Raw genomic sequence first — 114,681 nt, 5'->3', positions numbered from 1 at the left:
GAGTTGATACTCGACCGGTACGTCGTCATCGTAAAAGAACGGGGTGAGCGACTCGCCCCTGAAATGGCCGTGTACCATGTACCCTTCCACTTGAAACGTGGCCGCCCCGAAGATCGGTTCATATGTCACTTCGACTTCATTTGGATTCATCATCACATCCACTGCGTCCAATTGGATCACCTCATCCTCATTTTTGAAACAAGAAAACGAGCCGGTTTCAGCTCGCTCGTGTATGCACATACATATAGGCACCGAAACAAGCAATAAAATACACGATACTCATCACACCGTATCCGATTCCCATCTTCCCGCCGACGCCGATGGCCATGACTAACCAAATCATCGCGCCAAACAAAAGTGTGGCGACCGGAATATATCGGAAATTCGGACGTGCTGTCCGCATAACAATCGGCTTCAATGCTAGGACGCACGCCAATAATATGACGAGACCTAAACCTAGTTCTACCATCCGTTGACACCTCATCCTTCAATCTCTACTCGTTCAGTGTAGCATGAGACAAATAAAAAAACCGCAAATCCACTTAAGGAAATGCGGTTTTCGTTTTATCGATTAGTCACGCGGACGACGTGGGCCACGGTCTTCTGATGAGCGACGACGATCGTCGGTCCCACCAGTGCGTTTTCCACGGTATCCACCGCCACCGCTACGTTCGCCTGAGCGTCCGCCACGGTCTCCGCCGCCAGTGCGACGGTCTCCGCCACCACTGCGTGCGCCACCACGGTATCCACCGCGGTCGTTGCGTCCACCTTGACGTTTCACACGAACTGGTTCTGCGTAAGAGATTTCAACAGGTGTTGAATCTGGCTCTTTCGTCAAACCACGAAGTGCTGCTGCGAGAAGCTCGACTGCTTCGTACTCTTCAAGGAGCTCAGTCGCAAGTTGCGTGTAAGCTTTGAAATCGCCCGCTTGAACGCGTTCGATCAAATCTTCAGCTGATTGCTTTTGGTTTCCTTCGAGTACTTCTGCGATCGTCGGTACGTGACGACGGTTCATTTTCTTGTTCGTCACACGCTCGATTGACTTCACTTGACCGAATTCACGTGGCGTGATGAACGTAAGGGCAGTACCTGTTTTACCAGCACGGCCTGTACGTCCGATACGGTGCACGTAGCTTTCCGGATCTTGTGGGACGTCAAAGTTGTAAACGTGTGTGACACCTGTGATATCAAGTCCACGCGCCGCTACATCTGTTGCGACCAAGATGTCGATCGTGCCGTTTTTGAAACGACGGATGACTTGGTCACGTTTTGATTGCGTCAAGTCACCGTGAAGGCCATCAGCCGTGTAACCACGTTTGATGAGTGCTTCTGTAACTTCGTCAACACGTTTCTTCGTACGAGCGAAGATGATGCTGAGTTCTGGTGAGTCGATGTCGATCAAACGGCAAAGCGTATCGAATTTTTGGTTTTCACGCAATTCGAGGAACTGTTGGTTGATGTTTTCAACTGTCATTTCCTTCGCTTTTACTTTGATGATCGTTGGCGACTTCATGAAGCGCTCAGCAATCTTCTTGATTTGTGGTGGCATTGTCGCTGAGAAGAGAAGCGTTTGACGTTCAGCCGGAAGGCCTTTCAAAATCATCTCGATATCTTCAACGAAGCCCATGTTGAGCATTTCATCCGCCTCATCCAAGATCACTGTTTGGATCTCATCGAGTTTGATCGTCTTACGTTTCATGTGGTCCATGAGACGTCCAGGTGTCGCAACGACGATTTGCGGGTTCTTTTTCAAGCCGCGGATTTGACGGTCGATTTGTTGACCACCATATACAGGAAGTGCGTATACACGCTTCGCTTCCCCGATTTTGTTCAATTCTTCTGCAACTTGAATCGCAAGTTCACGTGTCGGTGCAAGAACAAGTGCTTGGACTTGACGCGCCTTTGTGTCGATTCGCTCAATTGTCGGAATACCGAAAGCTGCTGTTTTCCCTGTACCTGTTTGTGCTTGACCTAATACGTCCACTCCTGTGAGTGCGATTGGAATTGTTTCAGCTTGGATCGGTGTCGCTTCCTCGAAGCCCATTTTGAGTACACCTTTTACTAATGCATCACTTAACTGTAAATCTTGAAATTTTGTCAAATTATATTCTCCTTTGTTCATGCAAAAAACGTCTGAGGTTGGTTCTGCAGACGTTCTTTAAATGTTTCCTCGTAGTCAACTCTTATTACTATACCGCATTTGTTTCTAAAATGAAAGAAATACATTCTAAAACTTTTTTCGGCCACCTGTACATGAGTAATCTTATTTCAATTTATACCCGTTGTCGAGTTTTTCAACTTGCTTTTCTTTCAAGAGCTTCCCGAGCGCCCGTTTGAAGGCCGCCTTGCTCATGCCAAACTCACGGTCGATCACGTCCGGGGCTGTCTTGTCGCCGTAAGGCATTTCACCGCCGCGTTCTTCGATGTAAGAACGAATGCTTTCTGCATCCGGGTCGATTGCTTCGTACGCCCGTGGTTTCATCGACACAAGAACGGTGCCGTCTTGTTTCACTTGCGTCACACGTACTGCTAACTGTTCGCCGAGACGCGGCCATCGCGTCATCTCTGCTTCATGTAAGAAACCGAGTGATTCGTTCTCGACCCAGACGTTGACACCGACATCGCGTTTATTGACGACGATCGCTTGAACGTCTTGATTGCCCCACTCTTCTTTGGCGGGACGGGCGAGCAAGTTCAAATACGCATAATGAGCCGGTTCTCCGAGCAGACGGCCTTTTTGATCGTACTTGAGACGGACGCATAGCTTATCGCCTTCTTTTGGCCAATATGTCCGGTTTTCAGGAAGGTCGTCGAGCGAGACGAGCACGTCCTTTTGAATGCCGATGTTGACGAAGACGCCCGTATTGTAGCGAACGCCTGTCACCTCGAACCATTCATATTCATCAAACGATACGTTCGGAATCGTCATCGTCGAAGCGAGACGGCCTTCCGAGTCATGATATAGGAAGACACGCACCGTTTGACCGACTGTGACTTCTTCTGTTTGTTCTTTCCGATGAAGTAATACCTCTTCACGGCCGTTCCCAATAAATACGCCAAAATCGGCTGAACGTTCCGCAACTAGATCGACTACATCTCCTGCACGTAATACCATTCTATACACATCCTTTTTCATCTTATTACTGTCAGTATACCTACCTACACACGTTCTTAATCATATCACGTTCCTTTTCCTGCTTCAGGTCAATTGTGTCCAATTTGTGAACAGGACAATGAACCACCCAACCGTCAAGCTTCTAAATCGACCGAGTATCAGACGGAATTTTGTGACAATTTTGTGAACAATGTTTTTCCATCTAGTATCCACTTTTTGAAAACGTTATTATTAAAGGAGTGTTGTTTATAAATCAGGTTTCAGCAATGTCCGAACGGGGGAAATAAAATGTTTGATGTTCAATCTCGCTCATTTGCGAAACGCTTCATGAAGGGCCTTTTGATTGCATTCTTCGCTCTTCTAGCTTCGCTGAGTTTCATATTCTCAAACGGTGTCGATACGAACGTGTCGTCTTCCGTCACGATGGTTCAAGAGTAAGCGCCCTCTCGCTCGTCAGAAGGCGTTTTTTTGTTTTGTTCGACAAAAAAAGGAATTTTTTGCTCACTTGTCGAACGAGAAATACGTTCGGTTTTTTCAATTGAATCATCTGGGAAGGGAGAGTCACTCATGCTATTTTATTTTCTCACCACGATTCTTTCAGTCGTCGGTTTGTCCGTCTCGCTCCAAACCGGTTTTTTCAAAGATCCGATCGGCACATTCTTGTTCGCGGCACTGCTCGCCATGGGTCTATCTTCATTTAAACAGCTTATCGCACAAATGAACGTGCTCCTGAAAGAAAGGCGCAATCAAAAGCGCATCGATCGCATCGTCGCTCGCATGCACTCCAGTTCACGCAAACGCTCTACATAACGCTCGTGTTCCCACTCCACTTTTGGTATTCTATTCTAGATAGAAGAGCACAACGGACTTGGACCGTAGGAGGCACAAACACGAATGAATGAAATCCCTTTATCGAACGAATGGCTGTTACGCTATTCACCCGTCATGGAGCTGTGGCTGAAAGAAGACGGCATTTTGCTCGTCGATGACGACAATCGAATCCGCCTCACCTTAGAAATTGGCAGTGATCACGTGATGCAGTTTAAGAGCATCGAGCAAGACGGTGCCTACTTTGTCGTTGACCCGGTGAATAAACGAATTACGTTCGAACTCGAGGAAGAAGAAGAGGAAACCGATTCTCGCTTCTGGGAATAAAGATTCATGTCTAAGAGTCAGATTCTCTGTGTGAGAAGAAGACTCTTTCTTGCTGTTTGGCTCTATTTTGAAAAGGAGATTGATACTATGTTACGCACCGCCATTTGGTTTTTCTCGTTCTTCGCCGTCTTGCCCGTCTTGCTTCCGTTTTATCCGAAAGCAAAACGACTCGACGTACCGGCACGATACGATTACGTTCAAAAAATCGCCTACAACTGGGCCGGCTTCTTATTGAAAGTGGCCGGAGCCCGAGTCCGTGTGCACGGACAAGAACATATTCCGAACGAACCGGTCGTCTACGTCGCCAACCACCAAGGAAACTTCGACATCCCGATCATGATCACGGCGACAAAGCACCCGAAAGCGTTCATCTCAAAAATCGAAGTCAAAAAAATTCCGATGATCGCGGGTTGGATGGAATTGATGGGTTGCATCTTTATCGATCGCAGTGACCGCCGCCAATCCGTCAAAGCGATCCGTGCCGGTGTCGAGACGATCCAATCCGGACAGTCCATCATCATCTTCCCGGAAGGCACTCGTTCAAAAGGTGGGCCGATGAAAGAGTTTAAAGCCGGCAGCCTGACGCTCGCTACGTCGAGCGGAGCAAAAATCGTTCCGGTGGCGATCAACGGCAGCCATCACCTGCTCGAAATGAAAAATCGGATTAGACCGGGTATCGTCGATGTGACGTTTTTACCGGCCATCGACCCGGCCGACGTCTCGAATAAAGAATTGACAGCGAAAGTAGAAGCGATGATTCGCCAAGTCGTTGAAGGAGGTTCCAAATGAGTTTATTAACAATCGAAGGCATCCGTAAAGAGTTCGCCGACAAAGTCTTGTTTGACGACGTCACGATGACGATTCATCCCGGTAACCGGATTGGCGTCATCGGCGTCAACGGTTCTGGGAAATCGACGTTCTTAAAAATCATTGCCGGCGTCGAAACAGCCGACAAAGGCACGATGCAACATCCGAACGACTATCGGATTCGTTATTTGACGCAAACCGTTGATTTCGCTCCCGGTCAGACAATTTTAGACGCCTTGTTCACAAGCAACACCCCATCCGTCATGGCGTTAAAACAATACGAGCTCGCTCGCCAAGCACTCGAGGCGAACCCATCGAGCGAGCAATGGCTCGAACGTTTCATGAAAGCACAGCAAGCGGTCGATGCCGCTGACGCTTGGGAAACGGAAGCGAAGCTGAAGTCGATCTTGAATCGGCTTGGGTTACCTGACGTGTCGGCCGAGATCAGTTCCCTCTCCGGGGGCCAACAAAAACGGGTCGCGCTCGCTGCGGCCTTGCTCGACGAAGCCGACTTGCTCTTACTCGACGAGCCGACGAACGAACTCGACGCCGATACGATCGCTTGGCTCGAGACGGTTCTCGCGGACTACCGAGGCGCGATCTTGCTCATCACCCACGACCGTTATTTCTTGAACCGGGTGACGAACCATATTCTCGAGATTGCCGACGGCACGTCTTACTTTTATGACGGGAACTATGAACTGTTCCTCGAGAAACGGGCCGAACGCAAAGCCCGCTCTCAGTCGATGGAACAAAAGCGGCAAAACATCTTGCGACGCGAGCTCGCTTGGCTACGCCGCGGTGCCAAAGCTCGGACGACGAAACAGAGAGCCCGGATTCAACGTGTCGAGGGCTTAAAGCAGCAAGAGGCACTCGCCGAAGACGATGCGCTCGACGTATCGGTCGGTTCACGCCGGCTCGGAAAAAAAGTCATCGAAGTCGAACAGTTATCGTTCCAGTATGCGGACACGCCGCTCATTCACGATTTCAGCTGGCTGTTCGGACGCCGAGAACGATACGGCATCGTTGGACCGAACGGGAGCGGCAAGACGACGCTCATGAACTTGCTCGCCGGTCGCATCGAACCGACGTCAGGCACGGTCGTCCACGGTGAGACGGTTCACATCGGTTACTACGGTCAACAAGTCGAATTTGACGATACGACGCGACGGGTCATCAACGAGATCGAACGGATCGCCCAAGTCATCTACACACCGGACGGCGAGACGATCACCGCCGGTCAAATGCTCGAGCGTTTCTTGTTCACACCGGACGCCCAATATAAACCGATCAGTAAACTGTCCGGTGGCGAGAAGCGTCGTCTTGTGTTGCTGCGGATTTTGATGGATGAGCCGAATGTCTTGTTCTTAGATGAGCCGACGAACGATCTCGATACGGAAACGTTGTCGGTTTTAGAGGACTACTTAGAGTCGTTCCCAGGAACCGTCATCGCCGTCAGTCACGACCGTTACTTCCTTGACCGTATCGCCGAGCAACTGATCGCCTTCGAAGAGGGGACGATCAACGTCTACCACGCCGAATATAGCGACTATCTGGCCGAGCTTCAAGACGAGGCACGGCAGCTTAAAAAAGAACCGAAAGACAAGAAAGAACGCGCCAAAGCCGACGTCGTCAAGTTCACTTTTAAAGAACAAAAAGAGTGGGAGACGATCGAGGAAGAGATCGCTACAACCGAACAGAAAATCGAAGCCGCAGAAGCGCGACTCGCCGATGCCGGTAGCGATCTCGGGAAAGTGAACGATCTTTACGATGAAATCAGTACCCTCAAGCAAACACTCGAAGAAAAAATGGAGCGCTGGGAGTACTTGTCTGAAATCGATGAACAAATTCAGGCTCAGAAAAAATAAAAAAAAGACGGATCACAATTTAACATTGTGGTCCGTCTTTTTTCGCTATGTAGCCGTATACGTACACGTCGTATGTTTGATTGCCTTGGCGCATATAGTGGCGCAGCGTTCCTTCACGAATGAAACCGTTGCGTTCTAACAGTTGCTGCGAAGGGATATTTTCAGGATAGACGATAGCCCCGACTCGCTCGATATCTGCGGAACACGCAGCAAACGTCAATGCCGCCTGCAATGCCTCTGTCGCGTAGCCGTTCCGCCAATAACGCGGATGGATCTCATAACCGATTTCGGCACGTCGATGGCGCGGGGCGCGATTGTGGAATCCGATCGTCCCCATCAACTCGGGGTGACCTTTCCTCATAATGCCCCAGCGCATGATCGATCCGTCGGCAATCCCTTCTAGCATCCCGAATAGCATTTGTTCCGTCTGCTCAAGCGATTGATGCGGCTCCATCCCATAATGGCGCAACACGTCGACGTTTGAAAAAATCGTGTGTAACTGCTCCGCATCGGTCGATTGTAACTGCCGTAACTGCAGTCGTTCCGTTTCAATCGTTGGAATCATCCCGTTCCCCCCCGTCCGAGTGATTATTTGTCCACTAAATTATGTTGAAACGCATAGACGACCGCTTGCGTCCGGTCATAGACGTCAAGCTTCGTCAAAATGTTCGAGACGTGCGTCTTCACCGTCTTCAACGAAATGTATAATTCATCGGCGATGACTTGGTTCGCCTTGCCTTCGGCCATCAGTTGCAAAATCTCGCGTTCCCGTGCCGTCAAACTTTCATGAAGGGTCGTCTCCGGGTGCCGCAGACGTTCGAGCATCTTGCCGGTCACTTGTGCGGCCATGACCGGATTACCGGCTGCCGTCTGACGGATCGCGTCGGCGATTTCATTCGCGTTCGCCGTCTTCAAGACATAACTCATCGCACCGGCCTCGATGACCGGATACACTTTTTCATCGTCCAAAAAGCTCGTCACGACTAAGATTTTCGCATCTTTCCAGCTCGCTTTAATACGCTTCGTCGACTCGACTCCGTCCACAGGTTCCATCACGAGGTCCATCAAGACGACGTCCGGTTTTTCAGCGATGGCGAGCTCCGCTCCGGTCGCCCCGTCCGACGCTTCCCCGACTACTTCAATGTCCGGCTGTGTCGACAGAAATGCCGAGACACCGGCCCGGACCATTTCATGATCATCAATCAATACGACTCGAATCATTCTAACCCCTCCACTTGTTGTTTCACACGCACTTCGATTTGTGTACCGACTCCAGGCACGCTGACGAGACGTAACGTCCCGCCGACTTCGGCCGTTCTCTCTCTTATCGATTGTAAGCCATATGAGGCGACTTGTGTATCCTCGACGTTAAAACCGATCCCGTCGTCATTTATTTTCAAGATGACCGTCTGTTGGACGGTCCGCATTTCGATTTCGAGCCGCTTCGCCTTGGCATGCCTGAGCGTATTGCTGATCGCTTCTTGAACGATACGGAACAACTCATTTTCCGTATGGCGTGACAATTTCACTTCCTCGAGACGCCAGACGAGCTCGGTCGATTGCTTGCGGGACAGTTCTTCTAACAGACGTTCAATCCCCGTCTTCAAGGTCATCCCTTCTAACTCGACGGGACGAAGCTGCAACAAGAGCGAACGCATCTCGGCCTGGGCGGTCTGTGCCATGACTTCGACTTGACCGATCTGTTTAGCGGCGAGTTCCGGTTTCGATTCGATCGTCTGCTTGACCGCTGTCGTCATCATCGAGATCGCATAGAGCTGTTGACTGACCGAGTCGTGCAGCTCACGGGCGACACGACGACGTTCTTCGACGACCGCCTCGCTACGTGCCTCTTCGACACTGACCGGCCGATCGCCGACCCGTTTGGCGACCTCGATCATCTCCGTACGTTGTTTGCTGATGCGGACAATCCGTTCAAGCGTATCGCGGTACGGCGATAACGGCCGGAACGTGATCTCTTTTTGATTCTCGAGCTTCCATAGGGCAATCGCCACTTCACGGAAATCCCGGCGCAAGTAAAAGTAAGACCCAACTCCGAATATGCTGCCGATCAAGACGGCGATGACAACGATAGACACACCGAAAGGCAACCCTTCTTCACGTGTAAATAAATCTCGGAGTGAAGTCGAGTCACCTATTAGAAATGCAATCGTCACGAATAACGCTGTCAGTAGGCTGCTGAATAACTGGTGCCAGACGACCGTCCTTGGGTAAGAATCCTTCTTCATACGGTCATCACCTCGACGCTTCCGCTCATGAGCACGATATGAATCCGGACTTTTCGCGTCGCCGCTTGGTACTCATCAGACGCCGTATAAAAACGGCGGTTGAACACCGGTGAATAGTTCGATTCATCGACTTGGATCTTGCCAAAACCGATTGAGGCATCGATCGAGTAATCGTAACCGGCTGGGATGAGGATACGGATATCCCCGGCGAGTCCGTTCAAGAGCAAGAACGTCTCCCCTTCTGGAATGATGGCGCGCGATAAATCCATCTCGACGTCGCGCAGCAAAAAGAATTCATTCGTGTCTTGCAAGACGTAATGACCCGACTCTTTCGTCCCGAACGAAAACGCCTGTTCTTGACGAATATGCGACCGGAACCGACTCGACTCAAGCGGTCGATTTTTATACAAACGGTACCCGAACATGAGTAACAATCCTGACAAGACGAACCCGAACGCGGCCGAAGAAAAGATGAGTCCGACGAGCATCACGCCGCCAATTCCATAAAAGATATAACTGATCGGCTGATTTCCTTTCCGGCTGAAGCGACGCCCGATATAAAGCAACAAGAGCGGCACAATCATGCTGAAGAGGACGCTGTTCCCACCCGTCACGATGTCGATAAATAGTCCGATGGCAAATAAAATAATCATGAAGCCGATAATTTGGCGTGTGTTCCAACGTTCCACTCTGCTTCCCCCTCCCTAACGATATGTACAATGAAGCAAAGAAGCGATGGCCCGAAAATACTCTGGACCATCGCTGAACTGTTACGTCAGTCTTGTTTAAAGCGACGCTCAAGTTCTTTTAGTTTTGCTTCGAAATCATCTTCGTCCGCCGCGTCGGTTTTTTCTTCGGCCGCAGGTTCTTCCTTCGTTGCGTCTTTCTTCTCTTCTTCTGTGAACGGATGCGACTTCGATGTGTCCGCTCCGAAGATTTGATCGAGCGCACCTTTCAACAAATCAAGGTTCTCACGCATCGCGAACTCGTAACGTTTGTTTTGCATCTCGTCGAGTTTTAGGCGCATCTCGAGGGCACGGCGCTCAAGAGCGTCAAGTTCACGACCGCCTTCGTCGAGCAAGCCTTCGAAGTAGCGATACTGTTCACCGTAATGTTTTGACTCGAGAGCGGCGCGTTCAGCCAGTTTCTCTTCGCCGGCTTGTTTCGCGAGCTCTGTCTGTTCGTAGCGCTTGTCAGCCATCAATTTGGCATCGTCACGCTTCGTCGCGAGTTCGCCGAGCAACGCCTTCTGACGCTCGACGAGACGTTCGACCGACAACGCTTCTTTTTCAGCACCGCGGATATGGCGGTTCAATTCGGCTTCCCCACTCGAGCGTGGCGCCTCTTTTTCTTGATACTTTTTCATTTCTTTTGAAAATTCTTTCGTCAACTCGTTAGCTAAATCACGAAACTGATCAAATGGTGTCTTCATCATAAAATCCTCCTTCTAAAAACTTAGCGACGGTTTACAAACTTTTGCCAGACTTGATCGAACGATTGGAAGCTGCTACGACTAGCACGCGACCCGTCCGCATTTAAAATCTCAACGTCCCGCTTTTGGTTGGCATACATCATATACCCTTTAAACAACATCCATGCCACCACAATTCCGATTAACGCCCAAATATTCGACAAAATCGTGATGATCCCGATCACGGCGAGCAAGCCGTAACCGATTTTTGCGCCGACATGTGTCACGGCCATGAATCTGACTCCAGCCCAAAGTGCTAAGAGCGCCCCCAAACCAAACATGATCATATTTGGTAAAAAGCCGATTAGGACGAGAACTAGAGAGATTGCCGCCACGATGAACAACACTTGCTTCACTTGGCGATTCATCTGTCATCCCTCCTCATTAAGTACACTCTTATCATAATACGCCATTTAAAAGATGGCGACGAGCGGAAGGCTTGTTTTCCCTCGGTCTGTAGACTGAGATGATAGCGTTATCAGAAAATGTGGTACAGTGAATGTATCGAACAATGAAAGGATGATGTTTTATGAGCACCTTACAAACAGCCGTATACACCTTGTCAGCCAACAGGAGGGCAGTTGTCCTCCACAATTAAAAGGAGGATTCGATTTGGATCACACAACAACGGGGCGTGTCACGGCACAGTTCCAACATATGTACACCGTAACGACAGCGGACGCTGCTTTCACATGCGGGATATCGGGCAAATTTCGCCACGAGGCGATGAGCGAGCGCGACTATCCGGTCATCGGCGACTTCGTCGAGTTCACGGTTCGCGAGCACGGTCAAGGTACGGTTCGACGTCTCCTTGAACGACGGACTGTTCTTTCACGGACAGCCGCCGGCAACGAGACGCGCGAACAACTGATCTGCGCGAACGTCGACTATATTTTAATCACGATGGCGGTCGGTCACGACTTCAACCTGCGCCGGCTCGAGCGTTACTCGCTCGCCGCCTGGGAGACGGGGGCGACACCGCTTATCGTCTTAACGAAGGCTGATCAAGTACCTGATGTGGCCCCACTCGTTCAAGACATCCAACTGACGACGCCAGGAATTGACGTCTTCCCGGTCAGCTCGATCACCGGCGACGGGGTCGAGGCATTGCGAACTGCGCTGCCGAGCGGGAGCACGCTCGTCCTCGTCGGTTCGTCCGGTGTCGGGAAGTCGACGCTGACAAACGCGCTTGCCGGGAAAACACTCGCCGAGACGCAAGCCGTCCGCGAAAGCGACGAGCGCGGCAAGCATACGACGACGCACCGCGAACTATTCCGCGTCGACGACTTCTTCATCATCGACACGCCCGGCATGCGTGAGTTCGGTCTTTGGGACGGCGCCGATCATCTCGACGACACGTTCAGCGATATCGAGGAGTTGTCAGAACGATGCCGGTTCCGTGACTGCTCGCATCAAGCCGAACCCGGTTGTGCCGTTCGCGACGCGATTGCGACCGGTGCGCTCGATAAAAAACGGTATGCGAGTTACGTCAAACTCGAACGCGAGCTGCGTTACGCTGAAAAACGCCAAGCCGAAGCGGCACGACTAGCAGAAAAGAAACAGCGCAAAACAAAAGCATGAAATCAAAGGAGTTGCGGAATATCCGCGACTCTTTTTGTTTTCGTTTATGATTAGTACCAAATGTTAAGACCAATTCTACATATATGAACAATCGTTCAGAAATAATTGCGTCCATAGCAGGTAAAACGCTCGAAAGTAAGCGGTTTCTTCGATACAATGTAGTCGATTGTGACAGACAAAAAATCGTACGCACACAGGGAGAGAGTTATGAAAACATTGAACGAACGCGCACTCGAGATGCATGCTTTGCACCACGGTAAATTGGAAACGACACCAAAAGTCGACGTCGACACGACAGAAGCGCTCAGCCTCGCCTACTCACCGGGCGTCGCCGAACCGTGCCGCCGAATCGCCGACAATAAAGAGCTGTCCTATGAATATACGTTGCGCGCCAACACTGTCGCCGTCGTCTCGGACGGAAGCGCCGTACTCGGTCTCGGCAACATCGGTCCGGAAGCAGCGTTGCCGGTCATGGAAGGCAAGGCCGTCCTGTTCAAAAGTTTCGCCGGGGTCGATGCGTTCCCGATTTGTTTAGACACACACAACGTCGATGAGATCGTGCGGACGGTCGAACTGCTCGCCCCGACGTTCGGCGCCGTCAACTTAGAAGACATCAAGGCACCCGAATGTTTTGAGATCGAGGCCCGGTTGAAGCAGACGCTCCCGATCCCGGTCTTCCACGACGATCAACACGGGACGGCCATCGTCGTCTTGGCCGGCCTCGTCAACGCACTCCGTTTAGTCGACAAAGCGATGCCTGAACTGCGTGTCGTCATGAACGGAGCCGGGGCCGCCGGAATCGCCATCGCCAAGCTGCTCAAGCGCTTCGGCGTAAAGGACCTCGTCATCTGTGATACGAAAGGTGCGATCTATGAAGGACGCGCCGACGGCATGAACCCGTTCAAAGACCAGATCGCCAAGGCGACGAACCGGAAGCTCCACGTCGGCACGCTCTCAGACGTGCTCGAGGGGGCCGACGTCTTCATCGGTGTCTCGGCCGCAGGTGCCGTCACCGAGGACATGGTCCGCTCGATGGCCACAGATTCGATCATCTTCGCCCTCGCGAACCCGGTGCCGGAGATTATGCCGGACCGCGCGACTTCCGCAGGGGCCCGCATCGTCGCGACCGGTCGCTCGGACTTCGCCAACCAAGTGAACAACGTCCTCGCCTTCCCCGGTATTTTCCGTGGGGCGCTCGACGTCCGGGCGTCAGAGATCAACGAAGAGATGAAAGAAGCGGCCGTCCATGCGATTGCCGACTTGTTGACAGAGGACGATCTCGCGAACGGCATCGTCATCCCGAGCCCGTTCGACGAGCGGGTCGCACCGGCCGTCGCAATCGCCGTCGCGAAGACTGCTGTCGAGACAGGTGTCGCCAACCGTCCGCTCGACGAGGACGCCATTCGCCGCCACGTACGTGATAAGCGGCTATAACACGAAAAACTGCGCAGACCATAACGGTCTGCGCAGTTTTTTAGACTGTACCTTGTAAGATTCCTTCCGCCCACTCGACTTCTTCCGTCGTCGGTGGTTTGATGCCTTTTAACGGATAGTCGAGGCCGAGCGCCTCCCATTTATAGACGCCCATCTCATGATACGGCAAGATTTCGACTTTCTCGACGTGGTCGAGTTTTTGAATGAACGCCGCCGTGCGCCGGAGCGACCCTTCGTCAAGCGTCCATTCCGGGACAAGGACGTGGCGAATCCACATTTTCGTTCCGCGCTCGGATAAGTGTTCAGCAAGCGCGAGCGTGTTGGCGTTGCTCCGTCCTGTCAGTTTCTTGCACATGTCGTCATCGATGTGTTTAATATCGAGCAAGACGAGGTCGGTATGGTCTAAGATGGCGTCAAGGTTAGGGGGACGGAGTGCACCCGACGTATCGAGCGTCGTGTGGAGCCCATGTTTTTTCGCTTCACGCAACAGCGCTTCTAAAAACTCTGGCTGCGCGAGCGGATCGCCCCCTGAAATTGTAATGCCGCCTTTTGATGCTTCCATGAACGGACGATAGCTGAGCGCTTCTTGAATGACGTCCTCGGCCGAACGATGGTTATTCTTTTTAAAATCCCACGTATCAGCGTTGTGGCAATACAAGCAGCGAAGCGCACAACCTTGCAAAAAGACGATAAAACGAATTCCCGGGCCGTCAACGGTTCCAAACGATTCGACCGAGTGTACATATCCCATTGTCATCGAGATGACCTCCTAACGAATGAGCGGCCTTCAAGCGAAGGCCGCCAAGCCTTTACTTATAATGAACCGTGGAACGTCCGGTTGATGACGTCGATCTGTTGCTCGCGTGTCAACTTGATGAAGTTGACGGCGTAACCTGATACGCGGATCGTGAGCTGCGGATACTCTTCTGGATGTTCCATGGCGTCGAGCAACGTCTCACGGTTGAAGACGTTGACGTTCAAGTGGTGACCTTTGTGCTCGCCACCCATATAGCCGTCAAGAAGTGCCGCCAAGTTAAGTTCACGTGCGACGTCTTCTTTACCGAGTGCTTTCGGTACGATCGAGAACGTGTATGAGATACCGTCTTGCGCATGTTCGAACGGAAGTTTAGCGACTGACGAGAGCGACGCTGCCGCTCCTTTCGTATCGCGTCCGTGCATCGGGTTCGCACCCGGTGCGAACGGCTCACCAGCACGACGGCCGTCCGGTGTATTTCCTGTTTTCTTGCCGTAGACGACGTTCGACGTGATCGTCAAGACCGATTGCGTATGAAGCGCGTCGCGGTACGTTTTGTGTTTTCGGACTTTTTCCATGAACGATTTCGTAAGTTCGACAGCGATCGCGTCGACACGGTCATCGTTGTTCCCGAATTTCGGGAAGTCGCCTTCTGTTTCAAAGTCGACGGCGATGCCGAATTCATTTCGGACCGGTTTGACCGTCGCATATTTGATTGCTGACAAGCTGTCCGCCGTCACCGAAAGGCCAGCGATACCACAAGCCATCGTCCGTAAGATTTCAGGGTCGTGGAGCGCCATTTCAATCCGTTCGTATGCATATTTATCATGCATGAAGTGAATGACGTTGAGTGTGTTGACGTAAAGCTCTGCGAGCCAGTCGAGCGTCCGGTCGAAGTCAGCGTACACTTTGTCGTACGTGAGGACGTCTTCTGTGTTCATGTCCCAAGCCGGAGCGATTTGATCGCCGCTCTTCTCATCGCGTCCACCGTTCATGCTGTAGAGGAGTGCTTTCGCCATATTGGCACGGGCCCCGAAGAACTGCATCTGTTTGCCGATCTTCATCGGTGACACACAGCAGGCGATGCCGTAATCGTCACCAAACTCTGGAAGCATGAGGTCGTCGTTCTCGTATTGGATCGCCGACGTCTCAATTGACATCTTCGCGCAATATTGTTTGAATCCTTCCGGTAATTTCGTCGACCAAAGTACCGTCAAGTTCGGTTCTGGTGCCGGGCCGAGGTTTGTGAGCGAGTGAAGGAAACGGAACGAGCTCTTCGTGACGTTCGAACGGCCATCCTCACTCATCCCACCGATTGATTCCGTGACCCACGTTGGATCTCCAGAGAACAATTCGTTATAGTCAGGCGTCCGCAAGAATTTGACGATGCGGAGTTTCATGATGAAGTGATCGACGATTTCTTGGACGTCTGACTCTGTCAAACGGCCCGCCGCCATGTCACGCTCAGCGTACACGTCAAGGAATGTCGATACGCGTCCGAGAGACATCGCCGCACCGTTTTGTTCTTTGACAGCTGCAAGGTAAGCGAGATATACCCATTGATAGGCTTCTTGCGTCGTTTCAGCCGGGCGACCGAGGTCGAATCCGTAAGCAGCGCCGAGTTGTTTCAATTCTTGAAGGGCACGAAGCTGTTCAGACATCTCTTCCCGCGTCCGAATGTCTGCTTCCGAGAGGAAACCGCCATTGTTCGCCAAATCTTTTTTACGCTCGGCAATCAAGAAGTCTAAACCGTACAAGGCAACGCGACGGTAGTCACCGATGATCCGACCACGTCCGTATGCGTCTGGGAGACCTGTGATGATCCCTGACTTACGTGCTGCCCGCATCTCTGGTGTGTAGGCATCGAAAACACCTTGGTTGTGTGTTTTACGAATGTCTGAATAGATTTTTGTGATTTCAGGATTTGGTTCGAAGCCGTATGACTCGAGCGCGGCGTCGACCATGCGAATGCCGCCGTTCGGATGAATCGAGCGTTTGAACGGTTCGTCCGTTTGGACACCGACGACTTTTTCAAGGTCTTTATTTAAGTACCCAGGTCCGTGTGAGATGATTGTCGACGGCGTGTTTTGATCGACATCCCAAACGCCCCCGCGTTCCCGTTCTTCTTTCGTCAATTCCATCACTTGTCCCCAAAGACGATTCGTCGCCTCTGTCGGTCCGACTAAGAAACGGTCATCCCCTGTATACTCGTGGCGGTTCAAGCGGATAAATTCACCGACATTCACTTCGTTCGTCCACTGTCCAGGAACAAATCCTGACCAGGCTGATTTAATTTCAGTTGCCATTATGGTCACTCCTCATAGTTGAGATAACTGCCTGATTCCTTATAATATGAGTGTACGTGAAAACGTGAACAATATGTTTTACATTCTTGTGAAAGTTGTAACAATCTCATGAACATTGGTGTTATGCCGTTTTTGTAAGCGCTATTTTATCTGTTATAGTCATTTTTTAACTTACATAGAAACAGACGAATCCCTGTCCGTTCACGTTCTTGTTAATCCTGTATTATCTTTAAAGAGTTGTGAAAAATCATACAGTTTTTGTAGTGACTTAACTCACAGGTTCGGGATAGAACTTGAATTTTTGCCTTATATCGAGCACAATGGAAGCAGAACATTGTAGAAGAGGAAGGGGTTCTTCCCATGACGTATGAACCATTAACAGCCGAGCATAACTTAAAAGCCGGTGACCGCATCTCCCTTAAAGTCGAAGAGGCTGGAGACAAGCGCGACGGATTTATCACAGAATTTGAAGAAAAAGGCTTTTGGATTCGCTTTGATGACGATATCGAGAATGAAGATTTCATTGATTTCCGTGACCATTTAATCGTCGCACTCGTGTCGCGTCCAATCGACGTCGCGACGACGTATCCAGAACTAAACGCCTATTCAAAATTGCTTAAAGAATTGGAATACCGCGTGTATCAAGGCTTCACGGTCGAAGGTGTCGAAGCCTCGCCTGAGCACATCGACGTGCACATCAAACTCGTCGAGGACGGACAAGTGTACACACAGACGCTCCGTTCATCAATTGACCAAGACACTGAACATGTTCGCTATATTTGAACCAGGGAGCGCTTATGCTTCCTTTGTTTTTGCCCAACGATAAGGAGAACTGATATGAACTTTACAAAACCATTCATTAACGAAGCCTGGGAACGCCTTGGCTTTAACGAACCGATGCCGGTCCAAGCGGAAGCGTTCCCGCCCCTTTTAGAAGGAAAAGACGTCACGATTGAAGCGCCGACAGGAACAGGTAAGACACTCGCTTATCTTTTACCCGCTATTGAAAAAATCGATGCCTCGAACGACCGGATCCAAGTCGTCATCGTCGCACCGACGCGCGAACTCGTCATGCAGATCCAAACGGTGGCGCAACGTTTCACCGAAAAAGGTGACGTCCGGATCGCCTCGTTCATCGGCGGCGTCGAACTGAAGCGCCAAATCGATCGCTTGAAGAAAAAACCGCATTTGATCGTCGGGACACCAGGACGTCTCGTTGAATTGATCGAGAAGAAAAAACTCAAACTGCACGAAACGCATACGATCGTGCTCGATGAAGCCGATCAAATCATCGACAGCGGATTGACGGAAGCGGCCGAGCGCATCATCAACCATACGGCGCACGAGCATCAAATCTCACTCGTCTCGGCGACATTGACGGACACGCTTCAAGCATGGGCTGCCCCGTTCTTGAAAGAACCGATTCACGTGAAGGTCGAACGGACTGTCAGTGCTCAAGTGACGTACGGCTATATGTTGACGACACGTCGCTATAAGCCAGAACTGCTTCGTCGCCTGTCACACGTCGATGGCGTCAAAGTGCTCGCCTTTATTAACAACCGCTCGTTCTTACCGCCGCTCAAAGGTGAGCTCGATAAGATGAAAGTGAACTATCGCATGCTCGATAGCTTGAAAGGGAAACGTGCCCGCGTCGAGACGCTCCGCGAATTCCGTAAAGGCGAATATCCGCTCCTCATCACGACGGGTCTCGCAGCGCGCGGACTCGACATCGATGAAGTGACGCACGTCGTTCATTTCGATTTACCTGAATCGACCGATGACTTCATCCACCGCTCTGGACGGACCGCTCGCGGTAACGCGGCCGGGACGGTCCTCTCGATCGTGACTCCGGAAGATTTGACGCACTTGAAATCGTTCGCCCGCCAGCTCGGTGTCGAATTGAAAGAGCTTGAGATTTACCGTGGCGAAGTCATCGAGAAACGGATCGAAGACAAACCGCCGGTCGTCAAACGTCCTGCAGACAAGCGAGGACCACGGCGATGAAAAAAGACCGGAAAGTAATTCCCTTCCCTTTGCTCGTCGAAGAGTCCGAATTGCTGGCCGAACTGAAAAAGTTATACGAGCAAGCGGCACTCGCACGCAGCACGCAGTGGACGAACTATATCCAAGAGATCGCTTCGGAAGGCACGTGGCACTTGAAAGACGCCGAACTGTTCCGCGATTTGTTCATCGATTGGGGCGTCTTCTTTGAGACGGATGAGGATGGGATGACACCGCATGGCCGCTATTTGGCGGACCACAAAGCTGACATGTCACCTGCTCTCTATCATGCCTTGCGCGGTCTCGCCGTCCCCCGGTGCTCTGTGTTTGAAGTGACCGAAGACGGCTTACGTGATTGGGAGACGAAAGAGACGTACAAGGTAATGCTACCGGAAGTACGCGAACCAGGCGACGTCATGCTCGGCAAGCTGCTCGACATCCGTGGCAGCTGGCGCTTCGGGTCGGCCTTCCTCGCACTTCCAGCGAAGATGGCTGGCAACGTAGCAGATCTGTACATCGACTTCATGGATGAGGTCGGTCCAGGTGCGTTCCTCGATCAATTCCCTGAGTTTTGCGCGGAACTGATCGATATGTTGCTTGATTTAGAAGAAGGGGTCATCATTCCAAAACCTTCCAAGTAAAAAAGAGGCAGCTCTCGCGCTGCCTCTTTTTTAATAGACATAATATTGGAATGAGTCGGGATTGACCTCTTTCCCTGTCACGGTCGCCTCTGAGACGAGGTCGGCTTCGTCATAGACATCGACTTCTGCCCCGTCTTTTGTCGGACTCACATGGTAAAGCAATCCATCGTAATAACTTGCTGTCCCGACTTCGCCTTGAATGATTGTCCGTGACGTTTCGGTTAACGTTTTTAAGTCGATACTCGTCTCCGTCCCATCGGCGAGAAGGGCCTGATACGTATCCCCGAATACGCTAGTTGCAATCGCTTCTTGCTCAACATCTAATGAAACGACCCGATTTTCTTCGACGTCGTAGACGTATAAGCCAGATAAAGACATATGTTCTGAATACGCTTCACCATCTTCTGCCTCGACCGTCTCTAAGCGTGTCGCTTGAATCGGGATGTAGCGATTGTCTTTCCCGATTGTCGTTCGCTGACCATCACCTAACGCGAATCCCCACGTTTCACCCATCACGTATTCAATGAGCACACCATCACGTGCGATTTTTTTCGTGTCAATCGTTGTTGTCGCTACGTCGAGCACTGCTACATGCTGATTCGTCAGTTCATAGTTTTCGTTATACACGATATGAACAGTACCGTCATAAACAAACATTCCGCCCCATCCACTGTCGACAATCGACTGTACGTTAGGAAACTCTGTCCGTTCGACCATATTCCCGTCTTTCGATTGCAATAATACGAGCGTGTCTTGGCCTTTTTGTCCGATAGCCACATAGCCGTCTTCCGTTTTAATTTGTTGCGCATAATTAAGTTGCTTTAAAGCACGAGCGAACGAGCGGTCTTGTCCCCCGATATCGCTTCGATATTGCATGACTTCGTCAATATAACTTCCATTGACAAATCGACTCCCATCAATAGACACCTCTACATCTTGACCCGATCGATCCATATCAGTAGCCGAGAGGCGTACCGCGCGATTTTTCCATACGGCCTCGTTCGAATCGACGTGTAACATCCAGTCGTCCTGGTTTTGTTCCCCACTGACGGCATATGTACCGATTCCCGCTACGATGATTGCGCCTAAAGCTACGATATTCAGTATACGTCTCATATCACTTCACCTCACACACTTATTTTTTTTTGTAAGTACTGTCGCGCAATTATCGTCAATGTCGCAACGCTGAAGAGAAACCCTATAACGAGGATGAGTGCGAGCTCATCCATAAACAAATATTGTTCAATGACATAAAAGATGGTTGACGGAATCGCGAGGACGCCTCCGATGAGCGCGATGGACACGAGCGGAGAAAAGATTGTTCGTTGCCATAAGCTCCGTTCCACCAATACGAACGTGAAGACTGTTAAGACGACGAAAGCGATAAGCATCACATGGATGATAAAATTGACGAATGATGTCGGATATAAAAGGGAGAACACATCTAATTGTCGAATGTCTGCGAACGTATCTTGTTGTCGTATCCCCTGTCCGTCCAACCATGTCGTGAAAATCTGATATTCGATAACGAGCGCGAACCATTGCACGGCAATCAGCCCTAAAATCATCATCATGACCGTGATGAATTTCGAGATGAACAGTTGAATCCGTTTCGTGGGTAACGTCAGTAAGCGCATCATGAACGTGCCACGGCCCCAAAATTCTCGATACCAAATCCAGCCACTGAAGACGAGCATCACGATGAGTCCAATCCCAATCGATAAAATGTAAGGAGTGCTCATGAGATAGGAATGAAACACTACCAACAAGCTTTGACCTTCACGTCTGTATTCTTCATTCAGTACTGTATTCCGCCATATAAACACGGCCAACCAACCGAATTGAATCGTCATCAATACCCCTAGCAACAACCCGTACATCTTTTTGACGCGATCGAGTTCCCAGCCAATCAATTTCAATAGATTCATGCCCCGTACTCCTCTCTCATGACATCGACGATCGATTTCCCGTGGATGAAGCGGACGTCCTCGACGTCGAATTCACGGACGATCCGTCCCCGGTTCAACATGACAGCTTTGTCGACCAAATACTCGATGTCGTCAATCTCGTGCGTCGTGATCAAGACACCGCGGTCTTCCATGATGTCACTCGAAAACAGCTCGACGATTTGCTCTTTTGAAAACACATCGATACCTGAGAACGGTTCGTCGAGTAGCAAGTAGTCCGGGTCTTGGGCGATGCCGAGCGCCAAATTGACCTTGGCGAGCGTCCCTTTCGACAGTTCACTCAACTTGTCTTCTGGAAACAGTTTGAACTCGTCGACGAGTCTAGCGAACAACTTCGTGTCGAACTTCGGATAAAAATCGCGCATGAACGCTTCGCACTGCTCGATCGAAAAGTGGATCGGAAACGTCGAATGGTCCGGTACGAACGCGACGTTGTTCAAATCGATCGGCTTGCCGTCAATCAAAACGTTGCCTTGGTCAAACGGGGTCAGCCCCATGATGCCTTTTAAAATCGTCGACTTGCCGGTCCCGTTCAGACCGATGAGGCATGTGATCTCGCCTTTATTAGCCGTGAACGACACATCTTCGATGACTTGTTTTTTGCGGTAACGCTTCTTAACTCCCAGTACCTCGATCATCGAGATTCCCCTCCCCGTATTGCCGTTTGATTTTGCTGACGAGCTCGTCCATCGTGACGTCGAGCTCTTGAATCGATTCGACGAAGACAGCGACCGCCTCATCGACGAGTTCGGTCCGAATTCGTTTCAATACGTGGTCGTCCGTCGTCACCCGACTTGGACGATTGCGTTCGGTCGTGATCAATTGCTGTTCCTCCATTTCCTTGAACGCCTTTTGGACGGTGTTCGGATTGATTTTCAGTTCGGTCGCGAGCTCTCGCCGCGACGGCATTTCTTCGCCCGCCTTCAACTCGCCTAGCGCCATCTTCTTTTTGAAGTAGTCGACGACTTGGATGTAGACGGGGGATCTCGTGTTAAATTGAATGATCATGTTGTCACCTCTCTAAGTGTATGATGCGACTAATACACTATCTGACTGTATTATTACCGTAATACACTTGACTGTCAATAATAATTTCCCAAAACAATCCAAAACAAAAGACGCATCCTCATTGATTAGGATACGTCAGTTTGATGAGCGGACGATATAGTCGGCTCGTATCACTGGATTGACCGTCTTGATGTAGTGCGCTTCACCCGGCCAGTAGCGGCGCTCATATTTGGCGAGCCGTGCCGCTAAATCGCCGATATACGTATCGCGATTTAGCACACGCTCGTAACGCGTCTCGCGTGGACAGTCAAGATAAACGATGTAGTCGAAATACGACCGCCACTCGTCCCGCAATAAGAAGATGCCTTCAATCAACACGAGCGCATTCGGAGCCACATCGATCGTCCGCATGACAATCGCGTCCTCGTCTCGCTCGTAGTATGGCAACGTCAGACGCGTCTCACCTCGGGACAACGGCTCGAACAACATCTTCACGAGCAGATCGACGTCCCATTGGAGCGCATAGTATTCCACCGCCTCAGGCTGCCCCGTCTCATAGCGCCGATGCCGTTCGACGATGAAGTCATCAATATGTAGAAGCAGTTCGTTCGGCGCGATACCACTCAATTGTTCGACGAGCGTCGTCTTCCCGGCCCCGCTCAAGCCGTCGATCGCGACGATGAACGGTCGGTCGTGGACACGGTTAGCGTATGCTTCACGAATCACTTCCTGTAACGTCTCCATACGTTCTCCCCCAAATCAAAAAAGTCAGCCCTAGAGGCTGACTTCAGTTTACCAGAGCACCCAACCTTTCGCTCCCGGAGGCGCGCTTTCAATCAAGTGCCAAATCGGAACCGTGTAGGCGAATGCGATCAAGACGAACGTGACCGTGATCCAGAGCTTCCAGTTCTCAAAGAACCGTGGCGTCTCCATTGCCGCCTCTTCCGTTTCTGCGAGTGGGAACTCTTCCTCACCTTTTGGTGCGAGGAATGACAAGTTGAACATCGAATATACGAAGATGAGCACCGAGACGAGAAGGATCGTCCCGCCGATTGCCATCGCCATATGGTACGGGATCCATTCACGCGTCAACGCGTCTGAGAAATACGTCGCCGGACCGGTCCGACGCGGGTTACCTTGAAGGCCTGAGATGTGCATCGCATACGACATGATCGACATCCCGAACGCCCACGTCCCCGTCTGAATCAAACCGAGACGGTTCATTGATTTCGTGAGTGTACGTCCGCGTAGTACCGGTACGAGCCAATAGGCAGTTCCAAAGAACGTCAAGGCGACGGCCGTTCCGACCGTGATATGGAAGTGACCGGTGACCCAAAGCGTGTTGTGGACCATCGCGTTCAATTGGTGCGACGCGTTGATGATACCGCCGGCACCAGCCGGAATGAAGAACAACATCCCGACGAACGGGGCGAGGAAACGCACATCGCCGTACGGCATCTTTTTGACCCAACCGAACAGACCGCGTGCTCCGAGAGCGCGTCCCCGCAGCTCGAACGTCGCGAACAGCGAGAACGCCGTCATGAACGACGGAATGACGACGAGGAACGTCAAGATGACTTGGACGAACTTCCAAAACGGATCAATCCCCGGCTCTGTCAACTGGTGGTGGAAACCGACCGGGAACGAGAACAAGAGGAACAACAAGAACGCCATCCGCGCGAGCGCGTCCGAGAAGATCTTCCCACCGATGACTTTCGGCACGACCGTATACCAGACGATATAGGCCGGCATGAGCCAGAAGTAAACGAGCGGGTGACCGAAGTACCAGAACAACGTCCGGCTCAATTCAATCCCGACCGTGTCTTTCCATCCGAGCGAGAGCGGGAGCAGTTGGAACAAAATCGTCCCGGCAACACCGAGTGTCGCGATGACCCAGAGCAACATCGTCATGATACTCATGTACGCTGGGAGTGGCGGATGGACGCCAGGGTGTTCCCGTTTATAGTCCGCATACATGCGGAACATCGCGAACGCCGAGAACCATGTACCGACGACGAAGAGAACGAGACCGACATAGAAGATCGGGTCGGCCATGAGCGGAGCGTAGAACGTGTAAAGTACAGTCGCTTTATTGGCGAGCACCATGATCGTCACGAGTACCGCCCCGGCGATGATCATCCAAAAACCGAGCCAAGCGACACGTGTCGGGAACGATTCAAACCGTCCGAACGACTTGGCGAGCAGCGCGTAAAGTAAGCCGATGATAAACATCGTCGTAAAGACGAGACCGAGCATGATACCGTGGGCCGTCAACAATTGATAGTAACCGAATACTTCCGGAATGATTCCTGTACGAATGAGCGTCTGCATGAGTCCCGCGATCGCTCCAATCAAGACGGCGAGTACCGAGACGACAACGTGGGCATAGGCGAGGCGCGCTTCTTTCACACCGATGCTCGGCACCGGCACGCCGCGCTCCATTTCCCACTGTTTCAGTTTTGAGGCTACGTCGTTCATTTAGTCCACCACCTTAATTTTTGTCGACATCATGTGATGTCCCGTACCGCAATATTCGTTACAGAGGATTAAAAATTCGCCCGCTTCTTCAAACGTATACGTGAGCGAGTTGATATGTCCCGGTACGACCATCATGTTGACCGGTGTCCCCGTCAACTGGAAACCGTGGACGACGTCCGGTGACGTGACGAGAAACGTCACTTTCGCACCTTTCGGGATTTCAACGTTACCCGGTGTGAACGTGAACGCCTGCGCGACCATGACGAGTTCGTATTCGTTATCACCAATTTTATTAAGTCCAGGTTTATCGAACGGCGCCGTCTGATGCACTTTCGCCGGGTCGATCAAATCGGCGTCCGATGCGGGCTGGTTGCCGGCCGCAAACGCCGAAATGCCGAGCACTGTCAAAAACACGCCTAATAGAACGATGCCAAAGATCAACCAATATTTTTCAAGCTTATGAATATGCATGTTTGTTTTCTCCTTTTGACGTTATCGTGTAACAAATAAATAAAAGACCGACGACCACATGGCGATGATGACACCCGCGACGATCATGACCGATGTAAACGTGCCTTTCAGATTCGGTTCTTGTCCACCGTTCTTATCCACGTGAAGGACCCCTTTCGCTATAATTTCCTCTTTCATTGTATGAAATTAACCCCGACTTAATATGTGACTTTTATCACTCCAAAAGTGACAATCACATCAATTTTGCGTAGTTTCCACACATAAAATTCACAATTGACCAAATCAAGACGACAAAAAAACCGCCTCACTAAGAGACGGTTCCTCATTATAATCGGCAAATCCCGGCCGGACAGCCTTCACAGTGGCACAGCTCTTTTAAGAAATCGATATCATGCAAGACGATCGAGTTTCCCGTCGTTGTCAGGACGCCTTCTTTTCGCCACTGGTTCATCATCCGGTTGACGGTCTCACGCGGTGCCCCGATCAGTTGACCGAGCTCCCCATCGGAAGGATGTCGTGAGATGACGACCGCGTCATCTTCCTCCACGCCGTGCATGGCCGCCATCCGAAGCAACGTCGAAGCGAGCGCTCCCGGCTTTCCGTACAATAGCAAATCACGCAGTTTCATCTCTGAATGCTTACGCATCATCGACGTCCAGCGCAGCACGTCACCGGCAAATTTGGCGTCGTGCTGCATGATGGTCTCGATGTCTTTCTTTGAAATAACGCCAATGACACTTTCTTCCGTCGTCTCGATGCTGTAAGAACTCGGGAACGTGTCGACGATATCAAACTCACCAAAAAAATCGTCGGCGCCATATAAGAACATGACGATTGGATTCCCTTTTTTCGTGATCTTCGTGAATTTGACAGATCCGCTCTTCAAATAAAAGAATTTATCACACTTCTCACCTTCCCAACAGACGATGCTAGCCTTCGGGTAGTCTTGAGGTGTCATCATTTCGAGCAATAACTGTTTCGTCTCCGCTGAAAAGATAAAGCTGTTCGGTTCGGTCGTCCCACATTTCGTAGACATGTTCGTCTGCTCCCTCCACAATTCATTCGTGCCTGGAATGTCTCGTACGTTTCATTTATGGCTTTATTATACAGTAGCGTGAGCACCCTGATCACAAAAGTATGTGACATTTCAAACAATCTTCTATTTTTCAATTCGTTCTCATAAAAAAAAGACTGTAGAAAGTCTACAGTCTCAGATCAGTCTCAGCGATAGACGAGACGGATCAGCTTCTCCGCACCTTTAAAGTTTGGATAACGAATCGGCACATCAAATTTTGTCGTGTTGCGTAATATTGATTTGGCATGGCTGAACGCCTCAAAGCTATAGCGTCCGTGATAAGCCCCCATCCCACTCTCCCCGACACCGCCAAATGGCAAGTTCGGGTTCGTCAAATGCATGAGGACATCGTTGACACAACCGCCGCCGAATGTCAGATGCTTGAGCACCGTCTGTTCGACAGCTTTCGTTTCCGTGAACAAATAGAGCGCGAGCGGATGCGGACGGTCGGACACAAACTCGATCGCCTCATCGAGTTGACGATACGTCAGCACCGGCAAAATCGGTCCGAAAATCTCGTCTTTCATGACAGCAGCCCCATCATGAATATCCGTCATGACGGTCGGGGCGATTTTCAAACTTTCCCGCTCCGTCGCTCCCCCGAAGAAGACGTCCCCTTGACTCAAATAACTCGTCAACCGATCAAAATGAGACTCGCTGACGATCCGGGTGAACCGTTCTGTCCCGATTCCGTTCCCAAACATCAGGAACGCTTCCCGCTTGATTGCTTCAAGAAACGCATCACGTTTCGACTCGTGGACGAGCACGTAGTCCGGGGCGACACATGTCTGACCGGCGTTCATCCATTTCCCCCACGCAATCCGTTTCGCCGCAATGTTAATATTGGCATCTTCATGGACGATGGCCGGTGACTTCCCACCTAGTTCGAGCGTGACCGGCGTCAATTGCTTGGCCGCAGCCTCCATGACGATTTTTCCGACTTGGGTCGAACCGGTAAAGAAGATATGATCCCATTTTTGCGCGAGCAAAGCTTGAGCGACGTCTTTATCCCCTTCGATACTGACGACGTAACGATCGGTGAACGCCCGTTCGAGCACTTTCGTCATTACTTGGGCCACGTTCGGCGTCAATTCCGACGGTTTCACGACAGCCGTGTTCCCGGCCGCGATTGCTCCGATGAGCGGTGCGATCGCCAATTGGAACGGATAATTCCAAGGCGCGATAATGAGAACGGTGCCGTACGGTTCATACATGACTTCACTTTTTGTCCCGAGGTGGATCGCTGCACCGCGGACACGTTTCGGGCGCATCCAACGCTTCAACTCTCGATTCGTCCGACTGATCTCGTCGTAAATAAAGCCGATCTCCGTCGTGAACGCATCGAGCTCTGATTTATTTAAATCTGTTTTTAACGCTTCAATAATTTCCGTTTCATGATGTTTGATCGATTCTTTCAAAAACGTCAACATACTGAGACGGAATGCGAGCGATTTGGTCGCTTGCGTCTTAAAGAAACGACGTTGCTTACTGATGAGCTCTTCGATCGTCAACTGTTCGATTGGTGCGAGCATAAATCTGCCTCCCTTTGAGTGATAACGCTGTCTTTATCTTATCACTATCCAATCAGACCCGACCATTTTGAACGTTCAGCCGTTGCTGCTTGATACGTGCCCATCTCACTCGGTCTTGTTTGAAACGACACGTTTCCTTGTCTGCTCGATCACAATCAAAAGCAGGCCCGCTAGCAGCAAAACAATCCCGGTCAGCGTGAATTTCTGCGTTAACGAGACGGACAGCCACCCTAAGAGAGCCGAACCCACGACCGTACCGAGCGAGAAGAACGCATAGAAGTAGCCGTATGATTTGCCGCGATTGGCACTGTTCGTCGCTTTGATCAACATCGTGTTGATGGCCGGGAACAAAATAGCGAAGCCGACGCCATAACAGCCGAGCACGAGATAGAGCAGATTTGCGCTACCCGACAAACCGATCAGAATTTGACTAATCCCAAGGATGCCGATCCCGAGCGCAGCCAAGCGCGCCGGTTCGAACCGGTCGAAGATACGGTTCGTCGGCAAGACGAACACGAGGACGGCAGCAACGCCAAACGTGCTGAGCAACGTCCCGCTGAGCCGTGAGTCGTAACCGAGCGCTTGCACGTAAAGCGGTAATAAATAAGCGAGCGCTCCTTGCGAGAACATTAATAAAAACGCCCCGACATACGCTTTGACGACGTCACGCTCTAGCGTTTTCGAGCCAACCACTTCGCGCCGGTCCTCATGTTTAACAGCGAATCGCAACCGCTTTAACACGACGAGGGCAAGCAAAGCCACAAGCACGCCATACGCCGCCACGTACGTAAATACGACCGGGACCGATGTGCGGCTGGCCATGATGCCGCTGAACGCTGGTCCTAGAATCGCTGCCAACCCGACGAAGCTCCCGGTGAGCGCCACTTTTTTCCCTTGTCGATTGGCCGCGGTCAAGTTCGCGGATAGCGTAAACGCAGCCGGTACAATCAAGCCGGCCACGAATCCGTGAACGACACGCACCACCAATAACATCGAAGCATCATCGACAAGGCGATACATGAGCAGACTCGCACTCGATAACACTAAACCGACGAGTAAGATTCGGAACGGACCGAACTTGTCCGTCCAAACGCCAGACAAAATGTTTCCGAACGTGTTCGACAATGAATAGATGGCAATGACGACACCGGCGATGAACGGCGTCGCACCGACTGAGGTCGCGAACGTGCTCATGACGGGAAGTTGGGCAAACAGATCAAAAAACGCAAAAAAGACGATACTATAAATCACAAAAGCGGATGGTTTATTCACGGAATTCTCTCCTTAGCTCAGCACCTCCACGGACACTGAGTTTTCAGCTTCAGTCTAGCTTGCCGGTTCCGCTTTGTATAGACACGTTGGCACACTGACACAAAAAGTCCCTACAAACGTTGCGTCTGTAGGGACTTATGATTTAGTTCGTCACTTCGACTGCTGTGTCGAGGGCGACACGAATCATCTCGTCGAACGTCGATTGACGCTCTTCTGATGTCGTCTCTTCACCCGTCAACAAGTGGTCAGAGATCGTGAGGATCGTCAAGGCGTTGACTTTATGTTTCGCCGCGAGCGTGTAAAGGCCGGCTGCTTCCATCTCGATTGCGAGGCAACCGAAGTCCGCCCACTTTTTGAAGTGGTGGAAGTCATCTTGGTAGAACTGGTCGGCCGTGAAGATTTGACCGACTTTGACCGGGATGCCCGCTTTCTCCGCGTTCATATACGCACGATGTAGGAGGTCGAACGTCGCTGTCGGTGCGTAGTCCATGCCATCGAACCGGACACGGTTTTGTCCCATCTCACTCGATGCGCTCATCGCGATGACAACGTCACGCACTTTGACGTCTTCTTGAATCCCGCCGGCTGTACCGACACGAATCAAGTTTTTAGCACCGTACGACATGATCAATTCGTTGACGTAAATCGACATCGACGGCACACCCATACCTGTCCCTTGAACAGAGATGCGTTTGCCTTTATACGTACCTGTGAAACCGTACATGCCACGCACTTCGTTATACAGTTCGACATCCTCTAAGAACGTCTCAGCGATGTATTTCGCGCGCAACGGATCTCCTGGAAGTAATACCGTTTCTGCGATTTGTCCTTCTTTTGCCCCAATGTGTACACTCATGATAAAATTCCTCCTTTAAAGTTGTCGTTGGTAGTCTTCCCGATATTCGTTCGGGGTAACACCAACTTGTTTTTTAAAGACTTTTCGGAAGTATTTGTCGTCCGAAAAACCAACCGCTTGGGCGACTTCATAAATACGTTGTCTACTTGTTTCAAGGAGACGCTTGGCTTCGAGCATGCGGATCGACAGCAAGTACTCGGATAAGTTGACGCCATACTGCTGCTTAAAACGACGCGATATGTATTCGCGGCTCAAGTAAAAGCGCTCGCTCATCCCTTGCAAGCTGAGCTCTTCCGCATAATGACGCTCGATAAACGCACCGATTTGGAAGATTGGGTCTTCCTCGGCTGGACAGACGTCCGCGAGGGCACGTTCGAGCGTATCGTTCAACACGTCCGGATCAATCGGTTTCAGTAAGTAATCGAAGCTGCCGAGCTGAATCGCGCGCCGCATATACGAATACTCATCGTACCCGGTCAACACGATCAGCTTTACCGACTCCACCTCTTGATGCACCCATTCCATCAACTCAATCCCGTTGCAGCGCGGCATTTGAATATCCGATAAAACCAAGGCCGGGCGCTCTTTCGTGATAATCCGTTTCGCTTCTTCGCCGTCGCTCGCTTCGAACACTTTCGTGACGCCGAGACGTTCCCACTCCCCAAGCAATTTGACCGCTTCCCGTACCGGCGACTCATCGTCGACGATCAATACTTTCGTCATGACGCACCCGCCTCCTTCACGGCCGGGAAACGCATGACGATGCGGAATCCGCCGGTCTCTGGTGTAGCCAACATAAACTCAGCCTCCCGATTATAGTTTAACATGAGTCGATCGCGAATGTTCTTTAAACCGGTGCCTTCCGCACCATGAATCGGTCCTGTCGACCGTTCGATCCGTTGTTGCAGGGCGTTCAGCTCAAAGTCCGAGATCGCTCGCCCGCTGTTCTCACAACGGATGATGAGGTCGGCTCCCGTTTGACGGATGTTTAAGCAGAATCGATTGGCCGCCGTCGCCCCGTCCCGCTCAAACCCATGTTTGAAAAAGTTCTCCGCGAGCGGTTGGAGGATCATCTTCGGAACGATCAAGTCGAGCAACGCGTCCGGGACGTCGACCTCGACGTCGAACTGATCGGGGAAGCGGACCTGTTGGAGCCGAACGTACGAATTGAGATGCTCGACTTCGCGCTTGAGCGTCACCATCGACTCGTCCGGGTGCATCGTGTACCGCATCATCGAGGATAACTGTGTGATTAAGCGATAAACCGTTTTACCGTCCCCTTTTAGGGCGAGCGTCCCGATCGACTGCAGCGCATTGAATAAAAAATGCGGGTTCGTTTGTGCCTGCAGGGCGCGCAGTTCGTTCGTCCGATTTTCGAGTGCCAACCGATATTCGCGCTGAATCAAGTCATCGATCCGTTCGATCATCCGTTTGAACTGCCGACCAAGGACGCCGAACTCATCATTTCCCAGGGAATCGAACGAAACGGTCATGTCCCCTTGCTCGATTCGCCAAATGTTCGACGTGAGCGTTTTAATCGGCGTCGTCAAACGCATCGATGCGTATGTCGCCCCGATCAACGCTAAAACGAGCGAAACCATCCCGACGACGAAGATGATGAATGACGTCCGGGATGCCGGTTCAATCAACAACCGATCCGGAATCGATTTCCCGACATAAAACGTTTGATTTTCAAACTCGAACGATTTAATGATCCGATGATGTTTCCCGTCGACCGACATCGACTTCGCCGCCACAGTGTCCGGGATGTCCTCGTCCCCGAGCTTGGCAAACACTTGATTGTTCCCGCCGATGAACCAAAGGCTTTCCTCCGGATTGTTTTGCAACGACGCGAGTTGTCCGACAAACACGTCTTCCGGTATATCGATCGAGAGAATCGCGAGCGGTTTATCCGTCTCGATCTTGTCGAGCCGGAAATGAAGCGTCACGACCTCTTCTGCCGAGACGATCGGTCCAAAGTCATGGTACGGGACGAGCGGATGCGACGCCTCGAGCAAGACACGGCTCTCTTCATACTTCAGCAATTGTTGTTGAATCGCACTCGGTTGTTTTTTCGAACGTGGTGACACTTTCATTTTATAGGCGGCGAACGAGTCCATGTCTTCAAGCATGAGCAATTGAATCTGTGCGACATCCTCCCGTGATAAGTACATACCAAGGAGTGCCCGCCGAACTTCAAGCTCCGTCTGCTCGAGTGACAGCCCGGGACCGTATTCAAGAATGTCGAGGACGTCCCGATTGGCGTATAGGCTCGTCGGCAGGCGGCTCAAGTCAGAGATGTAGCGTTCGATCTGCAACGTCCCGCGCTCGAGCGACCAGTCCGTGAGCTCGAGACCGCGCTCTCGTTCCCGGTCTTTGACGTACCAAAATGATATGACGGTCGCTAAAATAACCGGAACGATGATCGTCAATGCGATCATCCCGGTCAATTTCGTACGGATGCTCCTCACCGACACCCCTCCTCTTGAAGATTATATCACGGGTCATGCAAGCGTTTGCAATCATGTCGTAAAAAAAGACTTGAGCCCCAAAAAGGATGCCTCAAGTCTTTCTTGTCACTCGTATGAATTGATCAATTGAATCACTTCGTCGGAATGGTCCATATTTGCTGCTAATTCACCCGGCGTCATTCCGTCTTCGTTTTCAAGCGATACGTCTGCCCCGCTATCAAGTAATAACGTGATTGTTTCTACATCGACGTTCTCACTATAAAGGAAATTATGGAGCGGCGTGTCCCCGTAATCATCTTGCATGTTCACATCCGCTCCGTTCATCACCTCTTCTTCCACCGCATCATAACTGGCATTGTCGTACGCCAATTCTTGGAGCGGCTCCACAGCCATCTCATCGGCGAATCCTTCGCCGAACGGTGAAGCGGCAAGGCCCGTGAACCCGTCACTCATGACGAGCCACGCGATGATGGCCCCGTTGACGAGCACGGTGACGACAATCGTTCCGATGATTGAGGCTTTGACATAACCAGCCGTCTTGAACATCGGCACGTTCGCCTCACCGGCATGCGTGGCAATAGCGGCGATCCGTTTCGGCAATGTCGGATGCGTCGAAATCAGTTCGCTATATTTGGCGATGAACCCGTTCTCACGGCTTGCTTCATATAAATAGTCGAACTCGTTCACTTCTTTGGCGAGCTTTCCGCCGACGGCGAGGATGGTGAGCGCTCGTTTTGAAGCCGCTTCGTCTTGAATATAATGCGCGGCCATCCGGTCGCACGTATATTCGCAAGCGCGTGAATACGCTGTCCCTAAAAATGGAACGATATTCCCGAGCAAGACGAGCCACTGTTTTTGGACGTGATTGCGGCGGATGTGCGCGAGTTCATGCGCGATGACGAACTCGACTTCTTTCGTCTGACCGTTCCGCGACAGTTCCACGACGTCCGAATACAAGATGATCATATTCTTTTGGAAGAATCGGGTCGCGAACGCGTTCAAGACCCCGCCCGCCTGTAAAATATAGACGTCTGGCAACAAACGGATACCCATCCCTTGTCCGACGCGCTGATACATCTCATGCAGGTCGGCGAATTGTAGCTCCGTCACTTTGACCCCGTTCGTCCGAATATAGCCGATTTGAATCCAGTGTGCGAACATCGACAGCGAGACGATTAGCCCGATGATCCACAGGAAGATACCGAGTGAGGCAATCGTCAAGACGATTCCGACAATAATTGTCAGGATGCTCATCGCGACAAGCAGTCCGAAATACAATTGTTCGTGCTTATGTACCAATTTTGAATGATTCATGTCATTAACTCCTTCATTTTCCAATTACCGTCTTTATTATACGGAATCTCACACGTAAAACAACAAAAAAATAGAAACTGACGAAATGTCAGCTTCTAACGTAATTCGAGAACGAACAGTTGATCGTCTTCCGCTCCTGGATTTCCACGGCCGTCCGTATTGTTCGTGATGTAATACAGGCGATCATCTTCTAACCAGACGTCACGGATGCGACCTTGATCCTCGACGAGCGGAATGACTTCGCGCGTCTCACGGTCGATCGCGACCAAACGATTCCCACGCAACGTCGCCATATAGACGTACTGATTGTCGGCAACGACGCCAGATGGCGCCCATGACGTTCCTCCGACCTCAAACCAAGGCGTCTCGAGACCGTCTTCCGTCTCATCGGCCTCGATGATCGGCCACCCGTAATTGTTTCCTGGCTCGATGATGTTCACTTCGTCATGACCGGATGCCCCATGTTCGCTCGCATAGAGCACGTCTTCGATGACGGTCAACCCTTGCGGATTCCGATGGCCGGACGAATAAATCCAATCGACCGGGTCCCCTTCGCCGGACAACGGCACGCGCAGGATTTTCCCGGCAATCGATGTCTCATCTTGAGCGAGGTCTGGGACGAGTGCGTCTCCGGTCGTGACCCAAATCACGTCACCGTCGAGTAATAAGCGTCCGCCGTTATGAAACTGCGCTCCAGGAATGTCTTCCAAGACGATGTCCGTCTCTTCAAATCGTTCTCCGTCCCACGTCAATTCGACGACCCGGTTCCGCACATCCCCAGGTATCCCGTACGTATGATAGGCGTACAGCTGTCGCGACGTCGCAAAGTCATCCGCGAGAGCAAGACCAAGTAGTCCGCCTTCCCCGATTTCAAGCACATCTTCAGTCAGTTCGACCGGTTGACGCGAGACGTTACCGTCAGCATCAATGACAGCAATCGTTCCCCCGCGCTCTGAAACGAGCCAACCGTCCTCGGTTCGTGTAATCGACCATGGGACGTCGAGCTGTCGCGCAATCGATTCGTTCGCCCCAACCGATAACGCGTCATCTTCGTTCGGCGCAACTTCCGTCGATTCAGCCGGTTGTTCGATCGGGGTTTCCTCTTCTTGGACCGCATCGTCCGCCGGATCAGACGCACAACCGGCAACAAAGACGAGTGACAACATGAGTAACCATCGTTTCAACGTGACCGCCTCCTTTCCCCCATCATACCGCGCTTTTAGGCGTCGCGTGAAGGTTCGGGTGGGCGGGCCGGTAACCGAAGCGCGATGAGCAAGGCGATGAACGCCGCGAGCGCCGCTCCGACGAAGACACTGTTCAGTCCCGAGGCGATCAACTGCTCACCTTGCAGGCGAACACCCTCGTCAAGCGTGGCACTCGCCGCCTGGTTGAAGAACGATTCGAGCGAGGCACTGCTCAACGTTTCGTCGTTCCGGAATCCGCTCAAGACGATAAAGTTGAACATCGCCCCGAACACCGCGACTCCGAGCGTCTGTCCGACCGTACTTAAAAACGAGTTCGCCGCTGTCGCTGTCCCGCGCTGACGGTATGACACGACCGTCTGCAACACGACGATGAACATCGGTTGTGACAAACCGAATCCGACGCCGATGATGGCGACGGCGAGGTACACCCAGACGTCCGAACTCGATGGAGTCATCAGCGTCAAGATGACCGTCCCAATCAAGAGCAGGCCCATCCCGAAGACAGCTCGTCGTCGCGGTGATGCCGCTCCGAGCGTCCGTCCGCCGATAATCGACGTGAACGTCCATGCGACCGAGAGCGGCATGAGCATAAAGCCCGCCTCCGTCGCCGATTTACCAAGTACAGCCTGCGCCCAAATCGGGATGTAGGCTGACATCGAGACGAGCACCCAAGCAGCAAAGAAGACGGCCCCGTTGATGGACGCGATAATCGGCTGCTTCAACAGCTCGAGCGGCAGGAGTGGTGTCTTGGCCCGGCGCTCCGACATGAAGAAGCTGACGAGCAAGATAAGACTGAGCACAGCGCTGACGACGACCGGTAACGTCAAGATGTTCGTTTCACTGAACGTGATCAAGGCGTACAAGAATGCGGTCGTCCCCCCGGCGAACAGGAGTGCCCCTTTTATATCGATCCGTTCGGTCGTCTCGGCGACCGTCTCTTTATAAAATGTGACGATCATGATGAACGATAAGAGCGCAAACGGAACGTTCAACAAGAACACGTAGCGCCAAGACAACGTCTCGACCAAAAATCCTCCAATGACCGGTCCGAGTACACCGGACACGCCCCACACCGCGCTTAAAATCCCTTGGATCTTGCCGCGCTCTTCATACTTATACAAGTCCCCGATAATCGTCATCGAGATCGGCAGGACCGCACCGGCACCAAGACCTTGTAGCGCCCGAAACACGATCAACTGCTCCATCGATGTCGCTAGACCGCACAAGAGCGAGGCGAGTGTGAACAGCCCGATCCCAAACAAGAGGACACGCTTTCGACCGAACAAGTCGGCGACTTTCCCGTAAATCGGTGTCGACACCGCGGTAAATAGTAAGAAGGCGGCAAATACCCAACTAACGAGCGCCGCGCCATTCAACTCGCTCGCAATGACCGGCGTCGCGACCGAGACGACCGTCCCTTCAATCGCTGCCAAAAAAGTCGCAAGCAGTAGTGCGACCGTAACATTCTTTCTCATCTGTTCCATCTCCCCACAAAAATAGTGGCGCCGGAAGGCTCCGACCACCACTTCAACTGTCTATTATTTTGTGCGAGCGGCGTCTGTTTGACAAGCCTCAACTTCCGGTTCGAAAAAGAAGTTTTTAATTTCGGCGTAAGCGGCCTGTTCATCTTGAACGAGGACACGTCCTTCCAGCCGGCCGGCATCAAGCATCCAGACTTCGTCAGCAAGCCTCGCCGCCACATCGAGCTGGTGTGTCGAGAACACGATTGTCGTCCCGCGGTCGGCCTCTTCCCGCAACAGTCGGCCCAATACATGCATCCACGTCGGGTCGAGACCGTTCGTCGGCTCGTCTAGCAGTAAAATGTCAGGTTTCGTGACCAACGCTTGAGCGAGCAGGAGACGTTGCCGCATCCCTTTCGACAACATCCCGACCTGTTGCCGGGTCTTGGCGTCAAGCCCGACACGGTTCAATAGAGACGCATCCGGTTTGACTCCTTGAAGCAACGCGTAATACGCAAACGTCTCACCGACGGTCCACGACGGATCGAATGCGAAATCATCAGGCATATAACCAAACGATTGATTATACGATTTTCGACGGTCACGCGTCTCCCCGTTCAACGAGACATGACCGACACTCGGTGCGAGCGTACCGTTCAACATGTTCAGTAGCGTCGATTTCCCAGCCCCGTTGCTTCCGCATAAGGCGACGACCCGACCGTCGGCAATCGCTCCGTCAAGCGGATGGAGCGACCATACATCGCCATAACATTTACCGACCTGTTCAAGCTGAATCATGTCGTCCCTCCTGTCGAAGTAACCAAGCTGTCCCGAACCACAACACAAACACGACACTCAAGATTGCGATGCCGACGGTCAAACTACCGAGTGGGTCGCCGAGCCAGCCGATAAACGTTTCATAGACGGCCCCAAACAGGTCAGGTGCCGACAAGACCGAGCTCACCCAGACGCGCAGCAGCTCAAATCCGTTCAAAAACAGAAGCCCGACCATCGCACTCGCTTGCGACCCGTAAGGCAGCCAAGCAATCGTTGCCACGAGGAGCGTCGGCCAAAGTAAAACGAGGACGACCCAGACGATGAACGAGAGGAGCACGGCTCGAAGCCTCGTCCGTCCGACGACGCTGATGAACGTGCCGATCGCGGCACCGTATGCGGTGAGCCCGAACGCATACACCCATAGGACGAACCACGTCTCGAGCGGCATCGAAACAAGGAACGAGGCGAGCGCGAACGCAAGCGTGATGATGAGTCCTTGCGTCGCCAGGAATGCGCTGTAACGCATCCAGACCACGCGGCGCATCGACACCGTGAACGTCGAGACGAGTCGCATCCGCTTTGATTCACGCTCATTGCCCCACTGCAGTGCCGTCGTCAACATGACGAGGAGCGGTAACACGAGCCCGATCACCGTGACGAGTGTCGCGCTGACGTTCGTATACGCCGTCGCCACCGGGATCGCTTGGCCGAGACCACCCAGCAAGACGAGTGTCAGTACCCAAGCAAGCAAGAAGACGTAACTTTCTTTCTGACGCAGCGTACGGGACCATTCGATCCGCCATAACATCGCTTACTGCCCGTGACCGTCAGATGACTCATCCGAATCGTGCGCGTCACTCATGTCGCTCGCTTCGCCATCGTCGTCCGAGTTCATTTTTTTATGACCGTTCATCTCGCCGCGTTCCCACGTGTGTTCTTTCAAGTCGTCTAAATCCATCACCATGCCGCCATTCTCTTCGGCATACGTCTCCGCGTCCGCTGCTTTTGCGAACGAGACGATGTTATAAGCCATCGGCGTTTTCGCTTCTTTATTATAGACAAACGTACCTTCATCTAAATCGACCCAGTCCATCGTATTGTAGTCTTTCACATACATCGCCGCGATGTCCTCTTCCGTTTGCTCAGGGTACCAGTCACGCATCAAACAACCGATATCGTCGAACGCATAGCCTTTCCCGTTGTCCATAATCGCTTCGGCAGCGAATTGTTTATCCATCACTTTCATCTTGCACACTTCACACTCGGTCTCGCCCCATTCGATATCGAACGGTTCCGCCGCAGCGCTCGAACACGCCCCAAGTGCGAGCGTCAAACTTGATGCGGCGAATAGTCCTGCCATTTTCTTATACGTAGTCATATCGTTTCCTCCCAAATATCCATAGTAAAACCATCATTCCGGTTAAAGCGACCGCTCCGAACGACCCGTTCCACTCAATGCGAAACGCGGACACAATTGGCCCTGCGTCCGTGAGTGTGACCTCGTCCGGGCTACGGAGCACACGTTCAAGCACGGTTAGCCCCGGGGCACCGTACAGCAACTCGAACGCTTCATATGAATCGGCCAATAAAAACAAGTACGGGTCGGCCCGAAACGGGATCTCACTGAACCCGTCGCGTGTCAAATCGAGCGTCTGTCCGCCCCAATCGTTTCCTTGAATCACATTGTCTGCCGACTCAAACGAGACGACCGGATACCGATTGCCGGTCAAGTCATTCCCTGCCATCGTCATCCCGTTCGCCGACTTCAAGCGCAGTCCTACATCATTGCCGTTTACACCGTTGTCATGAATCGTCGTCCACTCCGATTTTTCCGCATAAATCCCGATCCGATTGCCGAAGATCGCGTTGGCACGCAACGTCGTCTCGACTGCTTCAAACAACATGATCCCGGTCGCCGTCGCGCCGACTTGGTCATGGATTTGTCCGTTCTCGATGACGACGCGCTCTGTCCCCATGATCATCGCACCTGCTCCGTTGCGCCGGAGGTTCGGCAAATTGATCGACACGTCTGTCGGAAACATGAGATGGACACCGTATCTAGCATCAGCAACGCTCGGTCGAATCAGCTGGTGACCCGACCCGTTCTCGATGTAGATCCCGTCACGGACTCGGTCGATGACCGCCCCTTTGATCAAAGCCGCTTCGCTGTTCAATAGCGAGATGCCCTCGTGTTGATTAGACCCCGAGATGACGGGACGGACGAGCCTTACCCCGTAGCTGTCTTCCACTACGATACCGGTCCCGGACGCTTCGACGGTCACATCGATCAGCTGATGGCCAAGCCCTGAGACTTGTATGGCAGCCACGTCCGTCTGCCGGCACTGTTCGACCAAAACATTCTCGAGCACCGCCCCGGTCCCTTCTAACCGAAACGCCGGTTCATTGCAGCTGACGAAGCGTTTCCCCGCACCGTCAAACGTCTCATTCGAACGGACCACGATCGGTTCGTCAAGCGTCACTAAATCGGACTCCGCGTGGACAGACGGGGCTGCGAACAACAAGCCGATGAGCAATCCAAGTTTTAGTTGTCTCATAACCCCTCCTCTTGATCAATCGCTTACAAAACATATTGTACGAAAACCTAGGGGGGTATGTGTGTGCTTTTTATGGGATTCCTGTGACAGTTTCTTCATAAAAAAAACACAAGCGGCGAAAGGGTCAGTTCGCTGCTTGTGTTTTCTTTATTTAGCTTTATCCATCCATACTTTTGTGAAGTCTTGGAGCATCTCGTCACCGGTCTTCTGACCGCCGACGTACGCTTGCATCAAGGCACCATACTCGTTGACCGCGCCGTCCGGATACTTGAACCAGTTCCATGAGATCGTCTTGCCTTCGTTCGAATAGGCAAGGATATCGTCAGCGAGTGGTCCGAGGTCGTTCGCTTCGATCGACTTGAACGCCGGGATGAACTTGAACTTGTTGACCATGTAGTCTTTTCCTGTGTCTGACGTCGCCATCCACTCGAGGAAGTCTTTCGCTTCTTCTTTATATTGTGAGTTTTTGTTGACGACCCAGTTATTCGGGACGCCGACCGGCAAGCGGTCCATCTTCTCTTTATCATCATTGATCGGAATCGGTACGAAGCCCATCTCGATGTCCGGATTCACGTCGAGAATCATCTGTTGGGCCCAGTTGCCTTGCTGGAGCATCGCTGTCTCGCCTTGGGCGAACTGTGTGACTTGCGTGTTGTAGTCTGTCGTGAGCGGGTTCTTGTTGCCGTATTTGATGGTCAGGTCGAACAGTTTCAAGAACTGTTGGAACTGCTCATTGTCTTCGAACTTCTCTTTGTTGTCGTTGAGCGCTTGGATGAACGCATCGGGATCATCTTGTTGTGCCATCGGGATGTTGAGCAAGTGGATGCCGAGAATCCAAAACTCCGCGTAGCCGACCGAAAACGGGGTGATGCCCGCCTTGTCCAACTTTTCAGCCGCATCCGTCAATTCAGACAGCGTCTTCGGCAGTTCACTGATGCCCGCTTTCTCAAACAGCTCCTTATTGTAGATGAAACCGTAGCCTTCAAGGTTCATCGGCATACCGTACAGTTTCCCGTCCATCGTCATCGGTTCTTTGGCCACTTCCGTCAAATCACCGACCCACTTTTCATCCGACAAATCTTCCAACTTATCTTTCCACGTCTGTGCTTCCGTGAAGCCACCGTTGTTAAAGATATCCGGTTCATTGCCAGATGCGAATTGCGATTTGAGCGCGGCACCGTAGTCGGCTCCGCCGCCGACCGTTTGAACGGTCACTTTGACGCCCGTCTCTTCTTCATATTCTTTCGCCATCGCCTCGAGATCTTTAGCGATTTCAGCTTTAAATTGGAAGACGTTCAACGTCACATCTTTTGAGTCACCGCTATCCGCGTTCTCGTCAGCCGACCCTTCCCCTTCTGTGAGCGATCCGCCCCCGCAGGCAGCGAGCGTCAATACCATGCCAGCCGTCATCACAGCTGTCGATAATCTCCATTTGCGTTTCATCTTGCTTCCTCCCTCGGTGTGTAAGTCGACTAAAATAATCGATCCAATCAGTACACCCTTACTTTAAATGAAAACGCTTCCATTATGTAGGTGTCAAAATTGACGTGTAGGGTGGAAAATGTTGTACAGAAAACCAGGACTTTCTCGTAAGAAAGTCCTGGCTCATTTGCTTCTATATAATTACAACAGGCTAATTCCAGCTTCTTCGCACGCCGCGACCATCTCGCTCGGCCAGACCGACGATTGGACTTCACCGATATGACGGGCCCGGAGCAGATACATGGCGACACGTGACTGGCCGATTCCGCCTCCGACCGTAAGTGGGAGACGTCCTTCGAGCACGGCTTGATGGAACGGATACTTCCGCTTCTCTTCCGCGCCAGCTGTCACCAACTGTTCAGCGAGCGCTGTCTCATCGACACGGATCCCCATCGACGACAGTTCGAACGCCGTCTCGAGTTCTGGGTGCCAGACGAGAATATCGCCGTTGAGCGACCAGTCGTCATAGTCAGCAGCTCGGCCATCATGTTTCTCTCCTGAGGCGAGCGCGCCTCCGATTTGGGAGAGGAAGACCGCGCCATGCTCTTTACAAATCGCATGTTCCCGTTCTTTTGGCGTCAGCGTCGGATACAGGTCTTCTAGCTCTTGGCTCGTCAAGAAGTGAATCGACTCAGGGAGAATCGCTTCGATCGCGTATGCCGACTCGACCGACCGTTCCGTTTCAAGCAAGGCCGCATAAATCGATTCGACGGTCGCTTTCAAATAGTCGGTCGTCCGGTGTTCCCGGGCGATGACGCGTTCCCAGTCCCATTGATCGACATGAAGCGAGTGTGTCGCGTCGAGTTCTTCGTCGCGGCGGATCGCACGCATCTGTGTATACAACCCTTCGCCAACTTTGAACCCGTACCGGCCGAGCGCTTCGCGCTTCCATTTCGCAAGCGACTGGACGATTTCAAGCTCATGTCCCGGATATTGCGTGTCAAACTGAATGATGCGCTCGACGCCGTTCAAGTGATCGTTGACTCCGCTCGCCGATGTGACGAATAGCGGTGCCTGTACTTGCGTGAGACCTAGCGCCGTGCTGAACTTGTCCTCGAACATTGCCTTTACCGCCGTGATTGCCTGTTGTTTTTCCTTCATCATGCTTGTTGCTGTCGTTGTCATTTTGTCTTCCTCCAATTGTGGGATTTGGGACGGAGCAATAGAAAAAAGCCCTCCAATCCCATGGACTATGGGACGGAAGGCTTCAAGCTCCGCGGTGCCACCCAAATTAGTAGACGAATCTACTCACTTTTTCGAGACGAACATCTCGTAGTTCCGATAACGGGGAACGGTCCGGCTACGTCTACTTGCAAAGCGTTCGGGTAGCGACTCCAGGAGGTTCTTCGACAGAGATTTCAGTCCGGGCTCTCACCTTCCCCGGCTCGCTTTGCTTACGTCTTCTGTGTACTCGTCCTTTCAATGTCGTTCACAATTGAATTGAACTTATTATTATAAATATTCAGACGAATGTCAACAGCTTTTCTAAAAAAAATTCTCCCCCGTGTAGCGGACGAGGGAGATCCCTTGGGAAGGGTTATTTGATCGAACCGCTCGTAATCCCTTTGATGATATGCTGTTGCATACCAAAGAAGAAGATGAGGAGCGGAACGATCCCAAGAACTAAACCAGCGAGTGCCAAATCCCATTGTTTCGTATATTGTCCGAAGAAATAGAACGTCGCGAGCGGGATCGTCCGCAGTTCAATGTCTCGGAGGACAAGTGAAGGTAACAGAAAATCGTTCCAAATCCATAGGCTGTTCAAGATGACGATCGTTACCGTGATCGGTTTCAAGAGCGGGAACACGATCCGCCAGAACAGCCCCCATGTCGAGCAACCGTCGATGATGGCCGCCTCTTCGATCTCTTCCGGGATCGATTTCATGAAGCCATGATATAAGAACACCGAAATACCTGACCCGAACCCGAGATACATGACCATCAGTCCCCAATGACTGTTCAATAGACCGAGCACGCTCGATACTTTTACGAGCGGAATCATGATCGATTGGAACGGGATGACCATCGCCGCGACGAACAAGAAGAAGATGACGGTCGAGATCCAATGTTTCGTACGGACGAGCTTCCATGCCGCCATCGACGTGAAGATGACGATGACGATGTTCGCGCCGGCCGTGATCAAAAGCGAGTTCAAAAAGACGCGGCCATAGTTCATCGCCTCCCACGCTTCCGTATAGTTCGATCCGAGCCAGACGTTCGGGAGTGCGGACGTGTTCGTATAAATCTCAGCAATCGACTTGAACGAGTTGACGATGACGTAATAAAACGGGACGAGATACAACAGTCCTAGTAAAATAGCGACCAATTCGATGAGGCCAAGGCCGGTCGTATATCCGCTCGTCCGCAGCGGCTTTTGCGGCAACTGCCGTCTCGGCGTCTGATCTATTTTTGGTTCGAACTGTTCAATTTTTTCCGTCGTCATGCCTGCACCTCCCGTTTTTTCGTCAAATACACTTGGGTGACGGTGATCGCCGCGACGACGAGGAAGAAGATGACCGCTTTCGCCGAGCCAAGACCGTAATTGTTGTTCACGAACGACTCTGTATAAATGTTCAAGGCGAGCATCTCGGTCGATTTGAACGGTCCTCCGTTCGTGAGCGACAAGTTCGTATCGAATACTTTGAACGACCAGGAGATCGTCAAGAACAGACAGATCGTAATCGATGGCATGATCATCGGGAGCGTGATATGATGCAACATTTTCAACCGGTTCGCCCCGTCGATCCGGGCCGCCTCGAGCAAATCCGTAGGCACGTTCTGCAGCGCCGCGATATAGATGACCATCACGTAGCCCCCGCCTTGCCAGATCGCGACGATGACGATTCCCCAAAACGCTGTCTGGGCGTCGCCGAGCCAAGGCAGCTCGAACAGGCTCCAGCCGGTCAATGATCCGATCGACTCGAATCCTTTCACGTAAATGAATTGCCAGATGAAACCAAGGATAAGTCCGCCGATCAAGTTCGGCATAAAGAAGACCGTTCGCAATATATTTCGCGTCTTAATATTCATCGTCAACAACAGCGCCAATGAAAAGCCGACAATGTTCGTCATGATGACGGCCACGATCGTGTATTTCGTCGTGATCCAAAACGACGAACGGAACTGGGCGTCCTCGAACAAGAGTCGATGATAGTTATCCCATCCGACAAAGTTCAACTGACCGGTCACCCCGTTCCAGTCCGTGAAACTGTAATAGATCCCGTTAAAGAACGGGATGAGTACAATGGCCACGAACGCCAAAAAGGCCGGACCGACAAATCCGATAAAGCTTGCCGGCTTCTTCCAATTCCGTCTCTGTTTGCTTCGCTTCGGTGTTTCAATCATCTTCATCGCCTCCACTATCAATTTACCTACAATGAAATGAAATGAAAACGGATACATTTGACGGAATGGGTGGAATATATTGAACTCAATTAGTGAATTTGCAGAACTGATGCGTTATGATAAAGTCAATGACAATACGAACGAGCCAGTTTATATTAGAGAAACGATCCAAATTATGGCTCGAATCACGAATGAATCAAACATAATATTAGTAAAACGTTCGAAAGTGGAGGGAATTTATACATGACGACAATCAAACCGTTATCTGACTTAGCGATCGCCCAACAAGCGGACATGCTCCCCATCAAGCAAATCGCTGAAAAGCTCGGCCTACAAGAAGATGATCTCGACCTTTACGGGAAATACAAAGCAAAACTGTCGTTCGATTTGCTCGAACAAGTGAAGACCCGAGCAGACGGCAAGCTCGTCCTCGTCACAGCCATCAATCCGACGCCCGCCGGAGAAGGAAAATCGACGGTCACCGTCGGACTCGGTCAAGCGTTGAACCGACTCGATAAACAAGCGATCGTCTGTCTCCGCGAGCCGTCACTCGGCCCGACGATGGGGCTAAAAGGCGGAGCGGCCGGCGGCGGATTCAGCCAAGTCTTGCCGATGGAAGACATCAACCTCCACTTCACGGGTGACATGCACGCCATCACGTCAGCCCACAACACGATCAGCGCCATGCTCGACAACCACCTTCATCAAGGCAACGACCTAAAAATCGACGTTCGGAAAATCGTCTGGAAGCGCGTCCTCGACTTGAACGACCGTGCCCTTCGCCACGTGACGGTCGGACTTGGCGGAGCCGCACACGGTGTCCCGCGCGAAGACGGTTTTGACATCACCGTCGCCTCAGAAATTATGGCGATCCTTTGCCTCGCCGATTCGCTCGCCGATTTAGAGGCGCGTATTAAGCGGATCGTCGTCGCCTACGACTTCGATAATGAACCCGTCACGGCTGAACAGATTGGTGCGGCCGGTGCGGCCACACTCTTACTGAAAGAGGCGTTCAAGCCAAACTTGGTCCAGACACTTGAACAGACCCCGGCTCTCGTCCACGGCGGCCCGTTCGCGAACATCGCGCACGGCTGTAACTCGCTCATCGCGACAAAGACTGCCTTGAAGCTCGGCGAATACGTCGTCACCGAGGCCGGCTTCGGAGCTGATCTTGGCGCCGAGAAGTTCTGTCATATTAAATCGCGTATCGGCAACTTAAGTCCTGATGCGGTCGTCCTCGTGGCGACAGTCCGCGCGTTGAAGATGCATGGTGGTGTCGCCAAAGACCAACTCCACATCGAAAACGTCGAGGCCGTCACAAAAGGCATGGAGTTGCTCGCCAAACATGTCGACACGATGACAAAGCTCGGTTTGCCAACCATCGTTGCCTTGAACCGCTTTAATTCAGATTCGATCGCAGAGCTCGACACTGTGCTCGACTGGTGCGAAACGCATCAAATCCGCGTCGCCCTCAGCGAAGTTTGGGCGAGCGGCGGACAAGGCGGACAAGCACTTGCCGAGGCCGTCATCGAGACAGTCGAGTCGAACGAAGCCATGCTCACACCACTTTACGAGCTGACCGATTCGATCGAACAGAAGATTACGACGATTGCCCGAGAAGTTTACGGAGCGGCCGGCGTCACGTTCACCGCTACGGCGAAAAAGCAAATGGCTCAAATTAAAGCGAACGGATGGGACGATTTGCCGATCTGTATGGCTAAAACACCGTTCTCACTATCCGACGATCCGACAAAACTCGGATACGTTCAAGGATTCACGGTAACCGTACGAGAGTTGAAACCGTCGGTCGGCGCCGGCTTCCTCGTCGCCTTGACGGGTAACGTCTTGACGATGCCAGGACTGCCAAAACATCCAGCCGCTCTCAACATGGGCATCGACGAGACAGGTAAGGCCATCGGATTGTTTTAATCCACACGACAACGGAGGGATGACTTTGGACGTCATTGAGCACACGTACGCAGACGGGTACCGCACGCACGTATTGCATGTCCCGGCAACGAACCCGATTGGAAATTGTTTCTTGTTTCACGGCATGCTCGAACATCACGGCAGGTATGTCGAATTCGCCGACTTTATGGCAACAACTGGATTTAACGTTTTTGTTTGCGATCTCCGCGGAGCTGGGAAATCGGCGCGTGCTCAATCCACATACGCTCACTTACTTCCAAAAGAAGGATTTGACCAAATGGTCGAAGACGCTACCGCATTGATCGGTCACTACCAAAATGATTTGCCGACGTTTGTAGTCGGACATAGTTTCGGTTCTTTGCTCGTCCGTCGTCTCGGTCAAATCATGGGTCATAACCTAGCCGGCATCGTCGCCATTTCACCGCCTCCCGGCTCTGGTTTCGTCGGCCGGCTCGGGCTTTATGCCATCGGGTCGGCAATTCGAACGAAAGGGAGCGATTACCACTCTCGCCTGTTCGAACGTCTCTTGTTCGGGCGCTACAACTTAAAATTCTTCCCCGCGAAGACGGAGAACGATTGGATTTCTAGCGTCCCGGAAGAAGTGGCCTCTTACCGCAGCGACCCAGACTGCGGCGGTATCCCGACACTCGGTTACTTATATGAAGTAGCTAGCGCTTCGCTAGAGGTCACATCCCTCGCCCGTATCCATGAACATCCGAAGACGCTCCCAATCCTCTTCGTCGCCGGGACCGACGACCCGGTCGTACACGACGGGGAAGGGTTGAAAGGGATTGTTCGAAACTATCAGGCAGCAGAAGTCGAACTGACGGTGTTGTCTTACGACAATGCGCGTCACGAAGTGCTCCGCGAACGGCAACGCGACGAAGTGTGGACCGATATAAGCAGTTGGCTCTTGCGCAACCTCTAATCTAATACATGGAAAAACCTCCTATTAAATGGAGGTTTTTTTATTTTTACATTTTAAGCCAACGACTTTCTAATTCATTTACCTTTTTTGAAATTTTTCATCTTCTTTCCATTTTTTAAGTGCGCTATACTTAGACCGCGTACTACGAAGAACACTTATATATTGAAGTATATGGAATGAAAGGGGTAACACATTGAAACCAACTATTACACGATTGAGCGCGGCCGTCCTCATCTCTAGCACAGTATTGAGTATGATTGGACCGAGCGAGTCATATGCAGCAACATACGAAGGCACGGTGAATACCTCTATTTTGAACGTCCGGTCGTCTACGTCGACTTCGGCAGCAATTGTCGGCAAGTTGACGAAAGGGACTGCTGTACAAGTTTATTCGACAAGCAACGACTGGGCGCAAATCGAGTTTCAAGGTCAGAAACGCTACGTTTCTTCCTCGTACTTAACGTTGAAGTCTACCGTCACGAAAGCGGCAACAACCAAAACGTATACAGCTAATGCGACCGTCAATATGCGCTCTGCGATGACAACGAGCGCTTCAATCGTTACAACGATCCCAAAAGGTGCGACCGTCACTTACATATCGACGCACGGCGCGACGGGATCATGGTTCAAAGTCACATACGGCGGGAAAACTGGCTATGTGGCTCAACGCTACTTCTCTCAAGTAGGAGGCGGAACCGTGGCACCCCAAGCGAACCCGACGCATAGTACGACAACAAACACGACGATGCATAGCTCGATGACTTCAACGTCCCCGACCCTGATTGCAATCCCGAAAGGGGCGAAAGTAACGTTCCTCTCGGAGCATGGCGCGACCGGGTCATGGGCCAAAGTGACATTCAGCGGGAAGACGGGCTATGTCGCGAAACGGAACTTGCAGCCGCTCGTGACGGTCGAACCGACAACGATGTATGTCAAAACAAAATCAAGTCTTTTCAGTTCGATGTCAACTTCAGGAAAAGTAGTCGGCACACTACCAATCGCGACAAGCGTTAAATTGATCTCGACACACGGCGCAACCGGGTCATGGGCTAAAATTACGGCCGGCTCGTTAACAGGTTACGTACCGATGCGAAACTTATCTGAGTCACAAGTCGCGGAACCCGTCACACCTTACTACGCTAAACAGACGGCAACGATGTACTCTTCGACTTCGACGCGTGGAAACGTCCTTCAAACGATTCCAGTCGGCGCAAAAGTCGATCAACTGTCGGCGCACGGCGCGACGGGTTCATGGTTCAAAGTCCGTTACGCGAACACGACCGGGTATGTCGCAGCACGTAACTTCTCGCTCACAGCCCCGTCGACTTCGACCGAACAATACGGGACCGAACGCGAGGTCAGAATCTCTGTCGAGAACAACGGACCGTTGAACGTCCGCGAAGAAGCGACGACGAGCAGTGATAAAGTTGGCGAACTTCCAAGCGGCACGATCGTGAAAGTGAAGCCCGTCTTGAATACCGATTGGGGACTGATAACGAACGGTGGATTTGCCGGGAGCTATATTCACCTTGCATATACGACGGCCGTCACGACACCACCACCAGCGAACGGGATCCAGCGCGTCGTATCCTACACAAGCTATCCAATCTCTGTTCGCACAATGGCAGAACGACAAATGGCTCAATTCGGTCAGACCGATGCGCATCGCTATGCCAAAGCTTATTTGCCACGTTCATGGGTAAAAGTTGACGGAAGTACCGGGACGATCGTCAATAATAACATCCGGGTCATCTCAGGTGTTGGGGCCGCTCTTAAAACGACTGCTTCTTCTAGTGCGGCGACACTCGCCACGATTCCGAACGGGACGACGCTTGAATATGTGAGCCGGCAAACGGTCGGCACAACCATTTGGTACCGTGTCAAATACGGGACGATGACTGGTTACGTGACACCAAGCTCGGTCGTTGGAGAAGCCAATATTTTAAGCCGGGCTAGTCTCACGTCACACGCGTATGGTCAAATCAATCCAGGTGAAACTGTGACGATCACAGGACAAGATGGAAATTACTACACCGTGTCTTACAGTAGACCGTCTGGCCATAACATTCGTATTTTTGATAACACATGGCGCCGTGCCTCAGTGGCGGACATTGAACCGTACGTCAATCCGAGCAATATGTCCCAAGACTCGCAGGCGTTCTATCAATTCCTTGACTTGTCGAAGAGTGCCGGAACGACCGCGACGACGTTGAATAGCGTTTTGACGAACAGCGGCACACTCACGGAGCAAGGACAAGCGTTCATCAATGCAGCCAATCAGTATGGCGTCAACGAAATCTACTTACTTGCGCATGCTGTCCACGAAACAGGACACGGTAAGTCAGTCCTCGCTCAAGGGGTCCCGGTCGATAAAGACGGGAATGCGTTGATTAACTCGAATGGGACACGCATTTATCCAGATCGCGAAGAAGTTGCGAAAGTATACAATATGTACGGCATCCAAGCAGTCGACAGCAGTCCATTAACGACCGGTGCCAAATTCGCTTTCGAACAGAAATGGTTCACGCCGGAAGCTGCCATTGTCGGGGGCGCTTACTGGATCGGAGCAAGTTATATCAATCATCCGACACATAAACAAAACACACTCTATAAGATGCGCTTCAACCCGGCCGCCCCTGGCAACCATCAGTACGCAACAGATATCGGTTGGGCGACGAAACAAACGACACGTATCTTCCAGATTTATCAAAACCTCGATTCATACACGCTCCACTTCGACGTACCAAAGTTCCAATAACGAACAAGAGACACGAGCCAACTTGGCTTCGTGTCTCTTTTCATGTCCATTCGATGGAATCGACGATCGCTTCGATCTCTAACTTTTCATCCGTCTTCTTGTCGGCGACGTACGTCAAAAACAACAGGCGCTTCCCGTCCGTGAGCGACCAGACGTCCAAATACATGTCGTCTTCAATCCCGCTCGCGTAAGCCGTCGTCATGCCGCCCGATTGATCCGTCACGCTCGGTGCGACTTTAATGTCGATCGGGAACTCCCCTAAAAAGGTATTCAGTTCTTGCAGCGCCGCATCTTCAGGGGCCTGGGCCTCCTCTGCTTCATAGATAGACATTTGAAGCGTGCCTTGCGCATCTTCCTCCACCGAATAGAAGCTGACGTGATCCTCTTCTTCATTGTATTCATAGTGCTCTGGGTAGGATAAACGAAGCCACCCGTCGATTTCGTATTCTTTCATGCTAATTGCTCCTTCGTTTTCTTGAATGTCAGGCCGGTGACCATTTTGGCTTGCAGCGCATATTTGAGCCGCTCCGTCACGTAAAGGCGTTGGCTGTTTCGATCTTGGGCGATCATATGTCCGCATAAATCCATCCGAACCGTTTGTCGGGACAGAAAGTAGAGACGATCCTCGCTTAACGGACGATATTCACCGGAATCCTCGAGGTGCTCGATCTCAAATCGGCGTAAGACGTTGAGCGCGCAATAGTGGTCGGTCTTGCCGGTACTCGTATGCAGTTCAACCCGGACGAGCTGGATGTCGTACGGACATAAATTCATAAAGATGGGTCCGATTCGTTCATGGATGAGCAAGACGCCCATATCCGTCTCAATCAAATCGGGTAACGCCCCCGCGTCTTGGGAGATGCTCAAGACGACATAGGGTCGTTCAGTCGGTGCGAGCAGTTCCCCTTTAAAAAAGCGGAACCGTTGGATGCCGGTCAATACGCGGGCCCGCCAAGCGCTGCCACGGGCTTCCGCTTCAATCCGATACAGTCGTTCTCGACTCACGACTACTCCCCCTTCAATTGTTTGAGCGCTTCGACGAATCGTTCCCACTCTTGATCGTCGCAGACGATCTTACTTTCAATTCCCCATTCTTCCTCGATTTTCAAACGTACCTCGTTCGTTTCAACGTGGCGCGTGAGATGCAACGCTCCGATTTGAACGAACATCGGCTCGATGACCAACGTCTCGGTCGGTGAACTGACCCATTTTAGCCGGTCAGTCCGTAAAATCACATGCCACATCGACTCATGCCGCACCGAGAACGTCCATTGACGGAGCGTTACAGTTTGTTCGACTTGTTTCGCCTGGTTCATCATGCGAAACCCTTCACTCATCATCTTCAAATAAGATTTTCGTTCGCTCATGCCCGTCCCACTCCCCTCTTCTATTATCTTAGCAAGACCACCTATCCGCCACAACTAATGTTTTTTCGAAAAAGGGTTTGCAAAGGTTAAATCGTGTGCTATTATATTACCGTAACGTTAAGCGTTTCGCGGGTGTAGTTTAATGGTAAAACCTCAGCCTTCCAAGCTGATGACGAGAGTTCGATTCTCTTCACCCGCTCCAATTTTAAATTTCATACTTGAATGTGCGGGTGTAGTTTAATGGTAAAACCTCAGCCTTCCAAGCTGATGACGAGAGTTCGATTCTCTTCACCCGCTCCAATTTCCGACATATTCGCGAGGCTTAACTCGCACACATAACCACATGGTGCACACCATGTAACGAGCAGGAGGTCATTCGACTTCCTGCTCTTTTGTTTTTTGACGTAATGCTTAAACGCAACCGATTCGGGAAAAGAATTGGAGATATGAAGGAGGGATCACCATGATTCAAGTCCGCCTACAGCCATTTACCGTTTATGAGAGTGCTTTAATGCGAACCACATCGACTTTGATCGACACTGAAGACAGCCTCATTTTAATCGACCCGAACTGGTTGCCAGAAGAAGTTGCGACCATCCGTCGCGACATCGAGTTGAAGCGACAAGGTAAGAAATTGTACGTCATTTATACGCACCAGCACTATGACCATATCATCGGCGCTTACGCTTTCCCTGATGCGACCGTGATTGCTTCAAAAGCGTTCGTCGAAACAGACGCCAGCGCTCAACTTGAAGAGATTAAAACGTTCTACGAACAGTATTACATCGACCGCCCGATTCAAAAGCCGGTCGTCGACATCATCATCTCCGAAGACAGTACGGTCGATCTCGGTGCTACCCCGATCACGTTCTACTTGACGCCAGGACATGAAGCGACCCATATGTCACTCATTGTCGAACCGTTGCGCCTGCTCGTGTGCGGTGATTACGGATCGAACATCGAACCACCGTTCATCGAGCACGACGCGGAAGCGTATCTCGAATCGCTTCAAAAACTTCAATCCGCCGTCTACGAACACGAGATCCGTTGGCTCATCCCGGGCCACGGCGACCTATGCGATGACCGCAGTAAGATGATCGAGCGACTGAGCGCTGCCGAAGAATATATCCTCGCTTTGCCTGAAGAACGCGTCTGGTCCCCGCTTTGGCCTGAGCACGCCTTTTTTAACCGGGTTCACGAACGCAATCGAAAATATGTCGAACAAAAAGAGCATGAGCGCGAGGCACGCCAACGTGACTATTGACGCACAAAAAATCGCAACGTCTCCCCAAGACGTTGCGATCCCCCTATGTAAACCTATTTCTTTGTGATGCGTTCTGAACGGACCGTGAACATACGGTCAATCCCATAAATCGTCACTCCGGTAAGAGCGAGCAATCCGATCATAGCTGATGAAAACATTGACCATACCCCCATTGTTCACAAATTCGTCATAATCACCCCGTGCCTTCATTATAGAAGAAAACATTTCAAAAAGAAAGCGTTTTCTTCAAACTTTCTTCACAATTGCTGCTCGTTGTTTACTTCTCCTTCGTTTGTGTAGCAACATTCAAATATGTGTAGGTTTTATGGAATGTGGGAATACACTCTATAAGAATAAAAGAGACAGAAAGCTGTTCGCTGAGGAGGAAGAGGCATGATCAAATATGGCACGTTGGTGCGAGTCGAGGGGAAATACGCCGTGTTACGTTGGAACAACGGCTCAAGTTTTATCCCACGACGATTCTTGCCATCAGAAGCACGGGTTGGCGATACGATCATTCGAGATAACCACCATTATTATCTCGAAGAAGACATGACACCGAATTTCGATGCGCTCATCAAACAACATTATAAAAAGTAAACAAAGACAGACCGGTTCTCTTCCAGTCTGTCTTTGTACGTTCATTTTGTCTGTTCGCGTAACCAGTTAAAGTCGACCGGACCGACTTGTTTGGCTGTGATCACACCGTCCGGACCGACGACATACGTTGTCGGCAAAGCGACGACGCGGTACGTCTTCTCCACCGTGCCTGCTTCGTCCAATAATACCGGGAAGCTGACCGGGACTTCTTTCAAAAACGCCTCGACGTCTTGTTTCCCGCGTCGCTCATTTTTCGTGACGTTCACCCCGAGCACCGGAATCCCGGTTTCTTCACCGAACTCGATCAATTCCGGCAGTTCTTCTCGGCAAGGCGGGCACCACGATGCCCAGAAGTTTAAGACGACTTGCTGTCCTGCGTACGCATCAAGTGCCAACGTTTCCCCTTCGATTGTCTCCAGTTCGAAGGCGGGCGCGCGTTGACCGATCTCGAGACCACCGAGAACCGTGTCGTCCGTCGCGACACGTTCAGTCTGTTCGCTCGCTTGACTCGCCTTGTATTCGTCATACCCTTTATAGCCCAGACCGGCGATCAGTCCCGCCATAATCAATCCAATAGCCAGTTTATGAAATCGCATCATTTACCCCTTGTTCTCTGTCCTATTCATTTCTAAACTTAACTTATCACATTCACTCAAAGGAGCGGAACTATCGTGCAACTTCACAATGAAAAAGTCAGTGTCACTTTGAAAGCGCAAGGCGCGGAAATGACGAGTTGGAAAGTCGACGGGACCGAGCTACTCTGGCAAGGCGACCCTACGTATTGGGGTCGACAAGCCCCGATTTTATTCCCGTTCGTCGGACGGTTGTTGGATGACCGTTACTTATATGATGGCTTGACGTATACGATGAGCCAACACGGATTCGCTCGCGATGAGACGTTCGAAGTCGCAGAATCGTCTGATACACACGTCCGCTTCGTTCTCCGTGACTCGGTCGAGACACAGAAACACTATCCGTTCCCGTTCGAACTTCACGTGGACTATCGACTGATCGGCGAGGAATTGAACGTGACATATCGCGTCCGAAACGGCGGCGACGAGGTGTTACCGTTCAGCATCGGCGGACACCCTGCCTTCAATATCCCGTTCGCGGGCGGGGTGTTCGAAGAGTATACAATCGATTTCGGTGAGACGCGCTCACTTGATCGCTTATTGTTAGAGGGTCCTTATTTGACCGGCGCCTATCAACCGCTCGGCGAACGCCGCTACATCCCGCTCTCGCATCACTTGTTCGACCAAGACGCTTTAATTTTCGAAAATATCGAGTATGCTGCACTGCGCCACCAACCGAGCGGTCGCGCCATCGTCATGGAGTGCCCGACATTCACACATTTCGGGATTTGGTCACCGCCTCAGTCTGACGCCCCGTTCGCCTGCCTCGAACCTTGGTTCGGTCATGCCGACTATAAAGGACATCGTAAAGACATCCGGCAAAAAGAAGATATGCAGTTGCTCGCACCGAACGAAACGTTCGAAGCGACTTACACGCTCTATACGGAATGAAAAAACGTGCTGACCGCATTGGTCAGCACGTTTTCGTTAGAAGCGACTTTCTTGTTCCGCCTCATACTCTGAAGGCGGTTTTTTCATGACGATTGCGAGCACGATATAAATTAACAAGCCCGGTCCGCCGAATAAGGCGAGTACGACGAAGATGATCCGCATCAACGTCACGTCTACTCCGAGGTACTTCCCGAGCCCCGAGCAAACGCCTGCTATCATTTGGTCAGACGGATCTTTGTACAGTTTTCGTTCCATCAAGACACCTTCTCCTTCATTTTTTCGGTCATCGCTGTGGTCGACGAAGTGTCGTTCTTCCAGCTGTCGCGGCTTCGCCTCGACTATCAAAATCGAGTGCATCGTTGATCGGTGTACTTCCTGATCTAATTTCAATCCGACGTCCGTACAAGCCCCGATTATCGAGCGAGGCAGCAATGACTGTCGCGACGTCCGTCTCGGAAATCGTGGCGCCTGAGGCGTCACTTAAGTCTTCTGAAGCTTCGATCGACCCTTTTCCAGGTCCATCTATAATTGCCACTGGGCAAATGATCGTGTAGTTCAAGCCGCTATGTTCGATATACTCATCGGCCGCATTATTCGCAGACAAGAAGTTGTAATGTTCTTTCGGGCCCGCGTCTGGTCGATCGGCACCGTATGCGCTTAGTAAGACCACGTGACGGACGCGCTCTTTTTTAGCGGCGTCAATCGCTTTCATCGCGACGTTCCGGTCAAGCAGTTCAATCTCTTTGCTCGTGCCTTCAGCACCTGCTGTCGCAGCGACGATGACGGCGTCTTGGCCGGCGGTCGCCTCGTGAATCTTTTTATCAAGCTCTTTTTCAACATCGACGGTGAGCACGCGCGCACCCATTTTTTCGTACTCTGCTTGCAGTTCAGGATAACGAATTAAAGCGGTCACTTGATGCGTTTTCGCTAAACTTTTCAAGACACGTCTACCGATCTTTCCTGTTGCTCCAATGACTAAAACTTTCATTCAAATTTCCCTCCTCAAAAGAGTAGTTCATTTGATTAAAATTCCTCTTTCCGTACGGAATCAAACCCGTTTCGCAAAATTATCTCACAGTTCCCCACATCGTTAAGTCGAGCGCGTCACGAATCGATTGGACGCTCTCTTCATTCGGTTGGTAATAGTAGATGTTGTCAATGTAAGCATCTTGTCCGTCGACTTGAAGTTTGTTCACTTCGGGTTGAAGCATCATCGTGAGGCCAACCGACGCCATTTGCAGCGGATTCATTTCGAGCCCCATCTCATCTTTCATAAAACTGTACGTGGCCGGGATCTTCGACCATCCGGCCGGGCTTACCAACTTGTCGGCCACTGCCGACATGACCTCGGTTTGGCGACTTGAACGGGCACCGTCTGTATCCGTTTTACGATGTCGCGCGTAGGCGAGCGCCATATCCCCGTCCATCGAATACGATACACCTTCCGTGTATTCATACGTTTGATTAAACCCCTTTTCGCTGAACGAATGGGTGGCCGTGATGTTCACTCCGCCGACGACGTCGATCAATTCCATGAACGTCTCGAACGTGATGACGACTTGACCGTCGACCGAAGTCTCGGTCAATCCTTCGACGGCACCGACCGTACACTCCGCGCCTCCATAAGCGAAGGCATGGGTAATCTTATCGCCTTCGCGCTCAGGTTCACAAGGGATCGCCGTATACGTATCTCGTGGAATCGATACGTTTTGAACGGTCCGCGAACGCGGGACGAACTCCATCAGCTGGAGCGAATCGGTTCGTGAACCGGACACCGATTCGCCGACACGGGCGTCACTGCCCATGACTAAGAACGTAACTGGGTTTGATGCCATATAACCGACCCCAATCACGAGGAGCAACAAGACGAGCAAGAGCTTTCCTTTCCAACTTCGGCGCTTGCGCTTGTCTTTTTGCGGCTTTTGTTTCGGCGGTACGCTGCTTTGCTGCTTCGGAACACGCTCTTTCGTGTCATGAGAGCGAGGTTCTCGCTTGTCCTCACGCTTTTGGCGCTTCGCTTTTTTCCCGAACGGCATCTTCAGTTTAGGTGCTTGAACCTTCCGTTTTCGATTATTGTTCGTCTCGGTCCGTTTTTCATCGGAACGATCTAAAAATGGATGGTCTTGTCCCTCCGCTTGCTTCGACTCTGGTGAAGGGCGAATCATTTCGTCTTCCGCCTCACCCGGACTCACTTGTTCATCGCGAGACAGTTCTTCTAGCCGCTCGCGTTCTAATTCACGTCTGCGTCGTTCGACACGTGAGAGTTGTTGATCGTCATTCATATGATGTACCTCTATAGTTTAGATTTTCCTACATTATCATCGACAAACTCTATTCTGACAACGGTTAGCGCAAAAATCCGTCTTAAGCATGAGACGTGAGGATTGTTTTAAATGAAAAGCGGGAAAGGAATAATAATCGGTGTCTGCCTATAAACGAGACATAGCAGCCCGTTCGATGTCCTTTTGAAGGGAGGGAGAGCTAATGCGCATCGGGAAGCTCCGCATGTTACTTGAACAGTACGGAGAGACGACTCTTCGCGATTTAGTCGTCGAAATGTACCGAAACACCCCTAAAGCCGTTATCGAAGAAAAAGATATGGATTACATGATTAGTCAGTTCACTCGTTACAAAGAACAAAAATCGTCAGACGAGCGGCATTCGCTCTCGCAGACAGTAATCCTCGCTGAACGCTTCGTAGAATTGGCTTACGATCACCTATACTTGCTGCCAAATCAAATCATGAGCGAACGCGATCAAAAGAATTGGTATATACACGCCAAGAAAATCATTCGTGACTTATCGTATTACGCCGAAGATGAAGCAGAGGCACGGACGATGTATGAGGAAATGTTTTTACTCTTGTCCTCTTCGGCAGGGGAAGAGCCCCTATTTTCAACAAGTGACCCGTTTCGACTGTTGAAACTCTCGCAAACCACGATGCTCACTCAATTGATTCATTACTATCAACTCGACGCCCCCACCTCCGACGTGTGGATCGATCGTTCTTTGTACACGGCGCTCCACGTCCCAAAAGATGTTGACTCGACACGGGTCGACTTACTCTCTACACTTCTCGAGCAACCCTACACTTCGTTTGAATGGAATTTGTTCCATCAACGCATCATCACACTTTGTGAACGGACACTTGCCAAAGCCCCGTCCGATGACAGCGCACTTGAGGACTATCAAGCACTTAAAATGCTTGAACTCGAACTCCTCGTTGAGCGCGGACAATTGTCAGAAGCTGAACGGAAGTTGTTTTCTGAGTACATCCCCTTCTTCTCACACCGTTCAGAACCGTTCAAAGTTTATGTCAATATGCTCGAGAGCCGTGGACATTCTGATGAGACGAAACGACTTCGCCGGCTAGCCAAAGAGAAACGCATTCAATTTTAAAAAAAGGGAGTCAACCGACGCCGTCGGTTGACTCCAAAACATGATATGAACGAGGGGTGTTCATCTGAAAAGAGGAGTGGAAGTTGGTGCAGAACTTCCTTCCTACATACCTAGTATAAAAGATATTTGAAACCGCTTCCGGGATAGTTATTGCATTTTTGTGAACGTTTTCACGTTAATCAATCGCGTTAATAATGCCCAACCCGATCACTGACAACAAAACGATTAAAACAAAAATAAACACCATCTCATTTGGTGACCGGAAGCCTTCGTATAACTCGACCTGTTCTTCAACGATGACATTGTCATGGACTACAATCGGTTCAGTCTCGGCAAGAGCCGTGGCCGGGACGCCGACCAATAGCAGCGCCAAGCATAAACTTATTACGTATCGCATATCATACTCCTGTCGTTTTTTCTCACTGACAGTATAGCACGTCTCTCTCGCTTCGACCCATTCGTTTCTCCTCTTCCCACCGGAAAAGTTTAACAAATCTCACAGCCCCTTCGTTGCTCTAAACTTCCTCGTTCCGACACAGATACCCCTCGATAAAATGCTCATTCTAAAGCCATTTCCCTCACCATTCCTCTTTAAAAATCTGACTTTCCACATGTCAAAACAGTAATCAAACATGATGAATGTTCATAAAATGAACACGACATTTTTCAATTGGTAGCCCTTACAATTTAAGGGTAGTGATTATTTTAGAAGAAAGAAGGATTCCTCATGAAACGGACGCTTATATTCGCAGAGTGTCGTCAAATCCAACCTAAAAAACGTTCACTGCTTCACCAATTGTACAACCCGGGCGAGTCGCCTCACATCCTCGCCATCCGACCGCACCAATATGTCCATACGGCCTGGCAAGGAGATGTTCCCGTCGCAGCAATCGCCTCCGACTATACCGATTATGCAACGGATCAGATAATCCGGCTCACGCACGAGGCGTATCGGGACCGCTATGTCTTCCGAGGTTTGCTCGACCGACTGATTCGTGAGATATGTCGAAACAGTATACGTGACACGACGTTGCTGTTACACGTCAAACAAGACCGCGACCAAGATAAGCGTCGAATGTTTGAAGTGCTCGGTTTTGATCCGTATCACGAGACCGTCACTTACACATTGCCGCTCATCCCTTTCCAAAAATATACATACGAGAACTGGTCGCTTCACGTTGATTATTTCGCGACACACTCTAGCTGGCTCGCCTACCGAAATCAATATGCGCATATGCTGACTGATGTGTTGCCGCTGACTGCATCACGACTGCTCGAACATGAACATCGTCAGGAAGTTTTCCACTCCCTTAAATTGAAAGGGAAAATCGTCGGCATCATGCGATCAAGAATTGGATCTGGACGTCTGGACGTATATGAATTCCACGTGTCAGGCAACGATGAATTGATTCAAGAGGCCGTGTCTTTTATTCAGCAAGAATTTTATTTCCGGTTCAGGTCGCTTGAACAAATTCGGGTCACGTTGACTTCACTCCAACCAGAGCTGCGATACGCTTTGATCCGACAAGGCGGGTCGCCAACCCAAGCAGGAGCCTACACGATGATTAAAGAAGTGGCGCCTTCCGCGCCATCGTTTCCACTCAATTAAAAAAAGACGCTAAACGTCACGTCCTTTTCACGGAAAGGATTCGTTCGTTTGGCGTCTTTTCTTCATTCAGCAGCGTTTGCCGATTCGATTGCTAGGGGTGGCATCTCTTCGAACAGCACGGTTCGAAGCCCGATATCACGTCGGTCCAACGATTCAATCCGATCGAATTGAATTTCACGGTCCGCGACACTGAACCAATACGTGATGTGAGGTTCATCCGTGAAGCGAAGCGCATAATTCGAACCGTTCAAATGAAAATCCACTTCGGTCGAAAGGATTTCTGCCGGGCCGATTTTTTTGTGGGTCGTCAGTCGTTCAAGAACGACTTGCTCCTCATTGATCTGATAATCGACAAACGTCGCAAGTGAGAGTCCAAACACAAATGATACCAGCGCGAACGCGCTGATCAATCCAAGAGTGATCTTTCCGTTCATGTCGCCGTCCCTCCCTCTTCTACTATATCGGATTTTGCTAAAACGTTGTGAAGTGACATTTTGTTCAAGTTTCGGCAAACTAGAGCAAGAGGAGGGATTAGTATGCAAATTGACCACACCGGGATCGCTGTTCGCGACTTAGACGAAGCGATCTCGTTTTACACGAACGTGTTACAAGGAAAACTTGTCGACCGTTATACGAATACGGCAGCCGGTGTCGAAACCGAGCTCGCCGTGATTCACGTCGGTGAAGACGTGATCGAGTTGCTCTTGCCGACAAGTTCGACGAGCCCGATCGCCCGATTCATGAAAGCACGCGGCAAAGGCGTTCACCACATCGCCTATCGGGTCGATGATTTAGAAGCATCGATTGCCGCTTTGAAACGCGACGGCATCACGTTTTTAGAAGATACGCTCCGAACGACGGCAAAAGGCCGACGCCTCATCTATATGGACCCACGCCACTCGGGCGGGGTCATCGTCGAACTATGTGATTATCCGATAATGAAGCAGTGAGGGACATCCCTCACTGCTTCATTATTGTCCGCTCGATAATATCACGATTTTTCGCTTTCAACCGTTCGTTGTGCGACGACACCATCGCCGACTTCGTCGCGTCCGGATCGATGAACGTCTTGGCCCGGTTGACCGCGTTAGCCGCATCTTGGAATGCTCCCGCAATCAGATGCACCTTGCCTTCATGCGTCAAAATATCGCCCGCCGCATAAAGTCCAGGTACTGACGATTCACTGCTCGCGTTCCCGTTCACATAGAACCCATCCACCATCTCGACTTTTAACTCGCTTTCGTTGAGGAGAGCCGAGTCCTGTTCGTAGCCGTGGTTGATGACCACTTCATCGACCTCGACCAATTCACTTGCCCCGGTCCCGCAATCGATGAGCTTGACGGCATGGATTGTCGTGCCATCATTGGAAATCAAGTCTTCGATCGTTGTATGAAGACGACAGTCGACTCGGCCGCAGAGGAGCTTATCGACTTGCGATTCATGTCCTTTAAGCGCTTCTTTTCGATACGTCAAAATCACGCGCTCCGCAATCGGCTCAAGTTCGTTCGCCCAATCGATGGCGCTGTTGCCGCCACCGGAAATCAATACCGTCTTCCCTTTAAAACGCATCAACGACTTAACCGTATAATGAAGGTTCGAGACTTCGAACCGCTCCGCCCCACTAATCTCAATTTTTTGAGGTTGTAAAATACCGCTCCCCGTCGCGACGATGACCGTCTTTGAAACGTGCCGGCCGTTCGTCGTATCGAGCACGAAATGACCAGTGTGATTTTTCGCCATCGATTCTACTTTCTCTCCGAGTACGACGGTCGGATCGAACGTGAGACCTTGCTCAATCAATTGTTCGATGAGGCAGGCACCCGTCGTCGGGGTGACGCCACCGATGTCCCATATCATCTTCTCCGGATAGACATGGATCTTACCACCGAGATGCGGTTGAAATTCGATCAACTTCGTCTTCATCCCGCGCAACCCGCTATAAAAAGCGGCATACAATCCCGCCGGACCGCCACCAATGATTGTTACGTCGTACACGTCCTGTTCACTCATCCGTTCCATCCTCCTTAAACATTTACCGTCACTGATTATCATTCTCATTTAATATACATCTAAATTTTAGTTCAGACAATCTATTTTGATATCAAAACATTCGTTGACAGTTTTTCATGTAGACTGCTATAGTTGACGTTACATTGAGAATCATTATCAAAACTACTGTTACGAGGAGAGGGGAATCCACATGTCACGGATCCATACGGCAGATATCGAGGTCGGTTACGGCGGCAAAACAATTGTGAAGCAATTGAGTTTATCGATCCCGGACCGTCAAATCACAACCATCATTGGCCCTAACGGTTGTGGGAAATCGACACTCTTGAAAGCCATGACTCGGATTCTGTCCCCGTCTAACGGTTCGGTCCATTTAGACGGAGCGGACATCGCTAAATGCAATACGAAAGAAATCGCCCAAAAAATGGCGATTTTGTCGCAAACACCTGAAGGAGCTGGCGGCTTGACCGTGGGAGAACTCGTCTCGTACGGTCGCTTCCCTTATCAATCCGGGTTTGGTCGTTTATCGAAACATGACCATGAAGTGATTGATTGGGCGCTTGACGTGACCGGCACTCTCGAGTTCAAAGACCGAAACGTCGACGCACTTTCCGGCGGACAACGCCAGCGTGTGTGGATTGCGATGGCGCTGGCCCAAGAGACAGACTTGATTTTTTTAGATGAGCCGACGACGTATCTCGACCTCGCGCATCAGCTCGAAGTGCTCGAACTACTCGAAACGTTGAACCGCGAGCAGGGCCGGACGATCGTCATGGTCCTCCACGACTTGAATCAGGCCGCCCGGTTTGCCGACCATATCGTCGCCATGAAAGACGGAGAAGTGCTCGCGACGGGCTCCGCCGAGGAAGTCATTTGTCCACTTGTCCTTAGACAAGTCTTTCACATCGATGCCATCATCGGACGAGACCCACGGACCGAAAAACCGATGTGCCTCACCTACCAACTTATAAAAGATGAGATTCAACGTGAAGCGCTCGACCCTTCGAGTGCTGATCTCGTTGCTAGTTCTCGTTAGTATGAAGCAAACGGAGCGCCTTGCACATTGCGAGGCGTTTTTCAGCAGGAAGAGGCGGGTAATGAGTGGAAGATATTGAAGAAAGGGGGAAACACTATGGATTGGCTCGATGGTTTGTTTATCCTCGTATCGGCCGCATGGCTGTATGAAATGAGGCGATACCGTAATCGTGATGAACCGACCGATGGCAACAGTGAGCACATGAGCTTTTACATCGTCTCACTTATTATGGTCACCGTGTTCGCCGTCTCGATCGGTTTATCTATTTTCACTGAAACACGCCAACCGCTCCTAGTCCGTTGGCTCGGGCTCGGGTGTTACATAGCCGGTGTTTCACTTCGTTACTGGGGAATCGCGCATTTGCGTCATCAATTCACCCGTCACGTCGTCGTCCGTCCTGCTGATGAGATTGTCAGCTCTGGACCGTACCGCTTTTTGCGCCATCCGCTCTATACCGGGCTATTATTTATCACGTTCGGATTTTCGCTCTATTTCAGTCATTGGGGCATCGCGCTCGTCGGTACGTTCGCCATGGGAATCGCCTTGCTTTGGCGCATCCATATCGAAGAACAGATGTTGACTTCACACTTCGGCAGCGCCTATCAAACATGGGCGAAATCACGAAAACGATTGATTCCGTTCATTTATTGAACAAGCGTCGAAAAACACGAATTGATAACCTCGACCCAACAAAAATGCGATCCTGTCAGCAAATGACAGGATCGCATTTTTTATACAGAAAATCGACCGAGTAGTCGGACGATCAAAAAACCGGCAACGAACGAAACAACGCTCAAGACCCACATCGTCGCCGTCTCCGGAAGACCCGGGAAGACGACGGCGAGGGACCCGATGACGAGTCCTAAAATGACCGAGAACGTCATGCCCGGGAAATTCCCGAGCAAATAACGGATCACTTTACTGCTGACGATAAACCCGACGGCTACACCGAGTCCGACGATCCCGATAATGAGCACGTTCAAGTTTGACAAGGCGCTGATGACCGTCGGGTACACGCCGATCAAGAGCAAGACGAACGAACCGCTGATCCCCGGGAGCAACATCGCCATACTGCCGAGCCAACCCGAGAAGAACAACAACAGCGCCGTACCGGTCGACAGTTCAGTAATAATGGCCGTGTCGGCCGGTTTGATGATTGCCATACTTGCTACTAGAATCGCTCCGATCACCATCGCCACGATGTGCACGGGACGCATCGTCGCACGCGATTTAAATTCAAACATCAACAGCGGGATGATCCCAAGAATCAAGCCGATGAAAAAGAACTGTGTCGGTGCATAGTATTCTAACAATAAAAATTCAATTAGACGGCTCAGTCCTAAAATCGCGGCTCCCATTCCGATTGCTAACGGGATTAGAAACCCAATATGCTTTTTCCACTGCCGACTGAATACACCGCTGATTGCTTCGATCAATCGATCGTAAATACCTAAAATGACCGCGATTGTCCCCCCGCTGACGCCAGGAATCAAGTCACTCGTCCCCATCGCGATACCGCGCAGGATATTTTTCCACTCCATAATCGATCTCCTTTTATATCTGATTCGTTTCAAGCACTTAGTATATCCGAGAAGCTCGGGTTTTGCATCGGTTTCAAGACCGAGACTCAGACTTCGGCCAATGTTTCACAAGCCGAGCATCATATAATCGAAACGCCCTCCTGAAATCTCAATCTCTTTATGTTTGCGGAAGCCAAGACGTTCGTACAGACGCGCGGCCGCCGGATTGTCCTGGTCGACGTTGAGCGTGACGGCCGGGATGTTCGTTTCGCGAGCATGTTCGACCACTCGCTGGATCAAGTTCGTACCGATGCCGCGTCCTCCAAATTCTGAGTCGACGGCCACGGAATCGATATACAAAACGTCTCCTTCCGTCTCCACGTCAAGTTGCCCAGGCTGCCCATGCTCGATGAGCCATTGCTTAATCGGCTCATCCAACTCAATCACGCGCTTGCCCTCATAGGCGATAATAATACCTGCGATAACGCCATCTATGTCTGCCACCCAAATGTTTTCATGACTTAACCGGTTGTTCGGCCGACCAATCCACATCGCTAAGCGTTCGAGCACTTGCTTTTGGTCTGTCGTCCCCGTCAATGAATACGCGATGTCATGAATCGCTGCGTAAACGAGCGGTGCGATTGCTCCACTTTCGTTTGACTGTGCCTGTCGAATGTTCATCATTTATCTCCTCCACCAATTAGTCTAGCATAAAGCTAGAAACTGTTGGTTTGTCACATCTAGAAGTGTGGGATGATAGAAACAGAAGGGAGGAATTTTAATGAAAGCTATTTTAACGGGCATGAACGGTACAGTCGCACCGGTCGTCGCCAAAACAATACAACGACATGGGATCGAACCTGTCGCTTGGGACAGAACAAAAGTTTCGACGTCAGACGAGGCGGCGATGCGTGAATTTATCGAATCGGTGCGTCCTCATTATTTTCTTCATATCGGTATGGGATCGGTTGAATGGGCTGAAACGTTGGCCCGCCTTTGCGGAGAATACAACATCCCGTTCTTGTTCACGAGCACGGTCTCAGTATTCTCAGACAATGTGACCGGTCCGATCACGCCGGACACACCACCTGACGCGACGGACGAGTACGGCACCTACAAACGCGCCTGCGAAGAAGCAATCGCTCGGAACAACCCTGGTGCACAAATCGTCCGACTCGGCTGGCAAATCGGCGAAGCTGCCGGTTCGAATAATATGATGGACTATTTTACGAATGAAATGAACCAGCACGGTGTCATCAATGCGAGCACCCACTGGTATCCATCCTGCTCCTTTTTAGAAGACACGGCCGACGCATTGTTCGAGATATTGACGAAGCGCGGTCCCGGTCTATATCAATTGAACGGCAATACGAGCCTGTCGTTCTACGACATCGCCACTTCGTTAAACGAGTTGCATGACCTCGCGTGGCGCGTCGAGCGAGCGGATGAACCAAAACGCGACAATCGGATGGTCGACATGAACATCACGATTCAACCAATCACAAAACGATTGACACTTCATACAAAATGAGTCGACAAATTCGTCGACTCATCTTTTGGCTACAAAGCATGTTCCCTCGTTTCTACCGAACAAACCTATCAGGAAAGGAGGGATTCGTATGCTCTCATTCATTTTGACGTTCCGTCGCATGTTTCGTGGAATATGGCGTGGTTTGAAAGAACCTGAATTTCAAGTTCTGTTCAGCCTAGCATTCCTCACGATTTTGTCAGGTACGCTGTTTTACTCCCGTTTTGAAGATATGCGTTGGTTAGACGCCCTCTATTTCAGCGTCATCACGCTCACGACGATCGGCTACGGTGATTTTGTCCCGACGACCGATATCGGCAAAGTGTTCACGATTGGTTACGTCATCACCGGCGTCGGCATTATGGTCGGGTTCATCACCCAAGTATTCAATCATTTGCAGCAAGCACGACTCAAGGAGATCAAGAACAAACGAAAAATGCCGCCATCCGATTAAGGATAGCGGCGTTCGTTCGTTACGATGCTTTTCGACTTCGATTCTCGAGCGCGAGTTGCTGATTAAAGCGCTTCGTCTCAGCGATGACGACACCCGACAAGAACAAGAGCCCAATCAAGTTCGGGATGGCCATCAAGCCGTTAAAGACGTCAGACAGAGCCCATACCATGTTCAAGTTCGTCGTCATCGCCCCGAGTCCAGCGACGAGTACAAAGGCGATCCGATACGGTATGATCGACTTTTGACCGAACAAGTAATGAATCGATCGCTCACCGTAATACGACCAACCAAGCACGGTCGAATACGCGAACATGACGAGGCCGATCGTGACGACATAACTGCCGAACGGCCCGAGGAACTGTTCGAACGTCGCCGTCGTCAATTCGACCCCTTCAAGTCCGGATCCGATTTGACCGCCCATGACGAGCGTGATCCCGGTGACAGAACAGACGATCAACGTATCAAGAAACACCTGCGTCATCGAGACGAGGCCTTGACGACCTGGCATGTCCGTCTTGGCCGCGGCCGCAGCGATCGGAGCCGAACCAAGACCAGCTTCGTTCGAGAAGACGCCGCGCGCAACCCCGTACCGGATGGCTGCCCCGATGGCCCCGCCGCCAATCGCTTCGGCGCTGAACGTGCTGCTGAAGATGAGCGCAATCGCATCGGGGATGAGTGCGTAGTTCATGATCATGATCAAGAGACCGCTTCCTAAATAAAAGACGATCATGACCGGAACGAAGTAACTGACGACACGACCGATCGATTTGACTCCGCCGAGAATGACGATTCCGGTAAAAATCATAATTAAGATGCCCGACACGTACAGTGGGACGTCGAACGTCGAGTTGAGCGCCAACGCGACCGAGTTCGTTTGAACCCCGTTCCCGATCCCGAACGCGGCTAATGAGGCGAACGCTGCAAACGCGATCGCGAGCCAGCGTTGCTTCAAGCCCCGTTCCAAATAATACATCGGTCCTCCGGCCATTTGACCACGTTCGTCCGTCACTCGGTACTTGACGGCGAGCACGGCTTCGGCGTACTTTGTTGCCATCCCGAAGAAGCCCGATACCCACATCCAAACGATCGCGCCTGGTCCCCCGAGGACGACCGCAGTCGCGACACCGACGATATTCCCCGTACCGACGGTCGCCGCGAGCGCTGTCATGAGCGCTTGGAAGTGGCTAATATCTCCTCGTGACGTCTTGTCTTGATTTTTAGAGAATGCGAGTTTCAACGCGTAAGGCAACTTCGTGATTTGGAGCCCCCCGAGACGCACCGTCAAATAAACGCCTGTCCCCACAAGCAAAATTAACAGCGGCGGTCCCCACACAAAGTCTGAAATCGTACCGATTAGTTCGCTGAACGATTGACTCATGCTGTAATCCCCTTTCCCCGTATGTAATAAATACGCCTCTATTTTTTCAGAATACTCGGAACGTTGTCAAAAGTGTTGTGCTAAAACAAAGACGTGGATAAACGTTCTGTATCTAAAACAGCGAGCCGTCGGTTAGACGTCTCGCTGTGACGGTGGCTTTTCGCGTTGCAGAGGGGCTTTCCAATCAAAATCGTCCGGCACATAGTCAAGTCCGCCCGAATGAAACGGTTGGCATCGCAACAGGCGCCGCGTCGTCAAATACCCGCCTTTGACAGCGCCATGCTTCTCAATCGCCTCAATCCCGTAGTGCGAACAGCTCGGATAAAATCGGCATGTCGGGGGCTTTAAAGGGGAAATAAAGCGCTGGTATCCTTGAATCCCACGTACTAATACTCGTTTCACTTCAATCGCCTCGCTCAGTCAGATTACTGCAATGATAGCCTGGACTGCGTGAATTGTCATCTGCAACGCTTCATCGATTCTCGTTACAAAACGACGAGTTTTTTCCTTTCTTTTACAATTCAAGCGTGGCAGGCGATAATTGTTCGAACATTTGTTATGATAGGCAACATATATACGACCGAATCAAATGAATGAAGAGGTGACGGAAATGAACATATTAATGGTAGGAGCAGGATCGATGAGCGAGGCACTCGTCCGAGGCTGGATCGCTTCCGGGCTCTCCCCTGAACAGATTACGATGACAAACCGGAGCGACCTTGCACGTCTAGAGCAGCTGCAAGATGAACTCGGCGTACAGATCGTCGAAACAGAAGACGTCAACGCTTATACAATCGTCGTGCTCGCGATGCAACCAGACGGCGTCTTAGCTTACGCTCAATCACAGACGTGGAAAACACCGCTGCTCGTATCCGTTGCGGCGCATATCGAGCCGAGCGAGCTTGAAGAAGCAGCCGGCATCCCAGCCATCTGCGCGATGCCGAACACCCCGGTCGCCCATCAAACCGGGATGACCGGACTTTGGTTCGGACCTGAGACAGATGCGACCGACCGCGAGACGGCGACGGCACTGTTCGACCGGGTCGGTCGGACGGCCGTCACGGACGCGAAAACGATGTCGGCTTTCATGGCGGCGGCCGGGTGCAGTCCTGCGTTCTTTTACGAGATCGTCGGTTCGATGACCCCGGTGCTGACAGAAGCTGGGTTTGATGAAGACACGGCCCGCCAAATCGTCGCTCAAGCGATGAAAGGATCAGCCGAGTTATTGTTGCATGAGACACGTCCGACCGACGAGCTGATCGCAGACGTCGCCGCACCTGATGGACCGACCGACCGCGGTGTCGGCGTGCTCCGCTCACGTGACTTGTCTGACGTGATGTCGTCCGCCCTGCGTGAGAGCGCAAAGGAAGACCACGACCCTGTCGACGCAACGATTGAAAGAACGTAAGTACTTGAACCGCCCGATAGAAGTCGAACGCTAAGTTCTGACTTCTATCGGGCGGTTTTTTTGTTCTCGGACCACTGTTTTTCATAAGTCATAAAATCCACAAATAATCTTGCTTCCCGATAGCAACGTACGTGTTATGCTACCGAATGAGAAGAGTTATCATTTGACTAAAATGGAGAGATCTTAATGAATTCATTACTTGCCATGCCGCTGCATCAACCGGTGCTCATATCTGATTTAACGCGAATTGATGACCGCTTGCGGCGTCGCATGATTGCCTTAGGTTTTTATGAAGGTTGCTCCGTACGAATCAAGCGCCGGGCCATCTTTTCCGGACCGCTCACGATTGAACAACTTGAACATCAACAAATGATTGCCATCCGTCGCTGTGACGCTGAACAGATCGGGGTGATCGTCCCGTGACGCAACGGATTGCCTTGATTGGAAACCCGAACACCGGAAAAACGTCTCTATTTAACCGATTGACCGGCTCCTTCGCCCACGTCGGTAACTGGGCAGGTGTCACGATCGAACAGAAAATCGGGCAGCTGCATGGAAACTTTGGACAGTTGATCGACTTGCCCGGTGTCTATGATTTAGACCCGCTATCGGCTGACGAAGCAATCGTCTCGCGATTCCTGTTGCAGGAACCGTTCGATGGGATGATCAATATCATCGATGCCTCGCAGTTCGAACGCAACTTACAATTAACGCTCCAATTGCTCGAAATGGGCCGTCCGCTTCAAATCGGCTTGAACATGGTCGATGTCGCCAAAGGACGGGGCATCCACATCAATTTAGAGCGCTTGAAAGAACGTTTGGACGCGGACGTGTTTCCGATCACAGCGCGTACAGGTGCCGGCTGTGAAGTCCTCCTGTCCTCCCTGCGAACAACCCCACGCGAACCTTTCGTACTCGATTACGGGGAAGAGACCGAACAGGCGATTCAACAAATTCTTGAAGCGACAGGACTGAGTGAGCGCGATCGCTGGATCGCCGTTCAATACTTGGCCGGAAATCGCGTCATTTCAGAACAGCTCGAATCGTCGTCGCGAACCGTCAATGAAATTCGTAAAGCGTTAGAAGTGAAACTCGGACGCTTCGCCCACGCCCATATTACAGAACGCAGACGCGACTGGACGAAAGACGTTCGCCATCACGTCGTCGATCAGCAAGGCGTACACCAAGCCACGGTCACCGACCGCATCGATGCCGTCGTGACACATCCGATCTGGGGCTTACCTATTTTCTTTACAGTACTTTACGCCCTGTTCCACATCACGTTCAACTGGATCGGTGCCCCGTTGTCCGATCTGTTGGATGGATTTTTGTCGGGTCCGGTCACATCCGGAACGAGCTCGTTGTTACAACTCCTCGGGACCTCTTCTTTCATCCAGGCGTTGCTGATTGATGGGGTGATTGCCGGTGTCGGCGGCGTCCTCGTCTTCGTCCCTCAGATTTTCGTGCTCTTTTTCTTTATCTCGTTTTTAGAGGATTCTGGCTATATGGCGCGTGTCGCCATTGTCATGGACCGATTTATGCAACTCGTCGGACTGAACGGGAAAAGTTTCATTCCGATGATCATTGGATTTGGTTGTAACGTCCCGGGCATTATGGCGGCACGGACGGTCGAGGAAGAGCGGGAGCGGCTCGTCACAATTTTCATTTCACCGTTCATGTCGTGCTCGGCGCGTTTGCCAATTTATGCTGTCTTCGCCGCCAGTTTTTTCGCATCAAACCAAGCGCTCGTTGTCTTGTCGCTCTATATGCTCGGGATCGTCCTGGCGTTGATTGCTGCAAAAATATTCACGTCCGTATTGGCGGCGGAAGATCGGAACAGCCTCTTTATCGTTGAACAGCCTCCATATCGTGTCCCCCAAGGGTTGACGCTTTGGCGCAGCACGTGGCAAAAAGCGAAAGGGTTCGTCCGAAAAGCAGGTACGTTCATCTTCGGCGGTTCCGTCTTCATTTGGTTACTCGCCTATTCCGGTCCAGCCGGAATGGACGTCCCGATGAATGAGAGTTTTCTCGCTATGATCGGCGGGGTCGTTGCGACGTTGTTAGTTCCACTCGGTTTCGGGACGTGGCAGGCCGGTGCTTCGCTCATCACAGGTTTTTTAGCGAAAGAAGTCGTCGTATCGACGATGGCGATCATTTATGCGGTCAGCGAATCAGACTTGTCCGCCTCGTTGCTTCCCGTGTTTACGCCGTTGAGCGCATATAGCTTCATGGCGTTCGTCCTCTTGTACGTCCCTTGTCTAGCGACCGTCGCCGTCATTCGGCGTGAAGTGGGCAGCGCCAAGTTAACGTGGGTTGCTAGCCTTTATGGGCTTGGTGTTGCGTACGTCGTATCACTGATGATCTATCAAATCGGTCGTCTGTTCGGATTGGCTTAACAAGGAGGAAAACTTATGTCCTTATTTGATGTATTGATCGGTCTTGCCGTATTCGGGTACGCCGCTTATTCGCTCCATCGCTACACCCGTAAAGCAAAAGCTGGTAAATGCGCCACGTGCGAAATCGCACCGACTTGTACGACATCCTGTGACGCAGCAGACTGGGATCAAATCATTGCGGAAGCACTACATCCTGATCAACCAGTCACAGCCCACAAAAAAACGGATTAGCGCGAAAAAATGCGCTAGTCCGTTTTTCATTGGAGGATATGTAACGTGGTGACAATGATCGCGACCATCAAAATACCGGGCAGCAAGTTGGCGACACGAATCCGGGTGATTCCGACCAGGTTTAACCCGATGGCGACGATCATGACGCCGCCGGTCGCCGTCATCTCCAAAATAAAGTCATCCATGAGCGACTCCGGAATAAACTTCATGATCTGGATGGCGAGCAACGCGATTGCCCCTTGGTACAACAAGACCGGCACGGCCGAGAACATGACGCCGATGCCGAGCGTCGAACTGAGCACGAGCGCCGTGAAACCGTCAATCAACCCTTTTGTATAGAGGACGTCATGGTCCCCGCGCAGGCCACTGTCGAGCGCCCCGATGACGGCCATCGCCCCGATCACAAAGATGAGCGTCGCCGTGATGAAGCCTTCCGCGATGCTCGACTTACTTTTCCCACCGAGACGCCGTTCCAACTGATAGCCGATCTCGTTCAACTTCTCGTCGAGCTTCCACCATTCGCCGAGCGCGGCTCCGATGACGAGACTGCCGATGACGATTAAAAAATTCTCACTCTTCATGCCCATCTGCACACCAAGCACGACGACGGCGAGACCGATGGCAGCCGTGACCGTCTCTTTCATCCGCTCGGGGATTCGGTGAAACAACAACCCGAGTAATGTGCCGACCACGATCAAGGCCGCATTGACGATTGTTCCGGTTAATACCATCGTATAATTCCCCGTTTCTGTATGTATTGAGAGGAATATACCAACTGTTTATGTGGGCTGTCAATTAAAAGAATACACAAAAAAAGCCACTTCTCGTAAGAAGTGGCTGCGCGGAAACCCACGTTCCTATGGGTTTCGCATCGGGTTTGGCACCCAAGTGATTCTGACTGGGCTCGAACCAGCGACCTCTACCCTGTCAAGGTAGCGCTCTCCCAGCTGAGCTACAGAATCAGGTCGTGTCCTCTCTTTAGGACACTATTAATATATCAAGAAACTAATGCCTTGGCAACTGTTTTTTAAAACTTTTTTTATTTTTTTCACCGTGTCATTTCTTCCCGTTTCATGTGACGACATAGACGTTCCAAATCGCCGGCATACACGGACACGATCATGCCTCCGTGTTCGGTGTCACGGTCCCAATGCAACCCATTCGCTTTGGCGACTCGCTGTGACGGCACGTTGTCCGGGTGAATGAGCGAGATGATGTCTTTCTCGCCGTCCTCGAACGCATGTTGCATGAGACGCGCGGCCGCTTCCCGACCGTAGCCCATGTGCCAGTGCTTCGGTGCCAGCCAATAACCGACCTCGAGCTCGATGTTGCCATCAAGTTCATGCAAGAGCGTCCCGGCATGGCCGATCGGCTCATCGCTTTGATGTGTCATCAGCTTGAGGAGTCCGGTCTGTCGGCCCGTCGTATAGCGGGCCAACTGTCTCTCGAACCATTCGATTGTCTGTTCATCCGTATATGGCTTGCCGTCCGGACTGATGAAGCGCATCACCCGCGGATCTTGGAGTAACGATTTTACGAAATAGAAATCGGAGATTGTATAAGGTTCAAGCCGTAGACGTTCTGATTGCAACTCGACAAGATTCATCTTTCCCGCCCCTTTCTTTCACAGTCTGAACTATTCAATTCCCGTTTCTATCTCATTTCAATCCTATTCACGCCACGACTTTCAACCCGATAACGCTCCCGATAATGAGAATTAAAAAGAAGACACGCCAGCGATCCCTTGACTCGTTCAAGTACAACATACCGAGAATCACTCCACCCGCCGCGCCGATCCCGACCCAAATCGAGTAGGCGAGCCCGAGTGGCAACGTCTCGAGCGAACGTGACAATAAATAAAAACTTAGTGCAAACGTCGTGATCGAAAGAAGCGACCATTTTAAAATCTGATAGCCTTTTGATTTTCCCATGAAGAAAACAGCAAGCATCTCAGCGAGCCCAGCCCCGATTAAAAATGTCCAACTCATGCCGACTCACCTCCTGTCACTTGCTTCAAACCGACCACCCCGATGAGGAGCGTCGCGATAAACAACAGCTTCATTCCCGTCATCGTCTCATCAAATAAAATATTTCCAACGATGACCGTCCCGACGGCGCCAATACCCGTAAAAACGGCGTACCCGGTGCCAGCTGGCAACACACGGAACGACATCGCCAACAAGCCAAAACTGACAATCAATAACACGATGGTCACGACGGTCGGTCCTAATACGGTAAACCCGTTCGACAATTTCATCGTCGTCGCCCAAACAATTTCAAGAAGTCCGGCGAGCACGAGCCACAACCAAGCCATTTGTTCCTTTTTCATGTCCACCCGACTCCTTTCTTGAAAATTTTAAATGCCGCATGCTGTCGTTGCGCTCGATTCGTTGCAAACGAAAAGAGTGAAAGCAACGCCCCGTCCAAAAAGCAATAGTACGCGTCATATACGTCGTCGAGCGATTGTTCCGGTAAATCGCCACGCTCCATCGCCAAACGGAACTGCTCTTTCTCAAACGCCTGGAGCTCGGTCTCGACCGACCCGATCGTCGTCTCGATGAAGACGCGCAGCTCAGGAGGCGGTACGAGCAGCATTCGCTTCGTCAACATCCACGTCTCTTCTTCTTCGAAGAAATGAATCAGCGCTTCAACGATTGCCTCGATCCGTTCGAGCGGTGCCGCATCATTTGACTCGTCCCGCGCTTGTGACCAAGCATGCTGGTAACGCTCGGCCATCTGTTCGACGACTTGTTTGAACAGCTGTTCTTTTCCTTCGATGTGCGCATATAAAGATGCTTTCTTAATCCCGACATCTTCGGCGAGCGCCGCCAAAGACAGTCCTTCATATCCTTCGAGTGCGAACCGGCGTCTGGCAGCTTGTTCAATCCGTTGTTTCGTGGTCATTTGCGATCTACCCCTTTCATCTCCCCTCACTTTACCTAACGAATGGTAGGTAGTCAAACTTCCGGATTGAGTTTTTGTACGGACAACGCCAAAATGAGAAGAGACCGTCAGAGGAAGGAATGATTGTATGATCGAACAGTTTAGTTTCACCTTGCCGACCGAGACGATACGAGGCCGAAAACGAATCGTCCGCGTCTACCGCCCCGACTTCGCTCGTACCGACGAGGTGTTGCCCGTGCTCTATATGCATGACGGCCAAAACGTCTTCGACGGCAAGACCGCGACAATCGGGGAAGGTTGGGCAATCGACCGCCATCTCGACGATTTGCAACTGCCGCTCATGGTCGTCGCCATCGCGAGCGCTCCCGATTGGCTCGACCGATACGATGAGTACTCATTTTATGAAGACGAGATGCTTTATAAACGCATCGGACCTGAACTCGCTAAGACCCGACCGACACTCGGCGGCAAGGGGCGCCTGTATGCCGACTGGCTCATGCAGGAGCTGAAGCCGTGGATTGACGCCCGCTACGCGACCGATCCGGATGATGTCGGTGTGATGGGCAGTTCGATGGGCGGCGTCATCTCGCTCTATATGATGGCGACGTATCCGGCAATCCGTCGTGTCGGTTCGCTGTCGACGGCCGCCTGGTCCAACCTCGACTCGCTCATTCGCGAACTGAAACAAGCCGACCTGTCCGCCCGACTCTATATGGATATCGGCACGAACGAGACGAGCGGTCCGATCACACCGGAAGACTATTTATATACGAACGCGAAACTCGTCGAGACGATCGCTCGGACCGGTATCGCCTTCCGCTATGAAGTCGAGCCCGGGGCGGTCCACAACGAGATTGCGTGGCGGCGGCGGTTGCCGAACGCGCTCGCATTCCTGTATGAACTCTCATGACATGAAAAGACGCAAAGGCGGTCGCCTTTACGTCTTTTCAACTATCTTTTTCTATTAGATGACCCAGTTCCCATCACGCATGATCGCTTCGCGTGTTCCATCCTCGAGCTCACCATCGATATTCATTTCGGCCGAACCGATCATGAAGTCGACGTGTGTCATCGAGTCGTTCGCGCCATTCTCAGCGAGTTCTTCGGGCGACATCGTCGGTCCGCCTTCAAGGCATGTCGAGTAGGCACGTCCGAGCGCCAAGTGGCACGATGCGTTCTCATCGAACAACGTGTTGTAGAAGAGGAGTCCCGAGTTCGAGATCGGCGAATCATCCGGCACGAGCGCAACTTCTCCGATGCGGCGTGCCCCTTCATCAAGGTTCAACAGTTCATCGAGTGCTGCCTGCCCTTGTTTCGCTTCCGCTTTCACGACTTTTCCGCCTTCGAACCAAAGCGTGAACCCGTCGATCAAGTTCCCGCTGTAGCTGAGCGGCTTCGTGCTCGACACGTGTCCTTCGACCGCATCTTTATCGGCGAGCGTGAACACTTCCTCCGTCGGCATGTTGGCGATGAAGTCGACGCCGTCCATGTTCGGACCACCGCCACCGAGGAAGACGTGCTTCTTCGGAAGACCGATCGTCAATTCCGTGCCTGGTGCTTTGTAGTGAAGTTTCGCGTATTTCTTGTCCGTCAACAGCTGCGCCCGTGAACGCAACGCTTGATCGTGCTCGTCCCAGGCGGCAACGACATCGTCTTGGTCCATTCGCGTTGCTGCGAAAATCGCTCTCCACAGGGCCGGAACCGCATCTTCACGGTCTGGGAATACTTTTTTCGCCCATGCTTCAGATGCACCGGCCACGATTGACCAGCTGACATTATCACTCATGACATACTTACGCCATTTTGCGAGCGCGACACCAGACGCCCGGTTCGAGTCGGCGATGCGTGATGATTCGACACCGTTCAGCGCGTCGGGATCGTCGCTGACGATCGACAAGAATGCCGTCTTCTCTTCCGCGAGTTGCTCGAATCGTGCTTTGAGCCACTCTGGGAACTCCTTGAACGCTTCAGTCGGTGCGTTGAAGTAACGCACTTTCGTCGTCTCTTCATCGCTCCAGTTGACGTACACTTGTTTCGCTCCGGCCGCGTAGGCTGCTTTCACGATTTGGCGGACGAGCGGTGCTTGGCTAATATCGGCTCGGACTTCGAGCTGTTGACCCGGTTGAATGTTGACACCTTTTTTGACAGCAAGCTCGGCATAGCGGGCAAATTCTGCCTCGGTCGGTAAAGTTACAGTAGACATATGTACAGTTCCTCCTTTTTCACTTATTTCTATTTTCTTAAATTTTCGGAAAAGTTGCAACCAAATCGCAAAAACGGGCATATTAGTAGATGTAGAGAGAAGGAGGAGAAAAACATGTCAGATTGGAAAACGACTTATTCACACTTTTTAAACAACGCCCAAACCGACTTCACCGAGAACGAAAAGCTAGGTGACTTATTAGTCCAAGGAGAACTCGCCCTAGCAAAAGTCACGGTCGACGTCGCCTCAAACGAAATCAGCGACATCGAACGAGAAGAGGAACTCACACTATACTTCCAAATGAAACAACTGCTTAACATGCTGCGTGCCGTCTACAACGCCCAGTTCGAGATGCAGCCCGACAAGCAACACGCTCTCGTCGCGGCCGTGCTCTATTTCGTCTCACCGTTCGACGCAATCCCGGACGACGCCCCGCTCGGACTGTTTGACGACGCTCAAGTCATCGACTACGTCCACGAACAGCTAGCGAGTGATATCGACCGTTTCCATAACGAGTTATAATCGTTCAAGACTTGAAATTCCGGCGTCATCGGAGTACGCTTGCATGAGTTCATTCAAAGGAGGCGTATGGCGCCTTAGCCACTCATATGTACGCAAAATCACGTAAACGGATTGCCGTCGAGACTGTCTTGTTTATCATCGCCGGAACAATCCTACAATCTATCTTTGTCGGTCTGTTACTCAAACCGAATGAAATCGGATCCGGTGGGATTGTCGGAATCACGCTCATCGTCAACGAGCTGTTCGGCACACCAATCGGACTCACCCAGCTAGTGCTAAATATCCCGCTCTTCATCATCGGGATCAAATATCTCGGGAGACGATTCATTCTCATGACAGGACTCGTCGTCATATTGTCATCGATTTTAATCGACGCGCTGCCTGTCCTCATTCCACCGACGCCGCTCGACGATCCGCTCGTCGCGTCCGTCTTCAGCGGTATCGTCTCAGGACTCGGTTTGGCACTTTTGTTATTTGCCGGGGCGTCGACAGGCGGACTCGATATTTTAGGGAAAGTCATCTTCATGAACAACCGCAACTTATCGCTCCCGAAAATCTTTTTGACCCAAGACATTATCGTCTATATCCTCGTGTTCATCACGTTCGATATTAAAGCGGTCATGTATGCGCTCGTCCTCAGTTTTGTCCGGTCGCGGACGTTGTTGACGATCCATCGCTTCTTCTCCGCCCAAAAACAGTGTTTCATCATCTGTAAAAAAGCGGACGAGATCAACTTGGTCATCAAACAGAACTTGAAGCGTGGGGTCACCATCATGGATGCGACCGGCGGCTATTCGAACGACGCGAAAAAAATGCTATACGTCGTCGTTCAAAACAACGAGATTCCAAAGTTGCGTCAAATCGTCTCAGACATTGATTCCGAGGCGTTTGTCACTGTCTCAGAAATCGACTCGATTGTCGGTAACTTTAAAGAACATTCGTATACACTTTGATCGACAGCATCGTGCTGTCGATTTTTTTGTGTAATAAATACTCGAACGGTCCGATAATAAGGATGAGCCTCAGAGACATATACAGAAGGAGGTGCATGAGTTGTCTAGCCACACTTTGCGCCAATCAGTCCCCGCGCTTCTCGTCGGGACGTTTTTTATCGGTTTATTCGTTATCTTATTCAGCCCTTATGCGTTAAGGGAGACGAGCTTGTTCGTCTACTTTATGATCATCGCACTCGTCGCCACCGTGGTAAGCGGGAGTGCCGTATTGCGCCATCACGGGATGCGCCGCTATATCTATCTTCTCATTAGCGCCGGCAACGTCTGTTTCATCGCTTATTTGGTGGGACACCGCTTTACCACGGCGATGTCGATTGACATGATGCTGTTCGTTCAAAACTTCTTTTATTTGATTATGGCCCTCATCGTCATCACCCAATCGATTGAAATTAGAACGTTGAAGTTGCGCACGTTTGATGTGTTCGCACTGCTCAGCTTTTTGATTGTCGGTGCGTTGCATATCTTCTTTTACACAAGGAACGGCGGCCAGTATGTCACGAATTTGAACGGCTTTGAAGAACAGATGGTGCTGATCAGCCTTTACATGGTGCTCGGTTTCTTATATTTGAATCGCATCGTGACATCCGGGCAAGGCTTCCGCGTGATGCTCCTCATCGGGATTCTCGGTTTTACCATCGCCTCGATCATCAATGAGCTGCAGTTGTTCACCGGTATCGGCCATGAGCTTCTCCATTTACTTCAAGTCATCAGCATTCTCATCATTTCAATCAGTTATTTGTTTGATGAATCGACAGAAGACGTCCTCGCCCATGATTCTGTGCTTGATTACGTCATCTACAGTACGATTGTCATGTTGTACATGCTCGCATCAGACCGACTGCTCGGCACCTCGATCATCGACTCGATGATTGCGAACGCGGTGTTGCTGTTGCTCATCCGTCAATTCGTTGTTGCTAAGCAGAACGCACTCATTAGCCATCGGTTACATACCGTCAATACAGACCTCGAAGTCGCGGTCACGACGAAAGCCCACGAGCTCGAACTCCGTGAACAACAGTACCGCTCACTGTTCGCGTATCACGCAGAACCCATCTTTTTGTTCGACCTTGACGGCGAAGTGTTGTCTGTCAACGAAGCAGGGAGCTCTGTCCTCGGTCATGACACCGAGACGCTCATCGGATCAAATATTTTAGACATCATCGAACAAACGGATCGATCCGCCTATACGAACGTGTTACGTGACCTTACGAACGGACGTCCACAAACATTAGACGTCAATGTCGTGACAGAAGATGGTTCGGCACGCGTTTGGCAATTGATGAACATCCCGATGATCATTGATGGGGAAGTCGAAGGCATCTATGCCATCGTCAAAGACATCACGCAAATGATCGTCCAACAAGAACAGATCCTTTATCAGGCTAACCATGATAGCTTGACCGGGCTGCATAACCGTTACGCGCTGCAAGAACAGATCGAGCGCCTGATCACGGACGGCCGACCGTTCACACTCATGTTCTCCGACCTCGACGGGTTCAAAGAAATCAATGACCAGTTCGGCCATCATATGGGTGATCAGTTGCTGCAGCACATCGGTAAACGTCTACGCAGCGCCTTGTTGCCAAACGAATATGCCGGACGACTTGGAGGCGATGAATTCATCGTCGTCGCCGAACACAATGATGATGAAATTCTCGTTGAACGTTTACGTCGTCTCGTTTATCGTCCTCCTTATTTCATGGCCGGGAACCTCGTCGAAATTCATGCTTCAATCGGAATCGTCCGTTATCCGGAGCACGGCACGACGCTGAAGCACCTCTTATCGAACGCTGATTTGGCCATGTATAAGGCAAAAGACAAAGGACGCGATGAGACCGTTATTTTCGCTCCTGCGCTTCGCGTCGATAAGGAAGAACGAAAATTGTTGATGGAAGGACTTGATATGGCGCTCGAGAAAGGTGAAATCTCACTTTATCTCCAGCCACAGGTCGATGCCTCGACGAAGGCGATCATCGGCGCCGAGGCACTCATGCGTTGGCAACGCGACGGCAAGTTCATCCCGCCGAGCGAATTCATTCCGATTGCCGAAGAGACCGGTCATATTCATGACCTCGGTCGTTGGATGATTCATGAGACGTTCCAACTGATGTACGCGTTTGAACAAGGCGACATCGATTTGCCAAAACTATCGGTCAACTTGTCGGTCCGGCAATTGTTCGATGAACACTTGATCGATTATTTGACGACGTTGTTCGAACGCTTCCCGATCGAACCGAGCCGCTTGAACTTCGAGTTGACCGAAACGGTCGCGGCGCACCAGTCAGACCGCGTCTTAAATCGAATTCTCGAGTTAAAGGCACTCGGTATCAAACTATCGATCGACGATTTCGGGACCGGCTACAGCTCACTCGCCTATCTCGTCCGCTATCCGATTGACGAGTTAAAGATCCCGCGGGAGTTCACGATGCAGCTAGAAGAAAATCGCGAGTATCAAACCGTGACCGCGACCATCGTCGCCATGGCACGACAACTTGGGATGGCTCTCGTCGCTGAAGGCGTCGAGACCGAATACCAAGAGACGTTCCTTCGTCGGATCGGTTGCAACTCGATGCAAGGGTATCGTTACGCGAAACCGATGCCGCTCGACGAGTTCGTCATCTATTACATGAAACAAAACGCTTGAACAGACAAACGCCTCGGGTCCACTTACGGATCCGAGGCGTTGCTTATTTCATTTCATAGATTTTGACTTCGCCCGGCATCAAATCGACCCAAAGGTCCCAGTTGTCGTCGAACGAATGCTCGGCGTACGGCCATGAGTTCGGTGAGTACACCATCTCGGCGAAACGACTCGCGTTCCAGTTCCGGCGACGCACCCCATCGAGCGGCACCTTACCTTGCAGGTGCTCTTGCATATTCGTGTTGGCGACGATGAGCAACGTCTCGTTCGTATCTGCCCGTAACCAAGCCAGACCGATGAACGGCGCCCCCCTATCCGTCATCGTGAGCGGTTCGAAGTGACTCGGGTCGACGAGAGCGTCGAGCCAACGGCGGCGAACTTCCGCCACTTGATGCATAAGTTCGACCATTTCAGTCCGCTCAGGATGATCCCAATGGAACTGATACGCGTCGAAGAAAGCAAGTTTCCCGAAATATGGATCAGTCGGGAACAACTGATACGCCTCTTCCGGTCGGCAATCGAGACCGGTATTCATCGGCTGCGTCTCATACAGTTCAAGCCCCGAGTTCGTCAATGGCACCCCGTTCGGCATGAAGCCGTTCAGTACGGTGAGCAAGCGACTCGCCTGGCGTCCGCCGTCTCGCGTCGCAATCCGGCGTGTATCGGCTGTCTCACCAGCCGCAAATACCGGCAACGGCAAGAAACGTGAGTCGTAGATGAATTGATGGGTGTCATGCGTGTCAAAACGCGGCTCTTTATAGAACCCGTATCCGATGATCATATTATAGCCGGCCTCACGCGCCGCAAAAGCCCCGACTTCGATCAGTTCTTCGGCGATGAAACTGAAGTTCGAATCGAGTTGACGCGGCTCTGTCAAGATGCGCTGGGCGAGATCGACCGGCAAAGCGTGTCCCATGTCGATTCGGGCACCGTCAATCCCATATTCGCGTTGATAATGCGGAATGATGTCGGCTAACATCGTCCAGAGCGGTTCGTTGATCTCGTCACCCCGGAACTGGTTCGACTTGATCGAGTCGAACAAAATATATGGGGCCAGACCAGCCTCGCCGACATAAGGGGCAGCGGCTGTCGGATGGTCGAGGAACAAGCGGAAGTACGTGACGTCCGACCACGGCGGTTGCGGATCGTTGATACAGTCCGAGAACGCCGGAGCGGTCGTCAAACCGAACTCACGCTCGATGACGGCAAGCAAGTTTTCTTCTGGATGCTCGATCAAGTAAGCTTTCACCGTCTCCCACTTGGCAGCATCGACGAGATTAGGCGCCATCGAAAAGCGGCGGAGATGGTGCCAAACGTCCTCAGATCCATAGATCATCGGCAGGAATGCATGCTCAGGCTTCACGTTTTCTCCGATTCCCGGAACGTGAGGCGGGTGATAGTAATCGAGTTCCGCAACCGGGATCCAGTAGAACCATTCCGGATTTTCTAAAATGAGACGGTTATCGCGGGCGCACGTGCGAGGAATGACATCGATGACGACACGGATGCCCACCATATGACACGCCTCGACGAAAGCGGCGAACTCTTCCTCGACCGTCAATCCGTCCCCTGTCAATGTCTCTTTTAGTTCTTCGTCGATGGCAAAGAAATCTTGGACAGCGTATGGGGAACCGAACTCACCTTTCTTATTTTTATGACTGTGCTGCGAGATCGGCAATAAAAATAACGTGTCGATCCCCATGTATAACAAGTGCGGCAACAGAGCCAGCGTTTTCACGAACGTGCCGGTATCTTTCATGCCTTGAGAGTTGTCCATCTCGACGTAGCCTGACCCGTCATGGTCCCACGACGTCGAGGTCCGGACTTGCATCGAGTAAACCGAGGAGCGCTTAATCCAGTCTCCCCCTGTCTCGAGGTGCCCGTCCGCTTGTGCGACCGACTGACGATAATCACGCCCGTTGACAGCGTGCGGAAGAATGCCTCGTTCAATCGTATCGATTAAAAAGTCGTACGGGTTCACCCGCTCGACACCGTCGCGCACCGGTTCTGCCGGAAATCGCATCCGGTTCCACAAGGTCGGGATTTCATATTGAAGATTGGTCCGTTTTGTTTTTAAGACCTGATGTAACTTGTTTAACGACGAGTTCTCTGGCATATTTACTCTCCTTATGAATGAAATCGTTCCATTGTCCATTGTAAGCGATAACAAGAAACGCCATACTATGTATTTAACTCTTTACCCGGTTTTTCCTTTTCCAAAAAAATATTTTATGCTGAAACCCGAAAAATATTGTACGATTATCTTCATAAAGGAGAGATAAACATGTCCCAACGAAAGTGGCTGTTGCTGCTCGCCTCATTGTCCGTATTAATCGTCCTCGTCATCGCCAGTTTCATCGTTCAACTGCGAAATACGACTGACCAAATCGATACCATTCACGAGAAACGATTCGATTCATATGAAGCAATTGAAGAAATCATGTACTACAATATCGAACGTGCCAACGCTATCCGCGGTCTCCTCGCCTACGAGGACCGCCGCTTTTTAGAAGCCTATTACAGCATGTCCCAACGTACGAAAGAGTTGAAGGAATCTATCACGAGTGATCCGAGAACGCCAAGTTCGTTCCTCGACTTACTGCATCGGGACGGCATTTGGGAACAAGAAGCCGACCGCGTCCTCGTCATGTACGAGAGCGGTGACATCGAACAAGCGACGGCGACGGCCGAGTCGATGACCGATCAACGGCAGACGATACTAGAAGATTTAAGAGCTTTGAAACAGATGCAATACAACGATATCCGGAAAGAGCTCGTATCCACTCAAAATCAAATCGATATCGTCATTCAAGCACTGTACTCCATCGTTTTCTTACTCGTAGCGGTCCTCATCATCCTCGTGTTCATGATTTTCAAAACACGTCAAAAAAAGACCGATCACAACTGACCGGTCTCAAGCATTCGCCAAACTTCAAGCTCGCTTGAAGTTTTTTTAGTTGGAACGGATCAAGCGAGTCGCATTGCCGATGGCGAGCAACGCGACGCCGACGTCTGCGAACACCGCTTCCCACATCGATGCGAGTCCGAGCACGCCGAGCAGGAGGAACAGCGCCTTCATCCCGAATGCGAGGACGATATTTTGCCACACGATCCGCTTCGTCCGCTGACTTAGCTCAATCGCCGCAACGACATCGCTCGGGGCGTCATTCATGAGCACAAGATCTGCCGCCGTCACTGCGGCATCACTCCCGATTCCACCCATGACGAGTCCAACATCCGCACGGGCGAGCGCTGCCGCATCGTTCAAACCGTCGCCTACGAACGCGACTTTCCCTCGCGCAGCCAACTTCTCAACTTCCTCGACTTTCTGGTGGGGAAGTAGCTCACTTTTCACTTCATCGATTCCGATTTTCAAACCGACCGACGTCGCAACTTCATCCCGGTCCCCTGTCAACATGACCGTGTGGTAGCCGAGGCGTTTTAGTGCGGCAACGGCTGCTGCGGCATCCTCTTTCACCGTATCCATCAGTTCAATCCGCCCGAGCCAGCGGTCATTTCTCATGACGTGGACGCTTGTGCCCATTTGTTCATCTTGAATCGAATGTCCTAACTTCCGCATGAATCGCGCACTTCCGACATAGATTGTATCCGTGCTATCTGTCGCTGCCAGACCGTAGCCCGGGTCTTCGGTAATATTCGCAAACGCGGTCGTCTTGCTCGCCTTCGCCACGATTGCTTTTGCCAACGGATGCGTCGATGCCATCTCAACACGGGCAGCGAGCGTTAACAACTCCGCTTCTGTCACGTCTCCGTTCGTCGTCACGTCCGTCACTTCAAAGCGACCGGTCGTGAGCGTTCCTGTCTTGTCAAAAATGACCGTCTTCACTTCGGCGAGCACGTCTAAATACTCGCCACCTTTGACCAAAATCCCTCGTTTAGAACCAGCCCCGATCCCGCCGAAATAACCTAACGGAATTGAAATGACGAGTGCGCACGGGCAACTGATGACGAGGAAAATTAAGGCGCGATACACCCACTCCTCTAAATTCCCAACGAAAAGAGGTGGGATGAACGCAACGATTGCTGCTAAAACGACGACAATCGGCGTATACACTCGGGCTAAGCGTGTGATCATCTGCTCTGTCTTCGCTTTGTTCGAGCTTGCCTGTTCGACAAGCGCAATCATCTTTTGCAAACTCGACTCCGTCGCTGAGCGTTTGACGCGCACTTCAAGCCGGCCTTCTAAATTGACCATTCCGGCGAGCACTTCATCGTGCGGTCCGACTTGACGAGGAACCGATTCGCCCGTCAAAGATGCCGTATCGAGTGAACTCGATCCAGTCACGACGCTCCCGTCCATCGGAACTTGTTCGCCGGCACGGACGATGATGACCGAGCCGATTGCCACTTCTTCGGGACGCCGCTCGAACTCACCGTCCGGACCGAGCACACGTGCCATCGTCGGTTTCATATTCAATAATGACTGAATCGATCGACGCGACGCATGGACGGCGCGTCCTTGGAAGTATTCGCCGAGTTGATAAAATAGCATGACGGCGACCGCTTCCGGATATTCTCGAATTGCGAACGCCCCAATCGTCGCAATCGTCATTAAAAACTTCTCATCAAACCATTCGCGATGCCATACGTTTCGGACTGCCGCATAGACGACATCATAGCCAGCGACCGCATAAGCAACCACGTATAACGGCAGTGATTCAGTCAAGAGCGCGAGCACAAGCAGGCTGAGGGCGATACCAAAGCGCCACAACAAATGGTTCGGTGCTTGCTCGATTTGATCAGTTTTCACGAAATGCGCACCCGGTTCAATCCGCCCCATCGTCTCTTCAATTGAACGGAGCGTCGTTTCACGCTCGGCCGGATCAATCCATTCGATGATCATTCGGCTCGTCGCAAAGTCGATTTGACAGGATGCGACACCGGTCTGATCCGAGACGCTTTTCTCGATCTTCGCCGCACAATTTGTACAAGTTATACCTTCGACTGGTAAGACGTCACGTAATTCCATAGCTCATCCTCCCATTTCATTCAAACGTCGATTTGAATATATCGTAACGCTGATTGGAAGAGAACACAATAAAAAGAAGTGTCTACTGTGTTGTCGCAGTAGACACTTCTCAAAGACCTGATTGCTGTTCGGCACTGTGCGCCATCGCGATTTCGACAAGAAGGCGGACGTGCTCGTCATCTAATGAGTAATAAACAACTTTCCCATCTTTACGATATTTTACGAGCCCTTGATCGAGAAGCGTCCGTAAATGATGCGATGCGGTTGCGTTCGAGTGTCCGATCACGGCGGCGACGTCACAGACACATAATTCTTGCTCGAGCGTCAAGACGTACAGCACTTTCAGTCTCGTCGGATCAGCGAACGCCTTAAACAACCGACTGACTCGGTTCGCATCCAATCGCACAAGCGCCTGTTGCAATACAGCCACGTCTTCACTTTGGATGGCGATTGTTTCGCATTGTGGTGCCTTCATCCGTGTCACCTCATTTCGTATAATTTCATTTTAGCAAATCCAAAAAGAAAAATCTGTTATAGATTATAATTGACTTAAACATAACTGTTATAGTACAATGAATACAACTTAACAAACGCACGCATACTTAAAGGAGGCGCTTTATATGAATGAATGGGCAAGCCGACTCGAATCGTCAGTCGAATTTTATCGGAAATTACCAGATAAGACGTGTCAAGAATGCGGACAACATATGGATGAGCAGTGTGAGTCTTATGAAAACACATGCGCATCATGTGCTGAAAAGCTTCAACTCGCTGAACAATAAACAATCCCTCGGAGTTTCCGAGGGATTGTTTATTGTCCAAATTGGTAGCCGAGGTAGGCGGCAATTAAACCGAAGACATACGTCGCCAGTAAGTATAAACCAAAGCGAACCCAATCTTTCGACACGAACCGCATGACTTCAAGTTTGAACGTCGAGAACGTCGTGAACGAACCGAGGAATCCGACGCCGATCCCGAGTCCCACCACTGAGGGTACAGGGGCCGCATACAAATATCCGAGCCAAAACGATCCGGTCACGTTCACGAACAAAGTCGCCCAAGGAAAGACCGACGTCGTCCATACTTTAACGAGCTGACCAATGCCGAAACGGGCCATCGCCCCGAAAAAGGCACCGATCATCACTGTCACAACAGTCATCACGCCTCCCCCTCTCGCTTCACAAAATGCCGGAATCGTCTTCTTCCTAGTTTATAGCCTAACCACGAGCTGAACAGGCCGAGGACGATGCTCAGTGTCACATAGGTGAGCGCTCCGACCAGGTCCCCTGACTCAATCATCACAATCGTCTCGATACTGAACGTCGAGAACGTCGTGAACGAACCGATAAATCCTGTACCGACCGCCGTAATGACCATCGGTGAGAACTTTCCGGTCTGAAATAAGTAATGGGTGAGCCAACCGAGCACGAAACTGCCAATCAAGTTGACGGTGAGCGTCCCTAGCGGAAATGTACCTGTCCACAACGTATGCATCCCTATACCGACCCCATACCTTGCAAGCGCTCCAAGCGCTCCTGCTAAACCAACGTAAACGTAGAGCACGACCGTTCCTCCTTACGAAAAGACACCTGCCGCGAAAACATCGCCCGGCAGGTGTCTGCATTTCTTCTCAAATTATAACAAGCCCTCTTGCATTATGAAATAGGAGTCGGTGCGAATACAGCCTCGATTGCCGTGAACGCCTCATCGAGTTCTTCTTTCGTAATGACAAGCGGTGGTGCGAGTCGAATGACCGTCTCGTGTGTCTCCTTGCAGAGCAAGCCCCGCTCTTTAAGCGCCTCACAATAAGGACGAGCCGCTTCCGTCAACTCGATCCCGATGAATAGGCCGCGGCCCCGGACTTCTTTAATGCGTGGGTTGTCGATTGACTTTAAACGGTCCATAAAGTACGTCCCGAGTTCGAGCGAACGCTCCGGAAGCTGTTCTTCTTCAAGCACCTCTAGCGCAGCAATCGATACCGCCGCCGCGAGCGGGTTCCCCCCGAACGTCGACCCGTGCGATCCTGGATTGAACACTTGGAGGACGCTTTCGTTAGCAGCCACGCAAGATACCGGGAAGACACCGCCACCGAGTGCTTTTCCGAGGATATACATATCGGGATCGACGCCTTCCCATTCGATCGCGAACCATTTTCCAGAGCGGCCAAGACCTGACTGAATCTCATCTGCGATGAACAACACGTTGTTCGCCTTACACAATTCAGCCGCCCGCTTCAAGTAACCCGCCGGCGGGATGATGATACCCGCTTCCCCTTGAATCGGTTCAACGATAAACGCCGCCGTGTTCTCCGTGATTGCGGCCTCGAACGCGTCGATGTCTCCGTACGGCACGACTTTGAAGCCTGGGAGGAGCGGTCCGAAACCGCGCTGATAGTCCGCTTCTGTCGACATCGACACAGCCGCCATCGTCCGTCCATGGAAGTTGCCGGTGCAGACGATAATCTCGGCTTGCCCTGGAATTTGTTTGACCTCATAGGCCCAGCGCCGTGATGCCTTGACCGCGGTTTCGACCGCTTCGGCACCGGTGTTCATCGGTAACACCATTTCTTTATTTGTAAGCGCTGCCACTTTTTTGTAGAAGCGACCTAGCTGATCGTTGTAGAAAGCACGTGACGTCAACGTGATCTTGTCGGCCTGATCTTTTAACGCTTGAATGATTTTCGGATGACAATGCCCCTGGTTGACAGCCGAATACGCACTCAACATATCCATGTAACGATTCCCTTCCGGATCCGTCACCCAAATCCCCTTCGCCTCCGAGATGACGATTGGAAGCGGATGATAATTGTGCGCCCCGAATTTCTCTGTCAATTCAATCACTTCTTGTGTTTTTGACATTTGATTTCCCCCTTATGAAAAGAACTACCTTACTCCTTCAGTATATGATGACCGTCTTTCTTTTGACAACGACGAACTTGCCCGTTCCTTGGGTTGGGAAAATAAGGTACACTGAACGTATAGTATGACTTATTTGATGTAGATTGGAGGAATTTGTGTGACTTCATTGCGTGATTTGCCGATTGATACGTTCATCGATGCCCTATCGATCCCATGCTGTTACATCGATTTTGACGGCACCGTCCTTCTTTGGAACGAACAAGCGGAGACGCTGTTCGGTTGGGAGCGTGACGAGGTACTTCACCACGCATTACCCGTCGTCCAACATTTAGAGCAGGCGCTTGAAACGTGGTCACCATTGCTCCTTCAATATCCATTCTCGACGACTGCATTGACGGCGTTTAAACATAAAAACGGCTCGGTCGTCTATGCGACCGCTTACTTACAAACTTTTTCGATCAACGACGTCAACGGCTATTTTTTAGCCTTCCTACCGAAAGGCTTCGGTCCGCTCATCAGCACCGAGCAGTTCAACCTGCTCCACCACTTCCAAGCGATGATCGAGCATTCGACTTATTATTTGGCAGCCAACGCTCGCGGCGAGATCACTGAGATCAATCCGCTGTTGTGCGACTTGATCGGGGCACCTGACCAACAATTCATCGGTCGTAACTGGTTCGAGCTCATTCACCCATCCTTTGAAGATGATCCGATTGCGGGTGTGGTACGTCAAGCGCTCACGACCGATCAAATTTGGAACGGCGAGATGCCGATTCGATCGCAACGACATGTGACGAACATCTGCTGGCTCAACTTGACGATTGTACCGATTTTAAGTGAAGACGGCGAAATCGCCCAGTACACGGCGTTTGGTTTCGACGTGTCTGATAAAAAACGTCTCGAACAAGAAGTGAACTACCTCGCCTATCACAACGATTTGACCGGGCTGTTAAATAAAAAAGGGCTCTTGCGCCAATATGCGCACTCACTTACTGACGTGAAAGAACATAACGGGTTGTTGCACGTCGCCCTCTTCGATATCGACCGGTTCAAAATTATCAACGAGTCGTTCGGTTCACGCGTCGGTAATGAACTGTTGCTTCAAATTAAAGACCGGGCTGAACGCTTCCTGCCCCAGTCGAGTGTCATGTTCCATCCTTCGGGCGGCTTGTACGGCATTCTTTTCTTTGAACAATCAAAAGAAGAAGTGTTCCAGCTGCTTCGTCAACTGCAACACGAACTGCAACGACCGTTCCGGATTTACCATCATTCGATCATGTTATCAATCTCGATCGGTTGCGTGTTCTATCCGTCGGCCACTAATTCGTTGGACGAGCTGTACACCCGAGCCGAGAGCGCTTTGTTCAAAGGCAAGCGCATCGGTGTCGGGACGATCCAATTCGTCACGAAAGACATGGACGATGCGTTCTCAAGACAAATCCATATCGAAAAAGCGCTGTACCAAGCGCTCGAAGAAAAACATTTTTATCTCGAATACCAACCGAAGTTCGACTTGAAAACGGATAAGCTGATTGGATTTGAGGCGTTACTGCGCTGGCATCACGACCAACTCGGGCAAATCCCGCCTTCGGAGTTCATCCCGCTCGCTGAAGAGATGGCGCTGATCGTCCCGATCAACAACTGGGTCATTCTTGAGGCCACCAAGCAACTGAAGGCGTGGCAACCGCTCGTCAATCATCCTCTATCGATGGCGGTCAATATTTCACCGAATCAGTTCCGCAGTGAGAGTTTCATCAACACGCTCCGAAATATCAAGCAACAACTCGACTTGAACCCGTCCGACGTCATCCTCGAGATCACGGAAAGTCTCGTCATGCAACAGACGGAGGAAACCATCGCTCGGATGAATCAAATCAAACGGCTCGATTACCGCCTGTCGATCGACGACTTTGGAACCGGCTTCTCGTCGCTTCAATACTTGAAATCGTTCCCGGTCGACGAGCTGAAGATTGACAAGGTCTTTCTTGACGACTGGATGACGTCGAAGTCTCACTTGCTCGATGTCATCGTCCATCTCGGCAAGAGTTTGAATCTTCACGTCGTCGCCGAAGGTGTCGAAGATCAAATCATGCTCGACCATTTAAAAGAGACCGATTGCGACTCGTTCCAAGGATTCTTATACGCCAAACCAATGGCACCCGACCAAGTCGTCCGATTGCTCACGAATAACGAGATATAAAACATCACCGGTCGTCGACGATGACGACCGGTGATGTTTTTAGTTAAAGGCTAATCGTAGCAGTCCATAGTCCGTACACACCATAAGTCGCCGCGAGGATGATGACAGCAGCGATCGCATACTGGATCCCGCTTAGGAACTTCCGTCCTTGCTCCCGTTCCGCGAGCATGAAGACGAAGATTCCCGGCGCGTACAAAATCATCGCGATGAGCATGTATTCAATCCCGGATGCATAGAGCAACCAAGCGGCATAAGCAGACGCGAGGATAGAAACGAGAACCATTTTCTGAACCCCCGTCCGTCGTGCCTCTTTCCAGCCGAACAAGGCCGAGAACAAGTAAGGCACGAGCGCGGCGATACCGGCGATGCTCGAGAGCACTAAGTACGTCTGTTCCGAGAACAAGGCGACGACTGTGACCACTTGCGTGAACGCTTGCGTAATGAACAAAGCGCTCACAGGCGTATCATTTCGGTTGACCCGATTGAACAATTTCGGAAAGACACCGTCCCGGCTCGCCACGTAGGAGATCTCTGTCGCTAAAATCGTCCACCCGAGCAACGCCCCAGCGAGCGACACGAGCAGACCGATATTGATGATCGTCGCACCGACCGGACCGACGACCGCTTCGAGCACGTACGCCATCGACGGTTCCGGGAGCGCCGTGAGTTGTTCTTGCGTCATGACGCCGAACGAGAAGATTGAAATCATCATGTAAATCAACAGCGTCCCGATGAGTCCGATCACCGTTGCCCGACCGACATCGCGCTTATTACGCGCCCGTGACGATAAGACGACCGCCCCTTCAATACCGACAAACGCCCAAAGTGTCACGAGCATCGTCGATTTCACTTGGGGAAACACATGCGACCAACTGAACCCGGACTCGCCCCAAACATCAATTTGGAACGTCTCGATCTGAAACGCAAACAAAATGAGCACGATGAACAAGAAAATCGGGACGAGCTTCGCGATCGTCGTGACGATGTTCAAGAGCGCCGCCTCCTTCATCCCTCGAGAGATGAGCCAGAACAACCCCCAAATGAAGAACGCGCTCATCACTAACCGGAACGATCGATGCTCTGCTGAAAAAATCGGGAAAAAGTAACTGAGCGTGCTAAAAATCAGCGTGATGTTCGCTACCGTCCCAATCCAAGCGGACATCCAATAACCCCAGCCACTATTGAATCCGACGAACTTCCCGAATCCTTCTTTGGCGTAGGCATAAATCCCACCCTCAAGTTCAGGACGTGAATCCGCCAAAAATTGGAATACGAACGACAGCATAATCATACCGACACCTGTGATCGTCCAACCGATCATCACTGATCCGACCCCCGCACCTTGGGCCATCGCTCCTGGCAAGTTAAAAGCTCCTCCGCCAATCATCGTCCCGATGACCATGGCAGCAAGCCCGAAAAAGCCGATTCCGGCTGATTGTGACTTCATTTAAAAACCTCCAAAACACACTCAACTTTTATCGAATAACTATACACACATAGTGTATAAACATCCGATGATTTTCTCATTCTACTGAATAAAGGAACGTTTAGATAGTTGTTTCAGTAATGTTTATATTTTCGGATAATTTAAAAAATTTTATTGCGCATTCATTCTGTTTGTAGTTTAATTGCAATATATTCGAAACAATCAGAATTTTCGGGAGGTAAGACAATGCGGAATAAAAAATGGTTAGCTTTATCGGGTGTCGCTTTGCTTGCTACAGCAGCGTGTGGCGGTGGAGAAGAGGCAACAGATTCGTCGGATGGATCGTCATCAAGTGACGCGAAAAAAGAAGTCACGCTCGTTTCGGCAACTGATTTGCCACAGCTTGATCCGACACTCACGACCGACTCGACATCAATCATCGTGACGAATAACGTCTTCGAGGGACTGTATCGTCTTGATGAAAACAACCAACCAGTACCAGGTATTGCTGAGGACGTCGAGATTTCGGAAGACGGTCTTACATACACATTTAAATTACGTGACGCCAACTGGTCAGACGGCTCACCAGTAACGGCTGAAGACTTCGTCTACTCTTGGAAACGTGCCCTCAACCCTGAAACGGGTGCCGAGTACGCATACATCCTTCAAGACTTGAAGAACGCCAACAAAATCCTCGGCGGCGAAGCTGAACTCGATTCACTCGGTGCGAAAGCAGTCGATGAGAAGACGCTTGAAGTTCAATTGGAAGCACCGGCTCCATACTTCCTCGGGTTGACAGGATTCCCGACGTACATGCCGCAAAAACAAGAGTTCGTCGAAGAACAAGGCGAGTCGTTCGCGACGGCCGTCGATAAAACGCTCTACAACGGCCCTTACGTACTTGATAGCTGGCAAGACAACGAAGGTTGGGTTTATAAAAAGAACCCGGATTACTGGGATGCTGAAAACGTCAAGATGGACACGATCAACGTCAAAGTCGTCAAAGAAGTCGCGACCGGCGTCAACTTGTTCGAGTCAGGTGAAGTCGACTATACACTCTTATCTTCTGAATTCGTTCCACAATTCCAAGAAGCAGAAGAGTTTAAAACACGTGCTGACGCACGGATCAACTTCCTTCGTTTCAACCAAAAGAATGAAGCACTCCAAAACGTGAATATTCGTGAAGCGTTGGCGAAAGGTTTCGACAAGCAAGGCGTGACTGACGTCATCTTGACAGACGGTTCACAGCCGGCCAACTTCATCGTCGCTAAAGACTTTACGTTCACGGAAGACGGAGCTGACTTCCGCGAGAAGTATCCTGATCTTCAAAGCTACAACGTCGACGAAGCGAAAGCTGCCTGGGATAAAGGACTTGCCGAGCTCGGCGTCGAGACGATCGAACTCGAGTTCCTCTCACGTGATGAAGAAGCGTTCAAGAAAGTCAACGAGTACATCAAAGGTGAACTCGAGAAGAACTTGCCTGGACTCACACTTAACATCAAACAACAGCCGTTCAAAAACTTCCTCGAGCTTGAAGGTGCAGGCGACTATGATATCTCTGCTGCCGGCTGGGGCCCTGACTATCAGGATCCAATGACGTACCTCGACATGTGGATCACAGACGGTCCGTTCAACCGGATGGCGTACTCGAACGATGAGTACGATCAGTTGATCCAAAGCGCGAAGAAAGAAGCTGATCAAATGAAGCGTTGGGAGACGATGCAAGAAGCTGAACGCATCCTACTCGAAGACGACTTCGCGATCGCACCGATCTACCAAAAAGGTGAAGCTTACCTCGAGCGCTCAAACATTCAAAACATGTACCGCCATCCGTTCGGAGCTGACGCTAGCTTCAAGTGGTTGGACGTTAACTAAAAAACAAATCCTGTCGCATAGCGGCAGGATTTGTTTTTACATTCCATACAAAAAAGATGTGTGTCACACGATTCGTGACACACATCTTTTCGGATTGTTAGACGAGCTGTTTACGCTTCACGCTCGGCCCGCATCTCTGCCGGCACTTGGCCGCGCTTCGAGATGATTTGAGCAATCACGAGAGCGACGACGAACGTCGCGAACGCCGCGAAGAAGCCAATCCACATCGAGCTTGTGATTCCGAGCACCAAGTAACCGACCGCCGACACTCCTGCCGCGATCAACGCGTACGGGAGTTGTGTCAACACGTGGTCGATATGGTGCGACCCGGCACCCGTCGAACTGAGGATCGTCGTGTCCGAGATCGGTGAACAGTGGTCACCGAACACGGCACCTGCGAGCACAGCGGCAAGCGTCGGGAGCAACAGCTCTGGGTCGACCGCCATGATCAAATCAGCACCGATTGGTAGCATGAGACCGAACGTCCCCCAGCTCGTACCTGTCGAGAACGCCATGAGACCGGCGATCGCGAACAAGATGAGCGGCAAGTAAGACGCCGCGATCGTATCTGTGACAAAGCTTGCCAAGTAATCACCAGTTCTCATATCCCCGATGACGGCGATGATCGTCCAAGCGAACAGCAAGATGAGCACGGCTGGCCACATGGCCCGGATACCGGCCCACGCTGCATGGCCGTAATCCACAGCTGGAATGTTGCGACCAATCAGGAGCAAGAACGCCACGATCAAACTGATGACCGCACCGGCAACGAGTGAACGCGTCACGTCCGTCGATTCAAACGCACCGAGCAGCGAGAAGCTTTGACCGTCGGCAGCGAGTGCTTGACCACCCGTGTAAAGCATGGCCGCGACGGTCGCGATGATCAAGACGATGATCGGGACGATCAAGTCGCGGACTTTTCCACCATCATGTTCTTTAATGTCTTCACTCATCCCCATCGGTGCACCTTTCGACACGTCGTAGAGCTCGCCTTTAAGCGCACGTAGCTCGTGCGTCCGCATCGGTCCGATGGCAAGCCCTGTGAAAGCGACGTACCCTGTCAACATGAGTGCGAAGATGGCATAAAAGTTCATCGGGATGATTTGAATGAACGCCGAGAACGACGAGTAGCTGTCGATTGAGTACTTCGTTAAAATACCAGCAATGATGGCGATGATGTAGGCACCCCAGCTCGAAAGCGGGCTGATGACACAGACTGGCGCTGCCGTCGAGTCAATCGTATACGCGAGTTTAGCGCGCGATACTTTCTTCCGGTCCGTCAGCGGCCGGCTAATGTTCCCGACAGCGAGACTGTTGAAATAGTCGTCGATGAAAATCAAGATTCCAAGACCGAACGAGACGAGGCGTGCGCCTCGCGCCGTTTTAACGTTAGAAGCCGCCCATTCACCGAACGCGCGAGCACCACCCGACGTTTGAATGATCGACGATAAAATACCAAGCAAGAGCAAGAACGCGATCAAGAGCACGTTCCATTCGTTTATGGCCCCATCTGCCCAGAACAAGGCGATGACGTTCGACCATAAGTACTGAATCGATTCAAGCGGATTGAAACTATGGAGGAGCAAGACCCCTGCGATGATCCCGATACCGAGTGACGGAATGACTTTCCTTGTTGTGATCGCCATAATGATGGCGAGTAGTGCCGGCACTAACGAAAGTACCGATGTTGAGTAATCTACCATGCTGATTTCCTCCTCTTCTGTTTGAGATGAGGCCCCCCAATGCTTAAAAAAACGCAAAGCGAGGGCATCGGCAACAAAGCCGACACCCTCGCTGGATGTTCCGTCTTTCTTAGCCGACTTGGAGCGCTCCATACGTAATATATGTATGGCAGTCTGACGGGTATTTCCCGTCAGCCCAGCATAAAGTCAGAGACATGACTTTACACTTCGGCGATTCTGCCTTTCTGTAGTCTTCACCGTTGTCATCCTCGGACTACTTACTCATCAGCATCGCACCTCTACCTCATCGATAGCACGAATATTCATTTAAAGTTACGTCTAAATTATCATAGGTTACAGTAACATATCAATAGTTTTTTTAGTCACGGACGATTTGTTTTAATACAGCGAGCGCGGCTTGGTCGTTTGACTCAACGGCTTTAAAGAAATCACTAAAGAAATGATAAAGCACGAACCGCTCGGCATGCGATGACGTATGATCTTTGATCGTCAATAAAATAAGACGGCGCAACCGTCGCTTCGTCTGCGTCTCGCTAGGCAATTCTTCACATCGGTCTTTGAAGGCACGATACACAGAATTGATCAAATCCTCATGTTCATCATACGACCGGTTGTAAGCAACTTGTTCCATCTGTTATATCCCCCCTTTCAATTTGTACCGATGAAACTTGTTGTAACTATATCAACTTAAGCGCATGCATTCAATCGTTTCGGGTTGGTCTTTACGAAAATCATACGTTAGACCGAGTCAATTTCCGATAAATGAGAACGTCGTCACATCAAACAGTCCCATGTCCGTCAATTTCAAGTCGGGAATGACGGGAAGTGCCAGGAACGACATCGTCAAATACGGGTTGAAGTGACGGTGAGCCCCGACGACGTCAAGTGCGTCGTTCAGCTGTTCGAGCACGTCTGCGACTTCATGATACGGACGCCTCGTCATGAGCCCCCCAATCTCGAGCGGCAAGACGGCAAGCACTTCCCCTTCCGAGACGGCGACGACACCGCCACCGACCTTCTCGAGCGTCTCTGCAGCCAGTAACATGTCTTCCGGGCTGACACCGGCGATGACAAGGTTATGGCTGTCGTGGGCGACCGTCGCTGCGAGCGCACCACGTTTCAGTCCGAAGCCCGTCACCGGTGCGAGCGCCATATGGCCCGTCCCGTGATGCCGCTCGATGACGGCGAGCGTCACGATGTCCTCGTTAAGATTAGCGCCCGATTCATCCGGATTGAAGACGTGGCGGACACGCTTCGTCAACAGGCTGTTCGGCAACACTTGAATCACGTCGACCGCTTCTTCCTTGATCGGCAGGCGGAACGAGTCAATTGTCAGGTCCGGGAGTTTGAGCTCACCTTTCATCGGCTTCGGCACTTCAATCCCTTCAGCCTCGAACGTGGCTTTCCCCGCTCGAGCGACTACTTCACCATCGACGTAGACGGTTTCGATGTTAACCGATTCGACGTCTGACAAGATAACAAAGTTCGCTTTTTTGCCCGGCGCGATCGCACCGACGTCTTTCAAGCCGTATGCTTCGGCCGCATGAAGGCTGGCGATGGCGTATGCCGTCTCCGGCTTGACGCCCTGACGGATTGCCATGCGGATGTTATAGTCGATGCCACCTTCTGCCACGAGATCATCGAGGTGCTTGTCGTCCGTACAGAACAAGAAACGGTGGGCGTTACTTTCGGTGATGGCCCGACTCACTTTTTCGACGTTTCGCGCGACCGAACCTTCGCGAATCTGGACGTAAAAGCCACGACGGACCCGCTCAATCGCCTCTTCTGCCGTCGTACATTCGTGGTCGGTCATGATGCCAGCTGTCCGGTACACGTTCAACTGATCAGGATTGAGACCTGACGCGTGACCATCGACGACTTTTCCCGCGAGTTCCGTTTGTGCGATTTTTTGGAGCATGTCCTCGCTTCCGGCTTCGACCGATGGATAATCCATCACTTCCCCGAGACCGTGCACCCCTGGGTCTCCTAAAAATGGCGCAAGGTCTTCGGCGTACAGTTTGGCGCCCGCATGTTCGAACGGCGTCGCCGGGACGCAGCTCGGGAGCATCATCCGGACGTCGAGCGGCAACCCTTTCGCATCGGCAAGCATATACTCGATCCCAAGCGCACCGTTAACGTTCGCGATCTCATGTGGGTCGGCGATGACCGTCGTCACACCAAGCGGCAGGACCGCTTTCGCAAATTCATGCGGAGGCACCATCGACGACTCGATGTGAACGTGTGAGTCGATGAATGACGGAGCGAGCGTCCAAGTCGGGTCATGATATTCCGTCTCCCCTTCGTAACCTTCCCCGATGGCGACGATATAGCCTGAGTCGATGGCGACATCAGTGCGAATCGTCTCGCGGCTATAGACGTCGATGACCGCTACGTCCTTAAAGACGACCGCCGCTTTCTTTTTCTTGGCGGCAATGTCGATCAAATATTGTTTTTCCATCTGTCTGTCTCCTTTTGCAACGTATTTTACCTATCTTATCAAGAATAATCTTTCGGGCGCAATTTCTTTTTGTAGTTGTGCGACAATGAAAGCATATCTAATTGAAAGGGGTTACACATATGCAATACAAATTAGGAGACCTGATCCCACAAGTCGACGAGACGGTATTCGTCGCGCCTGGCGCCCACGTCATCGGTGACGTCACGATCGGAGCCCATTCCGGTGTCTGGTTCAACACCGTCATCCGTGGAGACGAGGGCCCGATCCAGATTGGTGCTTACGTCAATATTCAAGACGGGTCGATGATCCATCAATACGAAGGATCACCGACAATCATCCATGACCGCGTCTCGATCGGTCACATGGCGATGATTCACGGGTGTGAGATCGAGGAAGGCTGTCTCATCGGGATGCATGCGACCGTGCTTGACGGTGCGAAAGTCGGGAAAGGCTCGTTCGTTGCCGCCGGCGCCCTCGTCACGCCGAATATGCAAATTCCGGAAGGTGTCATGGTCATGGGCGTACCGGCCAAAGTCGTCCGTCCGCTCAATGACGAAGACCGCTTCATCATGGAACGGACCGTCAACAAGTATGCGAAGCGGGCCGAGCAGTACTTGACGACGTGTGAACCGCTAACACCGACACAAAGTTTGTGAAAGCGTTTACAATATTCATAAATTGTTAACGATTACCCCGATTTTTCTTCATGTTTCCCTTGTATACTGAGGATGTAGTCAAGCCGACGTGTCGAAAGGGGCCAATTGTATGTATCCAAACCATGCACAACTCATGTTAGACCTGTACGCCTCGTCCATTAACCCGAGCTATTGCCTTCACATCGATGATTCGTTCGATGATACGCTAAAAGGTACACATCGAGAGGTTTGGGAACGGATGCAATCGGATAATGACATAGAAGAAGAAACTCAAACTGGGGGAAAATAATTACCATGATTCCGACGAATGTCATTCAAAACTGGCTTGCTGGCAAGCTCAAAAAATAAACTGAGACGTTTTTAAACGTCTCAGCCTATTCATATATCTAGCTCGAGTACGGCCACGCCGAGCTCGAGCTTTTTCATGTTCACTCGAAGATCGTCAAACACGTATCAAGCGACTGCCGCGCCTTCGTCGGCGGGACGTCTTCAAATCGTCCGAGTTGGAGCAGACCGACGAACGTCTCCCCGTCCGCCCCGATCATCTCCTGCAGGCGAGCGTCTTCGAAGATACCGCCCGTCCGCCAGACGAGCCCGATGTTTTGCTCGGCACAGAGCAAATGGAAGTTCTGGATGAACGCCGCCGTCGCGAGCAGCGCGTCCTTTTGCCCTTTCTCCGTCTCAAACGGCTTCGTCGTCACGTATATGCACGCCGCCGCGTTGCGGATCCGTCCGGTAATCTTCTCTCGCTTTGCCTCAGGACCGTCTCGAAACGCCGGTTCGAGCGCGTCTAACAATACGCTTTTCCCGTCTCCATTGAACAAATAAAGATTCCACGGCTCGACTTTGTTATGAAACGGCGCTTGGTGGGCCGATGTCAGCAACTGATACAGCAATGCCGTATCAAGCGGTTCCTCTACAAACATCCGAATCGTCCGCCGCGATTCGATCAACTGTTGTCCGACTGTCTTCTCCATTAGAAATCACTTCCCCTGATGTAGTCTTTTTCATCATAAGTGAAAACGGTTCTCATTTGAAGGGGAACGACTTCACCAAAAAACGGATCCCTGACTTAGGAATCCGTTTCATCAGTTAAATCGATTGTCCAATCACTTCACAGGCGACCAAATCTTCGAGTGTCTGTCTACGGACGACGAGACGATGCGCCCCGTCTTTCACGAACACAACGGCCGGGCGGAGCATTTGGTTATAGTTGCTCGCCATCGAGAAGTTATAAGCGCCTGTCGCTTTGACGAGGAGAAGATCCCCGGCTTCGACCGGCGGGATGAGCGAACGGTTCGAGATGATGTCTCCCGACTCGCAGCACGCACCGACAATCTTCGCTTCAAGCGTCTTCGCTTCATCCATCCGTGTCGCCGCGATGACGTCATATTCGGCATCATAGAGGGCAGGACGGATGTTGTCCGTCATGCCGCCGTCGACCGAGACGTATGTGCGGACACCGCTCACGTCTTTGACAGTCCCGACTTCATACAGCGTCGCACCAGCGTTGGCGACGAGCCAGCGTCCCGGCTCGATGCCGATTTTTGGGAGCGGTAGACCGAATCGCTCCACTTCTGAAACGAGCGTATCCATCACTTGCGTCATCGTAGCGGCAAAGTCGAGCGGATCGTCCGTCTCGAGATAGGCGACGCCGAAGCCGCCACCGATGTTCAACACGTCAGCAGTGAAGCCGGTCTCCCGACGAATCGTCTCGATAAAGTTGACCATCGTCTTGACCGTATTGATGAACAGCGTCGGTTCTTGAATCTGTGACCCGACGTGACAATGGATCCCTTTCAGATGAAGACGTTCCGCCGCGAGTGTTTCCCGGACCGCTTCAAGATACGTATCGTCATGCGTCGGGAAGCCAAACTTCGTATCGACCCCACCCGTCTGGATCGCCTCATGGGCGCCTCCGACGACTTGCGGGACGATGCGGAGCAAGACGTCGACATCGACATCATGCTTTACGGCGAGACCCGAGAGCAGACCGATCTCGCGCATGTTGTCGATCGTGAAATGGGTGATGCCGTTCTCGAGTGCGAACGAGATGTCTTGCACCGTCTTATTTGACCCGTGAACGTGAATCCGGTCAGCCGGGACACCGGCATGGAGCGCGACGAACATCTCACCGCGTGAAACGACGTCGATGCTCAAGCCCGCCGTCATGACTTTCTCATACACGGCCGCGATCGACATCGCCTTTGACGCATAGAGCGCGTACGTGTTCGGATACTTATCTAAAAATGCGCTCCGGACGAGCCCGAGCCGAGTTTCAAGTTCTGGCTCGCTCATGATATAGAGCGGCGTCCCGTACGTCGCTTGAAGTTCTTGGACGGATACGCCCTCGATCATGCAAACGGATTGGTTGCTTGTGTACATAAAATGCCTCCTTCAAAGCGATGCGGGACACGCCATGAGCGTGCGCATAGTTGTTCCGAGTTGTTGGCGTGCCCGGTCCGGGTCACGTCATCGATCTTCGTCTCATTACCGTACAGCTCGACCCGGTCACCGATTTGAACCGTCTCGTCGACGCGGAGGAAGCTGTGGCTCATGAAAATATTGCTGACGAACGGGAACGCCCGGCCATTAATATGGACCGACAAATGCCGGCGGGCCCGCATCAAGCCATCGCCATACCCGACTGACAACACGGCGATCCGCTCTTTCGACGGTGCCGTGTAGCCCGTCCCGTAACCGACGTGCGCCCCGGCTTCAATGTCATGAACGGCAACGACTTCCGTCTCCCAATGAAACGCCGGGACGAGCCAATCGACGGCTTCGACCGACGAGTAGCCGTAGAGAAAGATTCCGACCCGGACGTGCGTGCAATGACCGAGGCGCGGATCGGCTTGAAGCGTCGCCGCACTGTTGGCGGCGTGCACGACTTCAAACGAATGTCGTTCGATCAGACGCGTCGACCAGTCGGCAAACCGTTCGACATGGACACTGTGCTCGATTTCGGCGTTATCGGCGTCGGCGAGCGGAAAGTGTGTGCATAAACCGACGAGATTGAGCTTTTCATCTTGGCAGAACGCTAAGATGGCGAGCGCTTCTTCGAACGTCTTCGCACCGAACCGGTTCATGCCGACGTCGAGCTTCAAATGAAGACGGACGCCGTCGAGCTCATGGCGTTGTGAGACGAGCCAATCGTACGAACCGATGGCGACGTCTAAACCGTCGCGATGCACGGCCGACCACTCGTAAACGGGGTTCATGACGAGGACGTTCGCCTCGGGCGCATGCACCCGGACCTCGCTCCCCTCGTCGAGCGTCGTCACCATGAAGTGACGCACCCCCTCTGCATACAGTGTCGTCACAACTGGCTCCATCCCTAAGTTATAGGCGTTGTTTTTCACGACGGCAAACACCGGTCGGCCGAGTGCCTCGATCCGACGTTTGTTCTCGCGAATCGCGTTTAAGTCAATTGTGACTCCCATACACATTGCTCCCTTATTCTTTGACTGCTTCTTTGACGAACGTAATCCAATCGCGATGTGCCGGGATCAGTCCCGTCACGGTCTCGCGGTAACGGGCGAGCATAGTCGTTGCGACCGTCTGAACCCCGCCGCCGATCGAGATATTGTCGACTTCGATGACACTCGTCACTTCAGCTGCTGTACCCGTCAAGAAGATCTCATCTGCTACATACAATTCGTCACGTCCGATATGGCGCTCAATGACCTCGAACCCTTCTTCGCGGGCGAGATCGATGACCGTTTGACGCGTGATGCCGTCGAGGACGGAACAGTCGAGTGACGGTGTGAAAATTTTATTGCCTTTGACGAGGAAGATGTTGGCGACGCTCGCCTCGCTGACGTTTCCGTTCATGTCGAGGGCAATCGCTTCGTCATACCCGTCTCGGACCGCTTCTCCTTTAAGGAGTTGCGAGTTCATATAGTTAGCTGCCGCTTTCGCTTGCATCGGCATCATCGTCGACGAGACGCGGCGGTATGACGCGACTTTCGCCCGGATACCGACCGTCTTGCTGAAATATTCGCCGAGCGGCCAGCATGAGATGGCAACGTGTACTTTCGTTTCCTGTGTCGGCATGAGTGCCTGCCAAGGTGTGCCGAGGAAAACAAATGGACGGATGTAACACGCTTCAAAGCCGTTGCGTTCGATCAATTCGATCGTCGCTTGTTCGAGCTCGTCGACCGTGTACGGTAGTTCGACGTGATAGTAAGCACACGAACGAACGAGTCGCTCCAAGTGTTCACGGAGTCGGAAGATGGCTGGACCTTCCTCTGTGTGATACGCCCGAATTCCTTCGAAGAACCCGCTACCGTAGTGGATCGCGTGCGTCATGATACTCGTGTTCGCGTCACTCGGCTCGATCCAAGCCCCGTCTTTCCACATCCATTGTCCATACTGTTCCATTGTTCAACTCTCCCATTCACTTTTGATATTTTCTGTCTATTATACGTTACAGGGAGCGTAAGTCATCCACTAGTTGTGTTTTTTCTGCTGTTTTTTCATCTTTTTGCTTGATGACGCGGGCTGGCGTGCCGGCGACGACACTTCCTGCCGGGACGTCGACTGTGACGACACTGCCTGCTGCGACGACTGCATTCTCGCCGACACGGACACCTTCTAAGATGACCGCGTTTGCACCGATCATGACCCCGTCTTCAATGATGACCGGGTCTTTTGAAGGTGGCTCGAGGACACCAGCGACGACTGCGCCAGCGCCAAGATGGACGTTTTTACCGAGTGTGCCGCGAGCGCCGATGACGGCGTTCATGTCGACCATCGACCCGTCACCGATGACGGCGCCGATGTTGATGACCGCACCCATCATGACGACGACGTTGTTGCCGATTTGAACGTGGTCACGGATGAACGAACCTGGTTCGATACGGGCGTTCAACTTCGTCGTGTCGAGCATCGGCACGGCGCTGTTGCGGCGGTCGAACTCGAGGTGCGAATCGGTGATGACTGAAGCGTTCACTTCAAGGAAAGTGGCCGCACGTTCAGCCGTCGTGAGGAATAATTTCGACTCGTCCGTTCCGAATGCTTTTGCCTCTTCGATTGTTAGACCTGCCAACTGACCGTTGACGTACAATTTGACTGGTGTTTCTTTCTTGGCATCTTTAATGTATTGCGCGATTTCATAAGCGTTTGTGAGTAACATGAGTGGCCTCCTCGTATAGGTTCGTTAAATTGTATAATCCGGCCGGGCGGTCGAGAATCGTCGCCGCCGCGGCGAGTGCCCCGTTCGCGAAGACGCGTTTCGACAGGGCCGTATGTTTTAATTCAAGCATTTCATCGTCTCCGGCGAAGAGCACCGTATGCTCACCGAAGATCGTACCGCCGCGGACCGAGTGCATGCCGAGTTCGTCGGCACCTCTCGCCTCACGGCGTGACGCACGTTCGTACACCGGCGTCACGTCCCGCTTCGCCTCGATGGCACGGGCGAGCAGTTCAGCCGTCCCGCTCGGCGCGTCGACTTTTTTACGGTGATGCGCTTCGATCACTTCGATATCATAACCGAGCGTGAGCGGCACGAGCTGGTCAAGCAACTGCTTCAACAGTGCAATCCCGTAAGACGTGTTATACGACTGGAAGATCGGGATCTGTTTCGACGCTTCCTCGATCTTCACGAGTTCCGCTTCCGAGAAGCCCGTCGTCGCGATGACGAGCGGGATTTGCTTGTCTTTCCCGAACGCGAGCACGTCATCTAGCAGCGCCGGGTTCGAGAAGTCGATGACGACGTCGATCGCGGCGTCAACTTCTTTCAGTGAAACGGGATGATCCCCGCCCGCCGGTGAGACGATGGCCGCGACGTTCAAGTTTTGAGCGAGCGCGACTTCTTCAACGATCTGCCCCATCGCGCCGTATCCGTGAATTAACAAGTTCACTGTCTCACCTCATTAAACTGCTCCATCGCCGACAACAGACGTGCCTCGGCCGTCGCGCTCATCGGAACGAGCGGGAGGCGCGGCGAGCCAAATTCGAAGCCGCGGGCGTTCAACGCCGCCTTGACCGGGATCGGGTTCACTTCGGCGAACAGTTCATCGATGACCGGAAGCAAGCGGATCTGCCATGTGCGGGCCGTCTCTAAATCTCCGGCGAGAAGCGCTTCGGCGAGCGCGACCGTCGCTCCCGGATACACGTTCGAGAGCACCGAGACGACACCTTGGGCGCCCCATGCCATGTACGGCAGGATTTGGTCGTCGTTTCCACAGTAGACCGGGAAACCTTCCGGCAAGTGGGCCATCATCTGCGCCATCACCGAGATGTCCCCGCTCGCTTCTTTCAACGCCGCGATCTGTGGGTGTTCGGCGAGTTCACCGACCGTTGCCGGATCGAGGGCGACGCCTGTCCGTGACGGGACGTTGTAGAGCATGAGTGGAATCGGTGACGCGTCAGCGATCGCCGTGAAGTGGGCGATCAGCCCCGCTTGGGTCGACTTATTATAGTAAGGCGTGACGACCATCGCCATCTCGGCACCAAGTTCTGCCGCCCGTTTCGTCTTCGTGATACTTAACGCCGTATTGTTCGATCCGGTCCCGGCGATGATGACGGCACGACCGGCGGCGACTTCGATCGCCTTTGTGAGGAGCGTCTCGAACTCTTCGTCCGTGATCGTCATCCCTTCGCCTGTCGTCCCCCCGACGACAAGACCGTTGACGCCTTCTTTGATTTGATCTTCAATCAATGCTTCCCACGCTGTGAGATTTAACTGACCGTCCGTTTGGAACGGTGTAGCGAGCGCTGTAGCGACTCCTGTGAACATATGATCTCCCCCTTATTTCGTAGCGACTTGCCCGATCATGCACTGGGCGATTTGAACGGCGTTCGCCGCCGCCCCTTTGCGAACGTTATCGGCGACACACCAAAGATGGAACGTGTTCGGTTGCGACTCGTCGCGACGGACGCGACCGACGTACACTTCGTCCGTCCCGTTCGCATCGAGCGGCGTCGGGTAGATGAGTTCGCTCGGGTTGTCCATGAGGACGACGCCTGGCGCGTCACTGAGGACCGCCTTCACTTCCGCGAGCGTCGCTTCACGATCGAGCGTGACCGTGATCGAGACGGCGTGGCTGTTGCGGACCGGGACGCGGACACACGTCGCCGTCACACCTAATTCTGGTGCGTTCAAAATTTTGCGTGTCTCGTCGATCATTTTCTGTTCTTCTTTCGTGTAGCCGTTCTCGAGGAAGACATCGATATGCGGAAGCACGTTATCGTAGATCGGATACGGGTAGTTTTGCGGCTCTTCACCGCGGGCGCCCCGTTCGAGGTCTTCGATGCCTTTTTGTCCCGAACCGGAGACGGCTTGATAAGACGTATAGGCGACGCGTGTCAATCCGTACACTTCTGCGAGCGGTGCGAGGGCGACGACCGATTGGATCGTCGAGCAGTTCGGATTGGCGATGAGCATCTTGTCCGGGCCCAGTTCGACTCGGTTCACTTCTGGTACGACGAGCGGGATTCCTGCTTGCATCCGGAACGCGCTCGAGTTATCGATGACGATGACCCCTTGTTCACTCAAACGCGGTGCATACTGTTCACTGATGCTACCACCGGCCGAGAACAAGGCGATGTCGATCGCGTCTGCGTAAATCGCGTCCGACAGTTCACGGATGACGATGTCGCGACCGTTCACTTCGACTGTTTTCCCAGCCGAGCGGGCTGACGCGTAAAGTAATAGTTCATTGATTGGAAACTCATATTCTGTGAGCACGTCGATCATTTTTTGACCGACGGCGCCTGTCGCACCGATGACGGCAACGTTATACATGGTAACTCCCCCTTATAAATGGAAACGCTCCGCGATGGCCGCGACCGCCGCTTCAACGTCTTGATCGTTAATCGTGTAAGAGATGCTGATCTCTGAAGTTGTGACTTGGTAGAACGGGATTCCGCTCTCACGGAACGTGGCGAACAATCCGGCTGCGACACCGGTCGCGTCGCGCATGCCGATGCCGACGACCGAGATTTTCGCATGTTCGGTATGACGGTCGATTTTAATTTGCGGGAACGCCTCCGTCAGTTCGGCGAGCGCTTCTTCGAGGAACGCCTCCTCGTCAAGTGGACAAGTGAACGACAGGAACACTTCACCGTCGAACGCTGTCTGACTGATCATGTCGATATTGACGTGACGCTGTGACAACTTCTCGAAAATATCGGCAACCCCTGCCACTGAATGCGGAATATGTTTGATCGAGACGCTGAGCACGTTTTTCACGACGCTCACGCTCGTCACCGCTTTTTGTTCCATCGCCTGTGTCATATCCATGATCCATGTTCCTCCTTCGCTCGATAGCGTCTTCCCTACAAAAATGTTCACATCATATTTTTTGGCCAGCTCGACGCTACGCATTTCCATCACTTTCGATCCGAGCGCGCTCATTTCCATCATCTCGTCATACGAGACGGTATCTAGACGCCGTGCCGTTTTATGGATACGCGGGTCGGCCGTATAGACACCGGCGACGTCCGTATAAATCTCACAACGTTTACTGAGGACGGCGGCAAGTGCGACGGCTGTAGTATCCGAACCACCGCGTCCGAGCGTCGTCACATCCCCGAACTCGTTGACGCCTTGGAAGCCGGCAACGATGACGACGTCATTCGTTCTAAGCCTTTCTTCCAACACTTCTTTCCGGATCGCTTTGATTTTACTTTTCGTGTGAATGCCCATCGTGTCGATCCCGGCCTGTTGCCCCGTGAGCGAGATGGCGGCGACGCCTCGTGAGTTCAAGGCGATGCTGAGTAGACTGATTGTCTGTTCTTCTCCGACGGCGAGCAAGCGGTCGAGCTCACGAATCATCGGACGCTCTGTAATTTGTTTTGCGAGTGACAGGAGCGAATCGGTCGTTTTCCCCATCGCGGAGACGACGACGACGAGTTTCTCGCCAGCGACGACTCGTGTCTGTAAATATTCAGAAATTGCCTGAATCTGTTCGATTGTGGCAACAGAACTTCCTCCAAATTTTAGTACGGTTGTCATCAGGTTCCCCACTTTCATGATGTCGACCAACAGAAAAAGCGGCAGACCGGTAGGAAGCACTCTCCCTACGGTCTGCCGCTTGTACGCGCAGTTGAAAAACGATAAAAAAATCGTTCCGTAGATAGCGCTCCATGGCATTTCATCCATGGCAGTGTAGGCGTTGTTCACGACTACCCCAGCCTTCGTTCGTACGCATGCGAACGTTGACTTCGGCGAATTTCCCCTTTCGGCTCGATCCGGAATGCGTCCGTTTCAATCAAGCTTACTCATGTCATTCGCAACCTCTATCTGTCAGTTGTTAGTTTTAGTTATAACAAATGCTTCCCGGCTTGCCAACCTTTTTTTAGAAAAAAAGAAACTTTCTAAAAATAATCACCACGACTTCTTCATCATCCGATGCGGGATATCGGCGTCTAAAAACTCGTCACCGAACGTCGTATAGTCGAGCCGTTCATAGAACGGGAGCGCCGTCAGTTGAGCGCCGAGCTTCAACTCATGCAGCCCGCTCTCGCGCGCCACATCCTCGATTTCGAGCATCAGCTTTTTCGCATATCCGTTCCCTCTCGCCGATGCGAGCGTGGCGACGCGTTCGACTTTGCCGACACCGTCTCCGATCGGTCGCAGCCGTGCCGTCGTCACGGGCTCCCCGTCTATCATCCCGACAAAATGGATACAGACTGGATCGAGGTCGTCATATTCGAGCGCCGGGTCAATCCCTTGCTCGCCGATAAAGACAACCTCCCGTACGGAGCGGGCTCGTTCGATGAGCGACGTGTCGTTGCCGTGTTCAATCGTCAACATGACACCACTCCTTCCTGTAACCGTTTGACGACTTCTGCCGTGGCCCGTTCTAGGTCGACGATCGATTCGAAGCGGGCTTGGGCTTGTTTATGACTGCCACCGCCCCGACCGATGCCAAGGTCGTCTAACGTCCGTTTTAAAAACTTGCCGATGGCGATGTCATGCGTCCCGTCATGCATGAGCAACAGTTTTTGTCCGGTATGATTGGCACCGACGGCAATCCGTCCGGTCGCCGCGATCCGTTCGACGATCATCGTCGTGAGCGTCTCCGCCTCGGTCTTGCCGACGTGCGTGATGACGTAATTGTCCTCTTGTAAGAATGCTGCGACTTTTGCCTTGGCGACCCGGGCCTCGAGCACCTTCACTTCTTTTTCACGTTCGAGTCGCGCCGTCCGCTCTTCGGCGACACGGGCCGCGACCGTCTCGTTCGTCGTCGACAACGTTTGATGGATCGCCCGTAGCGCGGTGCGCGAAGATTGGATGACCGTTAGTGCCCGCATCCCTGCGACATACGTCAAACGAACGTTCCCCCGCACTTTTTTCATCGAGGTCACTTTAATGATCCCGAGCTGGCCGGTCGTCGACACATGCGTCCCTCCGCAAGCGTTATAATCGAGTCCATCGATTTCGACGATCCGAATCGTGCCGGTGCGATCCGTCGCTTTACGTAACCGGTCATGCTCGACTTCGCCATCCTGTAATTCAAAAATGTGAATCGGTCGGTTGTCGAAGATGATTTGCTGGACGTCACGTTCTAACGTTTCGATTAACTCCCAATCGAATGATTCGGCCGCGATCTCGATCGATGAATCGTCAGCACTGATCCCAAAACTGAGCGTCTCGATACCGTATCGGTCTTCAAGCAAGGCCGTCAGCACGTGTTGCGCCGTATGTTGGATCGAGTGGTCGTGACGTGTCGCCGCGTCGATTTGACCGATCACTACCGTTGCTTCGTCGATTGGCTCGTTGACGAGGTGCCACACGGTCGAGTCGTCACGTTGCACATCTAAAACGGCTTGTCCGCCAATCGTCCCTGTATCGGCCGGTTGTCCACCACCTTCCGCGTAAAAATGTGTTTCTGCAAGTGCGATCCACGTGCCCCGCTCATCTTCCCGCTGCGCTGTCACCGTCGTTTCAAATTGCCATGAGTTCATATTGGTCGCCACCTTTTCTGCATGATATGTTCAGACAACTAGTCTGATTTGGTCTATAATAAGTAACACTTACCCTTAGGTCAGGAGCGATATGTATGTTACAGATTGATAAAAAGTCCCCGCTACCTATTTATTATCAAATCGAAGCTTATTTAAAGCAACAAATAGATGCTGGCGAGCTCCAACCCGGCGAATCGATCCCGTCTGAACGGGAATACTCGGAGCGGTATAACGTCAGCCGGATGACGGTGCGCCAGGCGATCACAAACCTCGTCAACGCCGGTTATTTGAGCCGTCAAAAAGGACGTGGTACGTTCGTCGCCAGTAAAAAGATCACGATGGCGCTGTCCGGTTTGACGAGTTTTTCAGAAGAAATCAAACACCGGGGCATGCGTCCGTTCAGCCGTCTATTGTCATTCGACACGATTCCGGCATCGAATAAAATCGCGCAGAAATTGAATGTCGCAGCCAGTACGCCGGTCTATGAGATGAAGCGTCTCCGACTCGCCGACGAGGACGTGCTCGCTTTAGAGACCGCCTATATCCCGGTCGCCTTGTTGCCCGAACTGACCGAGGCGGATGCCGTCGGCTCGATTTATGAGTACGCCGAACAGTCCGGACTGCGTTTAAAAAATGCGACACAGACGCTCGAAGCCCGAAGCGCCGGACCTGTTGAAGCGAAGCTGTTGACCATCTCCCCGAACGCGCCCGTCCTATTGATCGACCAACGGACGTATCTCGAGAACGGCGACATGTTCGAATACAGTCGATCTTTGTTCCGCGGCGATGCGTATTCGTTCACTGTCGCGATGGAACGCACCTAAAAAAATGGTTTGCCCCGCTGAGGGCAAACCATTTTTTATTGGGCTTCGTATGTGATGCCGGACGGGTCGAGCATATAAGACTCGAGCTCCGTCTCCGTCATCGCTTCGACCTCGTTGCCGGAATCCGCTTGTTGCACACGGTACCGGACCTCGTCGAGCAACGGCTCGTTCAAGAAGTAATAGAAGTGGCCGTCATTGCCACGCGCACCTTCTCCGGTCAATTGATATTGAACCGTGTTGTTCAGGGCGCCGACGTCTTCGATCAAACGCATATAGTCGTTCGGTCCGAGCGTCGTCTGCATGTTGTCGCCGACCGCTTTGAGCACTTTGTCATAGTTGTTGATCAATGACGTGCCGAGCGACTGCTCGAGCACAGCGTTGATGACTTCCATTTGACGTTGGCCGCGCCCGATGTCCCCGCGCGGGTCGTCATAGCGGTTTCGGACATAAGCGAGTGCTTCTTCGCCCGACAGCTGCTGAAGACCGGCTTCGACTTGGACGGTTTCGCGTGATGCGTCATAACTCTTCTGTTCAGACGAGAACGGAACGTCGATTTCGACGCCGCCGACGGCATCGATGAAGTCGACGAAGCCTTGGAAGTTGAGCGACACGACGTGGTCGATTTCAACACCGACTAGGTCTTCGACTGTATTCGTCGACATGCGCATGCCGTTGTTCGGATTCGACTCGTCCATCGATCCGAAATAGTAGGCGTGCGTGATTTTGTCTTGATCGAGACCGGTCTTACCGTAAGGGATATTGAATCCCGTATAATCGATATTGACGTACGAGTCTCGCGGAATGCTGAGCATCGTCGTCTGCTTGTCTTTCTTGTTCAAAATGACGACAATCATGACGTCAGAGCGACCGAACTCCCCTCGCGCTTTCTTTTGTGGGGAGAGATCGGTGCCGAGCACGAGGAAACTTTCGGTGTCCTCTTTATCAAACCGGGTCGGTTCGATCGTCGGGTCGTCCTCGAGCGTCACTTGTGTGCCGGACAACATGTTGTGCGCTTTATAAAAAGCCGCCCCATACATGCTAGAGCCGACGATGACGGCAATGAGGATCAGCGAGCTGAACACTTTATAAAACGCAGACGGACCTTTACGCCGTCTACGCGCCTGAGTTCTTGAGTTCATGTTTTTCTCCTTCACGGTCGAATGATACGAGCTTCACTTATTATAGAGGAATCCTCGAGTTTTGTCGAAAACGTTTTGATGACAAACTCATTTCCATACATTTTCCCACAATCGCAACCAAAAAAACCTGGGGACATGCGTCCCCAGGTTGAACGGTTATGAGCGGATCGAGAAGAACCGTGCGGCTGCTTCGCTTCCGCGTGCCTGTAAGGCTTGCGCGCATTGTGAGGCCGCCTCGGTATCAAGTACGATTGTGACACTCGGATGCGCCTGTAAAATCGTCGCGGGCCAATCGACAGACGGCACACTCTCGATCATGTGATGGACCGCGTTCGCTTTTCGGTCTCCCGTTGCGACGAGAACGATCTCGCGCGCGTTCATGATCGTATCGAGTCCCATCGTGATCGCGTGCGTCGGAACTTCTTCGTTTGCATCGAAGAAACGGCGATTCGCCTCCCGCGTCGACTCGGTGAGCGCTGTAACGTGCGTCTTCGCATCGAGCGCCGTCCCAGGTTCGTTGAACGCGATATGCCCGTTTTCACCGATCCCGAGCAGTTGAAGATCGACACCGATCGATCGGACGAGCTGTTCATACCGCTCCGCTTCAGCATCAGGGTCTTTTGCGTCACCACGCGGTAGGTGGCTTTCTTTGAACGGAACATCGTTGAACAGACGTTCTTCCATGAAATGATTATAGCTTTGAGGATGACTCGGAGCGAGCCCGATATATTCGTCCAAATTGACGCTCGTCACATGGCGGCAATCGAGCTGGTCCTGCTTGAACATCTTGTACATCCCGACCGGCGTGCTCCCCGTCGCAAGCCCGAGCACGAACTCCCGTTTCCCGGCCAAGCGCTCTTTAATGAGCGTGTAGGCAATCTGTTCAGCGTCCGCTGGTGTCTTCGCTACTAATATGTTCATTTCACGTCCTCCTTCTCAAATCCGATGCGTCCTTGGTGAATTGTCTGCTCGACCGTCAATGACTCGTCCCAGATGACGAGATCAGCGTCAAACCCGGCTGCGATTGAGCCTTTTTTACTCATGCCAAACTCCGCGGCTTGGTTCGCGGACGTCATCTTCACGGCTTCTTGAATCGTGCACCCGGTGAAGGCGATGATGTTGCGGAACGCCGCGTCCATCGTCAACACACTTCCAGCCAAGTTACCGGCTTCAAGCCGCGCCGCGCCATCCTCGACGATGACCGGTTGTCCTCCGAGCTCGTAACGCCCGTCCGGAAGACCTTTCGCCCGCATCGCATCCGTGATGACGATGAGACCGTCCGCGCCTTTCAAGCGATACGCGAAATCGACCATCTCGGGGCGGCTGTGAATCCCGTCCGGAATAATTTCAACCGTGACGTCCCGTTCTAACAGGCAGTAACCGACCGTCCCCGGTTCACGGTGGTGCAGCCCGCGCATTTGATTGTATAAATGTGTGCCGTGCTTCACGCCAGCCGCTTTGTTCTCGGCAAACGTCGCATTCGTATGACCGGCTGAGCCGATGGCACCCGATTCAATCATTACTCGCTCAAGCTCTCGTGCGCCCGGACGTTCCGGTGCATACGTGACGAGTCGGATGTGACCGCCCGCCTCGTCTTGCCAGATGCGAAACTGTTCGGCGTCAGGATCGATAATATATTCTGCGGGTTGAGCCCCCGCGTTCTCGACGTTGACGAACGGTCCTTCTAGATGGATACCGGCAACCGTCGTCTCGTTTGACTCGATGACGTCACGGACAGACTCGAGCGCCTTGGTGATTTCTTCCGGTGACTGCGTGATCGTCGTCGCAAAAAACGAGGTCACTCCTTCGGCGAGCATCGATTGACTGAGGAATCGTAACCGGTCTCGGTCCGCATCCATCGTGTCGACGTCATAACCTCCGTGGACATGTACATCAATCATGCCAGGTGTCACGAGTTTTCCTGCGACATCGAGCACTGTCTCATCTCCAGCCTCATAGTCAGCCATCGCCCCGACCGCTTCAATCGTTTTCCCATTTATCCGAACGTAACCGCGTTCCCACGTCTCCTGTCCAGAAACGAGGTGTGCGTTGATAATCACCATCATCAGTCATTCACCCTTTCACTACTATTCTCGACAATAGCATAACAAAAATCAGTATAGTTGTATAGACCAATTTATCCGTTTTAAAAAAATCATCAAATCATCAAATCATCAAATCATCAGTCATTTGCCCAACTTCCCATCGACTCAAACAAAAAAAAGGCTAAACCCGGGCGATGAACTGAGCCCCGTAAAATGGACAGTTTAATAAAAAGCCCGTATGTCCTATGCGGCGATTAGATGGCCCCGATATTGTTCCGGGGTCATCTTTTTTAGGTTCCACTGACCGCGTTCGCAGTTGTAA

The 114,681-nt window shown here is 51.8% G+C and carries 117 protein-coding genes, 3 tRNA genes, 2 riboswitches and 1 other annotated feature (1 of these 123 only partly in view); of the genes, 38 read left to right on the top strand and 82 right to left on the bottom strand.

Annotated elements, in window-relative coordinates; all coding sequences use genetic code 11:
• The 4 genes from EVJ22_RS10900 to EVJ22_RS10885 form a co-directional block, all read right to left on the bottom strand.
• Positions 1–153, bottom strand: the 5' end (the start) of a protein-coding gene (locus tag EVJ22_RS10900; protein ID WP_233589688.1) for an EAL-associated domain-containing protein. 1,014 nt of this gene lie to the left of the window's left edge; the window shows 153 of its 1,167 coding nt (coding positions 1–153); its start codon is at positions 151–153; its stop codon lies beyond the left edge, outside the window.
• A 64-nt stretch (positions 154–217) separates the two neighbouring features.
• Positions 218–469: a hypothetical protein gene (locus EVJ22_RS10895; RefSeq protein WP_071399157.1), complete on the bottom strand. Its 252-nt coding sequence runs from the start codon at positions 467–469 to the stop codon at positions 218–220.
• 102 nt (positions 470–571) lie between these two features.
• On the bottom strand, positions 572–2,101 hold the full coding sequence (cshA, locus tag EVJ22_RS10890) for a degradosome RNA helicase CshA (protein ID WP_071399156.1): 1,530 nt from the start codon (positions 2,099–2,101) through the stop codon (positions 572–574).
• A 162-nt stretch (positions 2,102–2,263) separates the two neighbouring features.
• Positions 2,264–3,115, bottom strand: a complete 852-nt coding sequence (locus EVJ22_RS10885; RefSeq protein ID WP_071399155.1) for a CvfB family protein — start codon at positions 3,113–3,115, stop codon at positions 2,264–2,266.
• A 567-nt stretch (positions 3,116–3,682) separates the two neighbouring features.
• Between EVJ22_RS10885 and EVJ22_RS10880 the strand changes: the two genes are divergently transcribed.
• From EVJ22_RS10880 to EVJ22_RS10865, 4 genes are all read left to right on the top strand, one after another.
• Complete coding sequence (locus EVJ22_RS10880; RefSeq protein ID WP_070328917.1) at positions 3,683–3,925, top strand: hypothetical protein; 243 nt, start codon at positions 3,683–3,685, stop codon at positions 3,923–3,925.
• Positions 3,926–4,009: 84 nt separating this feature from the next.
• Entirely contained in the window at positions 4,010–4,270 is a 261-nt protein-coding gene (locus tag EVJ22_RS10875; protein WP_016508370.1) for a hypothetical protein, read from the top strand.
• 87 nt (positions 4,271–4,357) lie between these two features.
• Positions 4,358–5,059, top strand: a complete 702-nt coding sequence (locus EVJ22_RS10870; RefSeq protein ID WP_071399154.1) for a lysophospholipid acyltransferase family protein — start codon at positions 4,358–4,360, stop codon at positions 5,057–5,059.
• Positions 5,056–6,945, top strand: a complete 1,890-nt coding sequence (locus EVJ22_RS10865) for an ABC-F family ATP-binding cassette domain-containing protein (protein ID WP_131443916.1) — start codon at positions 5,056–5,058, stop codon at positions 6,943–6,945. The genes EVJ22_RS10870 and EVJ22_RS10865 overlap by 4 nt, the downstream gene beginning before the upstream one ends.
• Positions 6,946–6,964: 19 nt before the next feature.
• Here the strand turns inward: EVJ22_RS10865 and EVJ22_RS10860 are convergent, their stop codons facing one another.
• The 6 genes from EVJ22_RS10860 to EVJ22_RS10835 form a co-directional block, all read right to left on the bottom strand.
• Positions 6,965–7,510 (bottom strand): GNAT family N-acetyltransferase, encoded by a 546-nt coding sequence (locus tag EVJ22_RS10860; RefSeq protein WP_131443915.1) that lies wholly within the window; start codon positions 7,508–7,510, stop codon positions 6,965–6,967.
• Between the two features lie 23 nt (positions 7,511–7,533).
• Complete coding sequence (locus EVJ22_RS10855; RefSeq protein ID WP_070328913.1) at positions 7,534–8,166, bottom strand: response regulator; 633 nt, start codon at positions 8,164–8,166, stop codon at positions 7,534–7,536.
• Positions 8,163–9,191, bottom strand: coding sequence for a sensor histidine kinase (locus EVJ22_RS10850; RefSeq protein WP_071399152.1), 1,029 nt, complete (start codon positions 9,189–9,191; stop codon positions 8,163–8,165). The genes EVJ22_RS10855 and EVJ22_RS10850 overlap by 4 nt, the downstream gene beginning before the upstream one ends.
• Positions 9,188–9,880, bottom strand: coding sequence for a cell wall-active antibiotics response protein LiaF (gene liaF, locus EVJ22_RS10845; RefSeq protein WP_071399151.1), 693 nt, complete (start codon positions 9,878–9,880; stop codon positions 9,188–9,190). The genes EVJ22_RS10850 and liaF overlap by 4 nt, the downstream gene beginning before the upstream one ends.
• A gap of 86 nt (positions 9,881–9,966) precedes the next feature.
• Positions 9,967–10,623: a PspA/IM30 family protein gene (locus EVJ22_RS10840; protein ID WP_071399150.1), complete on the bottom strand. Its 657-nt coding sequence runs from the start codon at positions 10,621–10,623 to the stop codon at positions 9,967–9,969.
• A 23-nt stretch (positions 10,624–10,646) separates the two neighbouring features.
• Positions 10,647–11,030, bottom strand: coding sequence for a lmo0954 family membrane protein (locus EVJ22_RS10835; protein ID WP_016508398.1), 384 nt, complete (start codon positions 11,028–11,030; stop codon positions 10,647–10,649).
• 244 nt (positions 11,031–11,274) lie between these two features.
• Between EVJ22_RS10835 and rsgA the strand changes: the two genes are divergently transcribed.
• Positions 11,275–12,243, top strand: a complete 969-nt coding sequence (rsgA, locus tag EVJ22_RS10830; RefSeq protein ID WP_233589686.1) for a ribosome small subunit-dependent GTPase A — start codon at positions 11,275–11,277, stop codon at positions 12,241–12,243.
• Between the two features lie 207 nt (positions 12,244–12,450).
• Positions 12,451–13,677, top strand: coding sequence for an NAD(P)-dependent malic enzyme (locus EVJ22_RS10825; RefSeq protein ID WP_131443914.1), 1,227 nt, complete (start codon positions 12,451–12,453; stop codon positions 13,675–13,677).
• Between the two features lie 40 nt (positions 13,678–13,717).
• Here the strand turns inward: EVJ22_RS10825 and pflA are convergent, their stop codons facing one another.
• Positions 13,718–14,434 (bottom strand): pyruvate formate-lyase-activating protein, encoded by a 717-nt coding sequence (gene pflA / locus EVJ22_RS10820; protein WP_131443913.1) that lies wholly within the window; start codon positions 14,432–14,434, stop codon positions 13,718–13,720.
• A 56-nt stretch (positions 14,435–14,490) separates the two neighbouring features.
• Complete coding sequence (gene pflB / locus EVJ22_RS10815; protein ID WP_131443912.1) at positions 14,491–16,737, bottom strand: formate C-acetyltransferase; 2,247 nt, start codon at positions 16,735–16,737, stop codon at positions 14,491–14,493.
• Positions 16,738–17,097: 360 nt separating this feature from the next.
• On the opposite strand from pflB, the gene EVJ22_RS10810 reads away from it, so the two are divergent.
• From EVJ22_RS10810 to EVJ22_RS10800, 3 genes are read left to right on the top strand one after another with little or no spacing between them, the layout of a single operon-like run.
• The gene (locus tag EVJ22_RS10810; RefSeq protein ID WP_131443911.1) at positions 17,098–17,520 is read left to right on the top strand and encodes a hypothetical protein; all 423 of its coding nucleotides are present in this window, start codon (positions 17,098–17,100) and stop codon (positions 17,518–17,520) included.
• 54 nt (positions 17,521–17,574) lie between these two features.
• Positions 17,575–18,741 (top strand): DEAD/DEAH box helicase, encoded by a 1,167-nt coding sequence (locus EVJ22_RS10805; protein ID WP_071399146.1) that lies wholly within the window; start codon positions 17,575–17,577, stop codon positions 18,739–18,741.
• Complete coding sequence (locus EVJ22_RS10800; RefSeq protein ID WP_131443910.1) at positions 18,738–19,379, top strand: hypothetical protein; 642 nt, start codon at positions 18,738–18,740, stop codon at positions 19,377–19,379. Before EVJ22_RS10805 ends, EVJ22_RS10800 begins: the two co-directional genes overlap by 4 nt.
• Positions 19,380–19,409: 30 nt before the next feature.
• Here EVJ22_RS10800 and EVJ22_RS10795 read toward each other — a convergent pair whose 3' ends face one another.
• The 25 genes from EVJ22_RS10795 to EVJ22_RS10675 form a co-directional block, all read right to left on the bottom strand.
• Positions 19,410–20,495, bottom strand: coding sequence for a hypothetical protein (locus EVJ22_RS10795; protein ID WP_131443909.1), 1,086 nt, complete (start codon positions 20,493–20,495; stop codon positions 19,410–19,412).
• Between the two features lie 11 nt (positions 20,496–20,506).
• Positions 20,507–21,307, bottom strand: a complete 801-nt coding sequence (locus tag EVJ22_RS10790) for a hypothetical protein (RefSeq protein WP_131443908.1) — start codon at positions 21,305–21,307, stop codon at positions 20,507–20,509.
• The gene (locus tag EVJ22_RS10785) at positions 21,304–21,984 is read right to left on the bottom strand and encodes an ATP-binding cassette domain-containing protein (RefSeq protein ID WP_131441121.1); all 681 of its coding nucleotides are present in this window, start codon (positions 21,982–21,984) and stop codon (positions 21,304–21,306) included. Before EVJ22_RS10785 ends, EVJ22_RS10790 begins: the two co-directional genes overlap by 4 nt.
• A complete protein-coding gene (locus tag EVJ22_RS10780) occupies positions 21,962–22,354 on the bottom strand; it encodes a GntR family transcriptional regulator (RefSeq protein WP_070328901.1) in 393 nt (130 codons plus the stop codon). The genes EVJ22_RS10785 and EVJ22_RS10780 overlap by 23 nt, the downstream gene beginning before the upstream one ends.
• Positions 22,355–22,489: 135 nt before the next feature.
• The gene (locus EVJ22_RS10775) at positions 22,490–23,098 is read right to left on the bottom strand and encodes a kinase (protein ID WP_070328900.1); all 609 of its coding nucleotides are present in this window, start codon (positions 23,096–23,098) and stop codon (positions 22,490–22,492) included.
• Between the two features lie 48 nt (positions 23,099–23,146).
• Positions 23,147–24,832, bottom strand: coding sequence for a b(o/a)3-type cytochrome-c oxidase subunit 1 (locus EVJ22_RS10770; protein WP_070328899.1), 1,686 nt, complete (start codon positions 24,830–24,832; stop codon positions 23,147–23,149).
• The gene (locus tag EVJ22_RS10765) at positions 24,833–25,303 is read right to left on the bottom strand and encodes a cytochrome c oxidase subunit II (RefSeq protein WP_071399140.1); all 471 of its coding nucleotides are present in this window, start codon (positions 25,301–25,303) and stop codon (positions 24,833–24,835) included. It lies immediately after the preceding gene.
• A gap of 21 nt (positions 25,304–25,324) precedes the next feature.
• Positions 25,325–25,444 carry a cytochrome c oxidase subunit 2A gene (locus EVJ22_RS10760; RefSeq protein WP_233589685.1) on the bottom strand — a complete coding sequence of 40 codons (120 nt, stop codon included), beginning with the start codon at positions 25,442–25,444 and terminating at the stop codon, positions 25,325–25,327.
• Between the two features lie 184 nt (positions 25,445–25,628).
• Positions 25,629–26,339 carry a Crp/Fnr family transcriptional regulator gene (locus EVJ22_RS10755; RefSeq protein ID WP_131443907.1) on the bottom strand — a complete coding sequence of 237 codons (711 nt, stop codon included), beginning with the start codon at positions 26,337–26,339 and terminating at the stop codon, positions 25,629–25,631.
• A 185-nt stretch (positions 26,340–26,524) separates the two neighbouring features.
• Complete coding sequence (locus tag EVJ22_RS10750) at positions 26,525–27,910, bottom strand: aldehyde dehydrogenase (protein ID WP_131443906.1); 1,386 nt, start codon at positions 27,908–27,910, stop codon at positions 26,525–26,527.
• A gap of 105 nt (positions 27,911–28,015) precedes the next feature.
• A complete protein-coding gene (locus EVJ22_RS10745) occupies positions 28,016–29,182 on the bottom strand; it encodes an MFS transporter (protein ID WP_131443905.1) in 1,167 nt (388 codons plus the stop codon).
• 142 nt (positions 29,183–29,324) lie between these two features.
• Positions 29,325–30,038, bottom strand: a complete 714-nt coding sequence (gene deoD, locus EVJ22_RS10740; protein WP_016508372.1) for a purine-nucleoside phosphorylase — start codon at positions 30,036–30,038, stop codon at positions 29,325–29,327.
• A gap of 15 nt (positions 30,039–30,053) precedes the next feature.
• Positions 30,054–30,761, bottom strand: a complete 708-nt coding sequence (locus EVJ22_RS10735; protein WP_070328894.1) for a response regulator transcription factor — start codon at positions 30,759–30,761, stop codon at positions 30,054–30,056.
• Complete coding sequence (locus EVJ22_RS10730; RefSeq protein WP_070328893.1) at positions 30,758–32,509, bottom strand: sensor histidine kinase; 1,752 nt, start codon at positions 32,507–32,509, stop codon at positions 30,758–30,760. The genes EVJ22_RS10735 and EVJ22_RS10730 overlap by 4 nt, the downstream gene beginning before the upstream one ends.
• Positions 32,510–32,614: 105 nt before the next feature.
• The gene (locus EVJ22_RS10725) at positions 32,615–33,823 is read right to left on the bottom strand and encodes a M48 family metallopeptidase (RefSeq protein WP_131443904.1); all 1,209 of its coding nucleotides are present in this window, start codon (positions 33,821–33,823) and stop codon (positions 32,615–32,617) included.
• A gap of 95 nt (positions 33,824–33,918) precedes the next feature.
• Complete coding sequence (locus EVJ22_RS10720; RefSeq protein WP_233589684.1) at positions 33,919–35,007, bottom strand: PQQ-dependent sugar dehydrogenase; 1,089 nt, start codon at positions 35,005–35,007, stop codon at positions 33,919–33,921.
• A gap of 35 nt (positions 35,008–35,042) precedes the next feature.
• Positions 35,043–36,503 (bottom strand): MDR family MFS transporter, encoded by a 1,461-nt coding sequence (locus tag EVJ22_RS10715; protein ID WP_071399133.1) that lies wholly within the window; start codon positions 36,501–36,503, stop codon positions 35,043–35,045.
• A gap of 63 nt (positions 36,504–36,566) precedes the next feature.
• Entirely contained in the window at positions 36,567–37,286 is a 720-nt protein-coding gene (locus EVJ22_RS10710) for an ABC transporter ATP-binding protein (protein ID WP_071399132.1), read from the bottom strand.
• Positions 37,273–38,073 (bottom strand): ABC-2 transporter permease, encoded by an 801-nt coding sequence (locus EVJ22_RS10705; RefSeq protein ID WP_131443903.1) that lies wholly within the window; start codon positions 38,071–38,073, stop codon positions 37,273–37,275. Before EVJ22_RS10705 ends, EVJ22_RS10710 begins: the two co-directional genes overlap by 14 nt.
• Before the next feature lie 3 nt (positions 38,074–38,076).
• A complete protein-coding gene (locus EVJ22_RS10700; RefSeq protein WP_070328887.1) occupies positions 38,077–38,643 on the bottom strand; it encodes a nitrous oxide reductase accessory protein NosL in 567 nt (188 codons plus the stop codon).
• On the bottom strand, positions 38,630–39,820 hold the full coding sequence (locus EVJ22_RS10695) for a right-handed parallel beta-helix repeat-containing protein (protein ID WP_131443902.1): 1,191 nt from the start codon (positions 39,818–39,820) through the stop codon (positions 38,630–38,632). Before EVJ22_RS10695 ends, EVJ22_RS10700 begins: the two co-directional genes overlap by 14 nt.
• 147 nt (positions 39,821–39,967) lie before the next feature.
• Entirely contained in the window at positions 39,968–41,263 is a 1,296-nt protein-coding gene (locus tag EVJ22_RS10690; protein WP_071399129.1) for an ABC transporter substrate-binding protein, read from the bottom strand.
• Positions 41,264–41,443: 180 nt separating this feature from the next.
• Positions 41,444–42,427 carry an aspartate--ammonia ligase gene (gene asnA / locus EVJ22_RS10685; RefSeq protein WP_070328884.1) on the bottom strand — a complete coding sequence of 328 codons (984 nt, stop codon included), beginning with the start codon at positions 42,425–42,427 and terminating at the stop codon, positions 41,444–41,446.
• 65 nt (positions 42,428–42,492) lie between these two features.
• Positions 42,493–42,734, bottom strand: a binding site (T-box leader).
• A 105-nt stretch (positions 42,735–42,839) separates the two neighbouring features.
• A complete protein-coding gene (locus tag EVJ22_RS10680) occupies positions 42,840–43,745 on the bottom strand; it encodes a carbohydrate ABC transporter permease (RefSeq protein WP_083274118.1) in 906 nt (301 codons plus the stop codon).
• Complete coding sequence (locus tag EVJ22_RS10675; RefSeq protein WP_199749331.1) at positions 43,742–44,647, bottom strand: carbohydrate ABC transporter permease; 906 nt, start codon at positions 44,645–44,647, stop codon at positions 43,742–43,744. The genes EVJ22_RS10680 and EVJ22_RS10675 overlap by 4 nt, the downstream gene beginning before the upstream one ends.
• A 243-nt stretch (positions 44,648–44,890) precedes the next feature.
• Between EVJ22_RS10675 and EVJ22_RS10670 the strand changes: the two genes are divergently transcribed.
• From EVJ22_RS10670 to EVJ22_RS10660, 3 genes are all read left to right on the top strand, one after another.
• Positions 44,891–46,576: a formate--tetrahydrofolate ligase gene (locus tag EVJ22_RS10670; RefSeq protein WP_070328882.1), complete on the top strand. Its 1,686-nt coding sequence runs from the start codon at positions 44,891–44,893 to the stop codon at positions 46,574–46,576.
• 25 nt (positions 46,577–46,601) lie between these two features.
• Positions 46,602–47,504 carry an alpha/beta fold hydrolase gene (locus EVJ22_RS10665; protein WP_084813048.1) on the top strand — a complete coding sequence of 301 codons (903 nt, stop codon included), beginning with the start codon at positions 46,602–46,604 and terminating at the stop codon, positions 47,502–47,504.
• Positions 47,505–47,697: 193 nt separating this feature from the next.
• Entirely contained in the window at positions 47,698–50,262 is a 2,565-nt protein-coding gene (locus tag EVJ22_RS10660) for an SH3 domain-containing protein (RefSeq protein ID WP_131443901.1), read from the top strand.
• 40 nt (positions 50,263–50,302) lie between these two features.
• Here the strand turns inward: EVJ22_RS10660 and EVJ22_RS10655 are convergent, their stop codons facing one another.
• The 3 genes from EVJ22_RS10655 to EVJ22_RS10645 are packed head-to-tail and all read right to left on the bottom strand — an operon-like array spanning position 50,303 to position 51,629.
• Positions 50,303–50,716, bottom strand: a complete 414-nt coding sequence (locus EVJ22_RS10655; RefSeq protein WP_070328880.1) for a hypothetical protein — start codon at positions 50,714–50,716, stop codon at positions 50,303–50,305.
• Positions 50,713–51,267, bottom strand: a complete 555-nt coding sequence (locus EVJ22_RS10650; protein WP_070328879.1) for a hypothetical protein — start codon at positions 51,265–51,267, stop codon at positions 50,713–50,715. The genes EVJ22_RS10655 and EVJ22_RS10650 overlap by 4 nt, the downstream gene beginning before the upstream one ends.
• A gap of 2 nt (positions 51,268–51,269) precedes the next feature.
• Entirely contained in the window at positions 51,270–51,629 is a 360-nt protein-coding gene (locus tag EVJ22_RS10645) for a hypothetical protein (protein ID WP_131441135.1), read from the bottom strand.
• 128 nt (positions 51,630–51,757) lie between these two features.
• Here EVJ22_RS10645 and EVJ22_RS10640 point away from each other — a divergent pair.
• From EVJ22_RS10640 to EVJ22_RS10625, 4 genes are all read left to right on the top strand, one after another.
• Positions 51,758–51,831, top strand: a tRNA-Gly gene (locus tag EVJ22_RS10640).
• 24 nt (positions 51,832–51,855) lie between these two features.
• Positions 51,856–51,929, top strand: a tRNA-Gly gene (locus tag EVJ22_RS10635).
• A 163-nt stretch (positions 51,930–52,092) separates the two neighbouring features.
• A complete protein-coding gene (locus EVJ22_RS10630; RefSeq protein ID WP_131443900.1) occupies positions 52,093–52,893 on the top strand; it encodes an MBL fold metallo-hydrolase in 801 nt (266 codons plus the stop codon).
• 393 nt (positions 52,894–53,286) lie between these two features.
• The gene (locus tag EVJ22_RS10625; protein ID WP_016508383.1) at positions 53,287–53,493 is read left to right on the top strand and encodes a DUF3006 domain-containing protein; all 207 of its coding nucleotides are present in this window, start codon (positions 53,287–53,289) and stop codon (positions 53,491–53,493) included.
• Positions 53,494–53,534: 41 nt separating this feature from the next.
• Here EVJ22_RS10625 and EVJ22_RS10620 read toward each other — a convergent pair whose 3' ends face one another.
• On the bottom strand, positions 53,535–54,092 hold the full coding sequence (locus EVJ22_RS10620) for a TlpA family protein disulfide reductase (RefSeq protein ID WP_233589683.1): 558 nt from the start codon (positions 54,090–54,092) through the stop codon (positions 53,535–53,537).
• 72 nt (positions 54,093–54,164) lie between these two features.
• Here EVJ22_RS10620 and EVJ22_RS10615 point away from each other — a divergent pair, with 72 nt between their 5' ends.
• On the top strand, positions 54,165–55,016 hold the full coding sequence (locus EVJ22_RS10615; protein WP_233589682.1) for an aldose 1-epimerase family protein: 852 nt from the start codon (positions 54,165–54,167) through the stop codon (positions 55,014–55,016).
• A 36-nt stretch (positions 55,017–55,052) separates the two neighbouring features.
• Here EVJ22_RS10615 and EVJ22_RS10610 read toward each other — a convergent pair whose 3' ends face one another.
• From EVJ22_RS10610 to EVJ22_RS10600, 3 genes are all read right to left on the bottom strand, one after another.
• Positions 55,053–55,271 (bottom strand): PspC domain-containing protein, encoded by a 219-nt coding sequence (locus tag EVJ22_RS10610; protein WP_016508377.1) that lies wholly within the window; start codon positions 55,269–55,271, stop codon positions 55,053–55,055.
• A 28-nt stretch (positions 55,272–55,299) separates the two neighbouring features.
• Positions 55,300–56,004: an SDR family oxidoreductase gene (locus EVJ22_RS10605; RefSeq protein ID WP_071399121.1), complete on the bottom strand. Its 705-nt coding sequence runs from the start codon at positions 56,002–56,004 to the stop codon at positions 55,300–55,302.
• A 79-nt stretch (positions 56,005–56,083) separates the two neighbouring features.
• A complete protein-coding gene (locus tag EVJ22_RS10600; RefSeq protein WP_071399120.1) occupies positions 56,084–57,298 on the bottom strand; it encodes an LCP family protein in 1,215 nt (404 codons plus the stop codon).
• A gap of 202 nt (positions 57,299–57,500) precedes the next feature.
• On the opposite strand from EVJ22_RS10600, the gene EVJ22_RS10595 reads away from it, so the two are divergent.
• Complete coding sequence (locus EVJ22_RS10595) at positions 57,501–58,415, top strand: hypothetical protein (RefSeq protein WP_070328874.1); 915 nt, start codon at positions 57,501–57,503, stop codon at positions 58,413–58,415.
• A 175-nt stretch (positions 58,416–58,590) separates the two neighbouring features.
• Here EVJ22_RS10595 and EVJ22_RS10590 read toward each other — a convergent pair whose 3' ends face one another.
• A complete protein-coding gene (locus EVJ22_RS10590; protein WP_071399127.1) occupies positions 58,591–58,812 on the bottom strand; it encodes a hypothetical protein in 222 nt (73 codons plus the stop codon).
• Between the two features lie 330 nt (positions 58,813–59,142).
• On the opposite strand from EVJ22_RS10590, the gene EVJ22_RS10585 reads away from it, so the two are divergent.
• Positions 59,143–60,024: a hypothetical protein gene (locus EVJ22_RS10585; RefSeq protein WP_131443898.1), complete on the top strand. Its 882-nt coding sequence runs from the start codon at positions 59,143–59,145 to the stop codon at positions 60,022–60,024.
• Between the two features lie 62 nt (positions 60,025–60,086).
• Here EVJ22_RS10585 and EVJ22_RS10580 read toward each other — a convergent pair whose 3' ends face one another.
• Complete coding sequence (locus tag EVJ22_RS10580) at positions 60,087–60,458, bottom strand: hypothetical protein (RefSeq protein ID WP_070328872.1); 372 nt, start codon at positions 60,456–60,458, stop codon at positions 60,087–60,089.
• 102 nt (positions 60,459–60,560) lie between these two features.
• On the opposite strand from EVJ22_RS10580, the gene EVJ22_RS10575 reads away from it, so the two are divergent.
• Complete coding sequence (locus EVJ22_RS10575) at positions 60,561–60,974, top strand: VOC family protein (RefSeq protein WP_071399118.1); 414 nt, start codon at positions 60,561–60,563, stop codon at positions 60,972–60,974.
• Positions 60,975–60,984: 10 nt separating this feature from the next.
• Here EVJ22_RS10575 and EVJ22_RS10570 read toward each other — a convergent pair whose 3' ends face one another.
• Positions 60,985–62,034, bottom strand: a complete 1,050-nt coding sequence (locus tag EVJ22_RS10570; protein ID WP_071399117.1) for an NAD(P)/FAD-dependent oxidoreductase — start codon at positions 62,032–62,034, stop codon at positions 60,985–60,987.
• 190 nt (positions 62,035–62,224) lie between these two features.
• On the opposite strand from EVJ22_RS10570, the gene EVJ22_RS10565 reads away from it, so the two are divergent.
• Together EVJ22_RS10565 and EVJ22_RS10560 are read left to right on the top strand one after the other, a co-directional pair.
• On the top strand, positions 62,225–63,070 hold the full coding sequence (locus EVJ22_RS10565; RefSeq protein ID WP_071399116.1) for an ABC transporter ATP-binding protein: 846 nt from the start codon (positions 62,225–62,227) through the stop codon (positions 63,068–63,070).
• A gap of 96 nt (positions 63,071–63,166) precedes the next feature.
• Positions 63,167–63,721: a methyltransferase family protein gene (locus EVJ22_RS10560; protein ID WP_071399115.1), complete on the top strand. Its 555-nt coding sequence runs from the start codon at positions 63,167–63,169 to the stop codon at positions 63,719–63,721.
• Between the two features lie 80 nt (positions 63,722–63,801).
• Here EVJ22_RS10560 and EVJ22_RS10555 read toward each other — a convergent pair whose 3' ends face one another.
• Both EVJ22_RS10555 and EVJ22_RS10550 read right to left on the bottom strand, forming a co-directional pair.
• Complete coding sequence (locus tag EVJ22_RS10555) at positions 63,802–64,611, bottom strand: DUF368 domain-containing protein (RefSeq protein WP_071399114.1); 810 nt, start codon at positions 64,609–64,611, stop codon at positions 63,802–63,804.
• Positions 64,612–64,716: 105 nt separating this feature from the next.
• Entirely contained in the window at positions 64,717–65,271 is a 555-nt protein-coding gene (locus tag EVJ22_RS10550; RefSeq protein WP_233589681.1) for a GNAT family N-acetyltransferase, read from the bottom strand.
• Between the two features lie 100 nt (positions 65,272–65,371).
• Here EVJ22_RS10550 and EVJ22_RS10545 point away from each other — a divergent pair, with 100 nt between their 5' ends.
• Both EVJ22_RS10545 and EVJ22_RS10540 read left to right on the top strand, forming a co-directional pair.
• Positions 65,372–66,121: a sugar nucleotide-binding protein gene (locus tag EVJ22_RS10545; protein ID WP_131443897.1), complete on the top strand. Its 750-nt coding sequence runs from the start codon at positions 65,372–65,374 to the stop codon at positions 66,119–66,121.
• Between the two features lie 88 nt (positions 66,122–66,209).
• The gene (locus EVJ22_RS10540; protein ID WP_071399111.1) at positions 66,210–66,572 is read left to right on the top strand and encodes a potassium channel family protein; all 363 of its coding nucleotides are present in this window, start codon (positions 66,210–66,212) and stop codon (positions 66,570–66,572) included.
• A 19-nt stretch (positions 66,573–66,591) separates the two neighbouring features.
• On the opposite strand, the gene EVJ22_RS10535 is transcribed toward EVJ22_RS10540, so the two are convergent.
• A complete protein-coding gene (locus tag EVJ22_RS10535; RefSeq protein ID WP_071399110.1) occupies positions 66,592–67,950 on the bottom strand; it encodes an alanine/glycine:cation symporter family protein in 1,359 nt (452 codons plus the stop codon).
• 132 nt (positions 67,951–68,082) lie between these two features.
• A complete protein-coding gene (yidD, locus tag EVJ22_RS10530) occupies positions 68,083–68,352 on the bottom strand; it encodes a membrane protein insertion efficiency factor YidD (RefSeq protein WP_083274114.1) in 270 nt (89 codons plus the stop codon).
• A 208-nt stretch (positions 68,353–68,560) separates the two neighbouring features.
• Here yidD and EVJ22_RS10525 point away from each other — a divergent pair, with 208 nt between their 5' ends.
• From EVJ22_RS10525 to EVJ22_RS10510, 4 genes are all read left to right on the top strand, one after another.
• Positions 68,561–69,358: a pyrroline-5-carboxylate reductase family protein gene (locus EVJ22_RS10525; protein WP_233589680.1), complete on the top strand. Its 798-nt coding sequence runs from the start codon at positions 68,561–68,563 to the stop codon at positions 69,356–69,358.
• Positions 69,359–69,544: 186 nt separating this feature from the next.
• On the top strand, positions 69,545–69,781 hold the full coding sequence (locus tag EVJ22_RS10520) for a FeoA family protein (RefSeq protein WP_071399105.1): 237 nt from the start codon (positions 69,545–69,547) through the stop codon (positions 69,779–69,781).
• Positions 69,778–71,754 (top strand): ferrous iron transport protein B, encoded by a 1,977-nt coding sequence (gene feoB, locus EVJ22_RS10515; RefSeq protein ID WP_131443895.1) that lies wholly within the window; start codon positions 69,778–69,780, stop codon positions 71,752–71,754. The genes EVJ22_RS10520 and feoB overlap by 4 nt, the downstream gene beginning before the upstream one ends.
• Positions 71,755–71,769: 15 nt before the next feature.
• The gene (locus tag EVJ22_RS10510) at positions 71,770–71,985 is read left to right on the top strand and encodes a FeoB-associated Cys-rich membrane protein (protein WP_071399103.1); all 216 of its coding nucleotides are present in this window, start codon (positions 71,770–71,772) and stop codon (positions 71,983–71,985) included.
• Positions 71,986–72,011: 26 nt separating this feature from the next.
• On the opposite strand, the gene EVJ22_RS10505 is transcribed toward EVJ22_RS10510, so the two are convergent.
• The 6 genes from EVJ22_RS10505 to EVJ22_RS10480 all read right to left on the bottom strand — a co-directional run bounded on the left by EVJ22_RS10505 (position 72,012) and on the right by EVJ22_RS10480 (position 74,889).
• Positions 72,012–72,716, bottom strand: a complete 705-nt coding sequence (locus EVJ22_RS10505) for a DUF554 domain-containing protein (protein ID WP_071399102.1) — start codon at positions 72,714–72,716, stop codon at positions 72,012–72,014.
• A gap of 158 nt (positions 72,717–72,874) precedes the next feature.
• Positions 72,875–72,947: transfer RNA gene (locus EVJ22_RS10500), tRNA-Val, on the bottom strand.
• An 86-nt stretch (positions 72,948–73,033) separates the two neighbouring features.
• Positions 73,034–73,591 carry a GNAT family N-acetyltransferase gene (locus EVJ22_RS10495; RefSeq protein ID WP_084813044.1) on the bottom strand — a complete coding sequence of 186 codons (558 nt, stop codon included), beginning with the start codon at positions 73,589–73,591 and terminating at the stop codon, positions 73,034–73,036.
• A gap of 67 nt (positions 73,592–73,658) precedes the next feature.
• On the bottom strand, positions 73,659–73,973 hold the full coding sequence (locus tag EVJ22_RS10490) for a DMT family transporter (protein ID WP_071399101.1): 315 nt from the start codon (positions 73,971–73,973) through the stop codon (positions 73,659–73,661).
• Positions 73,970–74,299 (bottom strand): DMT family transporter, encoded by a 330-nt coding sequence (locus EVJ22_RS10485; RefSeq protein ID WP_070328974.1) that lies wholly within the window; start codon positions 74,297–74,299, stop codon positions 73,970–73,972. Before EVJ22_RS10485 ends, EVJ22_RS10490 begins: the two co-directional genes overlap by 4 nt.
• Positions 74,300–74,310: 11 nt before the next feature.
• Positions 74,311–74,889: a TetR/AcrR family transcriptional regulator gene (locus tag EVJ22_RS10480; RefSeq protein WP_071399100.1), complete on the bottom strand. Its 579-nt coding sequence runs from the start codon at positions 74,887–74,889 to the stop codon at positions 74,311–74,313.
• 127 nt (positions 74,890–75,016) lie between these two features.
• Between EVJ22_RS10480 and EVJ22_RS10475 the strand changes: the two genes are divergently transcribed.
• On the top strand, positions 75,017–75,799 hold the full coding sequence (locus EVJ22_RS10475) for an alpha/beta hydrolase (RefSeq protein WP_071399099.1): 783 nt from the start codon (positions 75,017–75,019) through the stop codon (positions 75,797–75,799).
• A gap of 54 nt (positions 75,800–75,853) precedes the next feature.
• Here EVJ22_RS10475 and EVJ22_RS10470 read toward each other — a convergent pair whose 3' ends face one another.
• Positions 75,854–77,092, bottom strand: a complete 1,239-nt coding sequence (locus EVJ22_RS10470; RefSeq protein WP_070328855.1) for an aminopeptidase — start codon at positions 77,090–77,092, stop codon at positions 75,854–75,856.
• Positions 77,093–77,206: 114 nt separating this feature from the next.
• Between EVJ22_RS10470 and EVJ22_RS10465 the strand changes: the two genes are divergently transcribed.
• From EVJ22_RS10465 to EVJ22_RS10455, 3 genes are all read left to right on the top strand, one after another.
• Positions 77,207–77,614 (top strand): YkvA family protein, encoded by a 408-nt coding sequence (locus tag EVJ22_RS10465; RefSeq protein ID WP_071399098.1) that lies wholly within the window; start codon positions 77,207–77,209, stop codon positions 77,612–77,614.
• Positions 77,615–77,700: 86 nt separating this feature from the next.
• A complete protein-coding gene (locus tag EVJ22_RS10460; RefSeq protein ID WP_071399097.1) occupies positions 77,701–78,567 on the top strand; it encodes a YitT family protein in 867 nt (288 codons plus the stop codon).
• Between the two features lie 115 nt (positions 78,568–78,682).
• On the top strand, positions 78,683–81,271 hold the full coding sequence (locus EVJ22_RS10455) for a putative bifunctional diguanylate cyclase/phosphodiesterase (protein ID WP_233589679.1): 2,589 nt from the start codon (positions 78,683–78,685) through the stop codon (positions 81,269–81,271).
• Between the two features lie 43 nt (positions 81,272–81,314).
• On the opposite strand, the gene EVJ22_RS10450 is transcribed toward EVJ22_RS10455, so the two are convergent.
• Complete coding sequence (locus tag EVJ22_RS10450) at positions 81,315–83,384, bottom strand: alpha-amylase family protein (protein ID WP_071399096.1); 2,070 nt, start codon at positions 83,382–83,384, stop codon at positions 81,315–81,317.
• Positions 83,385–83,552: 168 nt separating this feature from the next.
• On the opposite strand from EVJ22_RS10450, the gene EVJ22_RS10445 reads away from it, so the two are divergent.
• Positions 83,553–84,176, top strand: a complete 624-nt coding sequence (locus tag EVJ22_RS10445; RefSeq protein WP_233589678.1) for a hypothetical protein — start codon at positions 83,553–83,555, stop codon at positions 84,174–84,176.
• A gap of 45 nt (positions 84,177–84,221) precedes the next feature.
• On the opposite strand, the gene EVJ22_RS10440 is transcribed toward EVJ22_RS10445, so the two are convergent.
• Both EVJ22_RS10440 and EVJ22_RS10435 read right to left on the bottom strand, forming a co-directional pair.
• On the bottom strand, positions 84,222–86,258 hold the full coding sequence (locus EVJ22_RS10440; protein WP_131443893.1) for a heavy metal translocating P-type ATPase: 2,037 nt from the start codon (positions 86,256–86,258) through the stop codon (positions 84,222–84,224).
• 109 nt (positions 86,259–86,367) lie between these two features.
• Positions 86,368–86,733 carry an ArsR/SmtB family transcription factor gene (locus EVJ22_RS10435; protein ID WP_070328849.1) on the bottom strand — a complete coding sequence of 122 codons (366 nt, stop codon included), beginning with the start codon at positions 86,731–86,733 and terminating at the stop codon, positions 86,368–86,370.
• A gap of 145 nt (positions 86,734–86,878) precedes the next feature.
• On the opposite strand from EVJ22_RS10435, the gene yhfH reads away from it, so the two are divergent.
• Entirely contained in the window at positions 86,879–87,040 is a 162-nt protein-coding gene (gene yhfH, locus EVJ22_RS10430; protein WP_016509445.1) for a protein YhfH, read from the top strand.
• A 29-nt stretch (positions 87,041–87,069) separates the two neighbouring features.
• On the opposite strand, the gene EVJ22_RS10425 is transcribed toward yhfH, so the two are convergent.
• The 3 genes from EVJ22_RS10425 to EVJ22_RS10415 all read right to left on the bottom strand — a co-directional run bounded on the left by EVJ22_RS10425 (position 87,070) and on the right by EVJ22_RS10415 (position 89,116).
• The gene (locus EVJ22_RS10425; protein WP_071399093.1) at positions 87,070–87,417 is read right to left on the bottom strand and encodes a fluoride efflux transporter FluC; all 348 of its coding nucleotides are present in this window, start codon (positions 87,415–87,417) and stop codon (positions 87,070–87,072) included.
• Entirely contained in the window at positions 87,417–87,821 is a 405-nt protein-coding gene (gene crcB / locus EVJ22_RS10420; protein WP_131443892.1) for a fluoride efflux transporter CrcB, read from the bottom strand. The genes EVJ22_RS10425 and crcB overlap by 1 nt, the downstream gene beginning before the upstream one ends.
• 92 nt (positions 87,822–87,913) lie before the next feature.
• A complete protein-coding gene (locus EVJ22_RS10415; protein WP_131441167.1) occupies positions 87,914–89,116 on the bottom strand; it encodes an ornithine--oxo-acid transaminase in 1,203 nt (400 codons plus the stop codon).
• Between the two features lie 157 nt (positions 89,117–89,273).
• On the opposite strand from EVJ22_RS10415, the gene EVJ22_RS10410 reads away from it, so the two are divergent.
• Positions 89,274–91,316 carry an EAL domain-containing protein gene (locus tag EVJ22_RS10410; protein WP_131443891.1) on the top strand — a complete coding sequence of 681 codons (2,043 nt, stop codon included), beginning with the start codon at positions 89,274–89,276 and terminating at the stop codon, positions 91,314–91,316.
• Between the two features lie 43 nt (positions 91,317–91,359).
• On the opposite strand, the gene EVJ22_RS10405 is transcribed toward EVJ22_RS10410, so the two are convergent.
• The gene (locus EVJ22_RS10405; RefSeq protein WP_131443890.1) at positions 91,360–92,763 is read right to left on the bottom strand and encodes a basic amino acid/polyamine antiporter; all 1,404 of its coding nucleotides are present in this window, start codon (positions 92,761–92,763) and stop codon (positions 91,360–91,362) included.
• A 225-nt stretch (positions 92,764–92,988) separates the two neighbouring features.
• Between EVJ22_RS10405 and EVJ22_RS10400 the strand changes: the two genes are divergently transcribed.
• On the top strand, positions 92,989–94,617 hold the full coding sequence (locus tag EVJ22_RS10400) for a peptide ABC transporter substrate-binding protein (protein WP_070328843.1): 1,629 nt from the start codon (positions 92,989–92,991) through the stop codon (positions 94,615–94,617).
• Positions 94,618–94,727: 110 nt separating this feature from the next.
• Here EVJ22_RS10400 and EVJ22_RS10395 read toward each other — a convergent pair whose 3' ends face one another.
• The 3 genes from EVJ22_RS10395 to ade all read right to left on the bottom strand — a co-directional run bounded on the left by EVJ22_RS10395 (position 94,728) and on the right by ade (position 98,778).
• Positions 94,728–96,320 (bottom strand): Na+/H+ antiporter NhaC family protein, encoded by a 1,593-nt coding sequence (locus EVJ22_RS10395; protein WP_131443889.1) that lies wholly within the window; start codon positions 96,318–96,320, stop codon positions 94,728–94,730.
• A 113-nt stretch (positions 96,321–96,433) separates the two neighbouring features.
• Positions 96,434–96,609: riboswitch (Lysine riboswitch) on the bottom strand.
• A gap of 69 nt (positions 96,610–96,678) precedes the next feature.
• A complete protein-coding gene (locus EVJ22_RS10390) occupies positions 96,679–96,951 on the bottom strand; it encodes a hypothetical protein (RefSeq protein WP_070328841.1) in 273 nt (90 codons plus the stop codon).
• Positions 96,952–97,068: 117 nt separating this feature from the next.
• A complete protein-coding gene (ade, locus tag EVJ22_RS10385; RefSeq protein WP_131443888.1) occupies positions 97,069–98,778 on the bottom strand; it encodes an adenine deaminase in 1,710 nt (569 codons plus the stop codon).
• A 119-nt stretch (positions 98,779–98,897) separates the two neighbouring features.
• Between ade and EVJ22_RS10380 the strand changes: the two genes are divergently transcribed.
• Complete coding sequence (locus EVJ22_RS10380) at positions 98,898–99,434, top strand: gamma carbonic anhydrase family protein (protein ID WP_131443887.1); 537 nt, start codon at positions 98,898–98,900, stop codon at positions 99,432–99,434.
• 428 nt (positions 99,435–99,862) lie between these two features.
• Here EVJ22_RS10380 and EVJ22_RS10370 read toward each other — a convergent pair whose 3' ends face one another.
• The 11 genes from EVJ22_RS10370 to EVJ22_RS10320 all read right to left on the bottom strand — a co-directional run bounded on the left by EVJ22_RS10370 (position 99,863) and on the right by EVJ22_RS10320 (position 110,351).
• Positions 99,863–100,411, bottom strand: coding sequence for a nitroreductase family protein (locus EVJ22_RS10370; RefSeq protein ID WP_131443886.1), 549 nt, complete (start codon positions 100,409–100,411; stop codon positions 99,863–99,865).
• Positions 100,412–100,526: 115 nt separating this feature from the next.
• Entirely contained in the window at positions 100,527–101,819 is a 1,293-nt protein-coding gene (lysA, locus tag EVJ22_RS10365; RefSeq protein ID WP_071399083.1) for a diaminopimelate decarboxylase, read from the bottom strand.
• Positions 101,789–102,877, bottom strand: a complete 1,089-nt coding sequence (gene alr / locus EVJ22_RS10360) for an alanine racemase (protein ID WP_131443885.1) — start codon at positions 102,875–102,877, stop codon at positions 101,789–101,791. Before alr ends, lysA begins: the two co-directional genes overlap by 31 nt.
• Before the next feature lie 13 nt (positions 102,878–102,890).
• Positions 102,891–103,817: a branched-chain amino acid transaminase gene (locus EVJ22_RS10355; RefSeq protein WP_071399081.1), complete on the bottom strand. Its 927-nt coding sequence runs from the start codon at positions 103,815–103,817 to the stop codon at positions 102,891–102,893.
• Positions 103,818–103,863: 46 nt separating this feature from the next.
• A complete protein-coding gene (dapD, locus tag EVJ22_RS10350; RefSeq protein ID WP_071399080.1) occupies positions 103,864–104,571 on the bottom strand; it encodes a 2,3,4,5-tetrahydropyridine-2,6-dicarboxylate N-acetyltransferase in 708 nt (235 codons plus the stop codon).
• Complete coding sequence (gene dapB, locus EVJ22_RS10345; RefSeq protein ID WP_071399079.1) at positions 104,549–105,298, bottom strand: 4-hydroxy-tetrahydrodipicolinate reductase; 750 nt, start codon at positions 105,296–105,298, stop codon at positions 104,549–104,551. The genes dapD and dapB overlap by 23 nt, the downstream gene beginning before the upstream one ends.
• Positions 105,295–106,176, bottom strand: a complete 882-nt coding sequence (dapA, locus tag EVJ22_RS10340; RefSeq protein WP_131443884.1) for a 4-hydroxy-tetrahydrodipicolinate synthase — start codon at positions 106,174–106,176, stop codon at positions 105,295–105,297. The genes dapB and dapA overlap by 4 nt, the downstream gene beginning before the upstream one ends.
• Before the next feature lie 12 nt (positions 106,177–106,188).
• Entirely contained in the window at positions 106,189–107,184 is a 996-nt protein-coding gene (locus EVJ22_RS10335) for an aspartate-semialdehyde dehydrogenase (protein WP_131443883.1), read from the bottom strand.
• 12 nt (positions 107,185–107,196) lie between these two features.
• Entirely contained in the window at positions 107,197–108,396 is a 1,200-nt protein-coding gene (locus tag EVJ22_RS10330) for an aspartate kinase (RefSeq protein WP_070328972.1), read from the bottom strand.
• Between the two features lie 114 nt (positions 108,397–108,510).
• Positions 108,511–108,691: riboswitch (Lysine riboswitch) on the bottom strand.
• Positions 108,692–108,768: 77 nt separating this feature from the next.
• On the bottom strand, positions 108,769–109,197 hold the full coding sequence (locus tag EVJ22_RS10325) for a GNAT family N-acetyltransferase (RefSeq protein WP_071399077.1): 429 nt from the start codon (positions 109,195–109,197) through the stop codon (positions 108,769–108,771).
• Complete coding sequence (locus tag EVJ22_RS10320) at positions 109,191–110,351, bottom strand: alanyl-tRNA editing protein (RefSeq protein ID WP_071399076.1); 1,161 nt, start codon at positions 110,349–110,351, stop codon at positions 109,191–109,193. Before EVJ22_RS10320 ends, EVJ22_RS10325 begins: the two co-directional genes overlap by 7 nt.
• A 95-nt stretch (positions 110,352–110,446) precedes the next feature.
• Here EVJ22_RS10320 and EVJ22_RS10315 point away from each other — a divergent pair, with 95 nt between their 5' ends.
• Positions 110,447–111,175 carry a GntR family transcriptional regulator gene (locus EVJ22_RS10315; RefSeq protein ID WP_071399075.1) on the top strand — a complete coding sequence of 243 codons (729 nt, stop codon included), beginning with the start codon at positions 110,447–110,449 and terminating at the stop codon, positions 111,173–111,175.
• A gap of 35 nt (positions 111,176–111,210) precedes the next feature.
• Here the strand turns inward: EVJ22_RS10315 and EVJ22_RS10310 are convergent, their stop codons facing one another.
• The 3 genes from EVJ22_RS10310 to nagA all read right to left on the bottom strand — a co-directional run bounded on the left by EVJ22_RS10310 (position 111,211) and on the right by nagA (position 114,380).
• Positions 111,211–112,314, bottom strand: coding sequence for an LCP family protein (locus tag EVJ22_RS10310; protein WP_131443882.1), 1,104 nt, complete (start codon positions 112,312–112,314; stop codon positions 111,211–111,213).
• Positions 112,315–112,470: 156 nt separating this feature from the next.
• Positions 112,471–113,235, bottom strand: a complete 765-nt coding sequence (gene nagB, locus EVJ22_RS10305; RefSeq protein ID WP_131443881.1) for a glucosamine-6-phosphate deaminase — start codon at positions 113,233–113,235, stop codon at positions 112,471–112,473.
• Complete coding sequence (gene nagA, locus EVJ22_RS10300; protein ID WP_131443880.1) at positions 113,232–114,380, bottom strand: N-acetylglucosamine-6-phosphate deacetylase; 1,149 nt, start codon at positions 114,378–114,380, stop codon at positions 113,232–113,234. The genes nagB and nagA overlap by 4 nt, the downstream gene beginning before the upstream one ends.
• Between the last annotated feature and the right edge of the window lie 301 nt (positions 114,381–114,681).

Origin of the sequence: Exiguobacterium sp. SH0S7 (assembly GCF_004337195.1) — a bacterium.
Taxonomy (GTDB): Bacteria; Bacillota; Bacilli; order Exiguobacteriales; family Exiguobacteriaceae; genus Exiguobacterium; species Exiguobacterium aurantiacum_A.
This window is presented reverse-complemented; position numbering and strand designations above follow the sequence as displayed.

Excerpts from the sequence above, each read along its gene's own strand:
- EVJ22_RS10895 (WP_071399157.1), bottom strand. The coding sequence starts at position 469 with ATGGTAGAACTAGGTTTAGGTCTCGTCATATTATTGGCGTGCGTCCTA.
- EVJ22_RS10885 (WP_071399155.1), bottom strand. The coding sequence starts at position 3,115 with ATGGTATTACGTGCAGGAGATGTAGTCGATCTAGTTGCGGAACGTTCA.
- EVJ22_RS10880 (WP_070328917.1), top strand. The coding sequence starts at position 3,683 with ATGCTATTTTATTTTCTCACCACGATTCTTTCAGTCGTCGGTTTGTCC.
- EVJ22_RS10875 (WP_016508370.1), top strand. The coding sequence starts at position 4,010 with ATGAATGAAATCCCTTTATCGAACGAATGGCTGTTACGCTATTCACCC.
- EVJ22_RS10870 (WP_071399154.1), top strand. The coding sequence starts at position 4,358 with ATGTTACGCACCGCCATTTGGTTTTTCTCGTTCTTCGCCGTCTTGCCC.
- EVJ22_RS10865 (WP_131443916.1), top strand. The coding sequence starts at position 5,056 with ATGAGTTTATTAACAATCGAAGGCATCCGTAAAGAGTTCGCCGACAAA.
- EVJ22_RS10860 (WP_131443915.1), bottom strand. The coding sequence starts at position 7,510 with ATGATTCCAACGATTGAAACGGAACGACTGCAGTTACGGCAGTTACAA.
- EVJ22_RS10855 (WP_070328913.1), bottom strand. The coding sequence starts at position 8,166 with ATGATTCGAGTCGTATTGATTGATGATCATGAAATGGTCCGGGCCGGT.
- EVJ22_RS10850 (WP_071399152.1), bottom strand. The coding sequence starts at position 9,191 with ATGAAGAAGGATTCTTACCCAAGGACGGTCGTCTGGCACCAGTTATTC.
- EVJ22_RS10840 (WP_071399150.1), bottom strand. The coding sequence starts at position 10,623 with ATGAAGACACCATTTGATCAGTTTCGTGATTTAGCTAACGAGTTGACG.
- EVJ22_RS10835 (WP_016508398.1), bottom strand. The coding sequence starts at position 11,030 with ATGAATCGCCAAGTGAAGCAAGTGTTGTTCATCGTGGCGGCAATCTCT.
- EVJ22_RS10825 (WP_131443914.1), top strand. The coding sequence starts at position 12,451 with ATGAAAACATTGAACGAACGCGCACTCGAGATGCATGCTTTGCACCAC.
- pflA (WP_131443913.1), bottom strand. The coding sequence starts at position 14,434 with ATGACAATGGGATATGTACACTCGGTCGAATCGTTTGGAACCGTTGAC.
- pflB (WP_131443912.1), bottom strand. The coding sequence starts at position 16,737 with ATGGCAACTGAAATTAAATCAGCCTGGTCAGGATTTGTTCCTGGACAG.
- EVJ22_RS10810 (WP_131443911.1), top strand. The coding sequence starts at position 17,098 with ATGACGTATGAACCATTAACAGCCGAGCATAACTTAAAAGCCGGTGAC.
- EVJ22_RS10805 (WP_071399146.1), top strand. The coding sequence starts at position 17,575 with ATGAACTTTACAAAACCATTCATTAACGAAGCCTGGGAACGCCTTGGC.
- EVJ22_RS10800 (WP_131443910.1), top strand. The coding sequence starts at position 18,738 with ATGAAAAAAGACCGGAAAGTAATTCCCTTCCCTTTGCTCGTCGAAGAG.
- EVJ22_RS10795 (WP_131443909.1), bottom strand. The coding sequence starts at position 20,495 with ATGAGACGTATACTGAATATCGTAGCTTTAGGCGCAATCATCGTAGCG.
- EVJ22_RS10790 (WP_131443908.1), bottom strand. The coding sequence starts at position 21,307 with ATGAATCTATTGAAATTGATTGGCTGGGAACTCGATCGCGTCAAAAAG.
- EVJ22_RS10785 (WP_131441121.1), bottom strand. The coding sequence starts at position 21,984 with ATGATCGAGGTACTGGGAGTTAAGAAGCGTTACCGCAAAAAACAAGTC.
- EVJ22_RS10780 (WP_070328901.1), bottom strand. The coding sequence starts at position 22,354 with ATGATCATTCAATTTAACACGAGATCCCCCGTCTACATCCAAGTCGTC.
- EVJ22_RS10775 (WP_070328900.1), bottom strand. The coding sequence starts at position 23,098 with ATGGAGACGTTACAGGAAGTGATTCGTGAAGCATACGCTAACCGTGTC.
- EVJ22_RS10770 (WP_070328899.1), bottom strand. The coding sequence starts at position 24,832 with ATGAACGACGTAGCCTCAAAACTGAAACAGTGGGAAATGGAGCGCGGC.
- EVJ22_RS10765 (WP_071399140.1), bottom strand. The coding sequence starts at position 25,303 with ATGCATATTCATAAGCTTGAAAAATATTGGTTGATCTTTGGCATCGTT.
- EVJ22_RS10755 (WP_131443907.1), bottom strand. The coding sequence starts at position 26,339 with ATGTCTACGAAATGTGGGACGACCGAACCGAACAGCTTTATCTTTTCA.
- EVJ22_RS10750 (WP_131443906.1), bottom strand. The coding sequence starts at position 27,910 with ATGCTCGCACCAATCGAACAGTTGACGATCGAAGAGCTCATCAGTAAG.
- deoD (WP_016508372.1), bottom strand. The coding sequence starts at position 30,038 with ATGAGTGTACACATTGGGGCAAAAGAAGGACAAATCGCAGAAACGGTA.
- EVJ22_RS10735 (WP_070328894.1), bottom strand. The coding sequence starts at position 30,761 with ATGACGAAAGTATTGATCGTCGACGATGAGTCGCCGGTACGGGAAGCG.
- EVJ22_RS10725 (WP_131443904.1), bottom strand. The coding sequence starts at position 33,823 with ATGAATCATTCAAAATTGGTACATAAGCACGAACAATTGTATTTCGGA.
- EVJ22_RS10715 (WP_071399133.1), bottom strand. The coding sequence starts at position 36,503 with ATGAGAAAGAATGTTACGGTCGCACTACTGCTTGCGACTTTTTTGGCA.
- EVJ22_RS10710 (WP_071399132.1), bottom strand. The coding sequence starts at position 37,286 with ATGATTCAGCTTGAACAGGTCGGTAAATGTTATGGCGATGTATGGTCG.
- EVJ22_RS10705 (WP_131443903.1), bottom strand. The coding sequence starts at position 38,073 with ATGTTATGGCGGATCGAATGGTCCCGTACGCTGCGTCAGAAAGAAAGT.
- EVJ22_RS10700 (WP_070328887.1), bottom strand. The coding sequence starts at position 38,643 with ATGACTACGTATAAGAAAATGGCAGGACTATTCGCCGCATCAAGTTTG.
- EVJ22_RS10695 (WP_131443902.1), bottom strand. The coding sequence starts at position 39,820 with ATGAGACAACTAAAACTTGGATTGCTCATCGGCTTGTTGTTCGCAGCC.
- EVJ22_RS10690 (WP_071399129.1), bottom strand. The coding sequence starts at position 41,263 with ATGAAACGCAAATGGAGATTATCGACAGCTGTGATGACGGCTGGCATG.
- asnA (WP_070328884.1), bottom strand. The coding sequence starts at position 42,427 with ATGACAACGACAGCAACAAGCATGATGAAGGAAAAACAACAGGCAATC.
- EVJ22_RS10680 (WP_083274118.1), bottom strand. The coding sequence starts at position 43,745 with ATGACGACGGAAAAAATTGAACAGTTCGAACCAAAAATAGATCAGACG.
- EVJ22_RS10675 (WP_199749331.1), bottom strand. The coding sequence starts at position 44,647 with ATGATTGAAACACCGAAGCGAAGCAAACAGAGACGGAATTGGAAGAAG.
- EVJ22_RS10670 (WP_070328882.1), top strand. The coding sequence starts at position 44,891 with ATGACGACAATCAAACCGTTATCTGACTTAGCGATCGCCCAACAAGCG.
- EVJ22_RS10655 (WP_070328880.1), bottom strand. The coding sequence starts at position 50,716 with ATGAAAGAATACGAAATCGACGGGTGGCTTCGTTTATCCTACCCAGAG.
- EVJ22_RS10645 (WP_131441135.1), bottom strand. The coding sequence starts at position 51,629 with ATGAGCGAACGAAAATCTTATTTGAAGATGATGAGTGAAGGGTTTCGC.
- EVJ22_RS10630 (WP_131443900.1), top strand. The coding sequence starts at position 52,093 with ATGATTCAAGTCCGCCTACAGCCATTTACCGTTTATGAGAGTGCTTTA.
- EVJ22_RS10625 (WP_016508383.1), top strand. The coding sequence starts at position 53,287 with ATGATCAAATATGGCACGTTGGTGCGAGTCGAGGGGAAATACGCCGTG.
- EVJ22_RS10620 (WP_233589683.1), bottom strand. The coding sequence starts at position 54,092 with ATGATGCGATTTCATAAACTGGCTATTGGATTGATTATGGCGGGACTG.
- EVJ22_RS10610 (WP_016508377.1), bottom strand. The coding sequence starts at position 55,271 with ATGGAACGAAAACTGTACAAAGATCCGTCTGACCAAATGATAGCAGGC.
- EVJ22_RS10605 (WP_071399121.1), bottom strand. The coding sequence starts at position 56,004 with ATGAAAGTTTTAGTCATTGGAGCAACAGGAAAGATCGGTAGACGTGTC.
- EVJ22_RS10600 (WP_071399120.1), bottom strand. The coding sequence starts at position 57,298 with ATGAATGACGATCAACAACTCTCACGTGTCGAACGACGCAGACGTGAA.
- EVJ22_RS10595 (WP_070328874.1), top strand. The coding sequence starts at position 57,501 with ATGCGCATCGGGAAGCTCCGCATGTTACTTGAACAGTACGGAGAGACG.
- EVJ22_RS10590 (WP_071399127.1), bottom strand. The coding sequence starts at position 58,812 with ATGCGATACGTAATAAGTTTATGCTTGGCGCTGCTATTGGTCGGCGTC.
- EVJ22_RS10585 (WP_131443898.1), top strand. The coding sequence starts at position 59,143 with ATGAAACGGACGCTTATATTCGCAGAGTGTCGTCAAATCCAACCTAAA.
- EVJ22_RS10580 (WP_070328872.1), bottom strand. The coding sequence starts at position 60,458 with ATGAACGGAAAGATCACTCTTGGATTGATCAGCGCGTTCGCGCTGGTA.
- EVJ22_RS10575 (WP_071399118.1), top strand. The coding sequence starts at position 60,561 with ATGCAAATTGACCACACCGGGATCGCTGTTCGCGACTTAGACGAAGCG.
- EVJ22_RS10570 (WP_071399117.1), bottom strand. The coding sequence starts at position 62,034 with ATGAGTGAACAGGACGTGTACGACGTAACAATCATTGGTGGCGGTCCG.
- EVJ22_RS10565 (WP_071399116.1), top strand. The coding sequence starts at position 62,225 with ATGTCACGGATCCATACGGCAGATATCGAGGTCGGTTACGGCGGCAAA.
- EVJ22_RS10560 (WP_071399115.1), top strand. The coding sequence starts at position 63,167 with ATGGATTGGCTCGATGGTTTGTTTATCCTCGTATCGGCCGCATGGCTG.
- EVJ22_RS10555 (WP_071399114.1), bottom strand. The coding sequence starts at position 64,611 with ATGGAGTGGAAAAATATCCTGCGCGGTATCGCGATGGGGACGAGTGAC.
- EVJ22_RS10550 (WP_233589681.1), bottom strand. The coding sequence starts at position 65,271 with ATGAACATTCGACAGGCACAGTCAAACGAAAGTGGAGCAATCGCACCG.
- EVJ22_RS10545 (WP_131443897.1), top strand. The coding sequence starts at position 65,372 with ATGAAAGCTATTTTAACGGGCATGAACGGTACAGTCGCACCGGTCGTC.
- EVJ22_RS10540 (WP_071399111.1), top strand. The coding sequence starts at position 66,210 with ATGCTCTCATTCATTTTGACGTTCCGTCGCATGTTTCGTGGAATATGG.
- EVJ22_RS10535 (WP_071399110.1), bottom strand. The coding sequence starts at position 67,950 with ATGAGTCAATCGTTCAGCGAACTAATCGGTACGATTTCAGACTTTGTG.
- EVJ22_RS10525 (WP_233589680.1), top strand. The coding sequence starts at position 68,561 with ATGAACATATTAATGGTAGGAGCAGGATCGATGAGCGAGGCACTCGTC.
- EVJ22_RS10520 (WP_071399105.1), top strand. The coding sequence starts at position 69,545 with ATGAATTCATTACTTGCCATGCCGCTGCATCAACCGGTGCTCATATCT.
- EVJ22_RS10510 (WP_071399103.1), top strand. The coding sequence starts at position 71,770 with ATGTCCTTATTTGATGTATTGATCGGTCTTGCCGTATTCGGGTACGCC.
- EVJ22_RS10505 (WP_071399102.1), bottom strand. The coding sequence starts at position 72,716 with ATGGTATTAACCGGAACAATCGTCAATGCGGCCTTGATCGTGGTCGGC.
- EVJ22_RS10495 (WP_084813044.1), bottom strand. The coding sequence starts at position 73,591 with ATGAATCTTGTCGAGTTGCAATCAGAACGTCTACGGCTTGAACCTTAT.
- EVJ22_RS10490 (WP_071399101.1), bottom strand. The coding sequence starts at position 73,973 with ATGAGTTGGACATTTTTAATCGGGGCTGGGCTCGCTGAGATGCTTGCT.
- EVJ22_RS10485 (WP_070328974.1), bottom strand. The coding sequence starts at position 74,299 with ATGGCTTGGTTGTGGCTCGTGCTCGCCGGACTTCTTGAAATTGTTTGG.
- EVJ22_RS10480 (WP_071399100.1), bottom strand. The coding sequence starts at position 74,889 with ATGACCACGAAACAACGGATTGAACAAGCTGCCAGACGCCGGTTCGCA.
- EVJ22_RS10475 (WP_071399099.1), top strand. The coding sequence starts at position 75,017 with ATGATCGAACAGTTTAGTTTCACCTTGCCGACCGAGACGATACGAGGC.
- EVJ22_RS10470 (WP_070328855.1), bottom strand. The coding sequence starts at position 77,092 with ATGTCTACTGTAACTTTACCGACCGAGGCAGAATTTGCCCGCTATGCC.
- EVJ22_RS10465 (WP_071399098.1), top strand. The coding sequence starts at position 77,207 with ATGTCAGATTGGAAAACGACTTATTCACACTTTTTAAACAACGCCCAA.
- EVJ22_RS10460 (WP_071399097.1), top strand. The coding sequence starts at position 77,701 with ATGTACGCAAAATCACGTAAACGGATTGCCGTCGAGACTGTCTTGTTT.
- EVJ22_RS10450 (WP_071399096.1), bottom strand. The coding sequence starts at position 83,384 with ATGCCAGAGAACTCGTCGTTAAACAAGTTACATCAGGTCTTAAAAACA.
- EVJ22_RS10445 (WP_233589678.1), top strand. The coding sequence starts at position 83,553 with ATGTCCCAACGAAAGTGGCTGTTGCTGCTCGCCTCATTGTCCGTATTA.
- EVJ22_RS10440 (WP_131443893.1), bottom strand. The coding sequence starts at position 86,258 with ATGGAATTACGTGACGTCTTACCAGTCGAAGGTATAACTTGTACAAAT.
- EVJ22_RS10435 (WP_070328849.1), bottom strand. The coding sequence starts at position 86,733 with ATGAAGGCACCACAATGCGAAACAATCGCCATCCAAAGTGAAGACGTG.
- yhfH (WP_016509445.1), top strand. The coding sequence starts at position 86,879 with ATGAATGAATGGGCAAGCCGACTCGAATCGTCAGTCGAATTTTATCGG.
- EVJ22_RS10425 (WP_071399093.1), bottom strand. The coding sequence starts at position 87,417 with ATGACTGTTGTGACAGTGATGATCGGTGCCTTTTTCGGGGCGATGGCC.
- EVJ22_RS10415 (WP_131441167.1), bottom strand. The coding sequence starts at position 89,116 with ATGTCAAAAACACAAGAAGTGATTGAATTGACAGAGAAATTCGGGGCG.
- EVJ22_RS10405 (WP_131443890.1), bottom strand. The coding sequence starts at position 92,763 with ATGAAGTCACAATCAGCCGGAATCGGCTTTTTCGGGCTTGCTGCCATG.
- EVJ22_RS10400 (WP_070328843.1), top strand. The coding sequence starts at position 92,989 with ATGCGGAATAAAAAATGGTTAGCTTTATCGGGTGTCGCTTTGCTTGCT.
- EVJ22_RS10395 (WP_131443889.1), bottom strand. The coding sequence starts at position 96,320 with ATGGTAGATTACTCAACATCGGTACTTTCGTTAGTGCCGGCACTACTC.
- EVJ22_RS10390 (WP_070328841.1), bottom strand. The coding sequence starts at position 96,951 with ATGGAACAAGTTGCTTACAACCGGTCGTATGATGAACATGAGGATTTG.
- ade (WP_131443888.1), bottom strand. The coding sequence starts at position 98,778 with ATGGAAAAACAATATTTGATCGACATTGCCGCCAAGAAAAAGAAAGCG.
- EVJ22_RS10380 (WP_131443887.1), top strand. The coding sequence starts at position 98,898 with ATGCAATACAAATTAGGAGACCTGATCCCACAAGTCGACGAGACGGTA.
- EVJ22_RS10370 (WP_131443886.1), bottom strand. The coding sequence starts at position 100,411 with ATGGAGAAGACAGTCGGACAACAGTTGATCGAATCGCGGCGGACGATT.
- lysA (WP_071399083.1), bottom strand. The coding sequence starts at position 101,819 with ATGTACACAAGCAACCAATCCGTTTGCATGATCGAGGGCGTATCCGTC.
- alr (WP_131443885.1), bottom strand. The coding sequence starts at position 102,877 with ATGGGAGTCACAATTGACTTAAACGCGATTCGCGAGAACAAACGTCGG.
- EVJ22_RS10355 (WP_071399081.1), bottom strand. The coding sequence starts at position 103,817 with ATGGAACAGTATGGACAATGGATGTGGAAAGACGGGGCTTGGATCGAG.
- dapD (WP_071399080.1), bottom strand. The coding sequence starts at position 104,571 with ATGTTACTCACAAACGCTTATGAAATCGCGCAATACATTAAAGATGCC.
- dapA (WP_131443884.1), bottom strand. The coding sequence starts at position 106,176 with ATGTTCACAGGAGTCGCTACAGCGCTCGCTACACCGTTCCAAACGGAC.
- EVJ22_RS10335 (WP_131443883.1), bottom strand. The coding sequence starts at position 107,184 with ATGTATAACGTTGCCGTCATCGGTGCGACAGGCGCCGTCGGTCAAAAA.
- EVJ22_RS10330 (WP_070328972.1), bottom strand. The coding sequence starts at position 108,396 with ATGACAACCGTACTAAAATTTGGAGGAAGTTCTGTTGCCACAATCGAA.
- EVJ22_RS10325 (WP_071399077.1), bottom strand. The coding sequence starts at position 109,197 with ATGTTGACGATTGAACACGGCAACGACACGTCGCTCATCGAACGAGCC.
- EVJ22_RS10320 (WP_071399076.1), bottom strand. The coding sequence starts at position 110,351 with ATGAACTCATGGCAATTTGAAACGACGGTGACAGCGCAGCGGGAAGAT.
- EVJ22_RS10315 (WP_071399075.1), top strand. The coding sequence starts at position 110,447 with ATGTTACAGATTGATAAAAAGTCCCCGCTACCTATTTATTATCAAATC.
- EVJ22_RS10310 (WP_131443882.1), bottom strand. The coding sequence starts at position 112,314 with ATGAACTCAAGAACTCAGGCGCGTAGACGGCGTAAAGGTCCGTCTGCG.
- nagB (WP_131443881.1), bottom strand. The coding sequence starts at position 113,235 with ATGAACATATTAGTAGCGAAGACACCAGCGGACGCTGAACAGATTGCC.
- nagA (WP_131443880.1), bottom strand. The coding sequence starts at position 114,380 with ATGATGGTGATTATCAACGCACACCTCGTTTCTGGACAGGAGACGTGG.